Raw genomic sequence first — 115,343 nt, 5'->3', positions numbered from 1 at the left:
ATCCGAAATTTACCGCGCAGTACACGGATGCGTCGCTGACGGAAAACAGTGTTATCATAGAGTGCGGCGAACAGAGCCGGGTGATAAACTATGAGGACATGTATGAGTCTGAATTTGATTATGAGTATTATTCCTATGAAATGACCGGGTTTGACGCGGAGGGGCAGATCACCAGCGCGATCGCCGCGCTTTCTTCGGGGAATCTGCCGAAGGTCTATATGCTGACCGGGCATAATGAGATGACGGTGGGCACGTCTCTGCAAAGCTCGATCGAGAAGGAGAATGTGGAGACGGCGGAGCTGAACCTGATCTCGGAAGAGCGCGTGCCGGAGGACGCGGATGCCGTTATGATTTTATCGCCGCAGCTGGATCTTACGGACGCGGAGACGCAGAAGCTGTTTCGTTATTTAAAGACCGGCGGGCGCGCCGTTATCGTGACCGATTATACGGATGTGGAGATGCCGAACCTGGAGTCTGTTCTGGAATATTATGGGATGGAAAAGGCGGAGGGCGTCGTTCTGGAAAGCGACAACGGACATTATGTGCAGGTGCCGTACTATCTGCTGCCGGAGGTTGAGAGCACGGAGATTTCTGAGGACCTGACGGGCAGCTATGTCCTGCTTGCCGCGGCGCAGGGACTGACGGTTTCAGACGACACGGGCGACGTAAGCCTTGGTACGGTGCTGGATGAGCTGGAGATCGCGGACGATGCGGCAGAGGAAGAGGCTGGTATGGAAGAAGAAACTGATGCGGCAGAGAGCAGCTCTGAGGGCGAAACGGAGACCGCCGAGACGCGCGTTGCAGTATTTACCTCATCCTCACTTCTGGATGAGTCGGCAAATCAGATGGTATCCGGCGGCAATTACCGTCTGTTTGTAAATACGGTAAGCTGGCTCTGCGGAAATGAGACGACGGTATCCATTCCGGTCAAGAACATTTCTGCAGAATATCTGATGGTTCCGGCGGCAAGCGCAAGCTTCTGGAGTATTGTGATGATCGGAATTATTCCGGCAGGATTTTTGCTTACCGGTCTTTACACCTGGCTGAAGAGGCGGAGACAGTAGCGGCGGAAAGGAACGTGTTATGAAGAGAAAAACCATTACCATGAGCGTCACGGTGCTGGCGCTCGCCGCTCTGGTGGGCGGATATATGACCCTGAAGGAGCAGAACGAAAAAGCAGAAGAGGAGGAAGCGCTGCTGGCGGAGGGCGAGACCGTCTGGGAGACGGATTCTGATAATCTGGAAAAAGTGTCCTTTTCCATAGGCGGCAGCGAATACACATTCCAAAAAGAAAACGGGGAGTGGCAGCTTGCGGATGACGAAACATTTCCGGTGGATGAGACGGTGCTGGAGGAGCTGATCACAGCGGTGACACCGCTGAAAGCCCTGCGCACGCTGACGGACGTGGAGGATACTGCACAGTACGGTATGGAGGAGCCGCAGAATGTGATCACGCTGGGGCTGTCTGACGGCACGGAGCAGGTGCTGACGATCGGTGATAACAATGAGAGCACAGGAAACGATTATCTGATGCTGGCGAATTCAGATTTCACTGTCTATACGGTCAATTCTGATATCAGAGCGGCGATTTATGACGGATTATACGATTATGCCGTGAGCGAGGAGCTTCCGGCGATCACGCAGACGAATATCACCGGGCTTGCGTTTACCAGCGCAGATACTTCCTATATGCTGTATGAGGAGGACGATGTCTGGAAGGTGGAGAGCGATGAGGTGAAGGATAACGCAAATACCGATATCACTTCGGAGCTGACGGCGCAGATTTCCGGTGTATATTATGTGGACTATCTGGAGCATAACTGCGAGGGAGAGGATCTGGCGCAGTACGGGCTTGCGGAGCCGTCTTCCACGCTGACGATCACCTATGAGGAGGACGAATCCGCCCGAAGCAGGACCATCAAAATCGGAGATACCGACAGCGAGGGAAATTACTACACACAGCTCTCCGGTTCCACAGAGGTGCATACCATTGCCTCCGGCATGGTAGAGCCGTTCCTTTCCTACACCCCGGAAGAGCTTGTACGGACGGGGAACGAAAGCGAAACGGAGGCGGAAAGCACAACTGGAGAGGAAAGCGAGAGCGAAACAGAGACGGAAGAATAGTACGTTTATCGGTGTTCACAAAAAAGTTATTTTCCGATGACAAAGTGAACACATTTTTCAGCGATAATGTCTGCTAAGATATAAAAACAAGGCAGAAAGGAGCTTGAAAATGGATAAAAATTATTATGAAAACAGGGAACCGCAGCAGGTTCCGGAATATGAAAGGGAACCGGTTCAGAAGAAAGGAAACGGGAAGCATCCGCAAACCGTCGGAGTTTTAATTGCGGCGGCGTTGATCGCGCTGGTGTGCGGCTATGTGGGAGCATGGGCAGCGGGGCAGACCAATGGAAAGGTGGTCATTCAGAAGGTGACAGGCGGGCAGACGGCGGATGAAAGTACAGACGGGGAAGCACTGGCAGCGACGGATGTCGCAGCGGCGATCAGCCCGACAGTTGTTTCCATTGCAACTGAGCAGATCCAGTACAATCAGTTCTGGTATGGTGCGCAGGTTTCCAGCGGCGCGGGGAGCGGTGTGATCATCAGTGAGGACGGCTATATTCTCACCTGCGCACATGTCGTCTCCGACGCGGATTCCATTATGGTAACGGATTATGAGGGCAATGAATATACAGCGCAGCTTGTTGGAAGCTACGAGGCGGGCGATATTGCCGTGATCAAGATCGATGCTGACGGTCTGCAGGCAGCAACCTTAGGCGACAGCGATGCTGTGAAGCTTGCGGAGACGGTATACGCAGTCGGAAATCCGGGCGGAACACTTGGCGGAAGCATCACGGACGGCATTATCAGCGCGACGGAGCGGACTATCACAGTGTCGCTGGACAGCAGTCAGAGTTATGGGTTTGCTTCCATGAACAATACCATTTCGCTGGACGTTATGCAGACGAGCACAGCGGTCAGCCCGGGAAATTCGGGCGGCGGTCTGTTTAACAGTAGCGGCGAGCTGATCGGCATTGTCAATGCGAAAAGCTCAGGCGAGAGTCAGGAGGGTATCGGCTTTGCAATCCCGATCAATACGGCGCAGGAGATTGCGGAATCGCTGATTAACAACGGTTATTATACCGGAGAGATGAGAACCGAGAGCGAGAACGATGCCGTGATGAACATCACCGTATCGGAGGTTGGCAGCCAGGTGGCGCAGCTTTCCGGTGTAGAGGCAGGGCTTTATGTCCAGGAAGTGCAGGAGGGCGGCGCGTCGGACGGTCTGCTGGAGGTAAACGACCGCATCATCAGCGTGGATGAGAAGGTCATCAAGACCACAAAGGAGCTTTCGAATGTGCTGGCAAAATGCGAGCCGGGAGAGACGGTCAGCGTCTCCGTGGAGCGTAGCGGCAGGATGATTACCGTCGATATCACGCTGGCGCAGAATCAGAACCAGTCTTCAGACAGTGAAAATGCGGAGTAGTATCGTAGCTTTATAATGAAAATATATAATGAAAAAAGGACGGGAGCGGCTGAAGAAACGCTCCCGTCCTTGTATGGTAATAGAAAGTTATGGTCTTTTAAATATAAAAATAGTGTTGCAAAAACTGTGTTTATGTGATATTATAAAAACATAGATGAGGAGGGCGATAAGTATAGAAACGACAATTGCAAAAAGTCTACGACTCTCAGATGCTATGGAAGCTTACGATGCCGCCTGCAAGAAGCTTCTTGCGGAAAAGCGGATACTTGCATGGATCATGAAGAATTGTATACGGGAATACCAGAAACTGAATATAGAAGATATCGCAGAGAATTACATCGAAGGGAAACCTCAGATCGCGGAGGTTCCGGTTCTGCCTGATGAAACAAACGCCCCAAAGATTCATGGGATCGGGACGGAGGATACCATCCTGTACGAGGGAACTGTTACCTATGATGTCCGATTCATTGCAATTCTTCCGGGTTCCGGGGAAGGAGTGCATCTGATCTTAAATATCGAAGCACAGAACGATTTTTATCCGGGGTATCCGCTCATCAAACGTGGTATCTATTATTGCTGCCGTATGATATCTGCGCAGTATGGGACGGAATTTACCGATTCCCATTATGAAAAGATAAAAAAGGTGTACAGTATCTGGATTTGTGTAAATCCGCCTCAAAACAGGCAAAACACGATTACGGGCTATTCTATTGCAGAGAAAAATGTGATTGGCGGTGCGCATGAAGAGATGGAGCATTACGATCTGCTGGCTGCAGTTATGGTATGTCTGGGAAAAACAGATGAACTGCCGCAGAATGGTGTCTTAAAGCTGTTGGGGACGCTTTTTTCTTCGAACATGAGTTACAGACAGAAGCAGCAGATATTGCAGGAGGACTTTGATATTCAGATGACAGAGACGTTGGAGAGGAAGGTGATTTTGGTGTGTAATTTAAGTAAGGGTTTAGTAGAGAAAGGGATAGAACAGGGCATAGAACAGGGCATTACCAGGGGCATTCTTGCATCTTTGAGAAATTTGATGAATAACATGGGCTGGACCGCCGAGCAGTCTATGGCAGCTTTGAATGTACCGAAAACAGAGTGGGAAGGATATCTTTCTATGATGGAATAAAAGCGTCCCCGGCAGTCTGCCGGGGATTTTTTCATAGCTGCTTCTCGATTCCTCTCTGTACATATTGAAAAGCAAAATAAAAGATAATCCCTTTCGCCACGGAGGTGAGCGTCAGCGCCCACCAGATACCGGAAAGCCCGAGGCTGGTGCGCGAGAGCAGCAGGGCCAGAGGGATGCGCGCGCCGGTGAAAAGGATGCTGATCACACTGCAGAGCGTGGTTCTGCCAAGCCCGGAGAGCGCGCCGACCGTCATAAGCTCTACGCTCATAAAGACCTCGCTGCATCCGATGATGATCAGATAGTTTGCTGAGATCTCGACCACCTCCGGCTCGTAAAAGAACAGATGTGAGATGGAGCGCGGCAGCAAAAGGAAGGCTGCAGTGATAAGAAGTCCCCAGACGACGAGTATCCGCAAAGAAATGCGGTAGCTCTCGCGGATGCGCTGCGTTTTTTTTGCTCCGTAGTTCTGTGCGACAAAGGCGTTCAGTGCGGCGCCGAAGCCGTCCGCCGTGTTCCAGGAGAGGGATTCAATCTGTCCGCCCACTCGCTGCGTGGCGATCGCACCGGGACCGAAGGCAGATACCATGCGCGTCAGCACCATGGAGATCATACAGTAAAGTGAGGACTGCAGAGCGGAGGGAATCCCGATCCGGCTGATGCTGCGATAATAATTTCCGGGAACCGGCCGAAGCAGGCGCACCGTTTTTAAAAGATTATGCTCCGGGGCAGCGCGCAGGAGCTCTATTACGAGAACCGCGAGCACGATCATCTGCGCGGTGACGGTGGCGATGGCGGCACCGGCAGCTTCCAGCCGCGGGAAGGGGCCATAACCTAAGATCAAAAGCGGATCGAGAACCATGTTTGCGATCAGTCCGATGAGGTTTGCTTTAAAGGGCGTTTTCGAATCGCCCTGCGCCGTGTAAAGTCCGGTGAGCGTCTGCGTTAAGTAGCTGAAAATGATCAGACCGCAGGTGATCTTCATATAAATTTCTGCGGCGTGATAGGTTTCGGCGTCGTCCATCTGAAAGAAGGACAGGAGCGGGTCAGGAAAAAGCAGGCAGACGCCGCCAAAGAGTATGCCGAAGAGTATCGTGAGCTGCAGAGCGGCAGCCGCATAGCTGCGCGCCTCAGAGAGACGTCTGCTTCCACAGCACTGCGCCATATTGACCTGTCCGCCCATGCGCGGAAAAAGGACGAGCCCCTGGGAGAGCCAGACAAACATGCCGCCCACGCCGATGCCGGCAACAGCCTTTGAGCCGAGCATACCGATCCACGCCATATCGGTGATGTTGTAGGCAGTGGCGAGAAACGAGGATGCCATGATCGGCATAGCAAGTGAAGCGAGCGTCTTAAAAATCGGTCCGGAGGTTAGATCAAGGGATTGCTTCTTATTCATAATACACCTTTCTGATATATGTTAAAACATTTTTAGGATGCCAGAGCTTATCTATTCTGCTTGATTATAACAGATTTCCTGAAATATGCATAGAGGTTAAAATTTCTGCTTGACAAAGAGTATATACTGTATATAATGATATATATACAGTATATACTCTTTTGCTGTATTGATGATGTCCGGGAGGTGCACACCCGGGTGGAGAATACCTTTACAGAGAGGAGCCACAGATGAAAGTAATTCTTTCAAATCAGTCTGAACTTCCGATATATGCGCAGATACGGGAGCAGATGAAGGAACAGATCTTAAACGGTCAGATCGCGGAGGGCACCGTGCTCCCGTCGATCCGTCAGCTTGCGAAAGACCTGGGGATCAGCGTGATCACCACGACGCGCGCCTATCGGGAGCTGGAGAGTGAGGGCTACATCGCCTCGGTGCAGGGAAAAGGGAGCATTGTCCTTAAGCGCGATAATAAGATTATCCGCGAGCAGTGCCGCCGCCAAATGGAGGAGCACCTGGAGGCAGCGATCGACGCCTCGCAAAGATTAGATATGACGGATGCGGAGCTTGTGGAGGCGCTGCAGGTTCTGCAGAGACAGCGCAGGCGCTGAGCATGCGATCTATATCGGAGTTATTTTATGCGGGACAATTCAACCATGGTCCCGACGAAAAAGAAAGGAAGACAGAGCTATGAATGCATTGGAAGTAAAAGGACTTCATAAGGAATATAAGGATTTTACGCTTTCCGATATCAGCTTCACCATCCCGAAGGGCTACATCATGGGATATGTCGGTCAGAACGGTTCGGGCAAGACGACCACGCTGAGTCTGATTTCTCATCTCATTAAGGCGGACGGCGGTGAGTGCGTGATCGACGGCCTGCGCTATGAGGAGCAGCCGGTTGCGTACAAGGAAGCGATCGGCTTTGTGGGGGATACCGACGGGTTTCTGCCGGATTTCACGGGCAGAGATATCCGATCTATCTGCCGTGACTTTTATCCGACCTTCCGGGAGCAGGAATTTAACGCTTACATGGAAAAGTGGAAGCTGCCGGAGAAAAAGAAAATCAAGGAATTTTCACGCGGAATGCGTGTAAAGCTGATGTTTGCCATCGCTCTTGCACGCGATACAAGGGTGCTGATCCTCGATGAGGCGACGAACGGGCTTGATCCGGTAGTGCGCCAGGAGATTCTGGAAATTCTGCAGGAGTATATCAGCGATGGCGAGCACAGCGTGCTGTTCTCCACGCACATTTTAAGCGACCTGGAACAGATCGCGGATTATATTTTCTTCATTAACAATGGAAAGAAAATTTTCTGCGAGACGAAGGAGGATCTGCAGGAGAGCTGGATGCTGGTGAAAGGCGGACTGGACGATCTGGATGCGCGCTCGCGTAAATATCTGGTGGGAATTAAGGAAAGCGGCGTGGGCTTTGAGGCGATCGTTCGCAGCGACGACGCGGCGTACCTGCCGCAGGATTGCCTTCTGGAAAAGCCGCTGATCGATCAGATCGTTGTGCATATGATTCAGAATTTGGAGGGAAGATTATGAAAACATTTAAGTGCATCAAGCTGGATATACTGAAATCAAAGAGTATCTTTAAATTTCTGCCATTTTTTTTGCTGATTTGCCTGGTAACCACACTCGCAATGGATAATGCACCTGCATGCTGGGGAATTCTGTACCTGGTTTTCGGCGGGCTGATCATTGTATCTAATCCCTTTTTTGTCATGTCCAATATATCGGAGGTGTTTACCAACATGCTTCCGGCTTCTGTTGCAAACCGGGTATTTGGACGCTATCTGTTTGGGGTGATCGTGATGGTTGTTTCTGCGCTGCTGGGAATTGCGGCTGAGTTTTTCCGCATGATGGTCAGAGGGGGGATTTCCATGAAGGGCATCTGGGTTTTTACAGCCGCTTTTCTCGGCGCTGCGCTGATCGTGATGTCGGTAGAATTTCTGGTGCTGTATTTTGTGACGATCAGGAATGCGCAGATTTTGAGTATTGTACGTATGGTGCCGGCATTTGTGCTGTTTTTCGGAGCGAATGCGCTGATGGATGCAGGCGTGGCGGAGGGCGGTCTTGGCGGAATGCTTCAGTGGATCGCCCGGAATATGACGGTGCTTTCGCTGGGAATCCTCGCGGCGGGCATGCTGTTTACCCTCCTCTGTGCGGTAATCACCTGGCTGCATGAAAAATCAAAGTATTAGCTGTAAACAAAAGGATTGACATTTTAGGCGTATATCGTAAAATAGGTATGAAAGCAGTTACATTTATGACATAAGAAAACATTCATACGGAGGATATATGCAGATAATTATTGTGGGCTGCGGAAAGGTCGGTTCCACGCTTGCAGAACAGCTTAGCAGGGAGGACAACGACGTTACGGTTCTGGATATCAACGGACACCGTGTAGAGCAGCTTGTCAACGAATTTGACATCATGGGTTATATCGGCAGCGGCATCAGCTTCGACATGCTGATGGAGGCGGGCGTGAAGAAGGCGGATCTTTTGATCGCGGTCACAGGCTCGGATGAGCTGAATCTGATGTGCTGCCTGATCGCGAAAAAGGCGGGCGGCTGTCAGACGATCGCCCGTGTGCGCAACCCGGAGTACAGCAAGGAAACAGAATTTTTAAAAAAAGAGCTTGGGCTTGCCATGGTCATCAACCCGGAGCTGACGGCGGCGGGGGAGGCGGCGCGTGTGCTGCGCCTGCCGACAGCGATCAGCGTGGAAGTGTTCGCCAAGGGCAAGGTGGAGGTCTTAAAATTCCGTATCAAACCGGGTTCCCCGCTCTGCAATATGGAAATCCAGGAGATCGGACCGAAATTAAAGAGCGATATCCTGGTCTGCGTGGTAGAGCGCGGCGGCGAGATTACCATTCCGAACGGCACCTTTGTGCTGCAGGAGCGCGATAACGTTTATATTGCCGGAGCGCAGCAGAAGACGGCGGAATTTTTCCAGCGCATCGGCATCGGCTCCAAGCCGGTCGACAATATCATAATTGTTGGCGGCGGGAAGGTAAGCTTCTATCTTTCGCACATGCTGCTCGCAAACGGCATTGACGTAAAGATCATTGAGAAGGACGCAGACTGCTGCGAGATGCTCAGCCAGAAGCTGCCGGGAGCGACGATCATTCATGGAGACGGCACGGATAAGGCTCTTCTGATGGAGGAAGGGATTGATCGGGCAGACTCCTTTGCCGCTCTTACAGGCATGGATGAGGAAAATATTTTTCTGTCTCTCTATGCAAAGACACAGTCCGATATCAAGACGATCACCAAGATCAACAGGATTGCTTTCGACGAGGTGGTGAATAACCTCGACCTGGACACGGTGATCTATCCGAAGGATATCACGGCGGAGTATATTATCCGCTATGTGCGCGCGTTTGGAAATTCTATCGGCAGCAACGTGGAAACGATGCACCGGATCGCTGGCGGAAAGGCGGAGGCGCTGGAGTTTGTCATCCGCGAAAATGCGCCGGTGGTGAATATCCCGCTTATTGACCTGAATCTGAAAAACGATATTCTGATTGCCTGCATACAGCGCGGCAGTCATATAATTCTTCCGCGCGGAAATGACTGCATGAAGGTGGGAGACACCGTGGTAGTGGTGACATCGCGGACCGGACTGAAGGATATCAGGGATATACTCGGAAAGAGCAGGGCAGGACAGTAGGATGAATTACGGGATTATATGTTATGTGCTGGGATATGTGTGTTATTTTGAGGCGGCTTTTCTGATGCTTCCGTTTCTGGTCTCCCTGATCTACCAGGAATATATGGTGGGGGCGGCATATGTTGCCGTTGCCGTGCTGTGTTCGCTGATCGGACTTGGATTTACCCACAGGACGCCGCAGACGCGGATGTATACAAAGGAAGGGCTTGTCACTGTCGCGTTAAGCTGGATTCTTCTGAGTATCCTTGGGGCGCTGCCTTTCCGGATTTCCGGGGAGATTCCGCACTATGTGGACGCGCTGTTTGAGACGATCTCCGGCTTTACGACTACCGGGTCCAGCATTTTGACGGACGTGGAGGCGATGTCGCACGCCGGTCTTTTCTGGCGCAGCTTTACGCACTGGGTAGGCGGTATGGGCGTGCTGGTGTTCATTCTGGCGATCGTGCCGTCCAAGGGCGGCGCGTTTATGAATCTGATGAAGGCGGAGAGTCCCGGTCCTTCCGTCAGCAAATTTGTGCCGCGGCTGCGCGACACGGCGATTTTTCTTTATGGTATCTATATGGGTATGACGGTGATTCAGATAATTTTCCTTCTGATCGGCCGAATGCCGCTGTTTGACGCTGTCACGCTCACGATGGGCACGGCGGGAACCGGCGGTTTCGCGGTGAAAAATACCGGAATCGCCGATTATACGACGTATCAGCAGGGCGTGATCACGGTGTTCATGATCCTGTTCGGCGTAAATTTCAACACCTGGTTTCTGGTCGTGAAGAAAAAACCGAGACAGGCGTTCAGATCGGAGGAGGTACGGACCTATTTTGCAATTATCGCGATTTCCGTGCTGGTGATCACCTTTAATATCCTGCCGATGTTTCCGAATCTGTTCCAGGCATTCCACCATGCGGCGTTCCAGGTCGGCTCCATTATCACGACAACCGGATTTTCCACGCGGGATTTCAATACGTGGCCTCCGCTGTCGAAGACGATTCTGATGATCCTGGTGTTTATCGGCGCCTGTGCGGGCAGCACCGGCGGCGGGATCAAGGTCTCGCGTGTTGTTATCATGGTAAAGGGCATCGGAAAGGAAATCCGGATGCTGCTGCATCCGCGCAGCGTGCATAAGGTGCGAATGGACGGACGCCCGATCGAGCACGAGGTGGTGCGCTCCGTGAACGTGTATCTGGCGGTGTATGTGCTGATCTTTATCGGTTCGCTGCTGATCATCACGCTGGATGAGAAGGATCTGGTGACGAATTTCACGGCAGTTGCTGTTACCTTAAACAATATCGGTCCCGGACTTGAGGTGGTCGGTCCGGCAGGAAACTTTTCCTCGTTTTCGGACGTCTCCAAACTGGTGCTTTGTCTCGATATGCTTGCGGGACGTCTGGAGCTGTTCCCGATGCTGATGCTCTTTGTGCCCTCTGTCTGGACGCAGCACAGACCGGGGAAAATCAGAAAGAATAAGGAAGCGTGACGAGGAATGTTTGGAGAGTGTCATGCTCATCTGTTTATGGATGGGATCAACTACCGGCAGGCAGTAAACGATCATAAAAACGGTGTAAATGTCGCGCGCGTGCGGGAGCATCTTGAGGATTACCGCGCGTGCGGGATTACCTATATCCGGGACGGCGGCGATCATTTCGGCGTTTCCCTGCGGGCGCGGGAGCTGGCGGGAGAATATGGGATCACTTACCGCACGCCGGTATTTGCGATCCACCGCGCAGGGCATTACGGAGGGATCGTCGGGAAAGGTGCACGGACGCTGCAGGAGGTCAAAAGCCTTGTGCAGGAGGTGCGCCGCGAGCGCGGAGATTTTGTGAAGATCATGGTGTCCGGGATCATGGAGTACAGCGGCTTCGGGGTTTTGAGCGAAGAGACGCTGGAAAGGGAATGGATTTCGGAAATGATCCATATTGCCCATGAGGAGGGCTTCGCTGTTATGGCGCACGCGAACGGGGCGGACGCCGTGCTTGCGGCGGTGGAAGCCGGGGCGGACAGCATTGAACACGGAAATTATATCGACCGGGAATGTATGTCTGCGATGAAAGAAAACGGGTGCGTGTGGGTGCCGACCATTGTAACGACGCGCAATCTCATCGGCTGCGGCAGATATGACGATAAGGTGCTTGCGCAGATCTACGACATGGAGTGTGAAAATCTCGCAAATGCCTGGGCGATGGGCGTGCCGTTGGCGCTCGGAAGTGATGCGGGCGCTTATATGGTGCCGCATGGGAAGGGCGTTGTCCGCGAATATGAGACGTTCCGTGAAGTGCTTCCGAAGGTTAGCCTATGCAAACTGGATGCGTGGCTGCAGGCTGGCGAGGAGAAGATCCGGCGGGTGTTTGCACAGGAGAGATGAACAAAAAAAGGCGCAGCTTTGGCGCCGGGCTATGCCGTGCGGCGCGGCATAATTTGGGCTGTAGGCGGGTATACTGAAAAAGAGAGAGCTTTGCCGGATAAAAGAAGCTGTATATATTTTATAATTTTAATATAAGGAGGACATGCAATGAAAATTTTATTTTTTGGAACGAAAAGCTACGACAGGCAGTTTTTTGACGAGACCTGGAAGGAGAAGGAATACGAACAGATCCAGCTTGATTATGTGGACACGCTGCTGATTCCGGACACGGCAAGACTGGCGCAGGGCTATGACGCTGTGTGCGCGTTTGTAAATATGGACCTGAGCGCGTCGACCATCGAGACGCTGGCGCAGTGCGGCGTCCGTCTGATTCTGATGCGCTGTGCGGGCTTCAACAATGTGGATCTTGCGAAAGCGAAGGAAAAGGACATCACCGTTATGCGCGTGCCGGGCTACTCGCCGGAGGCGGTCGCGGAGCACGCAATGGCGCTGGCGTTGACGGCAAACCGTCACACACATAAAGCATATGTGCGTGTGCGCGAGAATGATTTCAGTCTGAGCGGACTGATGGGCATCACGCTGTACGAAAAAACAGCGGGCATTATTGGCACCGGGAAGATCGGAGCGGCGATGGCTCGCATCTGCCGTGGGTTCGGTATGAAGGTGCTTGCATACGATGTTTACAAAAATCCGTCCCTGGATTTTGCGGAGTACGTGGATCTGGACACGCTGCTCGCGCAGTCTGATCTGATTTCTCTGCACTGCCCGCTGACCGAGGAGACGCATCATCTGATCAATATCAACACGATCGAGAAGATGAAGGATGGCGTCATTCTGGTGAACACCTCCAGAGGCGGTCTGATCAAGACGGACGATCTGATTAAGGGTATCCGCGAAAACAAATTCTTTGCGGTCGGTTTGGATGTATATGAGGAGGAAAACGGCAGCGTTTACGAGGATCTCTCGGATGCGATCCTGGCGCACTCCACGGTGGCAAGACTTTTAAGCTTCCCGAACGTCATGGTGACGTCCCATCAGGGTTTCTTTGCGAGAGAGGCGCTGCAGGCGATCAGCAAGACAACGATGGAAAATGCCCTCAGCTTTATGCAGGGAAAGAAAAACGGAAATGAAGTAGAATAAGGCTATGTAAGCTGCGGCATATCAGATACGGAGAGGGCCTATCTGATATGCCTCTTTTTAAATTCGTTTCAGATACCACTTTTCAATTGCATTGATCAATGCGTACAGCGTCATCGCGATGATGCAGAGTATCACAATGCTCATCAGAACCCAGTCGAGCTTGAACACCTGACTTCCATAGATGATCAGGTAACCAAGACCGCATCTTGCGCCGATAAATTCCCCGATTACAACGCCAACGAGACAAAGCCCGATATTTACCTTCATGATACTGATGGTTGCGGGGACGGTGCTTGGCAGGACTACCTTTGTGAGTACATGGCGGCGTTTGCCGCCCAGCGTATAAATCAGTTTCATTTTGTCCTGGCTGACCTCGCGGAAACCGGTATAGAGGTTTAAAATGGTGCCGAAGATCGCTACGGACATGCCGGCGACAATGATCGTAGTGCGGTTTGCTCCAAGCCAGACGATCAGAAGCGGCGCCAGCGCTGATTTGGGAAGGCTGTTCAGTACCACCAGGTAGGGCTCCAGGATTTCCGATAGCTTGTCGCTGCACCACAAAAGGATCGCGCAGAGAAGTCCGGCAATAACGACGAGTATGAAGCTTGCGATTGTTTCTATCAGCGTTGCGCCGACATGTTCAAAAATGCTTCCGTCCCTTACCATACCAATAAATGTGTGCACGATCCTGCCTGGACTGCTGAAAATAAAGCTGTCGATCCAGCCCTGGTCTGCGGCGGCCTCCCACAGCACCAGAAAGGCAGCCAGAAGGACGAAACGCATCACTTTTACAAATAGCCGGTGTCGGCTGCGCTTTGCGAGATATTCCTGCTGATGTACAGAAATATTCCTGGGATATTCCCGGTGCTGACAGACCTGGCAGCGGTCGCTACACGGTTTCTGTTTCATGCGCATACGTGTTCAGCTCCTTCCAGATCTGATTAAAATATTCCTTAAACTGCGGAGCGTTCCGCGACTCCATCGGCGTGCGTTCCGGCAGGTCGAAGGTAACCGGAAGCTCTTTTATCACACGCGCCGGACGGCTGGACAGTACCAGCACCTTATCCGCCATGCTGACAGCCTCTGCAAGGTCGTGCGTCACCAGGATCGCCGTCTTATGTTCCTTTTTGATGATGCCGTAAATGTCGTCCGCTACAGAAAGCCGCGTCTGATAGTCCAGTGCCGAAAACGGTTCGTCAAGGAGCAGCAGGGACGGGCGCAGTACCAGCGTTCGGATCAGCGCCGCCCGCTGGCGCATTCCGCCGGAGAGCTGGCTTGGTTTGACATGCCGGAAATCCCACAGCCCGTACTCCCGCATCAGCTTTTCTGCAAATTGAACATTTTCCGCCGTCAGACAGTGCTGGATCTCCAGACCAAGCGTCACATTCCCATAAATATTGCGCCATTCAAAAAGCTGATCTTTCTGCGGCATATAGCCAATGTGAAAATCCACATGTTCCCCGACGGGCTTTCCGCTTAAAAGAACCTCGCCGGATTCCGGCACGAGCAGGCTGCAGATCAGCGAAAGCAGTGTTGATTTTCCGCATCCGCTCGGACCTACAATGACTGCAAATTCACCGTTGCTGACCTGAAATGATATATCCGAAAGAGCGTGCGTCTCGCCCTGTTCTGTGTGATAGGAATAATTCACATTCCTGCATTCTAATAAAGGCTGCATCTCATACCTCCCATAGTGTTATATGTTAGTGTATGAAATGCAGCGTTTTTTGTTATTTGCTGAAGGCGTCCATTTTTCTATTATATTCCCTGCGATTTTCGGAAAGCTGTTGCAGCTTGTAAACGATTCTTTTCTGTGATATCCTGTAGGAAAGCAAGAACCATTCAGGAAGAGCGATAACAGGGTATAAAATACAAAAATGGAGAATGAAAATGAGATCAATCGTATTATGCTACAATCTGGAAGGAACAGAAAAAGGAAAAAAGCTTGCCGGGATATTTCGGCTGCTCGGCTGCGAACTGCGTCATGTGCAAAAAAGTGAGCTTTTGATGCCGATCGGCGTTCTGGCAGGAATCTTTGAGGACAATGTACGGCAGCAGGCATATATAGGAAACGGGTTTTCTGAAGAAATGCTGGTGCTGCACATGGCAGGGGAAGAAATACTCGATATCGCCCTGCAGATGATGCGCAAAGAACAGGCAACCGTAGCGCTCAAAGCAATCCTCACCCCACACAACATGAAATGGAATTCGCTGGCGCTCCACGAAGAAATCCTGCAGGAGCACAGGACAATGACAGCGCAGCGTCCGCCGGCAAAGCCTGAAGGCGGACGGGCTGAGAACAGGTGATCATAAAATAAAGCAGAAAGCAAAAGCAGCGGTGCGGATCGGGAAAGATTATTTTCCGATCCGCACCGCTGCTTTGATAGAAAGAATGTTATACAGTATTCGTAAAGGATTCGTCAACCAGGATCTCGACCGGCATGTAGGTTTCTTTGGAGGAGGGAACGCTGCGCTTCAAAAGATAATCGGCGATCTGCTGAATCGCCTGTCTCCCCTGCTCGGTCGGATGTTGGTTAAGCAGAGCAGCAACATTGCCATGTGTTAGATGGAATACATTGGGCTCTGAAGTATCAAATGCGATAATTTTACATTTTCCGAGGAGTCCGGTGTCCTCTAATGCCTGATAAGCGCCGCTGTATCCGCCCGCTGCGAAGAAAAAGAGGTCGATATCATGATTTTTCTGCGACAGGGACGATACTGTTTTATAGGCGATCGCATCGTCATCAAAGCACTCTACGGGCGGCAGGATCTGATAATTTTGTTTTGCAGCCTGCAGGACATCTGTAAATCCGGTAACACGCCTGCTGACGCCTGCCATTTTGCGGGTGCTGGTCATGATCGCGATCTTGCTGCCGGGAGAAAGGATCTGCTTTACAAGACCGGCAGCGATACGCCCGCTTAAATAGTGGTTGCATCCGATAAAGGAAAAATAGTCGAAATTGTCCAGCAGGGCGCTGACGATCACGACGGGAATATTTCGGGAGGTAAATTCCCGCAGCTTGTCAGCGATGCGCGGATCGTTTGCCGGCGTGAGTGCTACGGCATCAACGTTCTGCTGAAGCATTTCATCGAGCTGGCGAAGCTGTTGTTCCACGTCAAAGCCATGCGACATTTTCACAATGCCGGTAATGTTTTGCGAAAGCAAATTTTCCAATGCAGTGAGCATGCCCGCCATAATATCGGTAAAATAGGGGTGCCCGGTTGCATTGATCAGAAGACCGATGCGATACTGAACAGAAGCGGATACAGGCATGGATGCTGCGAGTGTTTTGCGGGTATAACCGAGCGATTCGGCTGCTGCCAGAATGCGCTGTGCAGTGTCGGATTTTACACCTCCGCGTTTATTTAGTACCCGGTCAACTGTACCGCGGGATACGCCGCACATATCGGCGATTTCGTTCATTGTGATGCCCATATTGATGCCCCTTGCCTGAAATAATGTCTGATTATACATAAAAATATACACAATACAATTTATATAATCATAGCATTTTTATAGGTAATTGTCAATTAATGTAAGAATGTTGGAAAATATTGTAAAAATGTTCTAAAAAAGATATAACGCACGAAAAAGCACGAAACCAAAAATATGATAAAAATGTACGAAATTATAGGAAACACGAAGCAAAGATAAAAAGAATAGAAGAAAAATGATGAATTTTAAAGAAAAATATTGACATAAATTATACATATATGATATATTTGTGTAAATGATGCAAGAATGTTATGATAAAAAGTAAATGCAACATTTATAACATTTAAAACATTATAAGGACGTTTTGAAAAACAAAAGGGGGAGTGTGGGAAGGGATGAGGGCTTACCGGGCCAGATGGTAACTTGCGGAAAACAAACGGGAAAAATAAAAAGAAAGGTGAAAAACAGATGAAGAAATTATTTGCAGGTATTATGGCAGCAGCAATGGCGATTACAGGATTTACGGGATCAACCGTGGTTGGAGCGTCGGAGGAACCGACAGTGATTAATATTGGTATTTTGGATGGATGGACAGGTTTTACGACAAAATATATTGTCGATAATGAACTGGACATACAAAACGGCATAGATGTGGAATATCTTGTGTTTTCATCCGGAGCGCCGGCAAATGAAGCAATGACGGCGGGCGAGCTTGACTGTGCGATCATCGGCGGAGGAGCTACGGTTCCGGCGCTGGCAAATCTGGATTCGAAGCTGATTATGGAGGTAAACAATGATACCATTGGCATGAGTATGATTGCCAGACCGGAGCTTGCCTGCACAGGCGTTTCGGGAGCGGCGGGAGATCTGGATATCCTGGGAGATGCGGATAGCGTCAGGGGACTCACCATTCTGACAACAGCGGGTACACTGCAGTATTACTGTACAGTGAAATATGTAGAAGCGCTGGGACTTACGATGGAGGATGTGAACATTGTGTCTATGGATGCAAACCAGGCTTACCAGGCATTTCAGCTGGGAGAAGGAGATGTGCTTTGCTGTTCGAACAACTACTCCTTTGATCTTGTGCGTGAGGGAAATGTGGAACTGGCATCTTTGACATCGCTTCACTGTGACGCGACGGCGCAGGTTGTATGCAGCGACGCGGCTTTTCAGGATGAGGAAAAATTTCAGGGGCTGGCAGTTCTCTGCAGACTTCTTGCAGAGGTAAATGATACCATGAATAATGATACGGAGCTTGCAACACAGTGTTATGTAGAGTGGGTACGTCTGAATGGCGGTTCTACTTCGGAAGAGACTGCAAAGACGATCATGGAACAGAAACCTTATTATGGTGTGGAGGATGTAAAAGAGAGAAAGCTCGGAGAAGATTTCTTAAATAATTTTGTGGAATTTTACATTATGACGGAGCAGATTGAAGAGAGCCAGAGAGCCGACATTGAGAAAAATGTCCGCGATGATGTACTGGTGGCTGCAGGACTGAAATAAATGATCATATGGAACGGCAGGTTCCTGTATCATAAAAAGGAGGCATCTATGAAGAAAAAAGCGCTTTATTTTTGTATATCACTGTTCAGCCTCAGTCTGTTTATCTTTCTTTGGTGGCTGGTCACAGACGGACTGGGCATCTTTCCGGCAAAAGCGCTTCCGAGTCCGGCAAAAGTAGTTACGACCTTTATAGCAAAATGGACAAAACGCGCACCGGATGGCGGAACGATGCCAGAGCATATTTGGGCGAGCTTAAAGCTTGCCCTGTATGGCTTTTTCCTCGGCGCGGTTATTGGGATCCCGGTGGGCATTATGATGGCGTGGAATCATAAGGCAGATCTGCTCATTACACCGATTTTTAATTTCCTCCGGCCGATTCCGCCTATTGCGTGGATTCCGCTGATGCTGATTTTCTTTGGGATCGGGCAGACGGCAAAGGCGGCTGTTATCTTTGTTTCGACTGTTACAAACTGTATTCTAAACAGCTACAGCGGCGTGAAACAGGCGAAAAACGTGCATCTGTGGGTTGCACAGACCTTTGGGGCGAGCAGATGGCAGATGTTGTTTAAGGTGGCGATCCCGTCGGCGCTGCCAATGATTTTTGCGGGACTTAGCCTTTCTATGAATCTGGCCTGGATGTCACTGGTGGCTGCGGAAATGCTGGCGGCGGATAAGGGACTGGGGTATTTGATTCAATATGCGCGTATGATGGCGCGTACGGATCTGGTAATTGTAGGCATGATCGTGATCACTGTGATCGGAGCGATTCTTAACAAGATTTTGAGCACGATTGAGCATGCGGTTGTAAAAGGGAGGCATATGCAGTGAAAAAGAAAAACAAAAAAACATTTGCTGATTCAAGGATAGAGAGTATTGTCTACGGAATTCTTGCCTTTTGCATTTTTCTTGCCGTATGGGAGCTTGTCTCAATGACCGGAAAAATCGGCAGATTTTTTCCGAGTCCGTTTCTGGTCATCCGTGAATTTGTAAAGGCGTTTTATGTTCAGATTGGACAGAACACGATGCTCGAACATATTTTTTACAGTCTGCGTCGTGTGACGATCGGGTTTGGACTTGGGGTAGTGATCGGTATCCCGCTTGGTCTGATCATGGCATGCTCCAAAGTCTGCCGGGCATTTTTTATGCCGTTGTTCAGTATTGTGCGTCCGATCCCCGGGCTTGCATGGATTCCTCTGGCGATTTTATGGTTTGGTCTTGGCGAAAGCTCAAAGCACTTTTTGATCTGTATGACGGCACTGGTTGGAATCACGATGCAGACTTATTTTGGTGCGCTGGAGACGGATCCGATGTTGATCGGAGCGGCAAAAATGCTTGGGGCAAATAAATTCCAGCTTTTTACCAATGTGATCATACGATCTGCTATTCCAAATATTTTCCTGGGGCTGCAGGGAAGCTTTGCGGGCGCATGGTGTGCAGTGATTGCTGCAGAAATGATCCGCTCTGATGAAGGAACCGGGTGGATTATTTTTAACGGTATGAACTATGCGAATACTACGCAGGTGATCGTTGGAATGCTTGCGATCGGATTGGTAGGACTGATTACATCCAGTCTATTAAAAGCACTGGAAAGGAGGCTGTGCGTATGGAACATACAGGGCAAGTAAACTCTATGATCACATGCAGAAATATCGGCAAAACATTCTCGACGAAAAAGACGTCGCTGGAGGTTCTGCAGAAATTTGATCTTGACGTGAAAGAAAATGAATTCGTGGTTCTTTTGGGGCCGGGGCAGTGCGGCAAGACGACTCTTATGAATATCATTGCCGGGTTGGAGCCGCCTACTGCCGGAGAGGTTCTTTTTCAGGGAGAAAAGGTGACAAAGCCGAATCCTGGGATTGGGATGGTGTATCAGACGACAGGGCTTTTTCCATGGTTTACGGTTATGAAAAATGTAGATTTTGGACCGCGCATGAAGCATATGCCGAAACAGGAGCGGCGTAAAAAGGCGCAGCATTTTATTGATCTGGTAGGACTGACAGGTTTTGAAAACAGCTATCCCATTAAGCTTTCAGGCGGCATGCGTCAGAGGGTTGGTATTGCGCGTGCATACTGCAACGATCCGGCGGTTTTGCTGATGGATGAGCCGTTCGGGCATTTGGATGCGCAGACACGGTATGCCATGCAGGAAGTCATTACGAATATCTGGAGCAGGGAAAAGCGGACAGTCATATTCGTCACAAATAATATAGAAGAAGCGGTATTTCTGGCAGACAGAATTATTTTGCTGACGAACTGCCCGACGAATGTGAAGAGGGAGATCAGGATTGATTTACCGCGTCCGCGTGATTATGTTTCCAAGGAATTTTTGAAAATTCGCGAGGAAATCAGCGAAATTTTCGAAAGTACAAAGTGAGGGATGATCATATGAAAAAGGTGGAAGTTAAAAATCTGACGAAAAGCTTTGGAGATCTGCTGGTGCTGGATAATGTATCCTTTGATGTGAAGGAAGGGGAATTTCTCTGTATTGTCGGACCGACGGGCTGCGGAAAGACTACTTTTTTAAATAGTCTGACGGGGATCTATGAGATTGATGAGGGAGAGATTCACATTGATGGGGAAAGCGTAGATCTGAAAAAACACAGTATTGCTTATATTATGCAGGAGTATTCTACCATGTCATGGCTGAATGTGAGACAGAATGTACAGTTTGGTCTGGAGATACGAAAATACTCTAAGGCAGAGGTGAAGCAAAAAACAGACGAAGCATTGCAGCTGGTCGGTCTGGAAAAATTTGCGGATTATTATCCAAACCAGCTTTCGGCCAGTATGCTGCAGAGAGTAGCAATTGCGCGGGCATTTGCGGTGCAGCCGGATCTTTTACTGATGGATGAGCCGTATGGGCAGCTTGATCTGGAGCTCCGTTTTAAGCTGGAGGACGAGTTGCTGAATTTGTGGCGAAAACTGAAGACGACCGTGATTTTCATCACTCATAATATTGAAGAGGCAGTGTATCTGAGCGAAAGGATCCTGGTGCTTACGAATAAGCCGACGACGATTAAGAAGAGTATTCAGAACGGGCTGCCGTATCCGCGCAGGGTAACGGAGGATTCATTTGTGGAACTGCGCAATGAGGTGACTGCGCTGATTAAATGGTGGTAGCATGAGGGAAACAGAAAAGTATACGGAAAAATGGGTGCGCAGGGAATGGCTGGAAGACCCCGTCTGCAAAAGGAAAGTGCCGGCGATCGTGCTTGGCTCACAAGACGGAATGAATCTGACGCTCCTCCCGGACCGTGCGCTGGATATTTATGCGCTTTTTTTTCGCGGACGGAGGGTGAGTTATCTGGATCATCGGGCGGGGCTCGCACCGGAAAATTTTGTGGAGAACGGTGTGGAAGGATTTTCTGTCAATTTTTTCGGTGGATTTCTGACGACCTGTGGACTTCTGAATGCCGGACGTCCGTGCAGAGAGAACGGCCGGGCATTCGGACTTCATGGATGTATCTCCAATACGGCATGTACACGGACCAAAATCTACGAGGATGCCAGCATGGTACGTGTGTGTGCGTTGGTCGAAGAAAATCATCCGCAGGGGGAAAGACTGCGCATGGAGCGGGTGATCACCCTGTTAAAAAAGACGCCTTATCTGGAAATTCATGATATCGTGACAAATGCGGGGAAACTGGCAACGCCGGTGATGATGATGTATCACATCAATTTTGGAGAGCCGTTTTTGTCGGAAAGGCTGCAGGTTTCTGCCGATTTTACTTACATTGAGGAGAGGGACACAAAGCGTTGTTCACCGCCGGATGAAGTGCTTGCCATGGCAAAGAGGGGGAGTGCTCAGAGGGAGACGGTCTACTACACTCAGACAGACCCGCAAAAGGGAGTTTCCCTCTGGGATCCGGTGTCTGGTGTGCGCATTCATCTGCGTACAGAGGGAGAATGGCTGAAATGGACGGGATTCTGGAAAAGTTTTACGAAAAAGACGTTTGCGCTTGGCGTGGAGCCGTGCTTCTGCCCGGGGGTCGGGCGCGTGGAAGCGGCAAGGCGCAAGGTACTGCCGGCGCTGCAGCCGGGCGAGCAGTGTGAAAACCGGATCTGTATAGATTTAAAGGCGGGTTTTTCAGATATGTTTGATGAGGAGGGAATACAGTGAGAGCAATCATGCTTATGTTTGACACGTTAAATCGTCATTTCCTGCCATGCTATGGCTGTGAGTGGACGCATGCGCCAAATTTTCAGCGGCTGGCGGAGAAAACGTGTGTATTTGACAATTGTTATATTGGAAGTATGCCGTGTATGCCGGCGCGGCGGGAGCTGCACACGGGACGTTATAATTTTCTGCATCGCAGCTGGGGACCTCTGGAACCTTACGATGATTCTGCAATAGCAATGCTGAGCGCGAGCGGCATCTACACGCATCTGGTGACAGATCACCAGCATTACTGGGAGGATGGCGGGGCGACATATCACTTCCGCTATACCTCCTTTGATTTTATCCGCGGGCAGGAGGGAGACCCCTGCTATGGGGATGTGGAGGCGATGCGGGGAGTGGATAAGATCAATTATCCGGCAAGCGTCTTCAAACAGGCAATGGACCAGGTGAACCGTGCGCAAATAAAGGATGAACGGGACATGCCGCAGGCAAAAACATTTGCGTCCGGACTGGAGTTTATTCAGAAAAATAAGGATGCGGACAACTGGTTCCTTCAGCTGGAGTGCTTCGATCCGCACGAGCCCTTCTGCGTTCCGGAAGCCTATAAAAAATGGTACGATGATGCTTATGAGGGAGAACCCTTCGACTGGCCGGGATACGGACGGGCAGAGGCGGATCCCGGAAAGCGCAGCCATATCCGCAAAACGTATGCGGCGCTTTTATCCATGTGCGATCATTATCTTGGCAAGCTGCTGGATTTAATGGATGCCTGCGATCTGTGGAAGGATACTATGCTGATTGTGAATACAGACCATGGTTTTATGCTGGAAGAGCACGATTACTGGGGGAAAAATATTATGCCCTGGTATAATGAAACGGCACATATTCCATTATTTATCTGGGATCCGCGCAGCCGCGTGGCAAACGAGCGCAGAAAAAGCCTGGTGCAGACCATAGATCTTCCGGTGACACTGCTGGAATTTTTTGGACTGGAGAAGACCCGGGATATGCAGGGACATTCTCTGCAGGAGGTAATCCGGACAGATACTCCGGTGAGGGAAGACGCATTGTTTGGCGTCTTCGGCGGACACGTCTGCGTGACGGATGGCAGATATGTTTATATGCGCGGCATCGGAGAGGGCAAAAACGAGCCGCTCTATCAGTATACCTATATGCCGATGCATCTGTACAATCTGTTTTCGGTGCCGGAGATGCGCACGGTTGAACTGGCGGAGCCGTTTTCCTTTACGAAGGGCTGCAGACTGATGAAGATCCGCAGCGGCAGATGGGTAAAAAGCGATACTCATGCGCGGATCGGCTATGTAGATGCAGATCATATTCACGAAAGCCTGCTGTTTGATCTGGAAAGCGATCCACAGCAGCTGCATCCCCTGGAAGATGAAGCGCTGGAAAAGAGGATGCTTGAAAAGCTGGCTGTGTTAATGACGGAAAATGACGCGCCTGCAGAGCAGTACGAACGTCTGAATATGACGCGGAAGATGGGCGGCTGAACAGCTGCCCGGATGGAAAGGAGGAATAGGCTTGGAATTATTCTGGGGCGATTTACATAACCATTGCGGGATTTCCTATGGATTTGGCAGCCTGGAAAACGCATTGGAGGATGCCAGGACACATTTGGATTTTTGTTGCGTGACGGGACATGCCATGTGGCCGGATATGTATGAGCGTGTACCCGAGACGATGTTTGTGGTAGACTTTCATAAAAGAGGATTTGAAAAATTAAAGAAGGGCTGGGATGAAGTGCGCCGTATGGTCAATGCATATAATGATGAGCGGCTTGTAACTTTTCAGTCGTATGAGATGCATTCTTCAAAGTATGGGGACTGTCATTTTGTGTCGCCGGACGAAGGGTTTCCGCTGATTTACCGTGACAGTCCGGCGGAGATTATCCGCGACTGCGGATGTCGGGCGATCGCGGTGCCGCATCACATTGGCTATACACCGGGATACCGGGGGATTTCCTGGGAGTTGTTTGACGAGAGGATTTCCCCAGTCGTAGAGGTGTATTCCAAGCACGGCTGTGCAATGCGGGAGGATGGTCCGTTTCCTTATTATCATGACATGGGTCCGCTTGATCCGCGCAATACGGTGGCGGAAGGGTTACGCCGGGGCTGTCATTTTTCTTTTGCAGGTTCCACCGATCATCATGCCGGCTTTCCCGGCTCCTATGGGGATGGGATCGCAGGCGTATGGGCGGAGGAAAAAACGCGTGAAGCTATCTGGAAGGCAATCACAAAGGGACACATCTATGCGGCATCCGGGGATCGGATAGCCTGCAGCTTTTTCGTAAACGATGCGATGATGGGAGATAAGCTGACGACAGAAAAAAGGCATATCCGGCTGATGGCAGAGGGGGATGCTCTGCTTGAGAGTATGACTGTTCGCAAAAATGGCAGGATATTGAAACAATATATGCCGGAAAATACCCCGGAGAGAGATTTCGAAAACCGCTATAAGCTCCGTCTGGAGATGGGCTGGAGCAATTCGCCGGATCTATATCACTGGGAGGGGGAGATCAGGGTGAAAGGCGGGGAATTTGTGCGTGTGCAGCCTTATCTGCGGGGAAGGAATGCGTTAAGCCCGAGCGACGCGGAAGTGGATTCGCAGGATGACACTAACCGTCTGCATAATTTTGTTGTGCCGGGTAAAGAGCACGTGATGTTTGGATGTGACACTACATGCAATAAATCTACGCTGCATCCGCTGACAAGCGCGTTTGTTTTTGAGGTGAAAGGGAAAACGGATGCGGTCATCACACTGCGGCTCAATGGGCAGACTAAGGAAACGACATTGCAGGAGCTGTTAAGATGCGGCTATACTGCGCAGATGAAACCGTGGCATTCTCATGCTTATAAAATGCATACGGCATACCCGGCAGCACTATGCTGCGGAGAAATGGAATTTGATGATCTTCCGGAGGCGGAAGAGGATGTTTATCAGGCGGAGATCGTGCAAGGCAATGGGTGCAGAGCGTTTGTCTCGCCAATCTATGTAAGAGCATAAATTGGCGAGACAGGTTCGCACTGTTTTATTCCAGCTCAAAAGCACCTGTATATAACTGGTAATATTTTCCTTTCTGTGCGATCAGCTCATCATGTGTGCCGCGCTCGATAATGCGTCCCTGCTCCAGCACCATGATGGCATCGGCGTTGCGGACGGTGGAGAGACGGTGTGCGATGACAAACACCGTGCGCCCCTTCATCAGCGCATCCATACCCTTCTGGATGATTGACTCCGTGCGGGTGTCGATGCTGGAGGTTGCCTCATCCAGGATCATGACCGGCGGATCGGAGATCGCGGCGCGGGCGATGGAGAGAAGCTGGCGCTGTCCCTGCGAAAGCTCGGCGCCATTGCCGGAGATCACGGTATCGTAGCCCTGCGGCAGCATCTCGATAAAGTCGTGTGCGTTGGCGATCTTCGCCGCCGCGTAAACCTCCTCGTCGGTAGCGTCCAGCTTGCCGTAGCGAATGTTCTCCATGATGGTGCCGGAGAACAGGTTTGTGTCCTGCAGAACCATGCCGAGCGAGCGGCGCAGCTCCGGCTTTTTAATCTTATTGATGTTGATATCGTCGTAGCGGATCTTGCCGTCGGCGAGATCGTAAAAGCGGTTGATCAGGTTGGTGATGGTCGTCTTTCCGGCGCCGGTTGCGCCGACAAAGGCAATCTTCTGACCGGGCTTCGCGTAGAGCGAAATATTGTGCAGCACGATCTTATCCGGGTCGTAGCCGAAATCCACATCGTAGAAGCGCACGTCGCCCTCCATCTTTTTGTAGGTGAGCGTGCCGTCGCCGTGGCGGTGCTTCCATGCCCACATGCCGGTGCGCTCCGGGCATTCTGTCAGCTCGCCGTCCACATATTTTGCGCGGACAAGCGTCACGTAGCCCTCGTCCTCCTCCGGTTTTTCGTCCATCAGATCAAAGATACGGCCGGCTCCGGCGAGCGCCATCACGATAGAGTTAAACTGCTGCGAAATCTGACCGATCGGGTTCGTGAACGACTTAGAGAGCTGCAGGAAGCTCGCGATCATGCCGACTGTGATGCCGCCGATATTGTTCAGCGCGAGCACGCCGCCGACGATCGCGATCACCACATACTGCAGGTTTCCGAGGTTGCCCATCACCGGCATCAGAATATTCGCATAGCGGTTGGCGTTGGTGGCGTTGCTGCAAAGCTCTTCATTTAGTTTGTCGAAGGCTTCCTTTGAACGGTCTTCGTAGTTGAACACCTTTACGACCTTCTGTCCGTTAATCATTTCCTCGATGTAGCCGTTTGTCTCGCCGAGAGAAGCCTGCTGCCTGATAAAGTAGCGGCCGCTGTTTCCGGCGATCTTACTGGTGACGCGCAGCATAAAGAATACGGAAATCGCAACTACCAGCGAAAGGTGCAGGCTGGTCGTCAGCATCGCGATGATGACCGAAACGATCGTGATCGCGGAGGAGATCATCTGCGTGAGGCTCTGCGAGAGCATCTGGCGCAGCGTATCCGTATCATTGGTGTAGTGGCTCATAATATCGCCGAAGGCGTGCGTGTCAAAATATTTGATCGGCAGCGTCTGCATATGTGCAAACATCTCGTCGCGGATGCGCTTCTGCACGCCCTGTGCGATCGTTACCATCGTTCTGGAATAGAGCAGCGTTGCCAGCACGCCGGCAAGGTAGATTGCCGCCATTTTCAGCAGCGTCTGAAAAAGCGGACCGAAGTCGGGATCTGCCGACTGCAGCAGCGGCGTCACATAATCGTCGATCAGTGTCTGTAAAAACAGCGAGGCAATGACGCCGGTGACGGAGCTTATCAGGATACAGACAAGCACCAGGATCATATGAAATTTGTAATCTCTGCCGATATAGCCGAGCAGACGCTTCAGCGGGATCATTGGATTTTGTTTTTTCGTCATTTCTCTGCGCGCTTCCTTTGTCATGCCGCGCGCCATCGCTTTGTGGTCATCCTGTCTACTCATCGTCCGATTCCCCCTTTACCTGAGAATAATAAACCTCCTGATAAATATGATTGGAGGCGAGCAGCTCATCGTGCGTTCCGACTGCCGAGATCCGTCCGTTGTCCATGACAACGATCTTGTCGGCGTTCTGGACGGAAGAGATACGCTGCGCAATGATCAGCTTGGTCGTATCCGGGATTTCCTCGGCAAATGCCTTCTGGATCAGCGCATCGGTGCGGGTGTCCACCGCCGAGGTGCTGTCGTCCAGAATAAGGATCTTCGGCTTTTTCAGCAGCGCACGCGCAATACAGAGACGTTGCTTCTGACCGCCGGAAACATTGGAGCCGCCCTGTTCAATATGTGTGTCGTAGCCGTCCGGGAAGGTGCGGATAAAGTCGTCCGCCTGGGCGAGCTGACAGGCGTGGATCATTTCCTCGTCCGTCGCGTCCTTCTTTCCCCAGCGCAGGTTATCCTTGATAGTGCCGGAGAAAAGCACGTTTTTCTGCAGAACCATGGAAACGGCGTCGCGCAGAACCTCCAGGTCATACTCGCGCACGTCCAGTCCTCCCACCGTGAGGCTGCCCTCTGTGATATCATACAGACGCGGAATGAGCTGCACGAGCGAGCTCTTTGCGCTTCCGGTGCCGCCGATAATGCCGACGGTCTCTCCGGATTTGATGTCCAGATTGATATCTTTGAGACTCAGGCGGTTTTTATCCTTCGAGTAGCTGAAGGAAACGTGTGAGAAGCAGATGTCGCCGTTTTTTACTTCCTTCACCGGCTGCGCGGCGTCTTTAATATCCGGCTGTTCCTTCAGCACCTCGTCGATACGCTCCACAGAAGCCCTGGACATGGTCACCATCACGAAAATCATGGAGAGCATCATAAGGCTCATCAGGATCTGCATGGTGTAGGTAAACATGGAAGTAAGCTCGCCGGTCGTCATGGTATTTGAGACGATCATATGGGCGCCGAACCAGGAGATCAGCAGCATACAGGTGTACACGCAGGTCTGCATGGCGGGGCTGTTGAAGGCGAGAAGCTTTTCGGCCTTATTAAAATCTTTAAAAATAGCGCCGGAGATCTTGTTGAATTTCTCCTTCTCGTAATCCTCGCGCACAAATGATTTCACGACGCGGATACCGTGGACATTTTCCTGCACAACGTTGTTCAGCTTATCGTAGGTCTTAAACACGCGTGAGAAGATCGGGTGTGCCGTTACGGTGATCCCAAAGAGTATGCAGCCGAGCACCGGAATGATAGCCAGGTAAATCAGCGCGAGACGCGGATTGATCTTACACGCCATCACAAACGCCGATATCAGCATGATCGGGGCGCGCACCGCCACACGGATCACCATCTGGTAGGCGTTCTGGACGTTGGTCACGTCGGTCGTCAGCCTTGTCACCAGACTGGAGGTGGAAAAATGGTCGATATTCGTGAAGGAAAAATCCTGCACCTTATAAAACATTGCCTGGCGCAGATTTTTCGCAAAACCGGCGCTGGCAACCGCGGCGTAATGACCGGAGAGCGCGCCGCAGGCAAGGGACGCCATCGCAGCGGCCACCAGAATAAGACCGTAAAAGAGAATCCGGTTCATGTTTCCGCTGCTGATGCCCTCGTCGATCAGGCTTGCCATCAGAAGCGGAATAAGCACCTCCAGGATTACCTCAAGGGTAACGCAGATGGGCGCAAGGATAGAGGGCTTTTTGTATTCTCCGATACAGCGGAGTAAATTTTTCAGCATAAAGTATCATCCTCCTTTTTTTCATGCAATTTATGGCAGGAATGTGTGCTGCTGCCGCCCAGCATCTGTGAGATCGTTTTCAGCATCGTAAGAAGCTGCGCTTCCTCTTCCGGCGTAAAGCAGTCGGAGATAGAGTTGTCAAATTCGTCGATCGCATGCGCCATCTGCTGCGAGACAACGCGGCCTTTTTCCGTCAGAACCAGTCTTTTCAGGCGGGCGTCCCCGGAAACGGCCTGCCGGGTAATATAGCCGTTTTGCTCCAGATGCGATACTACGCTGGTGACGGAGGAGCGGCGGATACCAAAAAGCTTTTCGATATCCCGGTGATAAACGTCCTGCCCGATCTGTTCCGCATGCGCCAAATGACAGATGATACGGCTCTGTATTCCGGTAATGCCGTATTTCTGTGCGATCTCATCAATGCTGCGCTTGATCTGGTAGGAGACCATATTGATCCACTGTCCGATATGTTCTCTCTGATACAAAATAATCACCTCACAATGTAAGATTTCCGGTAAAAAAGTTCGAAATCGGATTGTTCGAAATCTAATAATTTGAAACGGAACACATTTTAATACGCACTTTCTATTTTGTCAATTGTATTTTGGAAATTTTTCTGCTATACTAGCGACATAGGGCCGGGAGTCATATGCCCAATATTCAGAAATAAAGGAGAGGACACTATCATGAGTATTGTATTTGACAAATCACTGGAAACAGGAAATGAACTGATCGACAGCCAGCACAGGGAGCTGATTGCCAGAGTAAATAAGCTGACAGAGGAGTGCGCAGTCGGCAAGGAGAAAAATGTTGCCGTACAGACGCTGGACTTTCTGATGGACTACACGGTGATCCATTTTGCAGATGAGGAAAAGCTGCAGGCGGAGCACAATTACCCGCTTCTTGATCAGCATAAGGAGCAGCATGCGGCTTTTGTGAAGGCGGTGGACGAGCTGCGCGAGATGCTGGAAGAAGAGGAAGGACCGAGCGAAGCGTTTGTGGAGGCTGTGAAGAAGAACGTAGTCGACTGGCTTGTTATCCACATCCAGGGATGGGATAAAAAGGTCGCAGAGTTTGTCTGTGCAAAATAGTCTGTCCTATGAATAACCGCAATTATCAACGCGAACTGGACAAAGTGATCGCAGGACTGGCAGAAAAGGTGCCGGTCCTGTTTCTGCATAGCTGCTGCGCGCCCTGTAGCAGCTATGTGCTGGAATATCTGTCGCAGTATTTTAGGATCACTGTTTTTTACTATAACCCCAATATTTATCCGGAGGAGGAGTACCGCAAGCGTGTGGTGGAGCAGCAGCGCCTGATCCGTGAGATGCCCCTGAAGCATCCGGTAAGCTTTATCGAGGGCGATTTCGACGACGCGCATTACTATGAGGCGGTCAAGGGGCTGGAGCGCGAGCCGGAAGGCGGCGCGCGCTGCCGCGTCTGCTTTGCGCTACGCCTGCGGGAGACGGCGAAGAGAGCTGTCCTTGCCAATGCCGATTACTTTGCGACCACGCTCACGATCAGCCCGCTGAAAAACGCAGCAGTCATCAATGAGATCGGGGAGCAGCTTGCCGGGGAGTACGGCGTTTCCTGGCTTCCTTCTGATTTTAAGAAAAAGAACGGCTTCAAGCGCTCCGGAGAGCTGTCCGCCAGGTACGGGCTGTACAGACAGAACTACTGTGGGTGTGTATTCAGCATGAAAGGGGCTTGCGGCTGTGCGGAAAATATGATACACTCCGTATGAGAAAAGACGAAAGAAGGGGAATTTATGGCACAGCTATGGGGCGGCCGTTTTACCAAAGAGACAGACGAGCTGGTATACCGGTTTAACGCATCCGTATCGTTTGACCAGAAGTTTTACCGTCAGGATATCCGCGGCAGCATGGCGCATGTGAAAATGCTGGCGAAGCAGGGCATTCTGACGGAGCAGGAAAAGGAACAGATCCTGGAGGGGCTGCAGGGCATTCTTACCGATGTGGAGAACGGGACACTGCAGATCACAGAAAAATATGAGGATATCCACAGCTTTGTGGAGGCAAATTTAATAGACCGTATTGGCGATGCGGGTAAAAAGCTGCACACCGGCAGGAGCCGCAACGACCAGGTGGCGCTGGATATGAAGCTGTACATACGCGATGAGATCGCGGAGATGGACGCGCTGCTAAAAAAACTCTTGGAGACGCTGCTTTCCATGATGGAGGCGCACACGGAAACCTATATGCCGGGCTTTACGCATTTGCAGAAGGCGCAGCCGGTCACACTTGCGCACCATCTCGGCGCTTATTTTGAAATGTTTAAGCGCGATCGTCAGAGGCTTGCAGATATTACAAAGCGGATGAACCTCTGTCCGCTCGGCAGCGGCGCGCTCGCAGGCACCACCTATCCGCTGGACCGGGAATACACGGCGCAGCTTCTTGATTTTGACGGGGCGACCTTAAACAGCATGGATTCGGTGGCGGACCGGGACTATCTGATCGAGCTTCTCTCGGCGATGTCCACGATCATGATGCATTTAAGCCGTTTCTGCGAGGAGATCATAATCTGGAATTCGAATGAATATCGCTTTGTGGAGCTGGACGACGCGTACAGCACCGGAAGCAGCATCATGCCGCAGAAGAAAAACCCGGATATTGCGGAGCTGATCCGCGGAAAGACCGGGCGCGTCTACGGGGCACTGACAGCGCTGCTCACGACCATGAAGGGGCTTCCGCTTGCATATAATAAGGATATGCAGGAGGATAAGGAGCTGACGTTTGACGCGATCGACACAGTCAAAGGCTGCATTGCCCTGTTCACCGGCATGATCGCGACGATGAAAATTAATAAAAACCGCATGGAGGAGAGCGCGAAGCAGGGCTTCACGAATGCGACGGACGCTGCAGATTATCTGGTAAATCACGGCGTGCCGTTCCGCGATGCACACGGCATCGTCGGCAGGCTGGTGCTCACCTGCATTGAAAAGGGCATCGCGATGGACGATCTGACGCTTGCGGAGTACCGCGCGATCAGTCCGGTGTTTGAGGAGGATATCTATGAGGCGATCAGCCTGAAAACCTGCGTGGAAAAGCGTCAGACGGCAGGAGCGCCGTCTGAGAAGGCGATGCTGCAGGCCATTGCCGCGGAGAGAAGATATCTGGAAGATAATTAGTTGCTGTTCATGCTGCGAACGGAGTGAACAGTAACGAAAATTAAAGGATGGAGGAGAAGATTATGAGCGAGAAACTGAGAGTGGGTATTCTGGGAGCAACCGGTATGGTGGGACAGCGTTTTATTTCCCTGCTGGAAAACCATCCGTGGTTTGAGGTGACGACTGTGGCGGCAAGCCCGCGCAGCGCCGGAAAGACCTACGAGGAGGCTGTCGGCGGCAGATGGAAAATGACTACGCCGATGCCGGAAGCAGTCAAAAATCTGGTAGTAATGAATGTGAATGAGGTGGAGAAGGTAGCGGCAGGCGTAGACTTCGTATTCTCCGCTGTAGATATGACAAAGGACGAGATCCGTGCAATCGAGGAGGAGTACGCAAAGACCGAGACGCCGGTTGTCTCCAACAACAGCGCGCACCGCTGGACGCCGGACGTTCCGATGGTGGTGCCGGAGATCAACCCGGAGCACTTTAAGGTTATCGAATTCCAGAAAAAGCGTCTGGGAACCACAAGGGGATTTGTGGCGGTAAAGCCGAACTGCTCGATCCAGAGCTATGCGCCGGCGCTCGCCGCATGGAGAGAGTTTGAGCCGTATGAGGTGGTTGCGACGACCTACCAGGCAATCTCCGGAGCGGGCAAGACCTTTAAGGACTGGCCGGAGATGGTGGAAAACATCATCCCGTATATCGGCGGCGAGGAAGAGAAATCCGAGCAGGAGCCGCTGCGTATTCTGGGCGAGATCAAAGACGGCGTGATCGTAAAGGCACAGGAGCCGGTGATCACCTGCCAGTGTATCCGCGTACCGGTATTAAACGGTCACACGGCTGCCGTATTTGTGAAATTCAGAAAGAAGCCGACCAAAGAGCAGCTTATCGAAAAGCTGGTAAACTTCTCCGGGCTTCCGCAGGAATTAAATCTGCCGAGCGCTCCGAAGCAGTTTATCCAGTATCTGGAGGAGGACAATCGTCCGCAGGTAAAGGCAGACGTCGATTACGAGAAGGGCATGGGCGTTTCCATCGGAAGACTGCGTGAGGATACGGTTTACGATTATAAATTCGTGGGACTTTCCCACAATACTGTCCGCGGCGCGGCAGGCGGAGCGGTGCTCTGCGCAGAATGCCTCAAGGCGCTCGGTTACATTGAAAAGAAATAGGATGTTCAGATAAGGAAGGCGCGATGATACGATTTAAGAACCTCACGAAGCGGTTTGAGGATGGAAGGGGAATATTTGATTTTTCTTTCGAGGTGGAAGTCGGGGAGGTCTTTGGGCTGGTAGGCTCGAAGGGCTCCGGGAAGACCACCGCTCTTCGTATGCTTATGGGGTTCGAAAATCCGACAAAAGGAAGGTGTGCGATCAACGGAAAGGATTGCGTGCGCGCGTCCGTCTATCTGCACAAGATGATCGGTTATCTGCCGGATGAGATCACTCTGCCTGCAGGCCTTACCGGACGGCAGTTTCTGCGCTCCAACGCGGAGATCCGCGGGATGCGCAACCTGGAAAATCTCTTTAACACGGCAAAGTGTCTGGAGCTGAATCTTGATAAAAAAATCGGGGAAATGACGTCGGCGGACGTGCAGAAAACGGGCATTGTCTGCGCGCTGATGCACAATCCGCCGGTAATTCTTCTCGACAATCCCTTCCGCAATCTGGATAGTAAGACGCGAAGCGTGATGGTCGATCTGATCCTGGAGGAGAAGGAAAAGGGGAAGATGGTCGTTCTCACGTCAGATAATGTTGATATCGCCGACCTCACCTGCGACCGGGTGGGACTTCTTGACAAGGGGAATATCGTTTATCTTGGCGACGTGGAAAATATGCGGGAAAATATGTACCGCAGATATCTGATCCAGTTTGGCAGCAGCCGGTCGGCGATGCAGTTCGCGAAGGAATCCTTCGAGATCAGGAGCATGAAGGATCGCAACCTGGTGGTATCTCTGCAGGGGGAGCTGCTTCCGCTTATCCGCACGCTGGCAAATTATCATGTGACGAGCATCGAGCCTGTTCCATTAAGTCTGGAAGAAACATTTGTGCACATATACGGAGGACTTCATGCTTAACATACCGATTCTGAAACAGGACTTTATGATCAACCGGAAAACGCTGGTGGTATTTTACTGCCTGCAGGCGGCAAGCCTTCTGATTGCTGCAGTCATTCGGAATATGCGCCTTATCCGGATTTCGGACATGTTCTGGGATACGCTGCCGGTCGTTGTAATTCCGATGCTGATGAGCATGGTGCTGGCGATGGAGACGGTGCGCAGGCGTGACGCCGACAAATCGATGACGTTTCTGCTCGCGACCGGTATCAGTCCTTCGCAGATCATTATGACAAAGGCGGTATTTGTGGGACTGAGCGCATTTGTGCTGCTGGCGTTTTCCATGCTGCTCGGAAGCGTGCTTCATGTGTACGATCTGACGGGCATGTGGAACCAGAATACCTATATTGTACTGAATCTTGGAGCAATGTGCCTGCAGCTTTTTATAGCAGGCTGGTGCTTCTTTATTTCCTGCGCCGGCAGCAGACCATCCATGCCTTTTTATTACGGGCTTGGCATCGGGCTGCCGCTGCTGTTTTATGCAGTCTATCTGCTGCAGGATTTTGTGCCGGAGCTTTCCGTGCTGCAATATATCACGGTGTTCAGCCTGTTCCGGCAGGAAATGTTTGTGTCGCCGGGAGTTTCCGCTTTCCTGGCGTCTCTGACGCTTGCGGTGGCGGGCCTTGTGTTCTTTGGGCTCGGCAGATATGTGTTCTGCGGCCGCGGCGCACATGATTGATGAGGATTTATGGCAAAAGCATTATTTATAGCAGAAAAACCAAGCGTGGCACAGGAGTTTGCCAAAGCTTTAAAGATAAATACGTCCCGCCGTGACGGCTACCTGGAGAGCGACACCGCCGTGATCACCTGGTGCGTCGGTCATCTCGTTACGATGAGCTATCCGGAGGTATACGATGAGAAATACAAGAAGTGGAGCCTTGCGACACTTCCTTTTTTGCCGGAAAAATTTCTGTATGAAGTGATCCCCGGCGTGGAAAAGCAGTTTAAGATCGTGAGCGGTCTTTTAAACCGCGCGGATGTGGACACGATCTACGTCTGCACCGACTCCGGGCGAGAGGGAGAGTATATTTACCGACTGGTCGAGCAGCAGGCGGGCGTGAAAAAGGAGACGAAGAAGCGCCTGCGCGTCTGGATCGACTCGCAGACCGAGGAGGAGATTTTGCGCGGTATTAAGACGGCAAAGGATCTGTCGGAGTATGATCACCTTGCGGATGCCGCCTATCTGCGCGCGAAGGAAGATTATCTGATGGGGATTAATTTCTCACGGCTCCTCACTTTAAAATATGGAAATGCCATCTCGAATTACCAGGGCACGCGCTATACAGTGATTTCGGTCGGGCGTGTGATGACCTGTGTGCTCGGCATGGTGGTGCGGCGGGAGCGGGAGATCAGGGAATTTGTGAAAACGCCGTTTTACCGTGTGGTGAGCACCTGTGTCTGCGGCGGACGGGAATTTGAGGGTGAATTCCGGGCGGTGGAAGGCTCGAAATATTTTCAGTCTCCTAAGCTTTATAAGGAAAACGGCTTTAAAGAGAAAAAGGATGCCCGGGAGCTGATTGATGTGCTCAGCGCCGCACAGCCGTTAAAGGCAGTGGCGGAGAGCATTGAGCGCAAGAAGGAAAGTAAAAACCCGCCGCTTCTTTTTAACCTGGCGGAGCTGCAGAATGAATGTTCCAGACTGTTTAAGATCAGCCCGGACGAGACGCTGCGCACCGTGCAGGAGCTTTACGAGAAAAAGCTGGTGACGTATCCGAGAACGGATGCCCGCGTGCTTTCGACGGCGGTGGCGAAGGAAATTTATAAAAATATCAGAGGGCTCTGCTCCTGTCCGGCGGTCGGAAGCTTTGCGCAGGAGGTGCTGGAGGCGGGGACCTATAAGGGCATCAGCCGGTCGCGCTATGTGAACGACAAGCAGATCACCGATCACTATGCGATCATCCCCACCGGGCAGGGGCTTGGCGCCCTGCAGCGGCTCTCGGCGCAGTCGGCGAAAGTGTATGAGCTGATCGCCCGGAGATTTTTAAGCATCTTTTATCCGGCGGCAGTCTACCGCAAGATCAATCTGGTGACAGTCATCGGCGGGGAAAAATTCTTTTCCTCCTTTAAGGTGCTGGAGGAGCCGGGGTATCTGAAGGTGGCGGATACCCGTCAGAATAAGGAGGAGCAGACGGACGCGGCGCTTCTTGCGACGCTGAACGCTCTGAAAAAGGGTGCGGTTCTTCCGGTGGAGAAACTGGAGATCAGGGAGGGCGAGACAAGCCCGCCCAAGCGATACAATTCCGGTTCGATGATCCTGGCGATGGAGAACGCCGGGCAGCTTATCGAGGACGAAGAGCTGCGCGAGCAGATCAAGGGCAGCGGCATCGGCACCAGCGCGACCAGAGCAGAGATCTTAAAAAAGCTGATCGCAAACAAATACATTGCCCTCAACAAAAAGACGCAGATTCTCACGCCGACCTTGCTTGGGGAGATGATCTTCGATGTGGTGGCGCGCTCCATCCGCTCGCTTCTGAATCCGGAGCTGACGGCGAGCTGGGAGAAGGGATTGACCTATGTGGCAGAGGGCACTATCACACCGGACGAATACATGACGAAGCTAAACAACTTTGTCCGCAGCCGGACGGAGAATGTTTTAAATACCAACATGCATCTTGAGCTGCGCAGCGTGTTCGACGCCGCGGCGAAGTTCTATGATGCAAAGGGCAAAAGAGAAAAAGAGAAATCCGAAGGCAGCAGTCATAAAACAGGAGGAAGGAAAAATGGAGAAAGCAAAAATCAGTAACCTGTACAACTTAGAGGAGACGATCGCAAAGGATCTGTTCGAGGGCGCGGTGTATCCGTGGGAGGTGCTCCCGAAAATCAGCGCCTTTATCTTAGCGCTTGGGGCATCCCTTGATCCAAAGGAATACGAGCAGCGCGGTGAGAATGTCTGGGTGGCGAAATCGGCAAAGTTAGCGCCGACGGCGTTCATCAACGGCCCGGCGATCATCGGCAAAGACGCTGAGGTACGTCACTGCGCGTTTATCCGCGGCAATGCGATCGTCGGAGAGGGCGCGGTAGTCGGCAATTCCACCGAGCTGAAAAACGTGGTGCTGTTCAACAAGGTGCAGGTGCCGCATTACAACTACGTGGGTGATTCCATCCTTGGATTTAAGGCGCATATGGGAGCGGGCAGCATCACCTCCAATGTGAAATCCGACAAAACGCTGGTCGTGGTGAAGGACGGCGAAGAGCAGATCGCTACCGGACTGAAGAAATTCGGCGCGATGCTCGGCGACAATGTCGAGGTCGGCTGCAATTCCGTGCTCAATCCGGGAACCGTTATTGGACGCGGCGCACAGGTATATCCGGTGTCCTGCGTGCGCGGCGTCATTCCGGCAAACAGTATCTACAAAAAGAAAGGTGAAATCGTGGAGAAGCGTTAGGAGCTTCCGGTATTTCACTTATACGAGCCTCTGGAAGGATATCCGGGGGCTTTGTTTTTTTACAATATGGTTACAGCCTCCCGGTTGTAAAAAGGGTCTTTTTGTAATAAAATCATGTCAAGATGACATAAAAGCGCCCTCCTTCGGGGCCGGACAGAGAGGATTTACGGATGAAAGCAAACATTCTGGTGATAGAGGATGCGGAGCATATCAACGAGCTGGTCTGCATCAATCTGGAGACGGCGGGCTATACGGCGGTGCCGTTTTACGACGGTGATGCGGTGAGCGAACACTTAAAGGGTGACGTACATTACGATCTTGCACTCCTGGACGTGATGCTGCCGGGGAAGGACGGCTTTGCGCTTCTGCCGGAACTGCGGGCAAAGAAAATTCCGGTCATTTTCCTCACGGCGCGCGGCGATCTGCCGAGCAAGGTGCGGGGCTTAAAGGACGGGGCGGAGGATTATTTGGTGAAGCCCTTTGAGATGCTGGAGCTTCTGGTGCGCGTGGAAAAGGTGCTTGGCCGCTATCAGAAGGAGGAAGAATGCCTGTGCGTGCGCGACGTAGAGATTTTTCCGAAGGAGCGGATCGTGAAAAAGGCGGGCGTGGAGATCCCGTTTAAGCCGATGGAATTTGACTGTCTGATGCTGCTGGTAAAGTACAAAAACATTGCGATCAGCCGCGAAGAGCTGCTGCGCAGTCTCTGGGGCGTGGAATTTGAGGGCGAGACGCGGACCATCGACGTCCACATCGCGCGCATCCGCAAAAAACTGGATTTTCAGGACGTTATCAAAACGGTGCCGCGCATCGGCTACCGTCTGGAGGATAAATCATGAAGCTATCTGCAAAAATTTCAGCAGCAGCAGCCGGTCTGCTGCTTCTTTTGTCCCAGGTGTTTGCCGCCTGGAACCTTTGGGAGACGACGCGGCAGATCCTGGAAAATACCGTGCGCCTGGAGTGGGAGAAGCTTTCTTCGGATGGAACGGAATTTGAAAGCAAGTGGAAGGAACAGGAGAAATATATAGAGGATGAGCGCGTGAAGGAGCAGTGGGCGGTCGCGGTGTTCCGCGATATCTGCAAAGTAAACAGTGTGCTCTACGGCCGGGAGAAGGAGCTCGCCAATACAACGCCTTATGAATTTGACGCGGAGGGAAAAATCTCCTCCTTCGGGGAGCGCTATGATAAGGCGCTTGGGATTTTTAAAGAGGCGCAGAGCCACCTGTTTCTTGAGGAGATAAGCGGAAAGCATCTGCTGATCTGCTACTGGCAATCAGAGGATACCGGCTTTCGTATTCTCCGCTATCGTGATATCTCGGATATTTATGCGGACAGCTGGGCGCTTTTCCTGCGAGGAGCGGCGGTTTCCCTGACACTTGCGCTTCTGCTGGTGGGAGCGGTCACGCTGATTCTTCGAAGGATCCTGAAGCCCTTTTACCGGCTGCGGGAGGCGGCGAACGTGATCGCGGACGGAAATTACGGGGAACGTGTGCTCTGCACGAGCCGGGACGAGGTCGGCGAGGTGTCGGAGAGCTTCAATCGCATGGCGGACCGCGTGCAGGAGCATGTGTACGCGCTCTCAGAGGCAAACGAAAAGCAGCGGCAGCTTCTTGGAGCTCTTTCTCATGAGCTGAAAACGCCGATGACTGCGATCCAGGGCTATGCGGAGCTTCTGCAGAAGGTAGAGCTTTCACCGGAGCGCCGGACGAATGCGCTCGCATACATCGAGGAAGAGTGCAAACGCCTGTCACGCCTGTCGGTCAAAATGCTGCAGATCGTGGAGCTGTCTGATGAAGAGAGCATTGAAAAGCGCAGCATATCCGTGGCAGAGCTGTTTGCAAAGGCGGAAAAGCTCATCTTCCGCCGACTTCAGGAAAAGAGGCTTTTCCTGAAAATACAGGCGGACGTGCAGGAGATCGAGGGGGATGAGGATCTGCTTCTGAGCTTTATCACGAACCTTATCGACAATGCGGCAAAGGCGAGCAGAGAGGGCGGCACGCTCTGGCTTACCGCCGCGCGGGAAGGCATTTTTGTGCGGGACGAGGGCTGCGGGATCCCGGAGGCGGAAATCCGGCATATCACAGAGCCTTTTTATATGGTAGATAAATCGCGCTCCAGAAAAGAAGGGGGCGCCGGGCTTGGTCTTGCACTTTGCAGCCAGATTGCAAGGCTTCACGGAGGCGAGCTGATCATAGAGAGCGCGCCCGGGGAGGGCAGCATGATCGGACTGCGCTGGGGCAATTCATGATTTACATTCTGGTTACATTTCAGTGAGGACACGGCAATGGAACAATTGCTATAGTAACAGCAGATGCAGGCTAAAACCACTGTGCATAAGACCAGAAGGGGAGGATAAGGAAGATGAGAAGAACCAGAGGCTTTGCGGCGATCCTTTGCGCGGCTGCTGTCATGACGGGCTGCGCCAGCACGCCGGAGCAGGCGATCGTCCGGGAGAAAAGCGGACAGAGCGCGGACAGCTATAAAGAGGCGGGAACAGAAGAGCCGGTGACTATTGCGCCGTCGGAGGTGAAACCGGACGGAGCGGAGGCAGATACAGGGCAGGAGAGCGCGTCGGTCGGGTTGGAAAAGAGCGGCGCTTCGAATGCGCTTGCTGCGCGTCTGCAGGCGCCGGAAAAATACGAGGCGCAGGTGCAGTCGGAGGACGGCGCCTTTACACTGGACTGCAGCGCCAGAGTCGATGTGCCCGCCGTCGACAAAATTTCTATCTATAAGGTAGGGCAGATGGATTTTTCACAGGAGTGGATAGACAAGGTGACGGAAGCCTTTTTTGGAGACGCGCCGGTGTATAATGGATATACCTATAATGAAATGACGAAGGATGAGGTTCTGGAGCGGCTGAACCAGCTAAAGGCATGGCAGGCGGAGGGCAATACCGATCCCTACGGCTATATCGCGGTCGCACGGGAAAGCGGTATAGAAAACCCGGAGGAATTTTATGACATCCAACAGGACATCGACGCCTGGGAGCAGACGTATGCCGAAGCGCCGGAGACGACGGAGCGCACCGCCGTAAAGCCGGGGCTTGACGGAGGTTTTCAGGTTTCGGAGGATGGCAGTGATTCCTCGGTAAATAATTTTATCGGTATGGTGGAGATGGACGGACAGAATTACCGCTATCAGCTAAAGCGCTACACCAGTATGCCGATGATCATTGACATCACAAACTATGGGAATGATAAAGCGAGGTTCCCTTCGCGCACATGGTATGCGGTTGATTTTGCCGGAGGGCAGGAAACGGCCGCTTTGACCGGGAAACCGGCTTCCTGGGAAGAACTTGGCATGACAGAGGAAAAGGCAGAGGAGACGGCAGGGATTACGCCGGAGGAAGCGCAGAAAATAGCGGACGGCTATATGGAAAAGCTGGGGCTTTCCGGTGATTTTTCCGCAAAAAATGTAATGCTCAGTCTTTGCACAGAGATGGATGAGAATATAGCGGGACAGTCGCGGTACATCGACGCCGGTTATCAGGTCGATTATACGCGCGACATCGACGGCTTTCCGGTAACGGACGAGATGCAGATGGGCGGCGGTCTGGAGTCAATGGAAAGCACGCTGGAGACCTGGAGCTACGAAAAAATCCAGTTTACCGTAAATAAAGACGGTATCCAGCATGTGGAAATAAACAATCTCTATGAGATCGGCGAGCAGCAGGTGGCGAACGTGGAGCTGATGACTTTTCCGGAGATCGCAAAGATTTTTGAGAGTATGCTGCAGATCCAGAACTCGGATATGACATATTCGAAAGGAAAAGCGTTTGACATCGACCATGTGACGCTCGGTTATATGCGCGTGTACGATCCGGGCGCGGACAATGTCTCCGGCTTGCTGGTTCCGGTCTGGGATTTCTTCGGCAAAATGGTGGATTATGCAGTGTACGAGGATCAGGAGTATACGAATGTGTCCGCAGAACCGACATTCAGCCGTCTCACGGTGAACGCGGCGGACGGAACGGTGATCAACCGTGAGCTTGGTTACTAAGATGCGGAAAGAAAAAGCGCAGATGGCAGAGGGCAAAGAAAGACGCGCCCTGAATAAACGGCGCAGGGAAATGCGGCAGATACGGTCGGCGGTCGGCTACAATTTTATGGGGTTTTTCCGGAATTCCCGCACAGTCATTACGTTTCTGCTTGGCATTATCATCTGCTTTCTCTTAAGCAGCCGTGTCATGGAGGTGACAGAGCGCTTCGGGACGAGTATGCAGGCGGCGGAGCCGTTTATCTGGACATTCGGGGACGCGACGGCGATCCTGCTCGTCTCGCTGCTGCTCATCTTTCTCTTTTCCGACCTGCCGAAGCTGACCGCCTTCACGCCGTTTTATCTGATGCGCATGACGAAGCGGCGGTGGCTGGCGGCGCAGTTTCTCTACATCGTGCTGGTAACGGCGCTCTATGTGGGGTTTACCCTGCTGGTGACAGTGCTGCTCTGCATGAAGCGTTCCTTTGCGGGAAACCTGTGGAGTGAGACGGCGGCGATCCTTGGCTATTCCTCCGTTGGAAAGGATTTAAACGTTCCCTCCACCGTGAAGGTGATGGAGAGCATCAGCCCCTACGGATGCATGCTGCAGGCGGGAGCTCTGATGCTCGGGTACAGTCTGACGCTCGGCTTTCTGATCCTGCTCGGCAATCTGCTGGCAGGCAGAAAATACGGCATGATGTTTGCGCTCGGCTACAGCCTGTACGGATTCCTTCTGGACCCGGAGGTGCTCGGAAAGCTGCTGGGAATGGAGGAGTACGAGATGTACCGTGTGCGCAGCGTTGTCGGCTGGATCAGTCCGCTGAACAATGCCGTCTACGGAATGCATGATTTCGGGTACGATAATCTGCCGACGGTCGGGCAGTCGCTGCTGATCTTTGGGGGAATGCTTTTTTTGATGTATCTCTTATCCATGCGGGCGCTGCGCAGATACAATTTCACATTTCTGGGAGGCTGACAATGGATTTTGCAAGAATGCTGCGCGAAAAGAGATTTTACCTGGCGGTTCTGCTGGCGTTTTCCGGCATCGTATTGGGAACGGCGATGCCGGAGCTGAAAGAGGGCGGGGCGCTGGAGACGGGCACATTTCTGAAGCTGACGACAGAGGGGCTGAAATCGCAGACGGCGCTTTTTCTGCTCCCGGTCGCGGCAGTGCTCCCGTGCGCGGAGGAATATCTAAGGGAACGGCAGTGCAATTTTCTGCGCTTTCTGATCGTGCGCCGCTCAAAAACGGAGTATTGCCGCGACCGTGTCCTTACGACAACGATTTCCGGCGCGCTGGTGTGGCTTTTGGCAGCGATTCTGGCGACGCTCTTCTTTTTTTTGCTTTTTTTCGCGCGGGAGGCTGTATTTATCTGGCAGCCGAAGCTTTTGCAGGAGCTTTTGCAGGTGCTTGCCCGCGTCTGTCTGATCGCGTCTGCGCTTGCCGATTTTGCCGCCTTTTTAGGGACGGTCAGCGGCTCTTCGTATCTGGCGCTCGGCCTGCCGTTTATCGTATTTTACGCCGGGATCATTTTGCGCCAGCGGTATCTGGAGGAGCTGTACTGCGTTGATCCGTCGGAATGGATCCTGGCGGAAAATAACTGGGGACCGGAGCACTATGCGCTGTGGATCTTTCTGATCCTGCTTGCGCTCTGCATGGCGGCGCTGCACAGAATGGCGCTGGATAAGAAACTGGAGGAAATCTGACATGGATTATGTGGAACTGACAAATGTGCGCAAGTGCTTCGGGGAGGAGGAAGTGCTGAAAAAGCTGGATTTTTCCATGGAGCGCGGAAAGGTGTACGGGATCGTCGGCAACAACGGCTCCGGAAAGACCGTGCTGATGAAATGCATCTGCGGCTTCCTTCCGGTCACCGAGGGGCTTGTGAAGGTCGGCGGGAAATATATCGGAAGGGAAATTGATTTCCCGGAGAGCATCGGCGTGATTATCGAGACGCCGGGCTTTCTTGCAAATTTAAGCGGCAGGCGGAACCTGGAAATCCTTGCCGGTCTGCGGGGAAAGCTGAAACGGGAGGATATCACGGAGGTGCTGCTGCGCGTAGGCCTGAATCCGGATTTAAAAAAGCCGGTATCAAAATACTCGCTTGGTATGCGGCAGCGGCTTGGCATCGCGCAGGCGATCATGGAGGAACCGGAATTTCTGATCCTGGACGAGCCCTTCAACGGACTGGACCGGCATGGCGTGGAGGAAATCCGCAGGCTGATCTTAAAGGAAAAAGAAAAGGGAAAGACGATCCTGCTGGCAAGCCACAACAGCGAGGACATCCGTATTCTCTGCGACCGGGTTTTCGAGATGGACGCAGGAGTGCTGAGGGAGGTGAACGAAAAGGTATGAGCGTAAACAGGTATGGGAAGCGCATTTCAAAAAGGCTGCGCCGGAGCGCGGGAATGCTTCTTTGCGCGCTGCTGGTTTTGCAGAGCGGCGTTGGGGGTGTGCAGCTGCCCGGCGGCTATGCGGCAGCGCAGATGCCGGACGACGGCTGCGCGGCAGAGCAGACTGCGCGGCAGATGGTTTCGGGCGGCGCTATGATGCGTCCGCTCCCGGAAACAGGCGGGCTGGAAATTGACACGGCGCATGTCTATGAAAATATGAAAACCTCCTACGCGCAGGGCTACATCCCGGTTGTGGAAAACGATACTGTGCATCTGGTCGTGCCGTTTCTTGCACAGGAAGAATTGCGGGGAGACCGTCTGACGGCAGGGATTTCCATGCCGGAAAACGCGCCGTTTGTCTACGCAAATTTTCAGAAGGAGGTAAAAAAAGAGGTCTGTCTTTTTGAGGAGAGCGTCGAGGTCTACTTATTCCAATGCGATATCATTCTGGAGAAGGCGCGCAAAAACGGAAAATACCCGGTGATCGTGCAGGCGTCGGGCTATACGGAAACGGGCGCTTCGGTGCAGGGCGCTTATCGGCTGTACATTACCATTGCGGATGGAACGGGCGGCGATCCGCCCGAACCGGATACGCCTGGCAACGAGCCAGGACATGATGAGCCGGTCACGGAGCCGCAGCCCAATGAGCCGGTCACGGAGCCGCAGCCCAATACGCCGACGACAGAACCGCAGCCCGGTGGACCAGATGAGCCGGTCACACCGGTGACGCCCGAGGAACCGGATACAGAGGAACCTCAGACCGAGCCGGATACGGAGGATCCGTCGGCGCTGCCGGCGGATGGCGGTTATACGGGCGGCGGAGGGTACAGTGGAGGAAGCTACAGCGGCGGAGATTACGGCGGCGCGGCTGAGACGGAAAAGATTTATCACCAGCCAAAGCTTCTGTTGAAATCGAACAGTCTGTCCGGTCAGCGTATCCAGGCGGGGCTGGAAAAGGAATTTGTGACTGTCTTTGCCAACACGAGCCAGAGCGACAGTATCTATAATTTAAAAGTGACTTTAAAACCGGCGGATAACAGTCTTTCGCTGACAACGACCTCCTTTTACTTCAGCAGGGTGTACCCGCAGGAAACGATCACGCTAACCACCGGCGCAGCAGCCGCGGTCGGGGCAGAATCCGGGCAGCAGGCGGTGACGTTTTCGTTTGAATATGAGAATGAAAAGGGAACCGTGTACAATGCTTCGGAGGACGTTTTTTTGGAAATCTATCAGCCGGCGCAGGCGGTGCTGGAGGACTTTGCGCTTCCGTCGAAGGTTTATTCGCAGGAAACGGTGGAGACGGCGGTGCGGATCCGCAATACCGGAAAGACCGCTATCTACCAGGCGCGCATCGAGCTGAACGCGCCTGGTCTGTTCGCAACGGAAGCGGTGACCGCCGGAAACGTGGAGGCAGGCGCGGTTTTTGACGGCTCTATGCGCATCTATGTTGGAAATAAAAATATGGAATCTATCTCGCAGTACGATGCGGAGGCGGAGGAGAGCGCTTACGGGCAGACGGCGGGAACGCTTACCCTCACCTACGAGGACGCCGATGGGGAGGTTTACACCCAGACACAGGAATTTACAACGGTGATCGAAAAGCCGCAGATCGTCGAGCTGACGGTGGAGAAGGAGACTGTGCAGACAAATGAATGGTATGGCGCGGTGCTGGTGCTTCTTGTGCTTCTGTTTCTTCTGATCATTGCGATTCTCGGACTGCGCCTGAAAAGAAGCCGCGACCGCCTGGCGGATCTGATAGCGGCGAAGAAAAAGGAGCAGAGCGGATGAATTTGAGAAGATGGTATGAGAATTTGTATTCACGGCTGCTTCTGGCGGCGCCGGCGCTTCTCATTTTTCTGGCATTTCAGCTTGGAAGCGCGCTGAAAAAGGAGCAGACGCCGGTATTTTTGCGGGTGTCTCTTCCGGGGAAGGAAATCACGGCGGATCTGCTTGCGCAGATGGAGGAGCTGCCGGGCTTTCAGAAGCGGTGGGCGCTGTTTGAGCGGGAATGTGAGATCGGGGTGAACCAGTATTCGGCAAAAGTCACCATAACCGGCGTGGATTTTTCAGAGTATCCGCTGACGGCGTTATTCTCCGCCGGGGAGAAGGCTGCCGGGAGCGCGCCGCTTCTGGCGGTCGGGGAGAGCTTTTTTGCAGGACTGTCGGATGAAAACGGGGAGATGATAAGCGAGCGGCAGGCAAAGGCGCTTGCCAAGACGTATGAGGATCTGCAGATCACGCTGAAAACAGAGGCGGCGCAGACCCCCGAAAGTGCGGAGATGCCGGAAAACTACGCCGCCGGGGAAGCTGTGGGGGAACCGGCGCAGCTTTTGGCGATCGTAAAGGAAGAGGGCGTCTACATGGACGCCGCGCTGATGCAGCGCTGGATGCGCAGCAGGGGAGAGCAGGCGCGGGTAAGCGGCGTGCTGTTGGAGATTAAAGGGGAGGGCAACGCCGCAAAAGCAAAAGAGATTATGGAAAAAGCAGGATTTTCCGTGAGCGGAGGTTTCCGGGAGAATCCTGCTTAATTGCGATTTGTAAAATATGAGAAGTCCGCATTATGACTCGTCTACGATCGTGTTCAGCCAGATGCCCTTTTTGACGAGCACGAAGCCGATGATGCATTTAAGAAGCTCGGACGCCTGCACCGTCAGGTAGACCAGCACCACCGGGATGTCGGTAAAATGACACAGGCAGTAGGCGAGCGGGATGTTGACGATCCACACGTAGAAGCAGTCAAAGAAAAAGGTGAGCAGCGTCTTGCCGCCGGAGCGCAGCGTGAAGTAGGTGGCGTTTGTAAACGCCGGTAAAAACATCAGCAGCGCCGTCACCAGGATAAACTGGCTCGCAAGCTCACGAACCTCCGGCGTGGTATTGTAAAACTGCGGAAATACGCCGTGGAAAGCGGCCATCAGAAGCCCGGTCGCCAGACTGCAGAGCACAGAAAAAACAATCATGCGGCTGGCTGCCGTCTTTGCCTCCTCGATCCTGCCTGCGCCGAGAAGCTGTCCGACCAGAATCGAGACGGTGTTTCCCATGGCGATAAATACAATATTGAAGATATTCGACAGGGTGCTGTTGATGTTCATTGCCGCGATTACCGAAAGACCGCGGATGGAGTAGCACTGCAGCAGCATTGCCATCGCGCCGGACCAGAGCGTCTCATTTAAAAGCAGCGGCGTTCCCTTTACGATCATGTCGCGCGTCAGCTTCGCCGGGATGCGCAGCGAATGGTAAAGTCCGACGATATAGCGGTTTTTCTCGCGGTGACGGTGCGTCCAGCCGACAACGATAAAGCACTCCGCAAAGCGGGAGATGACGGTCGCGATCGCCGCGCCGGTAACGCCGAGCGCCGGTGCGCCGAAATGTCCGAAAATAAGCACATAGTTCAGACAGAGGTTAATAAGCACGGCGGTGATGCCCGCTTTCATCGGCAGCATTGTCTCGCCGCTCTCGCGCAGAGTGGAGGCGTATACGTTGGTGAGGCAGAAAGGGATCAACCCTACCATCATCACGGAAAGATAGCTTCTTCCGTATGAAAGCGCACTGGCAGCTTCCCCTGCCTGCGCCTGTCCCTTCAGATAAAGACCGATCAGCGGTTCTCCGCCAAAGCCGAAGATCAGAAGGGCAAGGATGGAGATGATCGCGCCGATCCAGATTTTAAAGCGCATCGTATAGCGGATGCCCTGGTGGTCGCCCTTGCCGACAAACTGCGCCGTAAAGATCCCGGCGCCGGAGGTGCCGCCGAACAGGCAGAGGTTATAAACAAAAATAAGCTGGTTGACGATGGACACGCTCGACATCTGCACCGTGCCGACCTGTCCTACCATGATATTATCGAGCATTGCCACAAAATTCGTGATAGCGTTCTGTATCATGATCGGAATAGCAACTGTCAGCATAGAGCGGTAAAATTTGCGGTCTCCGAAAAGTTTACTTAAGTTCATAAATCCTCAAATCCTTTTTCATATTTTTATCTTCTTTAGCGTGTGCGCCATCTGTGTACGGCGCATGGAACATAGTCTACCATAGTTTTCCGGGAAGTTCAACAAGAATTATATACCTTAAGTGTTGAAAATACAAATGATTTGTGATATATTAAAGGCGGGCGGAAAAAAGCTCTGCACAGGGGAAAATAACAGTTGACATTTCGGTAAAAATACGATAGTATGAAAAAAGAAAAGCGAACATAAGTTCGCATAAGGAGAGAACACAATGGTAAAAGATGAAAAAATGAAAGCGTTAGACGCAGCCCTTTCCCAGATTGAGAAGCAGTTCGGCAAGGGCTCTGTTATGAAATTAGGAGATTCCGGAAAAAATCTGAACGTGGAAACTATTCCCACGGGTTCCTTAAGCCTGGACATTGCTCTGGGACTTGGCGGCATTCCGAAGGGGCGTATCGTGGAGATCTACGGACCGGAGTCCAGCGGTAAGACGACCGTTGCCCTGCACATGGTGGCGGAGGTACAGAAGAGAGGCGGCGTTGCCGGATTTATCGATGCGGAGCATGCGCTCGATCCGGTATATGCCTCCAAAATTGGCGTGGATATCGACAATCTTTACATATCCCAGCCGGACAACGGAGAGCAGGCGATGGAGATCACCGAGACGCTGGTGCGTTCCGGCGCGGTTGATATTATTATTGTAGACTCAGTGGCAGCGCTTGTTCCAAAAGCGGAGATCGACGGCGACATGGGTGATTCCCATGTCGGTCTGCAGGCAAGACTGATGTCGCAGGCGCTCAGAAAGCTTACGGCAGTCATCAGCAAATCCAACTGTATCGTCATCTTTATCAACCAGCTCCGTGAAAAGATCGGCGTGATGTTCGGCAACCCGGAGACTACCACCGGCGGCCGTGCGCTGAAATTCTATTCCTCCATCCGTCTGGACGTCCGCAAGGGCGAAGCGCTGAAGCAGGCGGGCGAGGTGATCGGAAACCATACCAGGATCAAGGTTGTAAAAAACAAGATTGCTCCGCCTTTTAAAGAGGCAGAGTTTGACATCATGTTCGGGCAGGGTATCTCAAGAGAAGGGGATATCATCGATCTGGCGGCGAATCTTGGCATCATCAACAAGAGCGGCGCATGGTATGCCTACAACGACGCAAAGATCGGGCAGGGCAGAGAAAACGCCAAGAATTACCTGCGGGAAAATCCGGCAGTTATGGACGAGGTGGAGGCAAAGGTGCGCGAGCACTATGGTCTGCCTGTAGACCGCAAGCCGACCGATGAAAAATCTGCGGATACCGCCGGGAAGAAAGCGGGAGACGCTGCCGGAAAAAAGAATGCGGATGCTAATGAGAAAGCTCCTGCCGATGCCGCTGTGAAAAACCCGGCGGAGACTGCAGCGAAGCAGAGCATGAACGCAGCCGGAGAGTAAGCTGCGATGGGATATGATCTGTCAAAGAGAGCGAAGCTGCGCTGTATGCATCTTCTGGAGCGCAGGGATTACACGGAAAAACAACTGCGGGATAAGCTGCGTCTCGGAAAGACGCAGTACCCGCCGGAGATTATCGACGAGGCAATCGCATATGTGAAGGGCTACCGCTATGTGGACGACGCCCGCTACGCAAGGCAGTATGTGGAATGCATGAAGGTAAAGAAAAGCCGCCGTCAGATCGAGCAGGAGCTGTATCTGCGCGGAGTGGAGCGCAGTCTGGTGGAAGCAGCCTTCGAGGAGTCGGAGAGCGTCCCGGAGGAGGAGCTGATCCGCGGCTGGATGGAAAAACGCCATTATCAGCCGGAGAGTGCAGACGAGGCCGAAAAGAGGCGCATGTATGCATTCCTCGCAAGAAAGGGATTTTCGGGAGCCGCTATTGGGCGGTGCATGAAAGCGTATGACGAATAATTTTTTGTCGGCTTTGCTATTTTGCCTGCCGATTCTAATATATTGTTTTTCGGTTTACAATTACTTGACAGAAGATAAAAAAAAGTATAGAATTGAATTGTTGTAATTGTACAATGAAAACTTAATAAGGAGGTGCTCCTGTGAGTGCAGTAACGATTGTTATCTGTGTCGCAGTCGCCTTGCTTGCAGCAGCTATTAGCTGGTTTGCTGCGCTTGCCTATCGGAAAAATGTAGTGGAAAAAACGATCGGCAGTGCGGAGGAAAAAGCCAGGGACATAATAGATGATGCATTGAAAGTCGCAGAGACGAAAAAGCGCGAAGCACTGCTTGAAGCGAAGGAAGAATCCATGAACCGCAAGAACGAGCTGGATCGGGAAACCAAAGAGCGCAGAGCAGAGCTGCAGAAGTATGAACGGCGCGTATTATCAAAGGAAGAAGCCATTGATAAGAAGTCTGATGCACTGGAAAAACGCGAGACGAATTTGACAGCCAGAGAAGAAGAGTTAAAGCGAAAGAGTGTCGAGATTGAGCAGATTCACGACAGAAAAATGCAGGAACTGGAGCGAATCTCAGGTTTAACCTCCGAGCAGGCAAAAGACTATCTGTTAAAAACTGTTGAAGACGAAGTGAAGAGCGATACCGCCAGACTCTATAAAGAGCTGGAGAGTAGAGCAAAAGAAGAAGCAGGTAAGAAAGCAAAGGAATATGTAGCGACTGCCATTCAGCGTTGTGCGGCCGATCATGTGGCAGAAACTACAATTTCCGTGGTGCAGCTCCCGAGTGACGAGATGAAAGGACGTATTATCGGACGTGAAGGACGAAATATCCGTACACTCGAAACAATGACAGGCGTTGATCTGATCATCGACGATACGCCGGAAGCGGTAATTCTGTCCAGCTTTGATCCGATCAGGAGAGAAGTTGCCAGAATTGCACTTGAAAAGCTGATTGTGGACGGACGCATTCATCCGGCCAGAATCGAAGAAATGGTTGAAAAAGCACAAAAAGAAGTAGAAACAATGATTCGCGAGGAAGGCGAAGCAGCAGCTTTAGAGGTAGGAGTACATGGAATCCACCCGGAGCTGATACGCTTGCTGGGCAGAATGAAATTCCGCACCAGCTATGGTCAGAATGCACTGAAGCATTCTGTCGAGGTGGCGCATCTGGCAGGTTTATTGGCAGGGGAAATCGGCTTGGACGTTCGCATGGCGAAGCGTGCCGGTTTATTGCATGACATTGGCAAATCCATCGACCATGAAGTGGATGGCTCTCATATACAGATTGGTGCAGACCTCTGTAAAAAGTACAAGGAGTCACAGACTGTCATCAACGCAGTGGAAGCCCACCATGGCGATGTAGAACCAGAAACCTTAATTGCATGTATTGTACAGGCGGCAGATACAATTTCAGCTGCGCGCCCGGGTGCAAGAAGAGAAACACTGGAAACATATACCAACAGATTAAAACAGTTAGAGGATATTGCAAATGCCTTTAAGGGCGTTGACAAATCGTTTGCTATTCAGGCAGGTAGAGAGATTCGAATTATGGTTGTTCCTGAGAAAGTCAGCGATGCGGACATGGTATTGCTGGCGAGGGATATTTCAAAACAGATTGAAGCTGAACTGGAATACCCGGGACAGATTAAAGTCAGCGTAATCCGTGAATCACGCGCGGTAGACTACGCAAAGTAAGCAAAAAATGAAACCCCAAGTATTCCAAAATCAGTGATTGCGGATGCCTGGGGTTTTTTTGCAGGCATCAGGTTGGGGAAAGCTCATTTAAAGAGCGCAGTAAAAATTCCTGTCCGTAAGGCTCTGTGTGAGTGGAAGGATATGGGGCAAAATTTATCGCATAAGGAGGAAAAGGGAAATGAAAATGGGAATTTTAGGAGCCGGGAACATTGCCGGCAAGATGGCGGAAACGATCCATGAGATGCCGCAGGTAATTTCCTGGGCAGTGGCGTCAAGAAATCCGGAGCGGGCGAAGGCGTTTGCCGAAGAGCATGGTTTTATGCACGCTTACGGCTCTTATGAGGAGCTGGTATGCGATCCGGAGGTTGATCTGATTTACATTGCAACGCCGCATTCGCACCACTATGAGCACATGAAGCTGTGCATTGCACACGGAAAAAATGTGTTGACGGAAAAATCTTTTACACAAAACGCGGCGCAGGCGAAGGAAGTGCTGGCGATGGCAGAAGAGAGGGGCGTGCTTGCGACAGAGGCGATCTGGACGCGCTATATGCCGATGAGAAAAACCCTGGATGAGGTACTGGCGAGCGGGATCATTGGTACGCCGCATTCGCTTTATGCAACGCTTTCCTATCCCCTGCAGCATGTACAGCGTATGACAGATCCGGCGCTTGCCGGCGGAGCATTGCTTGATCTTGGCGTTTATCCGCTGAATTTTGCGTCGATGGTTTTTGGCGATGAGATTAAGGAGGTAAAGGCGTCGGCGGTTCTGACGGAGCGGGGCGTGGATGCCGTGGATAATATCACACTGATCTACAAGGATGGAAAAACAGCGACGCTCCACAGCGATATGCGGGCGGCATGCAATCGCGAGGGTGCGATTTACGGGGATAAGGGCTATATCCTGGTTCAGAATATCAACAACTGTGAGGGCATCCGCGTTTACGATACAGAGCATCATCTGATTGCGGAATATGAGACGCCGAAGCAGATCACCGGCTACGAGTATGAGGTGGAGGCGTGTATGCGTGCGCTTAAAAAGAACGAAAAAGAGTGCCCGGAAATGCCGCATGCAGAAACCATATATATTATGGAACTGATGGACAATATCCGCGCACAGATCGGGGTAGTCTACCCGAACGAAAGGTAGGTATCATTCGTTTGCAAACAGAGGGGTGGAGAAGTAGCGCTCTGCGGTGTCCGGAAGTACGGTGACAACCGTCTTTCCTTTGCCGAGTTTTCTGGCGAGCTTCAGCGCAGCCGCTACATTCGTCCCGCTGGAGATGCCGCACATAATACCCTCCAGACGGGCAAGATCCTTTGAAGTCTGAATGGCTTCCTCGTCGGTGACAATGTAGATGTCATCGTAGATTTCCCGGTTTAAGATATCCGGAATGACGCCGTCGCCGATTCCCATCTGCAGATGAGTGCCGATGGTGCCGCCGGCCAGGATTGCTGCGTTTTCCGGTTCGACAGCCCAGATGACCATATCGGGGTTCTGCGCTTTCAGCACCTCGCCGATGCCGGTGATGGTGCCGCCGGTGCCGATGCCGGAGCAGAAGCCGTGGATCGGTCCTGCAACCTGTTCAAGGATCTCAAGCGCTGTGTGGTGGCGGTGAACCATCGGGTTTGCCGGGTTTTCAAATTGCTGCGGAACATAAACATTGGGATTTTCTTTTTGCATGCGAAGTGCCGTTTGCAGGCATTCTTCGATGCAGGCGCCGATATTTCCGGCGTCGTGGATCAGAATTACCTCTGCGCCGTAGTGGCGTACCAGCTTTCTGCGCTCCTCGCTGACGGAATCCGGCATAATGATGATGGTGCGGTAGCCCTTCACCGCGCCCACCAGCGCGAGTCCGATTCCCTGGTTGCCGCTTGTCGGCTCGACAATGATCGTGTCCTTATGGATCAGACCGCGTTCCTCGGCGTCGCAGATCATATTGTAGGCAGTGCGCGTTTTGATGGAGCCGCCCACGTTCAGTCCCTCAAATTTTACAAGAATTTCCGCATTTTCCGGGCTGTTCATCCTCCCGAGGCGGACGATGGGAGTGTGCCCGATTGCTTCCAGAATGTTTGAATAAATCATCGTATTTACCATGCCGCAGAAGATGCGGCATCCTTTCTCGTTCCATGAAATATCTCTTATTACTATATGCCACACGGGATTATGCTGTCAAGTTTCTTTTTCTTGCACGCCAGAGGAAAAAACATTATAATGAGCAGGAAAGAAAAGGCGGGAAGGAGAATAGTTATGGGACTGACGACGCTTTGTTATATAGAAAAGGAAGACGCCTATCTGATGCTGCACCGGGTGTCGAAAAAACACGATGTGAACAGGGATAAGTGGATCGGCATCGGCGGGCATTTTGAAAAGGATGAAAGCCCGGAGGAGTGCCTGCTGCGTGAGGCGCGGGAAGAGACAGGGCTTGTACTTACCAGCTACCGCCTGCGCGGGATCGTGACGTTTGTCTGCGCCGGCTGGGAAACGGAATATATGTTTTTGTATACGGCGGACGGCTATGAAGGAGAGATGACAGACTGCGACGAGGGAAAACTGGAGTGGGTGAAAAAATCAGAGCTGTCCGGGCTGAACCTCTGGGAGGGCGATTACGTTTTCTTCCGCTTGCTGGAAGAGGAAAAGCCGTTTTTTTCGCTGAAACTGGAATATGAGGGCGACCGCCTGAAACGTGCCTGCCTGGACGGGGAGGAATTGCCGGTGTCCGGAAGCAAAACGACCGTCATCTGATGCGGAATTTGGCGGCTGGCTGATGCGGGAAAACGGTTACAGGAGCGAACTGACGGCGACTGATGTGGGAAAAGCGGTCACAGGAGCGAACCGGCCCGCCGTCTGATGCGGAAAATGCGGTTACAGGAAAAAAGAGGTGGAAAATGAATAAGAAAGAAATTGCAGAGATAAAAAAACAATACACACAGGAGCGCTGTCCGATCAGCCGTATCTGCGGCTGCTACGTGGATGGGGAGAAGAACAAAAAAACGCAGTTTCGGGAAGCATTTTTATCATTACCGGAGGAGGAATTTTTTAAATATCTGAATATCTTCCGCAAGGCAATTTCCGGGACGATCGGCAAAAATCTGCTGAACATGGAATTCCCGCTGGAGACAGAAAAAGAGGACGGTACGCAGGCGCTGCTCATGAAGCTGAAATATTCGGGGCTGCAGGACGACGGCATCCTGGAAGAATTTTATGACAGAATCATTGATTCCTATTATTATGCCGGAAATTATCTGATCCTGCTGATGTATGCGGTGTATGATATTCCGGGAAAAGCATCCGACAACCAGGAGATGTTTGACGCGTCGGATGAGGTTTACGAGCATATTATGTGCTGTATCTGTCCGGTAAATCTGGCAAAGCCCTGTCTGTCGTATAATGAGAAGGAAAACTGCTTTTCCAGCCGCACGCAGGACTGGCTGGTGGAGATGCCGCTGATCGGTTTTCTCTTCCCGGCATTTCATGACCGCAGTGCAGATATTCACAGCATCCTTTACTACAACCAGAAGCCGGAGATGCCGTGCAGCGATTTTGTGGATAGTGTGCTTGGCTGCGTGCTTCCGTTGACGGCGGGGAGCCAGAAAGAAACCTTTCAGGTACTTGTGGAGGAAACACTGGGAGATGCCTGTGATTATGAGACGGTGCGTACAATCCACGAAAATCTGAATGAAATGATCGAAGAGCAGAAAGAGGAACCGGCGCCGCTCGTGCTGGGCAGGCAGGAGGTAAAGCGGCTGTTTGAGCAGAGCGGCGTGGCGGAGGAGAAAATGTCGCAGTTTGACGATCGATTTGAGGAGGCGGCAGGCGAGCAGACGTCATTTGTGGCGTCAAACGTGGCAAATACCAGAAAATTTGAAATCAAAACAAAGGATGTGATCGTGCAGGTCAATCCGGCAAGGAGCGACCTGGTGGAAACGACTGTGATCGACGGCAGAAAATGCCTGGTGATAGAATTGACAGACGAAGTTGAGGTAAACGGGATTCCGGTGAAATAAAAATTCCCTCTTGAAATTCAGAACAAATGTTCGTATAATGGAAGCAGGAGGGAGGCAGAGGCGTATGCAGGAAAAGAGCCGCACATACATCGCAATTGATTTAAAATCTTTTTACGCCTCGGTAGAATGCCGGGAGCGGAACCTTGACCCGATGACGACGAATCTGGTCGTTGCCGATGCAGCGCGGACGGAGAAAACCATCTGCCTTGCCGTTTCGCCGTCCCTGAAGGCATACGGGATTCCCGGAAGACCCCGTCTGTTTGAGGTGGTGCAGCGGGTAAAGGAGGTAAATGCCGGGCGGAAAAGAAATGCGCCGGGGCATAAGCTGACGGGCGCTTCCTGGGATGATACGGAATTGAAGCAGCATTCGGAGCTTGCGCTGGATTACATTATTGCACCGCCGCGGATGGCACACTATATTCGGTACAGCACGCGGATCTACAATATATATTTGAAATATGTTGCGCCGGAGGATCATCATGTTTATTCGATCGATGAGATCTTTCTGGATGTTACGGATTATCTTGGCACCTACAGGCTTACCGCGCGGGAGCTTGCTGAGAAAATTCTGGCAGACGTTTATGAGACGACCGGAATTACGGCGACGGCAGGTATCGGGACAAATCTGTATCTCTGTAAGGTGGCGATGGATATTGTGGCAAAGCGTATGCCGCCGGATAAAAACGGCGCCCGCATCGCAGAGCTTGATGAACTTTCTTACAGGCAGCTTTTGTGGGACCATCGGCCGCTTACCGATTTCTGGCGCGTCGGCGGGGGCTATGCCAGAAAGCTTGAGGCGAACGGCATGTTCACCATGGGAGATGTGGCGCGCTGCTCCATCGGAAAGCCGGAGGAGTACCACAACGAAGCGCTGCTGTACAGGCTGTTCGGCATAAATGCCGAGCTTCTGATCGATCACGCCTGGGGCTGGGAGCCATGTACCATCGCGGATATCAAAGCGTACAAACCGGAGTCAAACAGTCTCGGAGCCGGCCAGGTGCTGCACTGTCCGTACAGCAATGAAAAGGCGGCGCTTATCGTGCAGGAGATGGCAGACCAGCTTGCTCTGGATCTGGTGGATAAACGGCTTGTCACTGACCAGATGGTACTGACGGTCGGGTATGATATTGAAAATCTTTCCGACCCGGAACGGGCGAAAAAATACCGCGGAGAGATTACGGAGGACCGCTATGGACGCAGGGTTCCAAAGCATGCGCACGGCACCGCAAACCTGCCGGAGCCGACTTCTTCTGCAAAGCGTATCACGGAGGCGGTGATGGAGCTGTACGGCAGGATTACCGATGAAAAACTGCTGATCCGCAGAATTACGCTTACAGCAAATCATGTGACGGAGGAAGGACTGGCAAAGCGGGAGATACAGTATGAGCAGCTTGATTTGTTTACGGATTATGCCGCTCTGGAAAAACAGCAGCAGGAGGAGAGAGCCGCCAGGGAAAAGGAACGGAGAATGCAGCAGGCAATGCTTGATATTCGCGGCAAATACGGAAAAAACGCTATTTTAAAAGGAATAAATCTGAAAGAAGGGGCGACTGCCAGAGAGCGGAACGGTCAGATTGGAGGACACCGGGCATGAAAGGGGAATGCAGAGAAACGGCAAAGAACAGAAAGCGGGAACAGGCGGCGCAGGAGCAGAAGTGGCGGTATGAGGATATTCTTTATCTGCCGCACCCGGAGCCTGTCACGCATCCGCGTATGCCGCTGCGGGACCGCGCGGCGCAGTTTGCGCCCTTTGCCGCGCTGACAGGACATGGTGAGGCGATAGATGAGACGAGAAAGCAGCATGAGCAGCGCTATACTGCGGGCTCTTCTGCGCAGGGCAGTACGCACGAATCCATTTAAACATGCCATGCCGTCAGAGGAGCAGCTTATCCTTTGCTGTCCGGACGGATTTTTTTCTGCTTCCGGTATTCTGTCGGGCTGACGCCGATCCACTTGCGGAAGGTTTCCGCATAGTAGCTGGATCCATTGAATCCCACGAAAAGGGCAATCTCAAGAACGGACATATCGGAATACCGCAGAAGTTCTGCGCTTTTGTCCAGACGATACCGGTTCAGATAGGCGTTAGGCGTCTGACCTAGGTAGGCGGAAAACAATTTACAGCATTTGCTCTGCCCAACTGCCCCCGCGGCGGCAATTTCATCAAGAGAAATTTTGCGCCGGTAATTTTCCTGGATAAAGCCGACCATATTTTTGACAATCGCAAGATTGCTGTTTCCGGGATCGTCTTTGATTTCTGCTTCTATTTCCATATTTTCCCATAACAGCGACCATATGGTCAGAAAAGAGGACTGCACTCGGAGGGGTGCGGTCTTTGGTTTTTGTATCCGGTACATATAAAGAAGCTGGTGGTAAATTTCCTTCTGCCACGGCACATTTTTATCCAAAAGAACATAGGGCGGTCCGGCGCTGCTGATAAAGGGCAGTACGAAATCACGGTCATACGAGGATGTGGCGTGAAGAAGCGTCGGGTGCAGAAGAAAACAGATAAAATCACATTCGGTCCGGGAATCGGAAAACCCGAAATGCATCTGCCTTGCATTTACCAGTATTCCGCCTCCGGACGTCATAGTTACGATCTCTTCATTTACATGATACTTCATTTCCCCGGAAAGCACCGCAATAAATTCAATATCCTCGTGCCAGTGGATGGGCGCGGCAAAGCCCGGAAAATAGGAAAGAAGTCCTCGGCGGATATAAATGGGATAATCCGGGATAGTGTAGTGTACATTTTCTGAATAATCATCCTTTACCTGTACTATCGTCACCATATAAAAACCTCGCAGGATTGTTATATATACACGCAGTAATATGAATGAACAGGCATATTACGCACGATATAATGATAAATAATTATGTATCTATCATTATAATGCATGCCGGCGGTTCCGTCAAATGCAAACATGCGGGAAGAAGGTTCTCAAACCCTCTGCGGGGTACCGTTCACAGTAACCTCTGCGGAGCATATTTCAGGCGGATCTGTGAATGGTACTGCAAACGGAGAAGAGGGTATCGGGAAGGGAGCAGCAAAGGCTATGTTCAGAATAGCGGTTGTAGAGGATGAAAAGTTTTGTGTAAATCAGATTCGGGAATATCTGGAACGATATGAGAAGGAATACGGAGCGGAGTTTGTGATGACGGTTTTTGGCGACGGAGAGGATATCACGGACGGCTACGACGGAAAATATGATGTGATATTCATGGACATTCGTATGCGCTTCATGGATGGCATGACGGCGGCGCGAAAAATCCGGGAGCTGGATGAAAAAGTCGTCATCATATTTGTTACGAATCTGATCGAGTATGCTCCGAAAGGATATGAGGTTGGAGCGATGTACTATATTTTAAAGCCGATTAATTACTTTGACTTTTCTCAGAAGCTAAAAAGAGCGCTTCAGAAGGTTGAGAAAAAAGATCAGGTGTATGCGGTGATACCAACCGGGGAGGGCGTGCAGAAAATAAATATTTCCCAAATTTATTACATAGAAAGCCAGAGTCATAACGTATTGTTTAAGACGGCGGAAGGAAATATTTCTACCCGCTCGTCTTTAAAGGATCTGGAGAATACAATGGGAAAATACGGATTTTTCCGCTGTGGGAAGGGCTTTATGGTAAATTTGCGCTATGTGGACGGCATTTCGGGAGGAAACTGCATTGTCCGGGAGGAAAAAATACCTGTCAGCCGTTCGAAGAAAAAAGAATTTATGCATGAGCTGACAAATTATGTAAGCGCATTGTAAAGGGAAAAATCCCGGTGACTGCATAAAATGCATTTCATGCCGTTTTTTTGCATTTTGTGACAAAAATGGCAGAGAGGATGCATTTGTGATAGTGTATTTACACAAAAAAATTAGCATTTCGTCAAAATGCAGGAGAAAAGGAGAGGAAGTTATGAGAAGGAAACAACTAATCACAGCACTGACGGCTTCCGTCATGGCTCTGAGCATGACTGCGTGCTCGGGTTCCGGCGGTTCTTCACAGAAGGAGACGAGCGCCGTAGCGGAAACAACGGCGGAAGCGGTCGAAACGACAGAAGCATCGGCAAGCGACCCGTACAAGACAGCCAGCGCGGCGGCAAGTGACCCATACAAGACAGCCAGCGCGGCGGCAAGCGATCCGTACAAGACGGCAGGCGCGGCGGCAAGCGACCCATACAAGACGGCAGGCGCGGCGGCAAGCGACCCATACAAGACAGCGGGCGCAGCGGCGGAAACCGAAGCAGAGACCGAAGCGGAAACGACAGAGACGGAAACCGAAGCGGCGGAAACGGAAAAAGAGACGGAGGACGCGGCGAAGGCGGACACAGCAGAAGCTTACCTTCCGGAGGACGGAGAAAAGTATACAGTAAAGGTGACGGACGATAACTGGCTTCTGGTGGAAAATAAAGACGGCGATACGTTGGGAATGTCACAGACCTCCGGCGTAAAATTGATTGAGGACGACGGATACGCCTTTAAGGATCTGGATCAGGACGGCGAGCTGGACGTATACGAGGACTGGCGGCTTTCCGACGAGGAACGCGCTGAGAACCTGGCATCCCAGATGAAAGGCGCGGAGCTGGCGGCCGTTCTGTCTCACGGCGGCTGGGGTGATTTCACTACCGAATCTCTGGCGGAGGACGATGAATCCTACACCTTCCTTCAGGCGGGCGGACGCGGCGGCGTAAGCCGGAATATTTCACAGGGCGGCGGAAACCACGCAAAATGGGCAAATGTCATTCAGGAAACGGCGGAAAGCTGCTTCTATGGTATCCCGGCAATGATTTCGATTGACCCGGCAAATATTTCCGGTCTGATAGAAGGTGTTTCCCTTGCTTCCACAATGGATCCTGAGCTGGCAGCGCAGATCGGGCAGGAAACGGCGAAGCAATACCGCGCGGCGGGCGTTACCGCTCTTTTGGGACCGCAGGTGGATATTGCGTCCCCGACGATGAACCGTGCGGGCGGCACATACGGAGAGGATCCGCAGCTTACGCTGGATATTGCTACGGCATATGTGAACGGAATGCAGTCCACTTATGACGAAAACGGCGAAGACCTTGGCTGGGGCAAGGATTCCGTTTACTGCTTTACAAAGCATTTTGCGGGTGCGGGCGCTACCGAAGGAGGACGTGACGACCACAATAATTGCGGACGTTACGCGGTGTTCCCGGGCGACAATTTGGAAGCGCATCTGATTACATATTTTGACGGCGTGTTCCATCTGCCTGGCAAAACGGGAGCCTCCGGCGTTATGACGGAGTATGCAATCAACGTTGACGCGGACGGAAATCCGTACGGCGGAGAATGGGCGGGAGCTTACAACTCCTATATCAACGGACTTCTGGATGCATACGGCTACGATAACCTGCAGATTACCGACTGGGGCGTTTTCCAGTTCGCAGGCGTATGGGGCGCGGAGGATCTGGAGGAAGCGGATCGTATTGCACTTAGCTGGGAAAAAGGCGCGAATCTTCTGGGCGGATACGGTTCTATGGACGTAGTCGCGGCGGCATACGACGCACTGGTAGAGCGCAACGGACAGGACGAGGCAGACGAGATCCTGCGCCATGCGGCAAACAATTTCTTTGTTACGATGATGCGTCTGGAAATGTTCGAGCAGCCTTACAGCGATTCTGCTTATGCGGATTCCGTTATTGCCAGCGAAGAAGCGACTGCGTATGGTCTGGAAACGCAGAAAAAATCTGTGGTTATGATTAAAAATGACGGTACGATCAGCGAAAAAGAGGCTTCCGACGAAAAACCGACCGTATATGTACCGTATGTGTATAACAATGGTTTCAGCGTAAGCTGGATGACGGGCATTTCACAGGGAAATCCGTCCTGGACGCCGGGCATGGATCTGGAAATTCTGGGAGAATACTTTAACATCGTTACGGATACCATCGGCGATCCCGCAGGGGAAGCGGATGCAGACGGCAACGCTACCTATACAAAAGAAGACATTGTGCGCGCCTCTGCAGAGGATATCGCAGAGTGCGATTACATTCTTGTGGGCATGACGGGAGCGTTCACCATGTCCTATGATGCGAATATGACCGGGGCTTTCAGCGGCCAGACGGCGTCAATGGAAAATGACGAATGGTATCCGGCATCCCTGCAGTATGCAGAATATACGGCGGATACGGCGAGTGAGGTATCCATTGGCGGAAAGATTCTGGAAGACGGCACGAAGGAAAACCGTTCCTACAAGGGAAATACCGCGCCGGATGACGCAAACTACGGACATCTGGAGGCTTTGCAATATGCAGACTCTGTTGCAGGCGATATTCCGGTCATTGTTTCCATGAAGATGGAACGCGGCATGACATGGGATGAAGTCGAGCCGCTGGCGGACGTTATCCTTGTAAGCTATAATAAACAGCACACGGAAGCGGTCGCTGAGATTCTGCTGGGGCAGACAGAGCCGAACGGTTTACTGGTATTCCAGCAGCCTGCTTCTATGGAGGTTGTAGAAGCGCAGACGGACGACGTTCCGCGCGACATGGAGTGCTATACGGATGCAGCGGGCAACACGTATGACTTTGCTTTTGGTATGAACTGGGCGGGAGTAATAGAAGACGAGCGCACGGAAAAATATCTGGCAGAACCGTTGAGCAGCGTGGAGAACTTTGACTATCCGGCGTACGCAGAAGCGTATACGGAAGAATAAGCTTCACACGGAAATGGAAAGGAATGAGAGGGAATGTTATCTATCAATATGGAAGATGTCCAGAAGGCGATAGAAAGCTGTAAGTCACAGCTCATCTTTCTGGGAGTAGTCCTCGCGCTGGCGGTCGTTGCATTGATCGTTGCCGCGGTAATGAAAAAATGGCGCAGATCCACAAGGTTTATGGTGCGCACCCAGGTCGGTATCGCGGCGCTTCTGGGAATCGTGCTCACAGTCAACATGGTTTGCATGGGTCCGATGAATACTATGCTCACGCTTGCAACGGGAGAGGGGAGCATTTCGGAAAAAAATATTGAGCAGGCGTATCAATATGTGGATGATATCAGCGCGGAAGGGATGATTCTTCTGGAGAACGACGGGCTTCTGCCGCTGGAGAACGGGAGCCGGCTGAATGTTTTCGGCTGGTCCTCCACACACCCGGTCTTTGGCGGCGTTGGCTCGGGGGCAATCTCGGATCAGTATGAGATTGTCGATCTGCTGGGCGGGCTGACGCAGGCAGGTTTTGAGATAAATGAGGAGCTGGTGGATTTTTACAACAATTATAAGGATGCGCGTCCGGATATTGGAATGTTCGCGCAGGACTGGACACTGCCGGAACCGAACGTTTCCGCATATTCGCAGGAAATGATTGACAATGCAAAGAGCTTTTCCGATACTGCGGTGGTGGTGATTTCCCGTCCGGGCGGTGAAAATGCCGATCTGCCGACAGACATGACGGCGGTTGTGGACGGCTCGTGGAGAATGCAGGATGCTACCACCGGGAATGCCTACTTCAACGGCGTCTATGACGATACATTAAACGAGGGCAGCGACTGGGAGGAAGGACAGCATTATCTGGAGCTTAACAATCGTGAAAAAGAGCTTCTGGATCTGGTGTGTGAAAACTTTGAAGACGTTGTGGTAGTGATTAATGCAAATAACGCGATGGAGCTTGGCTTCTTAAAGGATTACGAGCAGATCAGAGGCGCGATCTACGCGCCCTGCCCGGGACAGAGTGGCTTTACGGCTCTTGGAAAAATCCTGGACGGCGAGGTGAACCCGTCTGGCCGTACTGTGGACACCTTCCTTGCGGATCTTACCGCCGCGCCCTGCTACAACAACTGGGGTCAGTTTACCTATGACAATATGGAGGACTATGCATTTGTTTCCACAAGCTGGTTTACGGGAGAAGACCAGACTACGCTGCCTCAGTTTGTAAACTATGTGGAGGGCATTTATGTAGGCTATAAATTTTATGAAACCGCTTATGCGGAAGCGGAGGCGGGCAATATGGAGTTCGATTACGACGCGCAGGTGGTCTATCCCTTCGGCTACGGTTTAAGCTACACACAGTTTACACAGGAAATGAGCGACCTGCAGGTGAACGGGACGGATATTTCCGTAGACGTTACGGTGACGAATACCGGAGATGCGGCGGGCAAGGACGTGGTAGAGCTTTACTATAATCCGCCCTATACGAACGGCGGCATCGAAAAGGCGGCGGCAACTCTGGTTGCCTTTGATAAGACGGAGCTGCTTGAGCCGGGCGAATCTCAGACGCTCACGCTTACCATTAAGGCGGAGGACATGGCGTCCTACGACGAGAGCGGAGAGGGGTGCTATGTGCTGGAAGCCGGGAATTACGTGATTTCCATCCGCAGCGATTCCCACACAATCATTGCAGAAAAAATCTATAAGCAGAAGGAAGAAGTGCGCTATGACGGAAGCAATCCGAGGGAAAGCGACGAAACCGCCGCGACGAATCAGTTTGCGGACGCGACCGGAGACAATGTGATCTACCTGTCCCGGGCGGACGGTTTTCAGAATTATGACGAGGCGACGGCGGCTCCGGCAAGCCTGAGCATGAGCGATGAATATAAGGCTGCCTTCGTTTACAATGATAATTACGATCCGTTGGAGCACAATAACGACGAAGACGAGATGCCGGTTACAGGTGCGAAGAACAATCTGACACTTGCCGACCTGCGGGGCGTGGATTACGACGATCCGCAATGGGATGCGCTGCTCGACCAGCTTTCCGTACAGGATATGGATGCGATGATCGCTTACGGCGGTTATTCTACCACAGCAATTGATTCTGTGGGCAAGGTGGGAACTACTGATTGCGATGGTCCGGCATCGATCAACAACAACTTTACCGGAAAAAGCTCCATCGGTTTTCCGGGAAGCGTTTTGATTTCTTCCACATGGAATACGGACTGCTCCTACAATTTCGGAAGCAGTATCGGGCAGATGGCGGATGAAATGGACGTATCCGGCTGGTATGCCCCGGCGATGAACAATCACCGCTCCGCTTTCTCGGGACGCAACTTTGAATATTTTTCAGAGGACGGTGTTTTGGCGGGCTACATGGCAGCGGGCGCGGTACAGGGCAGCGCGGATCAGGGTGTTTACGCTTATATCAAGCACTTTGCCTTTAACGATCAGGAATCCGGGCGCAACAGTGAGATCTGCACATGGTCCAATGAGCAGGCGCTTCGCGAAATTTACCTTAAGCCGTTTGAAATCTGCGTAAAGACAATGCGGGACGCGGGTGGCGCGGCAGGCGGCCATCCGCTGGCGGTGATGTCCTCCTTTAATTACATCGGTACGCAATGGGCAGGCGCGGATTACGGTCTGCAGACGACGGTTCTCCGGGACGAATGGGGCTTCCGGGGAATGGTGCTCACAGATTACTATGGCGTTTACGGATATATGGATGCCGATCAGGCAATCCGTGGCGGCACGGATATCTGTTTATCGCCTATGGACACGGCAACGAACCATCTTACTGATACTACAAGCGCAACCTCTGTTAAGGCGGCGCGCCAGGCCTGCAAAAATATCATGTACACAATCGTCAACAGCCGCGCGTATGCGGACGAAAATCTGAATCCGGGTATGCCTGACTGGCAGAAGCTTCTGGTTGCGGCGGACGTTGTACTGGTATTGCTGGCAGCCGCGCTGGAGGTTCTCATATTCCGCGGTTTTAAAAAGAGAAAAAACAGCGTAAAGATTGAAGTTGCAAATTAAAAACAGTTCAGACGGGCTGCTGCACAGATGCAGCAGCCCGCCGTGTTTTACAGAATAAATGATTCAGGAGGAATTATGAAGCATCCGGATTTGATCTTGAAAATGACGATAGAAGAAAAGGCGGCTTTTTTAAGCGGGAAGACGGTCTGGCAGACGAGAGAATATCCGCGGCTTGGGATTCCCGCGATTTCCTGTTCCGACGGACCGCACGGGCTGCGCAAACAGGCGGGAGCGGGGGATCATCTCGGTCTGAACGCCTCTCTTCCGGCGACCTGTTTTCCCACGGCTGCGACGATAGCGAACAGTTGGGATGAAAAGCTGGGCGAGGAAATCGGAGAAAAGCTGGGAGAGGAGGCTCTGGTACAGGACGTGGACGTTCTGCTGGGACCGGGACTGAACATAAAGCGAAGTCCCCTCTGCGGGAGAAATTTTGAATATTTCTCGGAAGATCCGTATCTTGCGGGAAAGATGGCGGCGGCATATGTGCGCGGCATACAAAGACAGGGCGTGTACGCCTGCCCGAAGCACTTTGCAGTCAACAGTCAGGAGGAACGCCGTATGGCGATGAACGCTGTGCTGGATGAGAGAACCCTGCGGGAGATTTATCTTACCGGCTTTGAAATCGCTGTAAAGGAGGGCGGTGCAAAGGCGCTGATGACCAGCTATAATGAGATAAACGGTGTTTATGCGAATGAAAGCAGACATCTTCTTCTGGATATTTTAAGAGGCGAGTGGAAATTTGACGGAATGGTGGTGACGGACTGGGGCGGTTCCAACGACCATGCGGCGGGAGCGGCGTGCCGCTCCGATCTGGAAATGCCCGCGCCGGGACTGGACAGCGCCCGGGAGATTCTGGAGGCGCTGGAAAAGGGCACTCTGACGAAGGCGGAGCTGGATACCTGCGTGGACGATCTGCTGGACGCCGTGCTCACCCTCTCAGAAAACGCAAAGAAGAAAAAGGAGAGTTTTGACGTGCAGGAGCACCATGCGCTGGCGAAAAAGGCGGCGGCGCAGAGCGCGGTGCTTTTGAAAAACGAAGGAAATATGCTGCCGCTTAAGCCGGGGAATAAAGTGGCGCTGATCGGAGATTTTGCGGCGGAGCCAAGATATCAGGGCGCGGGCTCCTCGATGGTGAATCCCACAAAGCTGGAAACCATGCAGGAGCTGATCGGGCAGTATGGCTTTTCCGAGGTGAAGATTTCCCGGGGATATTGCCGCACGGGAGAGGCGAACGACGTGCTGAAGCAGGAGGCGCTGCGCATGGCGGAAGGGGCGGATGCGGTGATTTTCTGCTTTGGCCTGGACGAGCTGAGCGAATCTGAGGGGCTGGACCGCACGCACATGAGGATACAGCAAAACCAAATTCATCTTCTGGAGGAGCTGGCAAAAAGAAATCCGAATATCGTGGGCGTGCTCAGCGCGGGGAGCGCGATCGAAATGCCGTGGGAAAAATACTGCCGCGCAATTCTGCACGGGTATCTGTACGGGCAGGCGGGAGCCGGGGCAATGCTGGATCTGCTGACCGGAAAATGCAATCCTTCGGGGCATTTAAACGAGACGTACCCGCTTTCTCTGACAGATACACCCGCATACCGGTATTTCCCGGCAAAAAACAGAGATTCCCAGTACCGGGAGAGCATTTATGTAGGATACCGCTATTACGATACAGCAAAGGTACCGGTGCGCTATCCCTTCGGGCACGGGTTATCCTATACCTCTTTTTCGTATTCCGGGCTGCAGGCGGATGAGCATGGCATTTGTTTTACGTTGACCAATACCGGAGCGTCGGACGGCGCGGAGGTGGCGCAGATGTATGTTTCCCTGCAGGAAAGCAGGATTTTCCGGCCCGAAAAGGAGCTGAAGGGATTCTGCAAGATATTCTTAAAGGCGGGAGAGAGCCGGACGGTCAGAATCGGCTTTGACGACAAAACCTTCCGCTACTGGAACGTAAAAACGAACTGCTGGGAGACGGAGGGCGGCGTTTATAAGATCCGTGTTGGCTCGTCCTCGGCGGACATCCGTCTGGAAACAACATGGAGCGTGAAGGGAACCACGGAGGATTTTCCGGAAACATACAACGAAAAAACTATGCCTTCGTATTATTCGGGACAGATACGGCAGACGCCGGACGAAGAGTTTGCGGCGCTTCTGGGCCGTCCCGTGCCGGAGGAAAAGCAAACGGCGCTGCTGGATAAAAACGACGCAATCTGTCAGATGGGCAATGCGAAAAGCGGGGCGGCAAGACTGATATACAGGATATTGACGTCTATGAAGGAAAAAAGCGAGGCGAAGGGTAAGCCGAATCTGAATATCCTGTTCATTTACAATATGCCCTTCAGGGGCATCGGGAAAATGACTGGAGGCGCCGTGAGCCGCGAGATGGTGGACGGCATAGTGACGGCAGTGAACGGACATTTCTTCCGGGGAATCGGAAAGGTTGTGGGAGGCTTTTTCCGAAACGCAAAGGCAAATAAGGAATATGAAAAGAAGCTGGAGGGATAAAACAATGGAGGGAATAAAAGAAAAATGGCTGAAGGTATGGGGGTCTTTCTGCGAAAAGCATCCGAAGCTTTCTAAATGGGTATATCAGATTTTTTACTTTTTTGTATTCAGTATGATGGTGACGATATTTCAGTACATTGTATTTACTTTTATGCCGGGGATGCTGGGAAAAGAGCTTGCCGGAACGGAATTTATGTGGCCGCAGATTCCGATGAAGCTGTTCGGAGTGGAATTTACGTGGAGCCTGCTGGGATACAATGTGCTGTATGACGCGGCGGGAGAGGTGATGATCGGCGGCGGGCTGGGGTATTTTATCAGCTATGAAACGGGTTCCTTTCTCGCACAGTGCATCAACTTTCCGCTTCAGAGAAACATTACGTTTAAGAGCAAGGGAAATCCGGCGTATCAGGCGATGTGGTATTTTATCGCATGGGTTATCATATCCCTGATCTGCAATGGATTTAATAATCTGTGGATGCCGGTTGCAGCGGAATATGTCTCCCCGGCAATCTATAATATACTGGTGACGTTTATTACCGGAGGCGTATCCATGGTTATTTTCTTTTTCGTATTTAAAATTATCTTTCCGGAGGGAGAAAGCAGAAAAGATAGATGATTTAGGACAAAATATACGGCGGGCACGGAAGGCTTCAGAACAAATGAGCACAGGCATCCCGGCGGGACAGTGACGCACCATAAGGTCACTGCGTCGCTGAGAGGACCGAATCCGGAATCCGTACCCGCCGGAAAGATACCGCCTGTGGAAATCGCATATTTTTCTATAACAGTATTTGTTATTGTTCGATGGTGATTTTTCTGTCTTTGTAATAGTATTCCTTATCACGGTCATTGATTTCCCGTATTACATGGCAGGGGCTTCCGAATGCAACGACATTTGCGGGAATATCTTTTGTAACAATGCTGCCCGCGCCGATTACCGTATTGTCTCCGATGGTGACGCCAGGCATGATGAGCACTCCCGCGCCGATCCAGCAATTTCTGCCAATATGGACAGGCATGTTATACTGATATAATTGCTCGCGCAGAGCGGGCAGGATCGGGTGCCCTGCAGTAGCAATCGTCACATTGGGTCCAAACATGGTATGATCGCCGATATAGATATGGGTATCGTCTACGCAGGTCAGATGATAATTTGCGTAGACATAGTCTCCGAAATGACAGTGATGTCCTCCGAAATTCGCATAGAAGGGCGCTTCGATATATACGCCTTTACCGCAGTCGCCCAGCATTTCTTTCAGCATTTTTGCTCTTTTCTCAAATTCCGAAGGCCTGGTCATATTATATTCGCACAGCCTGTCCTGATAAATTACCTGTTCCCGCATGATTTCCTCATCTCCCGGCAGATAAAGCTCCCCAGTATGTAATTTTTCTTTCATCTCGCTCATATTGCGTTCCTCCATTCGTTAAATTCCCTGATTGTTTTTACAGCCTGTTCCCTTTATAACCATATCATGTTTTTATGTTAAATTCTTTTAAAATTCTGTGTTTTTTATAACAATTTTATTGTATGACGATATTTTTCCGGTTTACAACCAGAGATAAATGGGGTAATATAAAAGGCAGATGACTTTGCCGGCAGAAAGAAAGGCAGGAGGCGCGGCAGAGAAAGGAGCAGGGGAAGGATGCTGGAACGTCCGAAAAAAATGAATACGTTTTCGCCGGAGCTGAAAATACAGATTGTCAATGCTCAGGCGCTGATAGATGAAACGCGCAGGGAAATGAAGGAAAAAAGTCTGGATATCGATCTGACCGGGAAACTGCAGCTTCGCGACGACTGCGCATATCTGGAGAGACTGCTGCGCCAGTTTGCAAAGGGCAAAACAAATCCGAAGATGGAAGAAAACCTGAAAAACGGGATGATCCGCCTTCAGACGACTTCCTACAATCTGCTGCGGCGTCCGTTTGGGGAGGAGTAGACTGCGCCGCATAGGAAAGTCCGGGAATTGTTCTGCGCTTACAGTATTCCTGCATCAGCATTTTATAGTAACTAAAAAACGTTTACTGGACGTTTTTGTCGTATACATGGCAACAAAAAAAGAAACCTTTTTCAAGGTTTCTTCTTTCAAAAGCGTGCGTTAGAAGATTCGAACTCCCGACCTTTTGGTCCGTAGCCAAACGCTCTATCCAGCTGAGCTAAACGCACATATTTTGTTTTGTTCGTTCCGAACAGGATATATTCTAACGCGGTTTGCAGGGATTGTCAATAGATAATTTAAAAAAATTTGAAATTTTTATAATTTAAAAAAATTTGAAATTTTTTGTTCTTCGGATGTCGCTGAGGCGCCCGGGGAGATAGGATGACGGAAAGGAAGAAAAGAATGGGAATGAATCAGATGCCGGCGGCAAACCGGATACACATTGGCTTTTTTGGACGCCGCAATGCCGGAAAATCAAGCGTGGTAAACGCAGTAACGAATCAGGAGCTGTCGGTCGTCTCCGAGGTACGCGGAACGACGACCGATCCGGTCAGCAAGACGATGGAGCTTCTGCCGATGGGGCCCGTCGTGATTATTGATACGCCGGGTTACGACGATGAGGGGAGCCTTGGCGAGCTGCGTGTGCGAAAAACAAAGCAGGTGCTCAACAAGACCGATGTGGCAGTGCTGGTGGTGGATGCGCTGGCAGGCCTGACGGAGGTGGAGCGGGAGCTTACGGAAATTTTTGAGAAAAAAGAGATTCCCTATATCATTGCGTACAACAAAGCAGATCTTCTAAAGGAAGTGCCGGAGGCGAATAGCCGGGAGATCTATATCAGCGCTCTGGAAAAGACGAATATCCATGAGCTGAAGGAGAAGATAGCTGTGCTTTCCAGGATACAGGAGAGCGAAAAGCATCTGGCAGGCGATCTGGTAAAACCGAATGATTTCGTGGTGCTTGTCACGCCGATCGACAGCGCGGCGCCGAAGGGACGGCTGATCCTGCCGCAGCAGCAGACTATCCGTGATCTGCTGGAATGTGGAGCGGTTTCGGTGGTGATACGCGAAACGGAGCTGAAAGCGACGCTTGCGGGACTTGGAAAAAAGCCGGCGCTGGTCATCACGGACAGCCAGGCGTTTGCAAAGGTTTCCGCGGAGACGCCCGCGGATATTCCGCTGACGTCCTTTTCCATTCTGATGGCGCGCTATAAGGGAACGCTGGAGGCGTCCGTGCAGGGGGCGGCACAGATTTCGCAGCTTCAGGAGGGGGATGCAGTGTTGATCGCGGAGGGCTGCACGCATCATCGCCAGTGCGAGGACATTGGAACGGTGAAGCTTCCAAGGTGGCTGCGGGAATTTACCGGGAAGAATTTGCGGCTTTCCTTTACCTCCGGGACGGAATTTCCGGAAGAATTGTCATCATATCGGTTGATTATTCACTGCGGAGGGTGTATGCTAAATGAGCGGGAAATGCGATACCGCATACAGACCGCGCTGGATGCGGGCGTGCCTGTCACGAATTACGGCACGGCGATTGCCTATATGAACGGCATTCTAAAGAGAAGTCTGGAGGTATTGCCGGACATTCAAAAATTAATTTAAGCGAGGAAACGTAACATGACAAACACGAAACAGGAAGAATTAAAGAAATTACTGGTATCTGCTGATTTCAAAGAGGAGAGCTATGAGAGCGTGCCGATGCAGGAGCTGATCATTCTGAAAAATTCAGCGATGTCTATGAAAGAAAAAAATGTGAAGGTACAGCAGGCAGCGCTGTTTTTCACGAAACGGGAAGAGTTTTTCTATCATCTTGTATTGCGCCGTCTGCAGAAAATAGAAGTAATTTATACCTTATTTACCAAAGCAACCAATCTGCCGTATGTATACTGCGACCCGGATACCTGCAACGATCAGGTGTGGATTTTCAGCGAGGAATCCTTTGCGAAGAAGAGCGCCTTAAAGGAAATGCAGAATAAGCGTGAGCTTCTGGTGGTGAAGCTGGAGAACAAGCAGTTCCTTTCCTTTTACATGAGCCTGTACGCGATGGGCGTAAATGAGCTTCTGCTGGATGGCTGTGTGAATAAGCTGGCGATTGAGCTGGAGACGCTTGTGCGTAAGCCGGATTATTCCAAACTTCCGCCGGAAAAACAGCCGGTTTCCAATCCGGAGTTGCAGCTCACTGCGATTTATTTCGCACAGGAGCGCAACATGCCGGAGGAGGCGCGCGATAACGGCAATTTGCGCGATCTTGAAGAGGAAATGCTGGTAAATCTGCACAGAGGAAAGCTGCTGATGCCGGTACAGGTGCCGGAGGAGAGCGGGGAGAAGGTGCAGGTGCAGGATATGAAGCTGCCGCTTCTGAAGCTTCCGAATGGGAACGCCTATCATCCGATCTGCACGGATCCGAACGAATTCCAGAAGTTTAATCTGAAAAAAGAATTCCGCGCGATCACGATCGACTGCGCGAAGCTCAACCAGATGATTGGGAAAAATGAGGAAGTGAAGGGCATTATTCTGAACCCGGCAAGCGTCCGTCTCGCGATCCCGAAGGAAAAGCTGGGCTAGGGTTACTGCGAACGGAAGGAACAGTAACGGGCTAGGCGCGCAGGATCCTTTCCGGCCAGCCGGAGATGTTTCCGTTCAGAATTGCAGAGAACATGCGCTCCTTGACTCCCGGAAAATCCAGGTTCAGCTGGCGCAGAAGATTTTTGGCATATTCACGCTTCGTATAACCATCTGCCGGACAGTTGCTTTTTGCAACCGGCAGATGGTATTTATTTTGAAAACCGATCACGTCCGCTTCCGAGACAAACATCAGCGGGCGGATGACCGTCAGATCCATGCGGTCGAGATAGGTGCGCGGCGAGAAGGAGTGGAAGCGTCCCTCAAAGATCAGAGAGAGCAGCATTGTCTCGATGATATCGTCTTTGTGGTGCGCATACGCCACCTTGTTGCAGCCATGGCTCTTAATGACGTCGTTGAGTGCGCCCTTGCGCATCTTGGCGCAGAGCGAGCAGGGGTTGCTTTCCTTTCGCTGCTCAAAGATAATGGAGGCAATTTCCGTCTTTACGACTGTGTAGGAAACCTCAAGCTCCTGGCAGAGTGTTTCGATGGCGGCAGTGTCAAAGCCGGGATGTCCGAGGTCTACGGTGACTGCCTCCAGTTCAAAATGCTTTGGGTAGAAACGGCGCAGCCCCTGCAGTGCATAGAGCAGCGTCAGACTATCCTTTCCGCCGGAGATGCCGACGGCGATGCGATCTCCTTCTTCGATCATCTGGTATTCATCAATTGCTTTTCTTGTCAGACTGTATAACTGCTGAAGCTTCATAACAGGTGTGCTCCTTTGTGATTATTATATTCTTCCGTTAGTTATAGCACAGAGGGCGTTTTCGTGTCAATCATCGTACAAAAAATAAGGATTGTAGCTGTCCTCGAATTGTGCTATCCTAAATGGTAGGGAAATTAATTTACGCGCGCAGGCAGGTCGTTTGCATGTGCAAAGAAAAGAGGGATAAACAGGATGTATAATCCAAAATCAATGGCGGCGGAGGAATTTATCTGCCATGAGGAAATTTTAGAGACGCTGGAGTATGCGGAAAAACATAAAACAGATGCAGAGCTGATCCAGCGGATTATTGAGAAGGCAAAAGAGCGCAGGGGGCTGTCGCACCGGGAGGCGATGGTGCTGCTCGACTGTGAGCTTGAGGAGAAGAACCAGCAGATCTATGCGCTTGCAGAGCAGATTAAGAAAGATTTTTACGGCAACCGCATTGTCATGTTTGCGCCGCTGTATTTGTCCAATTACTGCATTAATGGCTGCGTGTACTGCCCGTATCACGCCAAAAACAAGCATATCGCGCGCAAAAAGCTTACACAGGAGGAAATCCGCAGAGAGGTTATCGCGCTGCAGGATATGGGGCATAAGCGTCTGGCGCTGGAAACCGGCGAGGACCCGGTGAATAATCCGATCGAATACGTGCTGGAGAGCATTAAGACAATTTACAGTATCAAGCACAAAAACGGCGCGATCCGCCGCGTAAACGTGAATATTGCGGCAACGACGGTGGAAAATTACCGTAAGCTGAAGGAAGCCGGCATCGGGACGTATATTCTGTTCCAGGAGACCTACAACAAGGAGAGTTATGAACAGCTTCATCCGACGGGACCGAAGCATAATTACGCATATCACACCGAGGCGATGGACCGCGCGATGGAGGGCGGCATCGACGATGTTGGTATCGGCGTGCTGTTCGGGCTGGAGCTGTATCGCTATGAGTTTGTCGGACTTCTGATGCATGCCGAGCATCTGGAGGCGGTACACGGCGTTGGACCGCACACGATCAGCGTGCCGCGTGTCCGTCGTGCGGACGATATCGACCCGGATTCCTTTGATAATGGCATTGATGATGATATTTTTGCAAAGCTGGTGGCATGTATCCGTATCGCTGTGCCGTACACGGGCATGATCATTTCCACACGCGAGAGCCAGCAGTGCCGCGAGCGTGTGCTGCATCTGGGCGTTTCGCAGATCAGCGGCGGTTCGCGTACCAGCGTGGGCGGCTACGTCACGCCGGAGCCGGAAGAAGAAAATTCCGCGCAGTTTGACGTCAGCGACAACCGCTCCCTGGACGAGGTGGTAAACTGGCTGATGCGCCTGGGTTATATCCCAAGCTTCTGCACAGCGTGCTACCGCGAGGGAAGGACGGGCGACCGTTTTATGAGCCTCTGCAAGAGCGGCCAGATCCAGAACTGCTGCCATCCGAACGCACTGATGACATTAAAAGAATATCTGATGGACTACGCGTCGGAGGATACAAGACGCATCGGCGAGCGTCTGATCGCGGAAGAGATCGAAAAAGTGCCGCGTGAGAAAACCCGTGAGATCGCCAGACGCCATCTGGCGGAGATCGAGCAGGGAAAGCGTGATTTCCGCTTTTGACGGCAGATCTTCCGGAATACGTGCGATTTTTGCCGGAGCAATCCGGAAAACACATCACATGGGCAAATGCGTTTGCCCCGACATCATGAAATTTGGAGGAATAAAATCAATGCAGAAACAAATTGACGCTTTTATTGACAGCCACAAAGAAGAGATGCTGGAGGATCTGAAAACGCTGGTGCGCATCAACAGTGTCCGCGGAGAGGAAAAGCCCGGCAAGCCTTACGGCGAAGGCCCGGCGGAGGTGCTTGCGGCTGCGCAGAAGATGATAGCGGGCTATGGCTTTTCAGCAAAAAATTATGATAATTATGTGGTGACAGGCGATTTTAACGATAAGGAAAAGCAGCTTGACATCCTCGCGCATCTGGACGTAGTGCCGGTGACGGAGGACTGGACAGTAACGCAGCCGTTTGAGCCGGTTATCGTTGACGGGAAAATTTACGGACGCGGTACGGCGGACGATAAAGGACCGGCGATCGCAGCGCTCTATGCGATGCGCGCTGTCAAAGAGTGCGGCGTTTCTCTTTCGAAAAATGTACGTCTGATCCTTGGCTCCGATGAGGAGTGCGGCTCCAGCGACCTCGACCACTATTACGGCATCGAGCAGGAGGCGCCGATGACCTTTACGCCGGATGCGGATTTCCCGGTGATCAACATCGAGAAGGGACGTCTGGCAAAATCCTTTACCGCATCGTTTGAAGGTGAGAGAGCGGCGTGCGGCAGTGTGCTTGCGCTGCACGGCGGCGATAAGGTAAATGTGGTTCCGGCAAACGCTTGGGCGTGTGTGGCAGGCGTTTCCATGGAGGATGTGCAGGCGGCGATCGCGGAGGATGCAAGCGGCGTGAAATTCACCGCGGAGACGAAGGAAGCGGGCATTCAGATTACGGCGAAGGGCCTTGCCGGTCATGCTTCCACACCGGAGGTTGGAAAAAATGCGATCTGTGCACTCCTGGCGCTTCTTGGGAAGCTTCCGCTTGGCGATGACGCGCAGAACAATGCCTTAAAAGCTGTTGCAGAGCTGTTTCCGTACGGCGACCTCTGCGGCAGGGCGCTTGGTGTTGAGATGGAGGATGAGATTTCCGGCAGGATCACAGTGAATCTTGGTGTGCTGGATTTCGACGGCATTTCTTTAAAAGGAACCTTTGACAGCCGCGTGCCGATCTGTGGGGATGACGGCAATGTAACGGCCGTGATCACATCGAAAATGCGGGAGAAGGGGCTGACGATGGAAGCGGGCGCTATGACGCCGCCGCATCATGTGCCGGCGGAGAGTGAACTTGTGCAGACGCTGCTTGCCAGCTATGAGAAATACAGCGGCATCAAGGGTGAACCGCGTGCGATCGGAGGCGGTACCTACGTACATGATCTGGAGCGCGGCGTGGCGTTCGGATGCATGAGCGACGAGGTCGACAATCATATGCACGGCGATGATGAATTTATGCTGGTGGATGTGCTGGTGATGAGTGCGAAAATCTTTGCGGATGCAATTTGCAGGCTGTGCAGATAGAAAAGGGAAGGTGTCATGGAAACTAAAAAACGTCCACCGGACGTTTTTGTCGTATGCATGGCAACAAAAAAGCAGCGGGTTTAAAACCCTGCTGCTTTTAATATTTCCTCTGCTTTTGCGGTATCGTCCGGCACACAGTAAACAACGTAATTTCCTGCGGATCTGATCAGCGCTGCGTCAAGCTTTGCCGCTTCCGGTGCATTGTAGTCGGCAAACAGCTTCGACTGGTTCTGCGCGCGTGTCTGGAAAAGCGTTTCCACTTCGGAGACATAATCGCTGTCCTTACATTTTACGATCACGATCTCACCGGCATATGCCCCGGAATTTAAGAGGGCAGTGCTTTCCTCAATTTTATCCATATCGACGAAGAACGTGGAAGCGAAGATATCAGAGGAAATTTCAGCCACACTGCTGTCGATGGATTCCTGCAGGTCTGCAGCCAGCTTCGTGATATCCACCGTTACATCGTCAGATTTTTTGCCGCAGGCGGTCATCACAAATACCAGTACCAGTGCGGTCAGACAAACCATAATTCTTTTTTTCATAATTTTTGGGCTCCTTTTCTTTGGCATATTTAAGTAAGAGAAACTATACTGTCGGGACATAATGCGTTTTCGTGTAATCAAGCCATTTGCGGCAGTATTCCTGGTTCAGATGGATACCGTCCGAAGCGGCGCCGGAGATGAGAGAATGCGATCCGTCCGAGAGCACCTCGTTCACGTTTATGTAGTGATAGCCTTCCTCCTTGCACATTTCCATGATCTTCAGATTGATCGTGTCCACATTTGCGTTGTTTACATAGTCCCCGGTCGTTACCAGAGGCTCCTCAACGTAAATGACAGAATAGACGTAGACAACCGGGTCGGCGGAAGCGGAGCGCGTTTTGATGTCGCTCAGCACCTTGCGGTAAGATTCTTTCACAGCATCCATATCATATGCGCCAAGCTCGTTTGTGCCAAGCATCATATAAATTTTCGAAAAATTGATATTTTTCAGCGCATCCATAACAAGTGCGTTGCCCTGTGCTGTCGCGATCTGGGCGTCCGTGTAAAAATTTTCCAGCTCCATGCCAACTGCCGTCACAAAGCTGCCCTTTGTGATGCCGGAAAAATTGCGGAAACCATCCATGCGGGAATCGCCGATAAACACGGCGTCCTCAAAGTAAGAATCGTCCAGTGCAACCGCCTGCTCCGGAACTACGATATCCATATAGGCATCGCCGCCGTCCGGAATACCGTTTTCTCTGCCGAGAACAACTGCCTCTGTCTCCGGTTCTTCTGTCTGAGCCTCTGAAGTTTTTTCAGATTCCGCATCCGAACCTGTCTGCGGCGCCTCGGTTTCTTCCGATTCGGAAGATAAAAGATTTGCGCTCGCAAAGACCTCGTCTTCCTCCTGACGGATACGCTCCTGGATATTTTCGCGCGAAAATAAGCTAATCAGACTTTTCCCTTCAAAAACGACCAGGACGAGTACGATTAGCGTCAAAACATTTATAATAAGACCACTGCGGCGCTGCTGCCGTGTGGATCTTTTTTTCTTTTGTTCCATTGATTCCCCTCATTCTGATAATGTCCCCGTTTATAATCCCTCATGATAAAAAAAGTTGTTTTTTATCATACTCTATTATATAATAAATGCGGTAATTGTAAATAGCCTTTTCGAAGAAAATTTCTAAAATTTATCTTACAAAGATAGGAGCAGATGAATGGTATTTAGCAGCCTTTTGTTTATGTTTCGTTTTTTGCCGCTGGTCCTGATCCTCTATTACGCGGCGCATGTGAAGCTCAGAAACGTCATCCTGTTTCTGTTCAGCCTGTTTTTCTACGCGTGGGGTGAACCAAAGTACGTATTTTTAATGCTGTGCTCCATCACCGTAGATTATTTCATCGGAAAGCGTATCCAGAAGTGCAGAAATGAGGGCAGGATGTCCGCTGCGGGGCGCTGGATGCTGTTGTCGGTGATCTATAATCTGTCGGTGCTGGGCTTTTTTAAGTATACGGATTTTCTTATCGGGACGGTAAATGCAGTGTTTGGCACGGATATCCCGCTGCCGGGGATTCCGCTGCCGATCGGCATTTCCTTTTTTACCTTTCAGACGATGTCGTACACGATCGACGTATACCGCGGCGTGACGCAGGCACAGACGAGCTGGCTGAATTACGGCACCTATGTTTCTATGTTCCCGCAGCTCATTGCCGGACCGATCGTGCAATATAAGACGATCGCAAAGCAGCTAAAGGAACGCACGGAGACGACCGATGATTTTGTCGCCGGGATCACACGGTTTCTGGCAGGCGTCGGCAAGAAGGTGCTGCTTGCCAACAATATCGGCGTGCTCTGGGATACCGTTTCAGCTATGCCGCTCGCATCGCTTCCGGCGGCGACGGCGTGGCTTGGCGCGATTGCGTACACCTTCCAGATTTACTTTGATTTTTCCGGCTATTCGGATATGGCGATCGGGCTTGGACAGATGTTTGGATTTCATTTTCTGGAGAATTTTAACTATCCCTATATCTCAAGAAGCATTACGGAATTCTGGAGACGGTGGCATATTTCTCTCAGCTCCTGGTTCCGCGAGTACGTCTATATCCCGCTGGGCGGCAACCGCAAAGGGGCGGCAAAGCAGATCCGCAATATCGCGATCGTCTGGATGCTCACCGGCATCTGGCACGGGGCGAGCTGGAATTTTGTCCTGTGGGGCGTTTATTACGGGATCCTGCTGATCCTGGAAAAATTTATTTTCGGAAAAGCGCTGAAAAAGCTGCCGAAAGCCCTGCAGCATGTGTACACGCTGTTTTTTGTTGTGATCAGCTGGGTAATTTTTGCGTTCGACAATGTGGGAGCCGGGATCGGCTACATAGGCGCGATGTTTGGAGCCGGAGTCGGTTTTGCCGACAGTACGACCGTATATCTTCTATATAATTATGCGGTAATGCTCATCGTGCTGGTCCTCGGATCCACGGAGCTGCCGAAAAAAGCGGCGGCGTGGATCATGAAAAAGCTGGGAGAAGCTTCTGCGGCGGCAGTGGTGCTGCACTGTCTGTTTTATGCGGCGGTGTTCCTGCTTTCCGTGGCTTATCTGGTGGATGCAAGCTACAATCCGTTTTTATACTTCCGGTTTTAGGATAAGGGAGAGATTTTTATGACAAAAAGACAAAACTGGATCCTGATAATCTTTTTTTTACTGATGATATTCGGTTTTACGATCACGAGTCTGTTTAAGCCCGACACGCAGTTCTCCGAGACAGAGAACCGCGAGCTGGCGCAGGCGCCGCAGATTACCCTGGAAAATGTACTCAGCGGAAAGTTTTCCACGGATTATGAGACATATCTCACGGATCAGTTTGTTTTCCGCGATCAGTGGATCGGCGCAAAGACGCTGGCGGAGCGCGCGATCGGAAAGCAGGAGGTAAACGACATTTATTTTGCGGCGGACGATTATCTGATCGAGAAGCATACCGGCAGCTTTGATACCGATACGGCGCAGCGGAATATTACGTACCTTGCCTCGTTTCTGGAAGATCAGACTGCGCGGCTTGGCACAGAGCATGTGAAGGCAATGATCGTGCCGAATGCGGTGGATACGCTGAAGGACAAGCTGCCGCCGTTTGCCGACAGCACGGCGGAGGATACTTATCTTCAGCAGATAGCGGAGGCACTGCCGGCTGGCAGCTTTGTGGATCTGCAGCCGGTGCTCGGAGATCATAAAGAGGAATACATTTATTACCGTACCGACCATCACTGGACGACGCTGGGCGCCTGGTATGCCTACGAGGCATGGTGCAGGGCAGCCGGCATCGCTTATACGCCTAAGGAAGCGTATCAGCGGGAGACGCTCTCCGAAGAATTTTACGGAACCGTAGCCGCAAAGGTAAATATCAGCGTTCCGGCGGATACGATCGAGGCGTGGAAGCCTCTGGCGGCGGCTCCCTACACCGTGCGTTACAATCACGGTGAGACTGCAGAGGATACGCTCTACGATGAGAGCTATCTGCAGGTGCGCGACAAATACGCCGTGTTCTTTGGCGGAAACCAGCCGCTCACAGAGATCGCCACGGAAAATACCACCGGCAGAAAGCTGCTGGTGATCAAGGATTCCTACGCAAATTGCTTCGTACCGTTTGCCGTCCAGGACTTTGATGCGATCGCGATGGCAGATATGCGTTACTTCAATGAACATCTGAGCACATACATTGAGGAAAACGGGTTCACAGACGTGCTGGTGCTGTATAATGCAGCCGGGTTCGCGGAGGATACTTCACTTGCGAAGCTGGCGCTGTAGGAAAAGGAGGAAAGGTCATGAGCTATGCAGATAAATTATTTAAGGAGACCTGTCGTGATATTCTAGAGAACGGCACAGACACCAGAGGCGAGAAGGTGCGTCCGCGGTGGGAGGACACCGGAGAGCTCGCTTACACCATCAAAAAATTCGGTGTGGTGAACCGCTACGACCTGCGCAAAGAGTTTCCGGCGATCACACTGCGTCGGATCGCTCTCAAAAGCGCGATGGATGAGATTTTGTGGATCTATCAGAAAAAATCAAATAACATTCACGATCTGAACAGTCATATCTGGGATCAGTGGGCGGACGAGAACGGCAGCATCGGCACCTGCTACGGAAACGTGGTGGGAAGAAAATTTCTCTATAAAGGGGAGGAGACCGACCAGATGGATTACGTGCTCCGTCAGCTCAGAGAAAATCCATACAGCCGTCGCATTATGACAAATATGTATCAGTACGAATATCTGCATTCCGGCGCGCTGGATCCGTGCTGCTACAGCATGACGTATAATGTCACAAAGACGGATGAGGGGCTGGTGTTAAACGCCGTGCTGAATCAGCGCAGTCAGGATATGCTTGCAGCAAACGGCTGGAACGTGGCGCAGTATGCGATCCTGCTGATGATGGTGGCGCAGGTCAGCCATATGATCCCGGGCGAGCTGATCCACGTTATCGCGGATGCGCATATCTATGACCGGCATGTGCCGATGATAGAGGAGCTGCTGGCGCGCGGGGAGCACCCGGCACCGAAGGTGTGGCTGAATCCGGATGTGACGGATTTCTATGCGTTTACGACGGCAGATCTGCATGTGGAGGACTATGTGACCGGCGAACAGATCAGGAATATACCGATAGCGGTTTAGGGAGGAAAAAAGATGAATCTGATTGTAGCTGTTGATAAAAACTGGGCGATTGGCAGGAATAATAAGCTTTTGGTGAGCATACCGGCGGATATGAAATTTTTCCGCCAGACGACGACCGGAAAGGTGGTCGTGATGGGAAGAAAGACGCTGGAAAGTTTTCCGAACGGGCTTCCGCTGAAAAACCGCACCAATGTTGTACTCACGAAAAACGAGAACTATAAGGTGCAGGATGCAATTGTTGTACACAGCCTGGATGCGCTGAAGGAAGAACTGAGAAAATATGACAGCGAAGACATTTACGTGATCGGCGGGGACAGTGTGTACCGGCAGCTTCTGCCGTACTGCAGATTTGCGCATGTCACGAAAATCGATCATGCATATGAGGCGGACACGTACTTCCCGAACCTTGATGAGCTGACGGAATGGAGTATTGCAGGGGACAGCGATGAGCAGACGTATTTCGACCTGGAATATGCATTTATGCTTTATCAGAATCACAACCCCCAAAAACTCTAATATCTTAAATTTATCGAAAGGAATTGCCAATTTCTCATATTTTTGTTATAGTATATGCTTAGAAACGGAAAAATAGGGTTATCATTCACATAAAAAGAAGGAAAAGAAAATGTGTGGAATTGCAGGATTTGCAGGAAAACAGGGAAATAAAGAAGAGATATTAGAGAAGATGATGGATGTGATCAAGCATCGCGGACCGGATTCGGAAGGAAAATACACGACGGACGACGTGGCGTTCGGCTTCCGCCGTCTGAGCATCATCGATCTGGAGAGCGGCTCTCAGCCAATGTTCAATGAGGACGGGCAGATCGCGCTGATCTTCAACGGCGAGATTTACAACAGCCCGGAGCTGCGCGAGCGTTTCCAGGCGAAGGGACATGTGTTTGCCAACCGCTCCGATTCGGAGACGCTGATCCATGGCTATGAGGAGTACGGCGAGAAGCTGGTGCACGAGCTGCGCGGAATGTTCGGTTTTGCCATCTGGGACAACCGCAAAAAGCGTCTGTTTCTCGCGCGCGACTTTTTTGGCATCAAGCCGGTGTACTACGCGGTGATCAATGGAAATCTGGTGTTTGGTTCAGAGATCAAGAGTATTCTGGAATTTCCGGGTTATAAAAAGGAAGTAAATATGGAAGCGCTGGAGCAGTATCTGTCCTTCCAGTATTCAGCACTGCCGGAGACATTTTTCAAGGGAATTTACCGGCTGCTGCCGGGACACTATCTCACATGGTCCAACGGCGAGCTGAACACGACGCAGTATTTCGACCCGACACTGGAGCCGGTTTCGAAGGACAAGCAGGAAACGCTTGTGAAAAAACTGGACGAGGTGCTGGAGGATTCCGTGCAGAAGCACATGCTTGCCGATGTGGAGGTCGGGGCATTCCTCTCAAGTGGCGTGGATTCCAGCTACATCGCGGCAAAGTATTCCGGGAAAAAGACGTTTACCGTTGGATTTTTTGATAAGGATAATCAGTACAACGAGACGCACTACGCGGAGGAATGCGCGAAGTATCTCGGACTGGAAAATTGCAGTCACACCATCACAGAGGATGAATACTGGGGAGAGATGCCGAAAATCATGTGGCATATGGACGAGCCGCTGGCAGATCCGGCAGCGATCGCGCTGTATTTTGTGGCGCGCGAGGCGGCAAAGCATGTAAAGGTCGTCACCTCCGGCGAGGGCGCGGACGAGTTCTTCGGCGGATATACGATCTATCGGGAACCGCTTTCTCTGCGCTGGATTAACTGGCTTCCGGCAAGCTGGAGACGCTCGATGGCGCACCTTGCGGAAAAACTGCCGGAGGGCATGAAGGGCAGAAGCTACATCATCCGCGCAAGCAAGACGGTGCAGGAGCGTTTCATCGGAAACGCAAATATATTTACAGCGGAGGAGCGAAAGAAGCTTTTAAAAGAAAAGACGAAGGCGGTTACGCCGCAGCAGCTTCTGGCGCCGCAGTATAAAAAGATGCAGCAGTACGACGACACAACGAAGATGCAGTATATCGACCTCACCAACTGGCTGCCGGGCGATATCCTGCTGAAGGCGGACAAGATGAGTATGGCGCATTCGCTGGAGCTGCGCGTGCCGTTTCTGGACAAGGAAGTGTTCAAGACTGCGCGGAGCATCCGCACAAACATGAAACTAAAGGATAAGACAACGAAATTTGCCTTTCGCCGCGTGGCGGAGAAATATCTGCCGGAATTTACCACAAACAAAAAGAAGCTTGGCTTCCCGGTACCGATCCGCGTATGGCTGAAGGAGGATACCGGATACGGAAAGGTGAAGGAGGCGTTCACCGGCGCGGCGGCGAACAAGTTCTTCCACACAGAGCCGATCCTGCAGCTTCTGGACGACCACAAGAACGGCGTCCGCGACAACAGCCGCAAGATCTGGACGATCTACACGTTTCTGGTATGGTACAAAGTATTTTTTGAGGATGTAAAAAGCGCATGACGAAAAAAGAATTTGAAAAACTTGCAGAGGATATTATTATTTTAGACGGTGCGACCGGTTCTAATCTTATAAAGGCAGGAATGCCGCGCGGGATCTGCACGGAGCAGTGGATCCTGGAAAACGAACAGGTGGTGATCGACCTGCAGAGAGCTTATGTGGAGGCGGGCAGCCAGATCGTGTGCGCACCGACCTTTGGCGCGAACCGTCGGAATCTGACGTCTCACGGGCTGCAGGATAAGCTTGCGGATATGAACAAACGTCTGGTGGATATCTCCCGGCGGGCGACGGAGGGGCGCGCTTACGTGGCGGGCGATATGTCCACCGGCGGTGTGGCGATCGGTTCTGCGCCGGATGCCACCTTTGAGGAAGCGTTTGAGCGCTACGCCGAACAGATCACGCATCTTGTGGACGCGGGAGCAGACCTTCTGCTGGCAGAGACGATGATCAGCATTGATGAAACGGTGGCGGCAGTGGAGGCGGCAAGATCCGTGTGCGATCTGCCGATCCTGTGCAGCATGACGGTGGAGGCGGACGGAAGCCTTTATTTTGGCGGCAGCGCACAGGAGGCGCTGGAGACGCTGCAGGAGGTAGGCGCATCTGCGGTGGGCGTGAATTGTTCGGTGGGACCGGATCAGCTGGAAGCGGTTGTTGCCGGGCTTCGTGCAATCGCGCGTGTGCCGGTGATCGCAAAGCCGAATGCAGGAATGCCGAAGATCACAGAAAAAGGAGAAGCCCTCTACAGCATGACGCCGGAGGACTTCGGAAAACATATGGAGAAACTGGTGAGGGCAGGAGCCGGCATTGTAGGCGGCTGCTGCGGAACGACACCAGAATACATCAGAGAAATGTGCAGCAGAATTTTATCTGTCTGACGTAAAGACCGGATCTGCGGGATAGCCGCCCCGGTCTTTTTGCATACAGCGCTGTACGCTGTCGCGGGAGTTGCCCCAGTCCTTGTCCTTGTTGCGGTAATCGTATTTCTCGGTAAACCAGGTAACCTCTTCCTCCAGGCGCTTCATGTTGGTTTGCATGAGAGAGAAGAGCGCCTGGTAAAATGCCTTTTTGTGTTTATCATCCAGACGGGTATCGGCAGTCTCCACCAGATGCGAAAAATGGTGCAGGCAAAAGCCCTTGCTGTTTTCGAAAAGCGTGCGGAATTCATCACTGTTCACGTACATCTCGAAAAAGGTGTCTATGTAACGCCCGTAGTTGGCGTGAATGTGGTCGCAGACATAGCAGTGCGCTTCTTTTTCCGCAACCCAGGCGCCGATCGATGTCTTTGGAGCTTCTGTGTCGGGCGACGATTTTTTCATCCGTCCGAAAAACGACGATTTTCCGGGAGAAAATTTTTGTATCTGTTCCGAAAGCTCTGCGTTCAGCTTTTTGAAATGCGTACTCAGAATGAGGGCGCTGCCGAGGCGATTGCCGTAATCAAACATCATTTTGTAGTGATGGCGGCAAAAGCCGACCTTGTCTGTCTGGGCGCGGACATCGTCCTCCATATAGGAAGCCTGGCTTCCAAGAGCAAAATTGATTGCGTGCTGTTCCAGATTGCGCTCGATAAAGCAGAACGGACATTCGTCGTTTGCCTTGAACGCATCCATCAGTGGGATAGTGTAAATGGATTCCTTCATAATGTAAAACCTCCTCTAGATATAATCCAGTTACTGTTCGTGCAGCCTCAAACACCTGCTGCGACGCGAAGCTAGTCCTGTGGGTTTGAGGCGTGAGAATGTGATTCAGGTGTGAGCAAATCCCATTCGCGAAGCGAATTTTAAATGGATTTGCGAAGGTGACTGTGAACGGAGTGAACAGTAACATAATCAGTATACTACGCAGAGAACATTCGCGCAACCGTTGCAAAAAAATTAAAAGTCAAGTATAATGAACGAATAGCAGCGAGAAAACGATGTTTTCGCGTGGGCGCTTGTGGGAGGAAGCAAATCCCGGATGGAATGCTGCGGCTGCTGGCAGACGCAGGCATGGAAGCGCGCCCAGTCTCAGTCGTGAGGAAGGAGAGCACATGGCATCAGACCACATAAAGGAGAATATTCGGAAATTTGCAGATACAAAAGAACCGGTGCGCATTAATAAATATCTTGCGCAGGCGGGCATCTGCTCGCGCCGGGAGGCGGACCGCCTGATCGCGGAGGGAAAGGTACTGGTGGATGGCGCTATAGCGCTTGCCGGGCAGAAGGTGTTTCCGTCGCAGGACATCCGCGTGGAGGGAGAACGTGCCGTGCGGCAGCAGAAGCGCATCCTGCTTGTTGTGAACAAGCCCCGCGGGGTTGTGTGTACAACAGAGAAAAAGTGGGGAGATGTGACGCTGGAGGAAATGGTAGATTATCCGAAGCGCGTTTTTTATGCTGGCAGGCTGGATAAGGACTCTGAGGGACTGATTCTCATGACGAACGACGGGGAACTGCAGAATCATATTATGCGGGCGGCAAATTTTCACGAAAAAGAATATCTGGTGAAGGTTGACCGTTCCGTAGAAGATACGTTTTTAAAGAAGATGGCGCAGGGCGTGTACCTGCATGAATTGAACATAAAGACGCGCCCCTGCCGGATAGAGAAAACCGGGCGCAGGACCTTCCGCATCGTGCTGACGCAGGGGTTGAACCGGCAGATCCGGCGCATGTGCAGCGAACTCGGTTACCAGGTGGAGGAATTGAAGCGCGTGCGCATCATGAATATCCGTCTCGGCAGCCTGCCGGTCGGACAGTACCGCGAGGCAGCCGATGAGGAGCTGAGAGAAATCTGTGAGCTTTGTAAGCATTGTGTCTGAGATTAAGTATAAAAGGTGAAATATTAAGAAGTGAGGGAAACCGTGGAAACAATACAGGAAAAAATCGAAGAACTGAGAAAGAAGCTGGAATATCACAGCGACCGCTACTATAACCAGGACGATCCGGAGATTTCCGATTATGAGTATGACCAGATGATGCTGGAATTAAAGGCGCTTGAGAAGGAGCATCCGGAGCTTGTCACGCCGGATTCGCCCACGCAGCATGTCGGCGGAACGGCAAAGCGCGAGGCGGGCGTGCTGGTGAAGCACCGCGTGCCGATGCTGAGTCTGTCGGATGTATTTTCACGCGGGGAAGTGGATGCGTTCGTACAGGATATGCAGGCGCAGTTTGGCGATCCCGAATTTGTCGTCGAGACGAAAATCGACGGGCTTTCGCTGGCGCTGCGCTACACGGACGGTGTGCTGACGACCGCGATCACGCGCGGAGACGGTATTATCCAGGGGGAGGACGTCACGGAAAACGCCAGGGTGATCAAGGACGTGAAAACGCGTCTGAAGCACCCGATACCTTATCTGGAAATCCGCGGCGAGGTCTACATGACGGACGCGGCGTTTGAGAAGGTGAACGAAAAGCAGGAGCTGCTCGGCAAAAAAGTGTTTGCAAATCCGCGGAACTGCGCGGCGGGCACGCTGCGGCAGCTCGACAGCCGCATCACAAAGGAGCGCGAGCTGTCGCTTTTCGTCTTTAACATACAGGAAACACAGGGAAAAGAATTTGCCACGCACACGGAGGGGTACGAGTATCTGAAAAGCAACGGCATCCGTGTGATCGATCACTATAAGGTCTGCCATACGGCGGACGAGGTGTGGAACGCCATAGAAGAGATCGGCAGTATGCGCGGCGAGCTTGGCTACGACATCGACGGGGCGGTGGTGAAGCTGAACAGTATTGCGCAGCGGGCAATCGTGGGGGCGACCTCCAAGGTACCGCGCTGGGCAGTGGCATATAAGTATCCGCCGGAGGAGAAGGAAAGTGTGCTGCTGGATGTGGAGCTTTCCGTGGGAAGGACCGGGCGGATCACGCCGACGGCTGTTTTTGAGCCGGTGCGCCTCTGCGGGACAAGCGTCTCCCGCGCGACGCTGCACAACCAGGATTTTATTGACGATCTGGATATCTGCATCGGCGATACGATCGTAGTTTATAAATCGGGCGAGATCATCCCGAAAATCCGGGCGGTAAAAAAGGAAAAGCGTCCGGCGGGCGCAACGCGCTTTAGGATTCCCGATGTCTGTCCGGTCTGCGGCGCGCCGGCGGTGCGCGAGAAGGACACTGCAGATATCAAATGCACCGGCAGTAATTGTCCGGCGCAGCTTGAGCGCCACATCATTAATTTCGTCGGGCGGGACGCAATGGACATCAAGGGCTTTGGCGCAAATTATATTATTGAGCTGGTGCGCCTTGGTTATCTGAAAAATGTTGCCGACATTTTTTCGCTGAAGGAGCACCGGGAGGAGCTGATCGGGCAGGGCATCATCGGCAAGGAGAAAAATACCGATAAGCTTCTGAAGGCGATCGAGGATGCAAAGGCGAACCAGCCTGACCGTCTGCTGACAGGTCTTGGCATCCAGGGCGTCGGAAAAGCGACGGCGCGGTCGCTTATGAGCCACTTCGGAACCATAGAAAAGCTGGCCGGGGCGTCGCAGGAGGAGCTGGAGAGCGTTTCCGATATCGGCAGCATCAGCGCTGAGGCAATCCGCAGCTACTTTGCGGAGCCGGATAACCGCAGGCTGCTGGAAAAGCTGCGGGACGTTGGCGTCAACATGGAGGCGGAGCAGGAGGAAGCGGGCACTGTTTTCGCGGGCAAGACCTTCGTGGTGACGGGAACGCTGCCGACGATGGGCAGAAGCGAGGCGGTTGCGCTGATTCAGAAGCTTGGCGGCAAGGCGGCAGGCTCTGTGTCGAAGAAAACCAGCTATGTGCTGGCGGGTGAAAATGCAGGAAGCAAGTTGACAAAAGCACAGCAGCTTGGCATTCCGGTAATCAGTGAAGAGGAATTTCTGGAAATGACGGCTGCAGAGGATTAGAGGTAGCTATATGGAAAACGAAAAGGAGAAAGAAAAACAACTGTTGACGAAGCCGAAGGAGAAGCTGAAGAAGGGCAAACAGGGAATGCTGCACGTTATTTTCAGCAGGACCGGCATCATTTTTCTGATGGTTCTGATTCAGCTTGGCATTCTGCTGATCTGCTTTAAGCTGATACGGGACTATGTATTTGTCACATACTGGGCAATGGTATTCCTGGGATTCTGTCTTGTGATTGTGATTATCGGCAGGCGGGGTAATCCGGCGTTCCAGATAGCCTGGATAGTGCCGATTCTGACGGTTCCGGTATTCGGCGCGCTGTTTTATCTGTACTTCTATGAGCAGATTGGAAGCAGGCAGCTTAACAGGCTGATTCTGGAGGAGCAGGCGAAAACAGCGTCTCTGGTGGAGCAGAATCCGGAAACCGAACGGATGCTGCAGGAGGAATCGCAGCAGATGACGCACCTGGCAGCCTATCTGAGAAAAGCCAGCGGAAGCGCCGTCCACCGGAATACCTCGGCAAAATATTTCTCCAGCGGGGAGGAAGCTTTTGAACCGCTGCTGCAGGAGCTGCGCGGCGCGAAAAAATTTATCTTTATCGAGTTTTTTATTATCAATCCGGGATATATGTGGGAATCCGTGCTGGAAATCCTCAAGGAAAAAGCGCAGGAGGGCGTTGAGGTCCGCCTGCTCTACGACGGAATGAACGAGCTGTTCCGTCTGCCGCACGATTATCCGGCAGAGATGGAAAAATATGGAATAAAATGCCGTGTCTTTGCACCGATTATCCCGGCTCTCTCCACGACGCAGAACAACCGTGACCACCGTAAAATCGTGGTGGTGGACGGAAGAATGGCGCTGACCGGCGGCATTAATCTGGCGGACGAGTACATTAACCGCAAGGAGCGGTTCGGCTACTGGAAGGACGCCGCCGTCATTATTGAGGGGGAAGCGGTAAAGAGCTTTACACTGATGTTTTTGCGGACCTGGAAGGTAGCAAATCCGAAAAATCAGGAGGAAGTGGACTACCGGAGCTACATCGATGTGCCGCCGGCAGAAAAAAAGTATCCGGAAAGCGGCTATGTGCTGCCGTTTGACGATAATCCGCTGGACGGCGAGCTGACGAGCGAGACTGTTTATATGGACATTCTGTACTCGGCAAAAAAATACGTGCATATCATGACGCCGTATCTGGTGCCGGACCATGAAATGATTGTCGCGCTCACGTATGCGGCAAAGCGCGGCGTGGATGTCACAATCATGATGCCGCATATACCGGATAAAAAATATGCCTTTCTGCTGGCGCGCACCTATTACGACGAGCTGCTGGATGCAGGCGTGAAAATATTCGAATTTGAGCCGGGCTTCGTCCATACAAAGGCAATCGTCTCCGACGATGAAAAAGCAGTCGTGGGAAGCATCAACATGGACTTCCGCAGCTTTTATCTGAGCTTTGAGTGTGGCGTCCTGCTTTATCAGAACACCGCCGTCGCAGAACTGGAAAACGACTTCCAGACAACACTGGAAAAATGTCTGACGGTAACGCATGACTTTTATCAAAAGCAGCCGCTCATTTTCAGAATCGCAGGAAAAGTGCTGCGGCTCTTTGCACCTTTGATGTGAATGCATAGCAACGAGCGCATGGCCGAACGGGAAATACGGGGGCTGCTTGCAGCCAACCGGATTTCACGGAGGACATATGTGAGCGCAACAAACAATGAGGAAACCGGAGGTTTCCGAATATGCGCTCGTTGCGTAAGGAAAGCATGGATAATAGGAGGAATCTACTATGCCAGTTAAAGTACAGGGCGAATTGCCCGCCAAGGAAATTTTAGAGAGAGAAAATATATTTGTGATGGACGAGAACCGCGCCGTCCACCAGGACATCCGTCCAATCGAAATTGCAATTTTGAATCTGATGCCGCTGAAAGAGGAGACGGAGCTGCAGCTTCTGCGTTCGCTCTCCAACACACCGCTGCAGATCAGCATTACCTTTATGATGGTATCGGGACACCAGTCAAAAAATACCTCGACAAGTCACCTGAATCAGTTTTATGTGACCTTTGACGAGGTGAGGGGGAAGATGTTCGATGGAATGATCATTACCGGCGCGCCGGTGGAGCAGCTGGAGTTTGAAGAGGTGGACTACTGGGATGAGCTGGTGACGATCATGGACTGGACGAAGACGCATGTGACGAGCACCATTCATCTTTGCTGGGGAGCGCAGGCGGGGCTGTATCATCATTTTGGTCTGAAAAAGCGTATGCTGGACAAGAAGATGTTCGGACTTTTTTGGCATAAGGTTTCCAATCGCAAAATCCCGCTGGTACGCGGATTTGACGATGTTTTTCTCGCCCCGCATTCCCGCCACACAGAAATTTCGGCGGAGGATATCCACAACTGCAAAGAGCTGATGGTGCTTGCGGAATCCGATGAGGCGGGCGTGTTTCTCACGATGACGCATGACGGACGGCAGATCTTTGTGATGGGGCATCCTGAATACGACCGCGTTACCCTGGACGGCGAGTATAAGCGGGATCTCGGAAAAGGGCTTCCGATCGAAATCCCGAAAAACTATTACCGTGACGACGATCCGGCGAATCCGCCGCTTCTGATGTGGAGATCACATGCTAACAATATGTATACAAACTGGCTCAATTACTATGTATACCAGGTGACGCCCTACGATCTTATGGGAACGCCCGATTTTTCGAGTATTTGAACAGTTCCGGTAATCAATCTGTTGTTTGCGAATGCTAAGGAGACGATAAAGGCTTTCGGTACATTTGAGGTGTACGAAAGCCTTTATTATCTGCGCCGTGCCATTTTCCGATACTCAATGGGCAGAAGTCCCGTACTTTTGCGAAACAATTCTGCAAAACGGCTGGAAGTGGAGTAGCCGATCATTTCCGCAATCTGCCCCATCGTGAAATCCGTGTCTATCAGCAAATGTTCCGCCTGGCTCATACGGCGCTGCTGAATGTATTCTGTGATCGTGCAGCCCTGCAGCTGCTTAAAAGATGTTTTCAGTTTGGTGGTTCCCATACAGGCTATTTTGGCAAGCCGCTCTAACGGAATATCAAAAGCATAGTGGTCATTGAGATAAGCAATCACGTTTTCCAGCTGCGCTATATCCTGATCGGACAGACGTTTTTCTTTACGGGATAGAATTTTTTCCTGTTCTTCCACTACAAGGGATACGGTCTCGGCAACTTTCGCTTCATAAAATAGTCCTGCGGCAATCCCGTCCCCACGGTAGACCTTTACCTCATGGAGCAGCTTCGCCATAGCCGGGAAGTCCGTTGTCTGATCGATCTGCCGGAAAGCTGCAAGCGGGCTGATATAGTCCCCCGGATATTGCTTTTGAAGATAGTCCTCATAGTATGCCGGCATTACTTCGATACCGATGGAGCGGATGGGGATTTTTTTGTGGATCAGCGCTTTGTATGGTTTATAACCGCCGATAAAGGCTTTGATACATCCCGCAGACATCCGACGGTAGGGGTTTAATTCCTCCCCGGAAATGGATTCATACTGGGTAATGCTTAGGGCTTCCGGCAGGTTAAACTTCATGAAGAAATCTTCGTGAAAATAGAAATCGTGGATTTTAATGTCGTACAGATCCTTTTTTGCATAGACCCAGTAAAAGCCTTCCCCAAATTCAGGCGATAACCGCCAGCATTGTCCGGCAGAATTGAAGCTGTTGCTGCCGTCTGCCGGGATAAAATGGTTATCCGTTAAAAGCGGCCCATAGTAATCCGCAATAATGTTATTGTTCAAGTGACGGCCTCCTTTGAAACGATTGGACAGAACTTTGCAACGAAGGGACGAAGATGCCTGGAATGTATTGCAGACTGTCCGGAAAGTTAGTATGATATAGACCGTGGTTAGCGTAAACTAATCATAATATAACAGATATCAGACGGTAGGTCAACCGTTCTTGAAGCAGGAGGGAAAAATATGAGTAATCAAGGAAATGCAAAAGCAGGATTGTCAGTCAGGGACTTAGTAACAACAGGAATTTTTACTGCGCTTCTGTTCGTATTCATCATGGCGGGCGGCGTCTTTTTTGCTACCAACCCGGTGCTGACCTTTTTCATGCCCGCCGGGAGCGCCTTGCTTGCCGGGCCGGTTTATCTGCTGATGATCGCAAAAGTGCAGAAGCGCTGGAGTATCACGATCATGGGCGTTATTATAGCCATTATCTGGTTTGTCACCGGTATGCACTGGGCGTTTGCGCTGGGATATCTTATGATGGCTGTCGCAGCTGATTTTGTCGCTGGTACAAAGCAGTACAGGAGCAAGAAGATCAACAGCCTGTCCTATATCCTTTTCTCCCTGGGCGGAACAGGGTCGTATCTTGTTTTCTTCATTGATCCCCAGGGCTGGGCACAGACTATGCTGGGGAACGGAACCGAGCAGAGCTATATTGACACCATGCAGGCGACCGCAAACACGGGAATCTTTATCGCAATGTTTGCAGCTCTCCTCGTGACAGCTTCCATCAGTGCATTTGCAGGCTGCAAAATGCTAAAAAAACAGTTTGCCGGAGTTGCAACGGAGGCACGTTCATGAGCAAGAAGCGAAGCGGATTGCGCATGTCCGCTGTTTTAAGCGGGGATTACAGCACGCTGGGGAACACCGCCCGGAAAGGGCTTTGGCTTGATCCGCGGACGAAGCTCTTTCTTATTTTGATGTGCGTGTTGAGTTCCATGTTTGCGCCTTCTCTCGAATATCAGTTTACGCTTGTCCTGCTGATCGCCGTATTAGGAGTGCTTTGCGGCAAGTGGAAATATTCTGTGAAGGCAGTCTGCTTTTATGCTGTGATCTGTGTGCTGACGGTCTGGATCATGGCTGTCCTGACGGGGACACTGCGAACCATGTTTATTGCGTTTCTTGGGCTGTTTCATAAGGTTTATGCCTGCGGGATGCTGGCAGGGATCGTTCTGTCTACCACGAAGGTCAGCGAGTTTTTATCCGCTATGAACCGCATCTATGCCCCGAAAAAGTTTGTTATCACATTTGCGGTCATGCTGCGCTATATCCCGACTATCCGGGAGGACTGGCATTTTATTAAGGACGCTATGAGAATGCGGGATGTATCGCCCTCCCTGGGCGGATTCCTTTCCCATCCGGGTATGACGGTAGAGTGTATCTATGTCCCGCTGATGATGATGGCCTCCAGGGCGGCGGATGAGCTTTCTATCGCTTCTGTTACCCGTGGGATCGAAAATCCCAATCCCCGAACCTGCCTTGTCCAGATAAAATGCGGGAGTGCAGACTTCGCGGCGATGGGGATTGCTGTCTCTTTCTTTATTTTTGAATTATGCATGCGGGGAGGTGCGATCGGGTGATCGAATTTGAAAACGTATCCTTTTCTTATAATGGGAATGCCTCCGAGGGAGACAGACACCCGGAGGGCGTGCCCCGTGCAGAGGACGGGCTGGACCGCAGGGGACAGGAGCATGACGGTCTGCATGGGATCAGCCTGAAAATTGCCGATGGAAAATGTGTCCTGTTCTGCGGCCGCAGCGGATGCGGCAAATCCACGATTGCAAATCTTCTGGCGCGGTTTTGGGATGTGAAATCCAGCAAAGTGACAATCCGCGGGACAGATATCCGGGATGTGCCTCTCGCTGAACTGATGGAACAGATCAGCATGGTTTTCCAGAGGGTGTATCTGTTTCAGGATACCATTTACAACAATATCAGCATGGGGAAACCGGACGCTGCCGAAGAAGAAGTCTATGAGGCTGCCCAAAAAGCCCGCTGCTATGATTTTATCATGGCGCTGCCGGACGGATTCCAGACAGTCATCGGTGAGGGCGGCCAGAGCCTGTCCGGCGGCGAAAAGCAGCGAATCTCTATCGCCCGCTGCATTTTGAAAGATGCGCCGATCGTTATTCTGGATGAAGCGACAGCAAGCGTAGATATGGATAATGAAAGCTATATTCAGGAGGCGATTAATGAGCTGGTAAAAGGCAAGACATTGTTAGTGATCGCCCATCGTCTGAATACGATCCGAAATGCTGACCAGATTCTCGTAATCTCGGACGGAAAGATCGCACAATCCGGCACCCATGAAACATTGATGGAAGAACAGGGAATCTACCGCAGCTTTGTGAATGTCCGCGAAAACAGCTGCGGCCGGAATAACCGGGGATAAAAAGGATGGAGCCGATGATCAGTGATTACAAACTGGTCATCGGTTTTTCTGTTGGACGAAAATTATTTCAGATTTATAGTTGGACGAAAATTATTTCAGATTTATCTTGACAGGTGTATGATTCTGTGATATGTTTCACAGCATAGTTATGAAACGATGTTTTGAAAAGGGTGAGAACATGAGAAAACGTGTGGAGGGTGTACGGGAAAGGATCCTGGAATGCGCGATGGAAGAGTTTTTAGAAAAAGGATATACAGACGCTTCTTTGCGCACCATTGCAGAAAAAGCGGAGACGAGCACCAATTCCATTTATGTGCGGTTTGGGGACAAGGAAGGGCTGTTTTCTGCCATTGTAGAGCCGGTTGTAAATGAGATGAAGGAGATGTTCCAGAATATTCAGGAGACATTTCATTCTTTTGATGCGGAGACGCAGCGCCGGGAGGTGGGGCAGTATTCAGCAGGAGAGATGCTTCATATGGTTGATTACATCTATGATAATTTCAACACCTTTCGCCTGCTGCTGGATGCTTCCTACGGAACCAGGTTCCAGAATTTTGTGGACTGGATGGTTTCCATTGAAGAAGAATATACATGGAAATGGATGGAGGTGACCGGGGGTGCGCCGGAGCTTCAAAATGGAATGACAAGAGATTTGTATCACATGGTTTATACGTCCTTTTTTGAGGGGATTTTTGAGGTAGTGCGTCATGAGATGAGCCGTGAGGATGCGAAAAAATACATTTCCATGCTGTGCAGGTATCATCATGCGGGTTTTGTGGCCCTTTGCGGCCAGTAAGAAGAATTTTAAAAATAAACTGATTGTTGTCAATAAGGCAAATATTGCGTATAATTATTGTGTTCATTTTTTCGGCTGTTGTCGTAGAATAAGAGAAAAAGATACTGAGCTGGCATCCTGCTTAGGGGTGTCTGAAAGCTGCAGAAGAAGGTTCGCTTTGGTATGACACGTTTTATGGAATTAAAAACAGACAGTCCGAATATCATCCGAAGTGTCGATGAGCGGTTGATGTCTTATTGCAGGAGTTGTTCGGCTGATGCCGGGAACCTGTACTTTCCTTGTGATGTGATCTGAGCATCGGAGATGGCGTGCGAAAGGGTGGAGGGCATATAAGCCTTCTGACCAGAAGGAGTTAGGAAATGGAAGTTGTAAAAACATTTGGACACTGCGTAGAGCAGTTAAGCGAAAGCCGTCAGGGTATGGCCAGATGGCTTTTGAAAACAGGCTGGAAAGCGCAAAGGCTGCGTTTTCAGTTTGCGCCGGATAAGCGGCTCCTGCCGGCAGACCAGTATCTGGCGCGTCTGATGATGGATACTATGCTGAGGCCGCTTCAGAGACCGCAGGAATCCGCCATCGTGAGCGTATTTACGCCCTGCGAGCTTTTGCAGGAGGTGGGACTTGGGCCGTATAATGTGGAAAGCTTTTCCTGTTACCTCTCCGGCTCCCAGGCGGAGAGGGCCTGTCTTCAGCAGGCGGAAAACGAGGGGCTTTCCGAAACCCTCTGCAGCTATCATAAAACCTTTATCGGCGCGGCAAAAAGAGGAATTCTGCCGAAACCGAAATGCATCGTATATACGAATCTTGTCTGCGACGCGAATCTTCTTACCTTCCGGTATCTGGCGGAGCTGTTCGACGTGCCCGCCTTTGCCATAGACGTTCCCTTCGAGCAGAACGCAGAAAACGTGCGGTACGTGGCAGAACAGCTAAGAGAACTGGCTGCTTTTCTGGAAGAAAACACGGGAAAAAAGATAAGTGAATCCGCTCTTAAAGAGCGTCTGAAACGAAGCAGGGCTACCCTGGAAAATATACATCAGTGTCAGCTCAGACGGGCGGACCGGTATGTTCCCACGGATCTGGTCACTCCGCTCTACGGTGGTATGACCAGTCATCTTCTTCTGGGAACCCCGGAGGAGGAAAAATATACGGAAATGCTGCTTCGGGACATCAGCGCTGCACCGGAGGCGCACGGAAAAAGAATTTACTGGATGCACACGATTCCCTTCTGGTCCGACGCAGTGAAAAAAGAGCTTCTTTTAAATGAAAATGCGCAGATTGTCGGCTGCGAGCTTTTCCAGACCTTTGATCTGGAGGGAAGAGAATTTAATCCGGACAGACCATATGAGGCTATGGCTGAACGGATGGTTTACCACAGCTTGAACGGCGGCGTACTGCGCCGGATCGAGGCAGGAATCCGTCATGCAAGGGAGGCGGGCGCGGATGGAGCCGTGTGGTTTGGACACTGGGGCTGTAAGCACACGCTGGGAGGCTCCCAGCTGGCGAAGAAAAAATTTGAGGAGGCGGGAATTCCTCTTTTGATTCTGGATGGCGACGGCTGCGACAGAAGTCATGGAGGGGAAGGCCAGACGGCTACCAGACTGGGAGCGTTTCTGGAAATGCTTGAGGAGGGAAAAAGCAAATGAACAAGACGTATTATGTCTGTAAATATACGCCCATAGAATTGCTGACGGCGCTCGGCGCGGAGTGCGTCAATATGAATGAAATGCCGCAAGGCTTCGAACTGGCGGACCAGATTGCCCATCCAAACCTCTGCGGATTCGGAAAGGCGCTGCTGGAGGCGGTTATGCAGGGAAAGGTAAAGGAACTCGTCCTGGTCAACTGCTGCGATACCATACGCAGTGTCTGTGATGTGCTGGAGAGCAGCGGCAGGCTGGATTTTCTTTATATGATAGACATGCTTCATTCCGACAGCGAATGCAGCAGGGAGCGGACGGTGCGGCAGCTGAAGGCGCTGGCGAAGGCTTATGGGGAATATCGCGGCACGTCCTTTCAGGCGGAAAGGTTCCGCCGCGCGTTCCGGCCGCAGCAGAAGGAGAGGGAACCCCACATCAGCGTGCTGGGGGCTCGTATGGGAACGGAGCTTTTTGAGATGACACAGAAAGCCATGCCGTTTCCTGTGGAAAATGATTCCTGCGTTTATAACCGTTCTGCCGGAAGCGGGACGCCGCCGGAGACGGAGGATTTTGACGCGCTCATGGAGTGGTATGCAGGAGAGCTTCTTCATCAGCTTCCCTGTATGCGCATGATGGACAGCACGGGACGAAAGCAGCTTTACCAGGACCCCGACCTGCGGGGAATCATTTATCATACAGTAAAATTCTGCGATTTTTACAGCTTTGAATACGCGGAGATAAAAAATCATGCCGCTGTACCAATCTTAAAAATTGAATCGGATTATACAATTCAGAGCAGCGGTCAGCTTTCCACCCGGCTGGAAGCATTCGCGGAAAGCCTGGCTCCGGATTTGAAGAAAGGAAAAGAAAAGACCATGGGAAAAGGATATGTGGCGGGAATTGACAGCGGCTCTACCAGCACCGACGTTGTCATTCTGGATAAAAACAGGGAAATTGTGACGGGAATCATTCTGCCGACGGGCGCAGGCGCGGCGATCGGCGCGGAGCGGGCGCTGGAGGAGGCGCTGAAGAGCGCGGGTCTTGTCCGGGAGGATATAGACGCCCTGGTGACGACGGGTTACGGGAGAACGGCGATCCAGGACGGCGATAAGAGCATCACGGAAATCACCTGCCATGCCCGCGGAGCGCATTATCTCGACCCGTCCGTGCGCACGGTAATCGATATCGGCGGACAGGACAGCAAGGTCATCCGGGTCGATGAAAACGGCGCCGTGGTGAATTTCGTTATGAATGACAAGTGTGCCGCGGGAACAGGGCGCTTTCTGGAAATGATGGCGCGTACCCTGGAAATGAGCCTGGAGGAGCTGAGCCTTAAAGGACTTGATTACAGGGAGGACATTACGATCTCCAGCATGTGTACCGTTTTTGCGGAATCAGAGGTTGTGTCCCTGATTGCACAGAATAAAGCTACGGACGATATCGTACACGGCCTGAACAAGGCGGTTGCTGTTAAGACCGCGGCTCTTGCAAAGCGCGTGGGAGGAGAGGCTCCCTATATGATGACGGGAGGCGTCTCCAAAAACCGGGGACTCGTCAAAACGCTGGAGGAAAAGCTGGGAGCCGCGCTGCTCATCAATGATAAGGCCCAGCTGTGCGGCGCTCTGGGAGCCGCACTGTTCGCGGCGGATCTGATGGGATGAGAGCGGGAGGTTTGTTTAAAATGACGGGGGAAAGTACAGAACATACCTTATTTCATCGGAATTTCTTAGTTTCTTTTCCCCGGATGATTCGTATTAGTCCGTGATAGTGTTTTGTGAGCATAATGAGAGAAGCCAGAATTAAAATACATCCGCCAATAGTACCTTTTTGCCAAAAAGCAAATGGTATAGCAATCAGAGGAATCAGAATAGCTCCAAGAGGCAGGTATCCCGTTAATAATGTAATGATACCGCCAGCCAGACAGCACAGAGTTCCCCATAATGGCATCCATACAATCAGCCAGGTACATGTAACAGTTACGCCCTTTCCGCCGTGAAATTTCCGCCAAAAAGGGTAATTATGTCCGAGGATCCCACCAAATCCAGTATATAGAATAATCTGGTCCGTATTTGTTTGCCCTGTGATTATCCACACGAGAATCATCGCGATAAGTATTTTTAAAATATCCCCGATAAGGACGAGAAATCCTTGTTTTTTCCCAATCTGTGACATTACATTCGCCATTCCCGGATTGCCGGTTCCGACGGACTGTATGCTTTTTCCAAGATATTTATAAGATACTGCTTCTGCGGTTAAAAAGCTGCCAAATAGATATCCAATTACTAAGGATAGTATTATAATTTTCATAAAATACCTCTTAATTCATAAATATTGATATTTTTCCATTCCATGTAGGAAATGCCGCACATTGTACAGAACATCCCCGCAATACTCCCCACATCTTCTTTTTTCCACATTCCCCAAAATACTTAAAGCTTTTGTATATATTCTTATAAATGTAGTAGTCTGTCTCATTCAAATCCATTGTATCCCCATATTCTGATACAATATAAACTTTTTTATTTCATGTCCATATCTTGTTGGATAAGCTTTTATTTGATACAGTTGTTTCACATTATTTTAACAGAATATAGGAGTTTGTCAACAATGAGGAGAGCCTTATGAGAACAGGAGGGAAACATGGACGATTCTTCTGAATGAATGTCCAATATATCCATATCTCTGGAAAGGGCTGTTGAAGAAAAGGAATTGCGTCAGCTTGCCTAACCCGTTGATTCATGCTAAGATAAAGGAGATTGACGTTCACGAAATCGTTGTTTGGGATAAAATGATCATTGGGGCGGTTGTGTAGGAAAATGTTGAGTATAGCGATAGTGGAGGATTCAAAGACAAGCGCGAAGCGGCTCTCGGAGTTTCTGGAGCGTTTTTCCGCGGAGAATGAGGAATCGGTCAGACCTGTGTGGTTTACGGAGCTTGAGCCGTTTCTGGAAAATTATCATTTCCAGTATGACATTGTGTTTTTGGATATCGAGCTGCCGGACGGCAACGGTATGGAGGCTGCAAAAAAGCTGCGGGAAAAAGATCCGCTTGTGGTTCTGATTTTCATCACGCATCTGATGCAGTATGCGGTAAACGGATATGAGGTGGACGCCCTGGATTATATGGTGAAGCCGATCCGCTACCCGGCGTTTGCGCTGAAAATGAAGCGGGCGATCCGGCAGTGCGCAAAGCTGAGGGAGGATGAAGTGATGCTGGAACTGAAAGAGTATTCCATCCGGATTTCGGCATCCTCCATCAAATACATTGAAATTTACAAACATCATATTATCTACCACACGGAAAACGGCGATTATGAGACCTACGGCGTGCTGAAACAGGTGGAAAATCTGCTGCCGGAAAAGGAGTTTTTTCGCCTTGGAAGCTCCTACATCGTGAATTTCCGGCATATCGAGCGCGTGGACAGGCAATATGTGATGATTGATGGAAAGGAACTTCCTATCAGCAGGCTGCGCAAGCAGGAATTTCTGGAGGCGTGCCATAGCTATTATATAGGAAGATTATCGGGAAAAAATAATGCTTGAAGATTGGATCGCTTCTTTTATTAGGGATGACCTGGGTTTCTTTCTCAGCATGTGCATCGGAGTGATGAGTGCCGGCCATAATCTGAAAAAAAGGCCAATGTTATGGTTAAAAATATTGTTGTATACATTAGTGATGTTTAGCTGGGGCACAATATTTTTTGCAAGGACTGTCAGAGGGTGGCCGGGGTATCTGGTGGCATTTGCCATTACCTTTGTATGGACACTTTTGCTGTTTGAGTGCCGCCCGCTTACTGCCTTGTATTGTGTGACAGCGGCTTACTGCCTGGAACACATTGCGCAGCGCAGCCACAGCATTATCTGTCTGCTTCTGGGCATTCCCGATGGATGGCAGCAGAAAATCATACTATATGCTACGATCGCAGTGGTATTTTTGGCAGGCTATTTTCTTGCATTGCGGGGAAGAACTTATAATGATGAAGATATGCAGGGGGAAGACAGTGTGTTGGTCATCCTTGCTTTTTTCGTGATTTCGGCAGATATTGTCCTCAGCCTGAAGATGGTGGACATTTATTTTGAAACAGGTAATGAGACGTTAATAATCTGTACGCATTTGATGTCGATCATGATATCGGTGCTTGCGCTGATCGTAAGTGTGAGCAGATTCCGTGAGAGCGCTGCCCGGAGGGAACAAATGATGATAAGGCAGCTCCTTGATAAGGAACAGGAAAAATATCAGCGGGAAAGGGCTGTTACGGAAGTAATCAACCGGAAGTGTCACGACTTAAAATATTATCTGGAAGGACTGACAGAACTGGTGAGCCGGGAAGAACTGCAGGAGATCAGTGCAGCAGTGGATGTATACGAATCTGGTTTTCACACGGGAAACAGCACGCTGGATGTGGTGCTTGCAAATAAAAATCTGCTGTGTCAAAGCAATAATATCGAGTTTACCTGCATTGCGGATGGAAAAATACTGTCGTTTATGAAAGAGCAGGATATCTACACGCTGTTTGGCAATCTTCTGGATAACGGAATCGAGGCGGCGGGGAAGCTTGCCGAACCGGATAAACGGATCATTTCCATGACCGTCACGGAAAAGAACGGGCTGGGCTTTATCCATATGGAAAACTATTACCAGGATACGGTTATTTTTGAGGACGGCATTCCAAAAACGACGAAGCAGGACAGGCAGAATCATGGGTATGGCACGCAGAGTATCCGTTATCTTGCAGAAAAATATGGCGGGGATATGCAGATGCAGACGGAGGCGGATATCTTTCTGACGGATATTATGATTCCTGTTCAGAGTACTGCTTCATGAGCCGGGAAACAAATGGATACAAATTTCATAAAATCAGGAGAGAACCTCAAAGCGGGGTTCTTTTTTTGTGCCGATTAAGCTGTGAAAACTGCGGATTAAGCTGAGAACCTTGCGGGAGACGTGTGAGGCAGATACAATCCAGATAAAAAGAAACGGAGGGAATGCTTATGGTTTCAGTTGCGATTGTGGAGGATGATCCTGGCTACACCAAACGGCTGCGGGAGTATTTGAAAAAATACGAGGAGGAATACCGGGAGCCGCTTCAGGTGACAGCTTACTCTGACGGGGATGAGATCGTCGAAAATTACCGCGGGCAGTTTGATCTGATCCTGATGGATATTGAGATGCGCTTTATGGACGGCATGGCGGCGGCTGAGCAGATCCGGAAGCAGGATTCGCGGGTGATCATTATTTTTATCACGAATATGGCGCAGTACGCGATCCGCGGCTATGCGGTGGATGCCCTTGATTATGTGCTGAAGCCGATTTCGTACTTTGCGTTCAGCCAGAGGATCAGGCGTGCAATGGGACGGATGAAAAAGCGGGAGGAGCATTATGTTGCGATAAACACAAAGAACGGCGTTTATAAAATCCCGGCGTCTCAGCTTTACTGGGTGGAGAGCCAGGGGCACCGCCTTACCTACCACACAAAGGACGCGCAGTATGAATCGACGACTGCCAGTATCGGAAAGCTGGAAAAGGAGCTTGGCAGTGCTAATTTTTTTCGCTGCAACAAATGTTACTTAATAAATCTGCGTTTTGTCACCGGAATTGAAAAGGACGACGTCCTGCTTGGCGATAAGAACATTCCGGTCAGCCGGGCGAAAAAGAGCGACCTGAAAAAGGCGCTGGTGGCGTATATGGGGGAGGCGATGAAATGAGCGGCGTGATCGGTATGGTGCCGGATATCCCCAAAGCCTATACAGCGATTGCAGAGTGGCTGTCCTGCGTGGTCTGCATCTGCCTGTACCGCCGGGAGCATCATCTGCCGCTGCGTCCGGAAAAAAGGGAAGCGGCAATCTGCCTGGGCGCGCTGGCGTTACTTTTACTTCTGCAGCATGCGCTTGGCGTGATTAACGTGATATTCTGGATCCCGGGAATGCTTGCTGCGACTTTTGTGATGTATAGCATGATCACAGGCTGCTGCAACATGGGGCGGACGGCGGCGGGTTACTGGCTGGCGTTCTCGTTTATGCTTGCGGAGGTGGCGGCGGCGCTGGAATGGCAGCTCTATTACTTTTTTGCGGCGGAGGGCGGAGTCTTTGCAGGAAATACGGCGTCCGTGTTTTTCATGCTGGCAGTGTACGGCGCTCTTTTTGCGGGCGTTTACTGGTTTCAGAGCGCAAGGAGTCATCAGTGGACGGAGATTACAATGCGGGAAATGCTCACCTCTGTTCTGATCGCCGCGATTACCTTTGCGCTGAGCAATTTAAGCTATATTTTTTCGGACACGCCGTTCAGCACCTCTCTTGCGAAGGAGGCGTTTCATATCCGCACTATGACCGGCGTGGGAGGTTTTGCGATCTTTCTTGCCTATCAGCGTCAGTGCAGCGAGCATCACGTACAGCTTGAACTGGAATCTGTGTATACGGTTTTAAAGACACAGTATGCACAGTATAAGCAGTCGCGCGAGAACATTGATATGATCAACCGGAAATATCATGATCTGAAGCATCAGATAGCAGTTTTGCGCAGCGAAGAGAATCAGGAGAAAAAGAACGCGTATCTGGATGAGCTGGAGCGTGAGATCCGGGATTATGAGATGCAGTATAAGACTGGAAATAGTGTGTTGGATACGATTCTTACCGGAAAGGGCATGTATTGCGCGCAGCATAAAATTACGCTGACCTGCGTGGCAGACGGGAGGCTGCTGGAGGGAATTTCTGTGATGGATCTCTGCACGATTTTTGGCAATGCGCTGGATAATGCGATCGAGTGCGAGCTGTTTATTGAGCCGGAGGAAAAACGTCTGATCCACCTTTCTGTATCGGAAATGAACCAGTTTGTGCTGATCCGCGTGGAAAATTATCTGGAGGAGAGCCTGCGGTTTGCCAACGGACTTCCGGTAACGACAAAGGGAGGCCGCGACGAGCATGGCTTCGGGCTGAAAAGCATCCGTTATCTGGCGCAGAAATATGGCGGGTCCATGATGGCGGCGGTGGAGGAACAGTGGTTTATTTTAAAGGTGATGCTGCCGCTTGGGAAATAAAAATACCGATTATGCAACGCGCGGTTCACGTCGGAAAATGTATGGTAAGATACTCCCAGAAACCAAAAAAGAGGGGAGGGATAATGTGAAAAGACAGGCAGTGAATCCATATCTTCCGGAATATGAATACATACCGGACGGAGAGCCGTACGTTTTCGGAGATCGCGTTTACGTGTACGGTTCGCATGACCGCTTTGGGGCGCCGATGTTCTGCATGAATGATTACGTCTGCTGGTCGGCTCCGGTTGAGGATTTGAGCGACTGGCGGTATGAGGGCGTTATCTACAGGAAGAACCAGGATCCGAAAAACAGACTGGGTTTACGCCTTCTGTTTGCTCCGGATGTGACGGCGGGACCGGACGGCAGGTACTATCTTTATTATGCCTTTGATTTTATGGGAATCATGGGGGTTGCAGTGAGTGACAGGCCGCAGGGACCATACGCATATTACGGGCATGTCCACTATGCCGACGGCACAATATGGGGACGCAGGAAGGGGGATTCTTTTCCATTTGATCCGGCTGTTTTCGTGGATGAAGACGGAAGAATCTATCTCTATTCGGGATTTTATACCCCGGTTCCATCTATTGTGACTGGCGGCAGGAAGCTGCGTTTTGAGGGCGGGTACGTGCTGGAGCTGGAGCGCGATATGGTAACGATTAAGGTGTCGGAGACGCTGCTTTTTCCGAAGGAAGGGGAAGGATCCTTCAAAGACCATGAGTTTTTTGAGGCAAGCTCCATGCGGAAGTATGACGGAAAATACTATTTCGTCTACTCTTCCAGGCATAATCATGAGCTCTGTTATGCGGTGAGCGACCGTCCGACCGGTGGCTTTGCCTTCGGGGGCACGCTGGTAAGCAACGGGGATGTCTTTCTGGACGGGCGGGAGGATGAGCGCAGCGCGCGCAATTATCTCGGTAACACGCACGGCGGGATGCTGCGGATCGGAGAGGAATTTTATATTTTCTATCACCGGCAGACAAACCGCAGTTCCTATGCGAGGCAGGCATGCGCGGAGCGTCTGCAGAGACTTCCGGACGGCGGTTTTGCGCAGGCGGAGATGACAAGCTGCGGCCTGAACGGTGTTCCCCTGCGCGGAAGAGGCGTCTATGGCGCAAGAATCGCCTGCAATCTGTGGTCGGCGGAAGGCTGCGGAAGATACGACGGGAGCAGTCCGGCAAAAAGGCTGAAGGCTCATCCGTATTTTACGCAGGATGAAAAGGACGGCGACAAAACAGCGCGCCAGTATATTGCAAATATGCGGGACGGCGCCGTGGCAGGATTTAAATACTTTTCCCTGTGGCGTCTGGAGCAGATTGCGGTTCATGTGCGTGGAAACGCGGAAGGCTGCATGGAGGTTGCCGCGGACGAGGGATTTGAGAAGCTGATCTGCAGCATACCGGTTCTGGTGCGCACAAACGACTGGCACCGCTTCTCCGAAACCGCAGCGACGGAGGACGGCGTGAGCGCCCTGTATTTCCGTTTCCGCGGCGAGGGCGCGCTGGATTTCCTGGAACTGGAATTAATATGATGCCCAGGGTTCAAAGGTCATGTGTTTCACGCTTGCGTGAAAAAACATGACATTGGAACCCGTAAAACATGAATTGGTAAAGAGGGGGTGAACTATGGAGAGCGTAAAAACAGCCTGGCGGTCTTTTGACAGCCGGCATCCGGGCATCGCGCAGTTTCTGATGTTTTTCATCGTCTGCAATGGCGTGACAGTGCTGCAGCTTATCCTGATGCCGTTTTTTAAATGGATATTCGGAATGACCTCTATGGTGGATGTGAATTTCCAGGTGCTGCAGGTAGGGCAGAATGTAAACGGGACGCCCTATTACATCTTCGACTATGCGTCCGGGTCCATCGCGGAGGGCGGAGGCGGCGGTCTCGCCTACTTTGCGGCGGTGGAGCTGACAATGGCGATTGCCCAGGTAATTAATTTTGTCACACAGAGAAAAGTGACCTTTAAGGCGACGGGAAATGTCTGGAAGGCAGCGGCGTGGTACGTATTGGCATATGTCATCATTACCATCGGCGCGGCGGCTCTGCAGGGCGTCTATAAAGCGCCGCTGTACCGGTTCCTGATAGAACGGATGGGAAGCGGCACCGGCACGACGCTGGCGGATATCGTCACAATGATCATCAACTGTGCGATTTCCTTCTGGGTATTTTACCCGATCATGAAGCTGATTTTTAAACAGAAATAAAAAATGGGGAAGGAGTTCTGGGAGAATGAAAAAAATGAGAAAACAGATTTCTGTTCTGGCAGCAGCCGTTATGATGACAAATCCGGTTGCGGTTATGGCAGAAACAGTAGTGCCGGAGGGGAATACCTACGGTTTTGCCGGCACAGGCGGCAAGTATTATACAGATTATGCGACACTGGAAGATGAGCAGCTTGCGGCGCGCGAGCTGGCAATCGAAGCGGCGGCGGAAGGCTTTACCCTGCTGAAAAATGAGAACAATGCACTGCCTCTGAAAAAGGGCGGCTATGTTTCCTTATTCGGTATGCATTCTGTGAATCTGGTAGCGTCCACGGTCGGTTCAGCCGCCGGTTCTACCGGAGCGAACGGTCTGGAGGAAAGTACATTGCAGATGGCAATGGAACAGGCGGGCTTTAAGGTAAACCCCAAACTGGTGGATCTCTACACGAAGCACGAAGCGCTTGGCACCACGGACAATGAGCTTCCGATGGAGTACTACTCGAACGCGACAGTAAGTACCTACAATGGCTATGGCGATGCGGCGATTCTGGTGTTCTCGCGGACTGGTTCAGAAGCTATTGATAAAGCGGCAAGCAATGTAGCCGGTCACTCGGACCCTGCCGACCATGAGATGATGCTGGACGACAATGAGAAAGCACTGGTAAAGCACGTTAAGGAAAACTATCCGGACAAGCCGATCATCGTGCTGATCAACTCTTCCAACATTTTACAGATTCCGGAGCTGGCGGCGCCAAAGGCAGAATCAGAGTATGGCGTTGACGCAATTTTCTGGGTTGGAAATACCGGAAACAATGCGATTGAAGCGATTGGACAACTGTTAAATGGAGACGTCAACCCCAGCGGACATACGGTAGAGGTGTGGGAAAAAGATTTCACAAAAGGTCCGACCTGGACAAATTTCGGACAGCAGAAGCAGAACGGCACAGATGCTTATTTCTATACAGAGGATGGAAATGCTACGATTTATGCCAATCTGGAATACCGCGAGGGCATCTATCTGGGATATAAGTATTATGAAACTGCTTATGACGATGCGGCGGAGGAAGAAAAAGATGCAGCGTATGAAAATGTTTTGTATCCTTTCGGTTACGGATTAAGCTACACGACCTTCGACTGGGAGCTGGTTGATAATGAGGAAAGCACCATTTCTGACGCATGGCAGAAGATGGCGATGCAGGTAAAGGTGACAAACACCGGCGATACGGCTGGCAAGGATGTGGTCCAGATTTACGCAAATCCGCCGTATACACCGGGCGGAATTGAGAAAGCCTCCGCAAATCTGGTTGGCTTTGCAAAGACAGACCTGCTGCAGCCGGGAGAAAGTCAGACTGTTACGATAGAGTGGGTGGCACAGGATATGGCGTCCTTCGACTGGAACGACGCAAACGCAAACGAATTTGCTGGCTACGAGCTGGAGGCAGGCAGCTATGAAATTACGGCGCGCCGCAATTCTCACGATGTAGTGCTGGAAAAAACATACACTGTTGACGAAGGCATCCTCTGCACCAATGATTATACGACCGGCAACGAGATTACCCCGCTGTTTGTAGATGACTGGACGACCGTAAACGATTCTCTTCTGGATCATACCATTTCCAGAGCAACGGGAATGGTCCAGCCGGAGGTTTCCTCTGTGGAAGACCGCACCATCGACAGCGATTATCTGGAAATGATAGATAATCAGTACACGTACCGCTCATACATGGACCAGGGCTATGAAGACTGGTATGTAGACGAGGGCGGCATCCCGTCCACCTGGACGCAGGCGACCGCGCGCGGCGAGGAAGATAAAGCGGAAATTACCATCCAGGATATGACGGGTATAGATTTCACGCTGGATGTGGAAGACGGAGCGGTAGTACAGGGCGATGACGAAGGTTCTCAGAAATGGGAAGCTTTTATGAATCAGTTTACCTGGGAAGAACTCACGGATATGGTCCGCAATGGCGGAGGCGTAGTTTCTCTTCCGTTTGCCGGTATAGAAGGAGCAGGCGCTGACGAAACACCGCTGCAGCTTGCAGGCGGAACCATGTGGGCGTGCCCGCCGATTCTGGCAGCCTCCTTTAATGTAGAGCTGGCGGAGCGCGTTGGTGTTATGATGGGTAATGAAGCGCTGTTTAAGGGCTGCTCCTACTGGCAGGGCAATGCAATGAACATTCACAGAAGCCCGCTTTCCGGACGTAACGTAGAGTATTACAGCCAGGATGGTATGCACGGCGGCGCGTTTGCGGCTGCAGTGGCAAAGGGCGTTACCTCTAAGGGTGTTACCTGTGAAATCAAGCATATGATGCTGAATGACCAGGAATCCTACCGCGACCTTAACGGCGGCGTATTCACCTGGGCAACGGAGCAGGTAATCCGTGAAATTTATGCAAGACCATTTGAAGCTGCTCTGAAGGAAGGAAATGCGACCGGTGTTATGGGTTCCTTCAACCGTCTTGGAAATATCAATTCCCAGCTTAATCCGGCTGTGAAAGCGCTGGTTCGTGATGAGTGGGATAACCGGGCGATTTTTGAAACGGACGCATGGCAGGGAACCTATTGCCCGATCGACTTAATGGTTCGTCAGGGAAATAACCAGATCCTTGGTTCCGGTTCGACCCTTCCGGTAGTTGACCTTGAGGTGGGAACCTGGAGCGCAGAGGATAACTGTGTACTGGTTTCTGATGGCGGCGAAGGTACCTTTGCTTCCCAGACACATTACGCGGCGGTTCGTAAGAGCGCGCAGGAAATGCTGTGGAATTACAGCAATGGAAATGCTATCCGCAATGGTTATACGACACTGGATGATGCGGTAATGACCTTTGACGCTCATGTAGTACAGTCTCTGGCAATTAACTTTGAAGGTGTTGACTTTACAGAGGTAAGTCTGGCAGAAGGAGCAGAGCTCCCGGCGGGCTTTACGTTAGAGGGCGGAGTTATCACAGCGGACGGTTCCCAGGACATCTCGGAATTCACGGTAGGCGTTGTTCTCACTGGCATTGATGGCTATATTACGATGGAAGCAAATGTAGATGTGAAGGTAATTGATCCGATTCATGTGTCTTCCACAGAACTGAAAACGGGTGAAGCGGCAGAAATTACGATTGATGTCCCGTCTTATCCGTATCAGGCACTGGTGACGATGCTCGGCAATTATACGAATGGTGTTATCGATAACGATGGAAACGGAGTGCCTTCGGCAACGGCTGAGCTTTTTGGCGGTCCGGTAGAAATTCCGGGTACCGGCGATGCAGTAAGCGGTGATTTCAATATTATTAACTGGTACTGGGTTGACGCAGAGCAGCCTTATGGAGCAAACGGCTATGAAGCAGTGGGACATATCCCGTCCACAAATTCACAGTCCACAGATACCCGTATGATTGAACTGGCGGATATTGCGGCTGGCAATTATTACAAGGCGTTTGAATACGGCTATACGGTATCAGACGAAGATATCGCGAAGCTGGCGGAATACGGTCTTACTTTAGAAAAAGTCATGACGGATTCCGGTTACAGCTATGACGTAAATACCGGTCTGAAGATTTCCGGCACACCGGCTCAGGCGGGAACGGTTGAATTTGGCGTTACCTTAAATCTGCCGCTTTCCCGCGGATTTGGTTCTGCTTTCCCGAATAATATAAATGTTTGCTCACCGGCATTTGTACAGATTCCGACGACCGTAACGCTTACAATCGCTGAGTAACTGTGATACTGGATCTAAAGGTCATGCCTGCATGAAAAACATGACCTTTGGAATCCAAACGTCACAACTGTTTGAAAATCAAGAAAGAAGGAAAAGGTATGAAGAAATTTTTGAAGGCTTTTAGCCGGACTGGTCTGGCGCTTGTAACAGTGCTTTGTATGATGTCGTCTTTTGCGATGGCGGCGGATGAGCTGCCGGGACCGGATACCTCCAAAGAGGTGAAGGAGCTTGAAGTTTATCAGCTTCCGGACAAGACGGTCTATCTTGTAGGAGAAGAATTCAGTGCAGAGGGCGGTATCGTCAAAATTATTTATGAGGATGGCAGCGAAGGCTACATTTCCATGACGGATGAAGCGATTACCATGAAAGCGCCTGCTATGAAAAGCGTAAATACGAAAAATGTGCAGATGAAATATGAAGGAGCAAAGCTGACCTTTAAGGTGGAGGTAGTTGCCGGCATGTGCAATGTGACCTTCATTGCAGAAGGATGCGATGACCAGGTGCAGGAGGTTTCAAAGGGAGATACTGCCAAAGAGCCGGAGGAACCGGCAAGAGACGGATATGTATTTTCCGGATGGTATGCAGACAACGATTATACCCATCTGTATGATTTCAGCGCCGGCGTGCAGGAGGATGAAAATGTTTATGCACTGTGGGTGAAGGATGGAGCAGAGCTTGTCAATGTAACGTTTGATTATGATTACTATGGAACAGCGCTGAGCCAGTACACCTATCCGGTGGAAAGCGGGGCGTGTGTGGCACAGCCCTCCAATACGCCGGAGCGCACAGGCTACAGCTTTGAAAAATGGGTTGGCGAAGATGGAAACGATTTTGATTTCTCCGCTCCGGTTACCGCCGATACCACGATCAAAGCGCAGTGGACAAAGACAGCGACGGATGCGCAGACCTGGGTGTTTGAGGCGGAGGATACTGATCTTTCCGGAAAAATCGGACCGAGTTATTCCGGTTCCGCGCAGGAAGAAAGCATGATTATTTTCAATGACAGTGTGGAAGCAAGCAATGACCGTATGGTAGGTTATCTGTATGAGTCGGGAATTTCACTGGAATTTTATGTGGCTTCCGATATGGATGTGGATGATGCAGAGCTTACGGTCCGCATTGCCGGCGAATATGTCACCATGAGCTATGACAGCAATGACTATCAGGTACTTGTAAACGGCGAAGCTCTGACGTTCCCGCAGGTGACGGTTGAGGCGGATACAGCAACAGCGATTACACCCTGTGATGATCTTATCAAAATCAGCGGGGTCAGCCTGAAGGAAGGCGAAAATCTGATTCAGCTGGTGACAAACAACAACAATGCTGTTTCGGGTACAACCTTTAAGGCAAATGCACCGATTGTTGACTGCATTAAGATCACAACGACTGCAGTGGTAATCTGGGATGAAAATCACGGACTGCCGATGACGGAAAATTACCAGAAGTAATTGTAAAAGGGCATGGCGGCATATGCAAGAGGCGGCAGAATCCGCACGGCATATGCCGCGTGTGATTATGAGAGGTGAAGAAAATGTCTGCAAAGACGAAAAAAATGAAAAAATCGAAAGCGGTACTGGCGTGGGGGATTTCGGCGGTATTGATCGGCAGCGCCCTTGGTGCGGGCAATTACCTTGCCTATCATTCCTTCAGCGGCCTTGCAGATACCGTGTTCGGCGGGGTGCGCCCTGTTTATAATACGGATGTGATATCCATGTATCCGGCAACAAATGCTTCCTCAAAGGAAGAAGCGTTCCAGAATGCGCAGGAGGTGAATCTGCGCGCGGCAGAGGAGGGCTTTGTGCTCCTGAAAAATGAGGCGGAAACATTGCCGCTGCAAAAAGGAGCAAAAATCAGCGTTTTTGGAAAAAACAGCGTAAATCTGTCTTATGGCGGGTCCGGTTCCGGCGGCTTTGATACCAGCAATAACCAGGATCTGTATGACAGTCTGGAGAATGCAGGATTTGATATTAACCAGACGCTTAAAAAATTTTATGAGGACAACGGGGCGTCCGGTCCGGCGCGTTCCGCAAACTCCAGCGACCTGGACAGCGGTGATAATCAGCGCATTGCAACGGCGGAAACGCCCCAGAGCAAGTATACGGATACGGTAAAGGCAAGCTATGATTCTTACAAAGATGCTGCCCTGGTGGTGATTACACGTATAGGAGGCGAAGGCTTTGACCTGCCGCGTTATCAGGGAACGACAGAGGGAGCGGTGAGTGCGGACAGTCATTATCTGGAGCTGGATCAGAATGAACGCGATCTGTTAGCTGCTGTATGTGAGGAAGGCTTTGAGCATGTAGTCGTAGTATTTAACGTGCCTTCCAGCTTTGAGGCAACCTTTTTAAAAGACAGCGCCTATGCTGCTTTTGCGGATAAGATTGACGCAGCCGTATGGATTGGTTTTACCGGCTCCAACGGAATCACGGCGCTGGGAGAGATTTTAAATGGAGAAGTGAATCCCTCCGGACGTCTGGTGGACACCTGGGCGTCTGATTTCACACAGAATCCTTCCTTCCAGAATTTTGGAACCGGGCATACGGACCAGACGACGGATAAATATGATGCCGGTATGTATTATTCTGTTGATTATGAAGAAGGCATTTACGTTGGTTACCGCTATTATGAAACACGCGGGCTGACGGACGGAGAAGAATGGTACGAGGAAAATGTGACGTATCCCTTCGGCTATGGATTAAGCTATACGACGTTTGAGTGGAATGTAGGCGAGGCATCTGCAGACGAATTTGACCTGGAGTCTGTGATTACGGTTCCGGTAACGGTAAAAAATACGGGAGATACGGCGGGTAAGGAAGTGGTCCAGCTTTATGTTTCTGCTCCATATACGGAGGGCGGCATTGAAAAAGCCCATAAGGTGCTGGCAGGATATGCGAAAACATCTCTTCTGCAGCCGGGGGAGAGTGAAACTGTGACGGTTTCCTTTGAACCGTATTCTGCAGCCAGCTATGATTACCGGGATGCAAACGAGAATGGTTTCTGCGGATATGAACTGGAGGCGGGCGAATATACCCTGTATGTATCCCGCAACGCGCATGAGGAAGAGAGCGCGATTACACTGACATTGCCTGAGGATATTCAGATTGGAGAAGATCTGGTGACAGGCAATGAGGTCGTCAACCGCTATACGGGCATAGAGGATAATCTGGACAGCGACTGGCAGCTGGACACTGTGCTTTCCCGTGCAGACTGGGAGGGAACCTGGCCCACAGCACAGACGGACGAAACACATGCCGGAAGCGCAGAGCTGCTTGCCCAGATCGAAGATATTGAAACCAATAATCCGACCGACTTTGAGGAAGAGGATGCGCCCTGGTTCGGAGAGGATGTGATCAGCGTTCTGCGTGATTTGCTGCCGGAAACGCCTGCAGCGGACTATCATGCGATCGTTGATTATGATGATGACCGTTGGGAAGAAATCCTTGATGCCTGCAGTGAAGAGGAGATGCTGGAGCTGATTAACAACGGCGCGTATCACACGAAAGCGCTGGAAACGGTGGGACTGCCCGCCACGATACACGGCGACGGCCCGGCGGGCTTTACCTGCTTTATGAACAGCGAGCAGGTGAACGGTACCTGTCAGTACGTGAGCGAGCCGGTAATGGCGGCGACATGGAATGATGCATTGCTGGAGGAAATCGGAGAAGCAATGGGAGAGGAAGGTATCCTTGGCGATAAAGCAACTTCCCAGCCATATTCCAGCATTTATGCGCCGGGCGTAAATATTCACCGCAGCCCGTTTGGCGGACGCTGCTCAGAATATTATTCCGAGGACCCGTATATTTCCGGTATGATGGCATCCGCACAGATCCGTGGATTGCAGGCAAAGGGTGTCGTTCCCATGCTGAAGCATTTTGCGGCAAATGAGCAGGAGACACACCGTTCCATCGGAGGAGACCTTTCCTGGGTTACGGAGCAGAGCCTTCGCGAAATCTATCTGAAGCCGTTTGAGCTGGCTGTCAAGAATGGAGAAAGCCGCGGTATCATGAGCTCCTTTAACCGCATCGGCGCGCGCTGGACCGGCGGTGACTATCGTCTGCTGACAGAAATCCTGCGCGATGAATGGGGCTTCAGGGGAACTGTTATCTGCGATTTCAATACGATTCCGCAATACATGGTACCGCGTCAGATGTTCTATGCAGGCGGCGACCTTGACCTGGCGACCCTGGAAACCAGTATGTGGACAGATGCCGATACCTCCGAAAATGGCGATGCAATCGTACTGCGAAATGCAACGAAAAATATTTTGTACTCCTTTGTAAATTCAAACGCCATGAATGCGGAAGTAATCGGATATAATCCGCCGCTGTGGCATGGATATCTGCTCTGGCTGGATATCGGCGTGGCTGCGCTGCTGCTTCTGTGGGGCGTACTGGCATTTATTCACCGGGCAAAGCATAATAAAAAGCTGCAGAGTATGACGGCAGATTCATAAACAGCGCCGGAATACAGATTCTGAAAAAAAGTTCCCCGCCCGGCAGAGAGTGAAACCATTCACTGCCGGGCGGGGAGCTTTCCTGTCCCAGCATTCTTCTTTGCGCATCTGTTCCTCCAGACTGCCGGGGCTGCGTCATTCCAGAAGAAAATCCAGAGCGTTTACAATCTTAATGCCGTCCTGTGTCCGGGACAGATTACATTCCAGAGCAATGACAAGCTTTTCGTAATTATCCCGGATTTTACGCAGAGGCGCAAGCTCGCGCTCTCTCGTTTCGGGAGCCGTCATGGATTCGGTAACCTGGATATACTTTTTCTCATCTGTTTTGGTGGCAATAAAGTCGACTTCCTGATTGTCAATTTTGCCGATAGCCACATCATAGCCGCGGCGCAGCAGTTCAAAGTAAATAATATTTTCCAGAATATGTCCGCTGTCGCCGTCACGATAGCCCAGCAGGTAATTGCGCAGACCAATGTCCACAATATAATATTTGCCCAGTGTACGCAGATATTCCTTTCCTTTAATATCAAAGCGTTTGATTTCATAGAAAATATAGGCTTCTGTCAGAGCTTCAATATAAGCCTGGATCGTCTGCACAGCGGGCTTTGTTTTTCGCGTTCCGCCTTCAAGCAGTCCTTCATCAACCAGCGTGTTCCCGATAGAAGTAGCCGAGGTATTATTTCCGATATTGTCTGCCAGAAACAAAATGATTTTCCTCAGCAGGATGGGATCTGTGATGCGCCGCTGTCCTGTTCTCTTGTCCCGTTCCAGAATGTCATTGATTACGGCAGCGGAATATACGCCGTCTAAAGCGGCTGTCACCCGGT

General features: G+C 51.4%; 96 protein-coding genes, 1 tRNA gene and 1 pseudogene (2 of these 98 cut by a window edge). 79 read left to right on the top strand and 19 right to left on the bottom strand.

All coding sequences use genetic code 11. From position 1 onward, the window contains the following. From ACLU9Q_RS08840 to ACLU9Q_RS08825, 4 genes are all read left to right on the top strand, one after another. Nucleotides 1–1,064 carry the 3' portion of a Gldg family protein gene (locus tag ACLU9Q_RS08840; RefSeq protein WP_412625039.1) on the top strand. It extends 337 nt beyond the left edge of the window, so only the last 1,064 of its 1,401 coding nucleotides appear in the window; its start codon lies beyond the left edge, outside the window; the stop codon is at nt 1,062–1,064. A 19-nt stretch (nt 1,065–1,083) separates the two neighbouring features. Further along, nucleotides 1,084–2,124 carry a DUF4340 domain-containing protein gene (locus ACLU9Q_RS08835; protein ID WP_412625038.1) on the top strand — a complete coding sequence of 347 codons (1,041 nt, stop codon included), beginning with the start codon at nt 1,084–1,086 and terminating at the stop codon, nt 2,122–2,124. Nucleotides 2,125–2,233: 109 nt separating this feature from the next. Beyond that, entirely contained in the window at nt 2,234–3,487 is a 1,254-nt protein-coding gene (locus ACLU9Q_RS08830) for a S1C family serine protease (protein ID WP_412625037.1), read from the top strand. A gap of 214 nt (nt 3,488–3,701) precedes the next feature. Then, a complete protein-coding gene (locus tag ACLU9Q_RS08825) occupies nt 3,702–4,616 on the top strand; it encodes a hypothetical protein (RefSeq protein ID WP_412625036.1) in 915 nt (304 codons plus the stop codon). A gap of 31 nt (nt 4,617–4,647) precedes the next feature. Here ACLU9Q_RS08825 and ACLU9Q_RS08820 read toward each other — a convergent pair whose 3' ends face one another. Then, nucleotides 4,648–6,012 (bottom strand): MATE family efflux transporter, encoded by a 1,365-nt coding sequence (locus ACLU9Q_RS08820; protein WP_412625035.1) that lies wholly within the window; start codon nt 6,010–6,012, stop codon nt 4,648–4,650. 230 nt (nt 6,013–6,242) lie between these two features. Between ACLU9Q_RS08820 and ACLU9Q_RS08815 the strand changes: the two genes are divergently transcribed. The 7 genes from ACLU9Q_RS08815 (at nt 6,243) to ACLU9Q_RS08785 (ending at nt 13,192) form a co-directional block, all read left to right on the top strand. Then, nucleotides 6,243–6,623, top strand: coding sequence for a GntR family transcriptional regulator (locus ACLU9Q_RS08815; protein ID WP_302591881.1), 381 nt, complete (start codon nt 6,243–6,245; stop codon nt 6,621–6,623). 79 nt (nt 6,624–6,702) lie between these two features. Further along, nucleotides 6,703–7,563: an ABC transporter ATP-binding protein gene (locus tag ACLU9Q_RS08810; protein WP_302591882.1), complete on the top strand. Its 861-nt coding sequence runs from the start codon at nt 6,703–6,705 to the stop codon at nt 7,561–7,563. Next, nucleotides 7,560–8,222: an ABC-2 transporter permease gene (locus tag ACLU9Q_RS08805; RefSeq protein WP_302591884.1), complete on the top strand. Its 663-nt coding sequence runs from the start codon at nt 7,560–7,562 to the stop codon at nt 8,220–8,222. The genes ACLU9Q_RS08810 and ACLU9Q_RS08805 overlap by 4 nt, the downstream gene beginning before the upstream one ends. 97 nt (nt 8,223–8,319) lie before the next feature. Then, nucleotides 8,320–9,693: a Trk system potassium transporter TrkA gene (gene trkA, locus ACLU9Q_RS08800; RefSeq protein ID WP_302591885.1), complete on the top strand. Its 1,374-nt coding sequence runs from the start codon at nt 8,320–8,322 to the stop codon at nt 9,691–9,693. 1 nt (nt 9,694) lies between these two features. Beyond that, entirely contained in the window at nt 9,695–11,167 is a 1,473-nt protein-coding gene (locus ACLU9Q_RS08795; RefSeq protein ID WP_302591886.1) for a TrkH family potassium uptake protein, read from the top strand. 6 nt (nt 11,168–11,173) lie between these two features. Then, nucleotides 11,174–12,052, top strand: coding sequence for an amidohydrolase family protein (locus tag ACLU9Q_RS08790; protein ID WP_412625033.1), 879 nt, complete (start codon nt 11,174–11,176; stop codon nt 12,050–12,052). A 147-nt stretch (nt 12,053–12,199) separates the two neighbouring features. Next, the gene (locus ACLU9Q_RS08785; RefSeq protein ID WP_302591888.1) at nt 12,200–13,192 is read left to right on the top strand and encodes a 2-hydroxyacid dehydrogenase; all 993 of its coding nucleotides are present in this window, start codon (nt 12,200–12,202) and stop codon (nt 13,190–13,192) included. A 57-nt stretch (nt 13,193–13,249) separates the two neighbouring features. Here ACLU9Q_RS08785 and ACLU9Q_RS08780 read toward each other — a convergent pair whose 3' ends face one another. Beyond that, a complete protein-coding gene (locus ACLU9Q_RS08780) occupies nt 13,250–14,101 on the bottom strand; it encodes an ABC transporter permease (protein ID WP_412625090.1) in 852 nt (283 codons plus the stop codon). Then, the gene (locus ACLU9Q_RS08775; RefSeq protein WP_412625032.1) at nt 14,082–14,870 is read right to left on the bottom strand and encodes an ABC transporter ATP-binding protein; all 789 of its coding nucleotides are present in this window, start codon (nt 14,868–14,870) and stop codon (nt 14,082–14,084) included. Before ACLU9Q_RS08775 ends, ACLU9Q_RS08780 begins: the two co-directional genes overlap by 20 nt. Before the next feature lie 212 nt (nt 14,871–15,082). On the opposite strand from ACLU9Q_RS08775, the gene ACLU9Q_RS08770 reads away from it, so the two are divergent. After that, a complete protein-coding gene (locus ACLU9Q_RS08770; RefSeq protein WP_412625031.1) occupies nt 15,083–15,499 on the top strand; it encodes a DUF3783 domain-containing protein in 417 nt (138 codons plus the stop codon). An 88-nt stretch (nt 15,500–15,587) separates the two neighbouring features. Here ACLU9Q_RS08770 and ACLU9Q_RS08765 read toward each other — a convergent pair whose 3' ends face one another. Continuing rightward, nucleotides 15,588–16,628, bottom strand: a complete 1,041-nt coding sequence (locus ACLU9Q_RS08765; protein WP_302591891.1) for a LacI family DNA-binding transcriptional regulator — start codon at nt 16,626–16,628, stop codon at nt 15,588–15,590. Between the two features lie 468 nt (nt 16,629–17,096). On the opposite strand from ACLU9Q_RS08765, the gene ACLU9Q_RS08760 reads away from it, so the two are divergent. From ACLU9Q_RS08760 to ACLU9Q_RS08725, 8 genes are read left to right on the top strand one after another with little or no spacing between them, the layout of a single operon-like run. Further along, nucleotides 17,097–18,137 (top strand): ABC transporter substrate-binding protein, encoded by a 1,041-nt coding sequence (locus ACLU9Q_RS08760; RefSeq protein WP_412625030.1) that lies wholly within the window; start codon nt 17,097–17,099, stop codon nt 18,135–18,137. 48 nt (nt 18,138–18,185) lie between these two features. Further along, entirely contained in the window at nt 18,186–18,965 is a 780-nt protein-coding gene (locus ACLU9Q_RS08755; RefSeq protein ID WP_302591893.1) for an ABC transporter permease, read from the top strand. Continuing rightward, nucleotides 18,962–19,762: an ABC transporter permease gene (locus tag ACLU9Q_RS08750; RefSeq protein ID WP_302591894.1), complete on the top strand. Its 801-nt coding sequence runs from the start codon at nt 18,962–18,964 to the stop codon at nt 19,760–19,762. The genes ACLU9Q_RS08755 and ACLU9Q_RS08750 overlap by 4 nt, the downstream gene beginning before the upstream one ends. Continuing rightward, nucleotides 19,741–20,511: an ABC transporter ATP-binding protein gene (locus ACLU9Q_RS08745; protein ID WP_302591895.1), complete on the top strand. Its 771-nt coding sequence runs from the start codon at nt 19,741–19,743 to the stop codon at nt 20,509–20,511. The genes ACLU9Q_RS08750 and ACLU9Q_RS08745 overlap by 22 nt, the downstream gene beginning before the upstream one ends. An 11-nt stretch (nt 20,512–20,522) precedes the next feature. Next, nucleotides 20,523–21,257, top strand: a complete 735-nt coding sequence (locus ACLU9Q_RS08740; RefSeq protein ID WP_302591896.1) for an ABC transporter ATP-binding protein — start codon at nt 20,523–20,525, stop codon at nt 21,255–21,257. 1 nt (nt 21,258) lies between these two features. Further along, on the top strand, nt 21,259–22,257 hold the full coding sequence (locus tag ACLU9Q_RS08735; protein WP_412625029.1) for a DUF4432 family protein: 999 nt from the start codon (nt 21,259–21,261) through the stop codon (nt 22,255–22,257). After that, nucleotides 22,254–23,768, top strand: coding sequence for a sulfatase (locus ACLU9Q_RS08730; protein ID WP_412625027.1), 1,515 nt, complete (start codon nt 22,254–22,256; stop codon nt 23,766–23,768). The genes ACLU9Q_RS08735 and ACLU9Q_RS08730 overlap by 4 nt, the downstream gene beginning before the upstream one ends. Nucleotides 23,769–23,799: 31 nt before the next feature. Next, nucleotides 23,800–25,281 (top strand): DUF3604 domain-containing protein, encoded by a 1,482-nt coding sequence (locus ACLU9Q_RS08725; protein ID WP_412625026.1) that lies wholly within the window; start codon nt 23,800–23,802, stop codon nt 25,279–25,281. Nucleotides 25,282–25,306: 25 nt separating this feature from the next. Here the strand turns inward: ACLU9Q_RS08725 and ACLU9Q_RS08720 are convergent, their stop codons facing one another. The 3 genes from ACLU9Q_RS08720 to ACLU9Q_RS08710 are packed head-to-tail and all read right to left on the bottom strand — an operon-like array spanning nt 25,307 to nt 29,446. Next, complete coding sequence (locus tag ACLU9Q_RS08720) at nt 25,307–27,196, bottom strand: ABC transporter ATP-binding protein (protein WP_412625088.1); 1,890 nt, start codon at nt 27,194–27,196, stop codon at nt 25,307–25,309. Between the two features lie 31 nt (nt 27,197–27,227). Next, nucleotides 27,228–28,961 (bottom strand): ABC transporter ATP-binding protein, encoded by a 1,734-nt coding sequence (locus ACLU9Q_RS08715; RefSeq protein ID WP_412625025.1) that lies wholly within the window; start codon nt 28,959–28,961, stop codon nt 27,228–27,230. Continuing rightward, a complete protein-coding gene (locus tag ACLU9Q_RS08710; protein WP_412625024.1) occupies nt 28,955–29,446 on the bottom strand; it encodes a MarR family winged helix-turn-helix transcriptional regulator in 492 nt (163 codons plus the stop codon). The genes ACLU9Q_RS08715 and ACLU9Q_RS08710 overlap by 7 nt, the downstream gene beginning before the upstream one ends. Before the next feature lie 201 nt (nt 29,447–29,647). Here ACLU9Q_RS08710 and ACLU9Q_RS08705 point away from each other — a divergent pair, with 201 nt between their 5' ends. From ACLU9Q_RS08705 to ACLU9Q_RS08630, 16 genes are all read left to right on the top strand, one after another. Further along, entirely contained in the window at nt 29,648–30,052 is a 405-nt protein-coding gene (locus ACLU9Q_RS08705) for a bacteriohemerythrin (protein WP_412625023.1), read from the top strand. 8 nt (nt 30,053–30,060) lie between these two features. Next, the gene (locus ACLU9Q_RS08700) at nt 30,061–30,702 is read left to right on the top strand and encodes an epoxyqueuosine reductase QueH (protein ID WP_412625022.1); all 642 of its coding nucleotides are present in this window, start codon (nt 30,061–30,063) and stop codon (nt 30,700–30,702) included. Between the two features lie 24 nt (nt 30,703–30,726). Beyond that, a complete protein-coding gene (gene argH, locus ACLU9Q_RS08695; RefSeq protein ID WP_412625021.1) occupies nt 30,727–32,106 on the top strand; it encodes an argininosuccinate lyase in 1,380 nt (459 codons plus the stop codon). Between the two features lie 62 nt (nt 32,107–32,168). Then, the gene (gene asd / locus ACLU9Q_RS08690) at nt 32,169–33,254 is read left to right on the top strand and encodes an aspartate-semialdehyde dehydrogenase (RefSeq protein ID WP_296839023.1); all 1,086 of its coding nucleotides are present in this window, start codon (nt 32,169–32,171) and stop codon (nt 33,252–33,254) included. A 23-nt stretch (nt 33,255–33,277) separates the two neighbouring features. Continuing rightward, nucleotides 33,278–34,159, top strand: coding sequence for an ABC transporter ATP-binding protein (locus ACLU9Q_RS08685; protein WP_412625019.1), 882 nt, complete (start codon nt 33,278–33,280; stop codon nt 34,157–34,159). Then, nucleotides 34,152–34,877 (top strand): hypothetical protein, encoded by a 726-nt coding sequence (locus tag ACLU9Q_RS08680; RefSeq protein ID WP_412625018.1) that lies wholly within the window; start codon nt 34,152–34,154, stop codon nt 34,875–34,877. Before ACLU9Q_RS08685 ends, ACLU9Q_RS08680 begins: the two co-directional genes overlap by 8 nt. A 9-nt stretch (nt 34,878–34,886) precedes the next feature. Beyond that, nucleotides 34,887–36,941, top strand: a complete 2,055-nt coding sequence (locus ACLU9Q_RS08675) for a DNA topoisomerase (protein ID WP_412625017.1) — start codon at nt 34,887–34,889, stop codon at nt 36,939–36,941. Continuing rightward, nucleotides 36,919–37,584 (top strand): UDP-N-acetylglucosamine pyrophosphorylase, encoded by a 666-nt coding sequence (locus ACLU9Q_RS08670; protein WP_296906789.1) that lies wholly within the window; start codon nt 36,919–36,921, stop codon nt 37,582–37,584. The genes ACLU9Q_RS08675 and ACLU9Q_RS08670 overlap by 23 nt, the downstream gene beginning before the upstream one ends. Nucleotides 37,585–37,754: 170 nt before the next feature. After that, nucleotides 37,755–38,420 carry a response regulator transcription factor gene (locus tag ACLU9Q_RS08665; RefSeq protein WP_296839004.1) on the top strand — a complete coding sequence of 222 codons (666 nt, stop codon included), beginning with the start codon at nt 37,755–37,757 and terminating at the stop codon, nt 38,418–38,420. Next, nucleotides 38,417–39,829, top strand: a complete 1,413-nt coding sequence (locus ACLU9Q_RS08660) for a sensor histidine kinase (RefSeq protein ID WP_412625016.1) — start codon at nt 38,417–38,419, stop codon at nt 39,827–39,829. Before ACLU9Q_RS08665 ends, ACLU9Q_RS08660 begins: the two co-directional genes overlap by 4 nt. Nucleotides 39,830–39,942: 113 nt before the next feature. After that, nucleotides 39,943–41,580, top strand: a complete 1,638-nt coding sequence (locus tag ACLU9Q_RS08655) for a DUF6034 family protein (RefSeq protein WP_412625015.1) — start codon at nt 39,943–39,945, stop codon at nt 41,578–41,580. Nucleotide 41,581: 1 nt separating this feature from the next. Next, a complete protein-coding gene (locus ACLU9Q_RS08650) occupies nt 41,582–42,532 on the top strand; it encodes a hypothetical protein (RefSeq protein WP_296906796.1) in 951 nt (316 codons plus the stop codon). A gap of 2 nt (nt 42,533–42,534) precedes the next feature. Beyond that, the gene (locus tag ACLU9Q_RS08645; protein ID WP_296906799.1) at nt 42,535–43,263 is read left to right on the top strand and encodes a hypothetical protein; all 729 of its coding nucleotides are present in this window, start codon (nt 42,535–42,537) and stop codon (nt 43,261–43,263) included. A gap of 1 nt (nt 43,264) precedes the next feature. Next, the gene (locus tag ACLU9Q_RS08640) at nt 43,265–43,912 is read left to right on the top strand and encodes an ATP-binding cassette domain-containing protein (RefSeq protein ID WP_296906802.1); all 648 of its coding nucleotides are present in this window, start codon (nt 43,265–43,267) and stop codon (nt 43,910–43,912) included. Continuing rightward, nucleotides 43,909–45,738 (top strand): hypothetical protein, encoded by a 1,830-nt coding sequence (locus tag ACLU9Q_RS08635; RefSeq protein WP_302591909.1) that lies wholly within the window; start codon nt 43,909–43,911, stop codon nt 45,736–45,738. Before ACLU9Q_RS08640 ends, ACLU9Q_RS08635 begins: the two co-directional genes overlap by 4 nt. After that, nucleotides 45,735–46,478 carry a hypothetical protein gene (locus tag ACLU9Q_RS08630; protein WP_296838714.1) on the top strand — a complete coding sequence of 248 codons (744 nt, stop codon included), beginning with the start codon at nt 45,735–45,737 and terminating at the stop codon, nt 46,476–46,478. The genes ACLU9Q_RS08635 and ACLU9Q_RS08630 overlap by 4 nt, the downstream gene beginning before the upstream one ends. A 30-nt stretch (nt 46,479–46,508) precedes the next feature. On the opposite strand, the gene ACLU9Q_RS08625 is transcribed toward ACLU9Q_RS08630, so the two are convergent. Next, nucleotides 46,509–47,897, bottom strand: coding sequence for an MATE family efflux transporter (locus ACLU9Q_RS08625; RefSeq protein ID WP_302591910.1), 1,389 nt, complete (start codon nt 47,895–47,897; stop codon nt 46,509–46,511). A gap of 268 nt (nt 47,898–48,165) precedes the next feature. On the opposite strand from ACLU9Q_RS08625, the gene recA reads away from it, so the two are divergent. From recA to ACLU9Q_RS08605, 4 genes are all read left to right on the top strand, one after another. Beyond that, a complete protein-coding gene (gene recA, locus ACLU9Q_RS08620) occupies nt 48,166–49,329 on the top strand; it encodes a recombinase RecA (RefSeq protein WP_296838706.1) in 1,164 nt (387 codons plus the stop codon). 6 nt (nt 49,330–49,335) lie between these two features. After that, nucleotides 49,336–49,797: a regulatory protein RecX gene (locus ACLU9Q_RS08615; RefSeq protein WP_302591911.1), complete on the top strand. Its 462-nt coding sequence runs from the start codon at nt 49,336–49,338 to the stop codon at nt 49,795–49,797. A 140-nt stretch (nt 49,798–49,937) separates the two neighbouring features. After that, nucleotides 49,938–51,488, top strand: a complete 1,551-nt coding sequence (gene rny, locus ACLU9Q_RS08610) for a ribonuclease Y (protein ID WP_296906826.1) — start codon at nt 49,938–49,940, stop codon at nt 51,486–51,488. Between the two features lie 178 nt (nt 51,489–51,666). Continuing rightward, nucleotides 51,667–52,638: a Gfo/Idh/MocA family protein gene (locus ACLU9Q_RS08605; protein ID WP_302591912.1), complete on the top strand. Its 972-nt coding sequence runs from the start codon at nt 51,667–51,669 to the stop codon at nt 52,636–52,638. Between the two features lie 3 nt (nt 52,639–52,641). On the opposite strand, the gene cysK is transcribed toward ACLU9Q_RS08605, so the two are convergent. Then, the gene (gene cysK, locus ACLU9Q_RS08600; RefSeq protein WP_296838677.1) at nt 52,642–53,574 is read right to left on the bottom strand and encodes a cysteine synthase A; all 933 of its coding nucleotides are present in this window, start codon (nt 53,572–53,574) and stop codon (nt 52,642–52,644) included. Between the two features lie 129 nt (nt 53,575–53,703). On the opposite strand from cysK, the gene ACLU9Q_RS08595 reads away from it, so the two are divergent. The 4 genes from ACLU9Q_RS08595 to ACLU9Q_RS08580 all read left to right on the top strand — a co-directional run bounded on the left by ACLU9Q_RS08595 (nt 53,704) and on the right by ACLU9Q_RS08580 (nt 57,356). After that, a complete protein-coding gene (locus ACLU9Q_RS08595) occupies nt 53,704–54,234 on the top strand; it encodes an NUDIX hydrolase (protein ID WP_412625013.1) in 531 nt (176 codons plus the stop codon). Between the two features lie 143 nt (nt 54,235–54,377). Then, the gene (locus ACLU9Q_RS08590) at nt 54,378–55,496 is read left to right on the top strand and encodes a DUF4317 domain-containing protein (protein ID WP_296838671.1); all 1,119 of its coding nucleotides are present in this window, start codon (nt 54,378–54,380) and stop codon (nt 55,494–55,496) included. 64 nt (nt 55,497–55,560) lie between these two features. Next, nucleotides 55,561–57,090: a DNA methylase gene (locus tag ACLU9Q_RS08585; protein WP_302591914.1), complete on the top strand. Its 1,530-nt coding sequence runs from the start codon at nt 55,561–55,563 to the stop codon at nt 57,088–57,090. Further along, a complete protein-coding gene (locus ACLU9Q_RS08580) occupies nt 57,087–57,356 on the top strand; it encodes a hypothetical protein (RefSeq protein WP_302591915.1) in 270 nt (89 codons plus the stop codon). Before ACLU9Q_RS08585 ends, ACLU9Q_RS08580 begins: the two co-directional genes overlap by 4 nt. A gap of 26 nt (nt 57,357–57,382) precedes the next feature. Here the strand turns inward: ACLU9Q_RS08580 and ACLU9Q_RS08575 are convergent, their stop codons facing one another. Continuing rightward, nucleotides 57,383–58,285, bottom strand: a complete 903-nt coding sequence (locus tag ACLU9Q_RS08575) for a helix-turn-helix domain-containing protein (RefSeq protein WP_302591916.1) — start codon at nt 58,283–58,285, stop codon at nt 57,383–57,385. Nucleotides 58,286–58,495: 210 nt separating this feature from the next. Between ACLU9Q_RS08575 and ACLU9Q_RS08570 the strand changes: the two genes are divergently transcribed. The 5 genes from ACLU9Q_RS08570 (at nt 58,496) to ACLU9Q_RS08550 (ending at nt 68,313) form a co-directional block, all read left to right on the top strand. Next, on the top strand, nt 58,496–59,254 hold the full coding sequence (locus ACLU9Q_RS08570) for a LytR/AlgR family response regulator transcription factor (protein ID WP_302591917.1): 759 nt from the start codon (nt 58,496–58,498) through the stop codon (nt 59,252–59,254). Nucleotides 59,255–59,405: 151 nt separating this feature from the next. Beyond that, nucleotides 59,406–62,165, top strand: coding sequence for a glycoside hydrolase family 3 N-terminal domain-containing protein (locus tag ACLU9Q_RS08565; protein WP_302591918.1), 2,760 nt, complete (start codon nt 59,406–59,408; stop codon nt 62,163–62,165). A 33-nt stretch (nt 62,166–62,198) separates the two neighbouring features. Then, complete coding sequence (locus ACLU9Q_RS08560) at nt 62,199–65,195, top strand: glycoside hydrolase family 3 C-terminal domain-containing protein (protein ID WP_302591919.1); 2,997 nt, start codon at nt 62,199–62,201, stop codon at nt 65,193–65,195. 75 nt (nt 65,196–65,270) lie between these two features. Further along, nucleotides 65,271–67,697, top strand: coding sequence for a beta-glucosidase family protein (locus ACLU9Q_RS08555; RefSeq protein WP_412625012.1), 2,427 nt, complete (start codon nt 65,271–65,273; stop codon nt 67,695–67,697). 4 nt (nt 67,698–67,701) lie between these two features. Then, nucleotides 67,702–68,313 carry a hypothetical protein gene (locus ACLU9Q_RS08550; protein ID WP_302591921.1) on the top strand — a complete coding sequence of 204 codons (612 nt, stop codon included), beginning with the start codon at nt 67,702–67,704 and terminating at the stop codon, nt 68,311–68,313. A 178-nt stretch (nt 68,314–68,491) separates the two neighbouring features. On the opposite strand, the gene ACLU9Q_RS08545 is transcribed toward ACLU9Q_RS08550, so the two are convergent. Then, entirely contained in the window at nt 68,492–69,103 is a 612-nt protein-coding gene (locus ACLU9Q_RS08545; protein ID WP_302591922.1) for a sugar O-acetyltransferase, read from the bottom strand. A 237-nt stretch (nt 69,104–69,340) separates the two neighbouring features. Between ACLU9Q_RS08545 and ACLU9Q_RS08540 the strand changes: the two genes are divergently transcribed. Next, a complete protein-coding gene (locus ACLU9Q_RS08540) occupies nt 69,341–69,634 on the top strand; it encodes a hypothetical protein (RefSeq protein ID WP_302591923.1) in 294 nt (97 codons plus the stop codon). A gap of 153 nt (nt 69,635–69,787) precedes the next feature. On the opposite strand, the gene ACLU9Q_RS08535 is transcribed toward ACLU9Q_RS08540, so the two are convergent. Beyond that, nucleotides 69,788–69,861: transfer RNA gene (locus tag ACLU9Q_RS08535), tRNA-Arg, on the bottom strand. 175 nt (nt 69,862–70,036) lie between these two features. On the opposite strand from ACLU9Q_RS08535, the gene hydF reads away from it, so the two are divergent. Together hydF and ACLU9Q_RS08525 are read left to right on the top strand one after the other, a co-directional pair. Further along, on the top strand, nt 70,037–71,236 hold the full coding sequence (gene hydF / locus ACLU9Q_RS08530; RefSeq protein ID WP_302591924.1) for a [FeFe] hydrogenase H-cluster maturation GTPase HydF: 1,200 nt from the start codon (nt 70,037–70,039) through the stop codon (nt 71,234–71,236). A 15-nt stretch (nt 71,237–71,251) separates the two neighbouring features. After that, on the top strand, nt 71,252–72,199 hold the full coding sequence (locus tag ACLU9Q_RS08525) for an SseB family protein (RefSeq protein WP_302591925.1): 948 nt from the start codon (nt 71,252–71,254) through the stop codon (nt 72,197–72,199). Nucleotides 72,200–72,230: 31 nt separating this feature from the next. On the opposite strand, the gene ACLU9Q_RS08520 is transcribed toward ACLU9Q_RS08525, so the two are convergent. Continuing rightward, nucleotides 72,231–72,962, bottom strand: coding sequence for a tRNA 2-thiocytidine biosynthesis TtcA family protein (locus ACLU9Q_RS08520; protein WP_302591926.1), 732 nt, complete (start codon nt 72,960–72,962; stop codon nt 72,231–72,233). Between the two features lie 192 nt (nt 72,963–73,154). On the opposite strand from ACLU9Q_RS08520, the gene hydG reads away from it, so the two are divergent. Together hydG and ACLU9Q_RS08510 are read left to right on the top strand one after the other, a co-directional pair. Next, the gene (hydG, locus tag ACLU9Q_RS08515) at nt 73,155–74,573 is read left to right on the top strand and encodes a [FeFe] hydrogenase H-cluster radical SAM maturase HydG (RefSeq protein ID WP_302591927.1); all 1,419 of its coding nucleotides are present in this window, start codon (nt 73,155–73,157) and stop codon (nt 74,571–74,573) included. Between the two features lie 109 nt (nt 74,574–74,682). After that, a complete protein-coding gene (locus ACLU9Q_RS08510) occupies nt 74,683–76,080 on the top strand; it encodes a Sapep family Mn(2+)-dependent dipeptidase (RefSeq protein WP_302591928.1) in 1,398 nt (465 codons plus the stop codon). Between the two features lie 80 nt (nt 76,081–76,160). On the opposite strand, the gene ACLU9Q_RS08505 is transcribed toward ACLU9Q_RS08510, so the two are convergent. Both ACLU9Q_RS08505 and ACLU9Q_RS08500 read right to left on the bottom strand, forming a co-directional pair. Beyond that, a complete protein-coding gene (locus ACLU9Q_RS08505) occupies nt 76,161–76,625 on the bottom strand; it encodes a DUF4358 domain-containing protein (protein WP_302591929.1) in 465 nt (154 codons plus the stop codon). 43 nt (nt 76,626–76,668) lie between these two features. Then, entirely contained in the window at nt 76,669–77,628 is a 960-nt protein-coding gene (locus ACLU9Q_RS08500; protein WP_302591930.1) for a GDSL-type esterase/lipase family protein, read from the bottom strand. Between the two features lie 157 nt (nt 77,629–77,785). Here ACLU9Q_RS08500 and ACLU9Q_RS08495 point away from each other — a divergent pair, with 157 nt between their 5' ends. From ACLU9Q_RS08495 to ACLU9Q_RS08470, 6 genes are all read left to right on the top strand, one after another. Next, nucleotides 77,786–79,204, top strand: coding sequence for an MBOAT family O-acyltransferase (locus ACLU9Q_RS08495; RefSeq protein WP_296834129.1), 1,419 nt, complete (start codon nt 77,786–77,788; stop codon nt 79,202–79,204). 18 nt (nt 79,205–79,222) lie between these two features. Continuing rightward, entirely contained in the window at nt 79,223–80,362 is a 1,140-nt protein-coding gene (locus ACLU9Q_RS08490; RefSeq protein WP_302592312.1) for a DHHW family protein, read from the top strand. A 17-nt stretch (nt 80,363–80,379) separates the two neighbouring features. After that, nucleotides 80,380–81,225 carry a thymidylate synthase gene (gene thyA / locus ACLU9Q_RS08485; protein WP_302592313.1) on the top strand — a complete coding sequence of 282 codons (846 nt, stop codon included), beginning with the start codon at nt 80,380–80,382 and terminating at the stop codon, nt 81,223–81,225. A 12-nt stretch (nt 81,226–81,237) separates the two neighbouring features. Beyond that, nucleotides 81,238–81,741, top strand: a complete 504-nt coding sequence (locus ACLU9Q_RS08480) for a dihydrofolate reductase (protein ID WP_302592314.1) — start codon at nt 81,238–81,240, stop codon at nt 81,739–81,741. A 109-nt stretch (nt 81,742–81,850) separates the two neighbouring features. Next, nucleotides 81,851–83,695: an asparagine synthase (glutamine-hydrolyzing) gene (gene asnB / locus ACLU9Q_RS08475; RefSeq protein WP_302592315.1), complete on the top strand. Its 1,845-nt coding sequence runs from the start codon at nt 81,851–81,853 to the stop codon at nt 83,693–83,695. Then, complete coding sequence (locus ACLU9Q_RS08470; RefSeq protein ID WP_296834115.1) at nt 83,692–84,567, top strand: homocysteine S-methyltransferase family protein; 876 nt, start codon at nt 83,692–83,694, stop codon at nt 84,565–84,567. The genes asnB and ACLU9Q_RS08470 overlap by 4 nt, the downstream gene beginning before the upstream one ends. Here ACLU9Q_RS08470 and ACLU9Q_RS08465 read toward each other — a convergent pair. Continuing rightward, nucleotides 84,556–85,329: a DUF6062 family protein gene (locus tag ACLU9Q_RS08465; protein ID WP_302592334.1), complete on the bottom strand. Its 774-nt coding sequence runs from the start codon at nt 85,327–85,329 to the stop codon at nt 84,556–84,558. The genes ACLU9Q_RS08470 and ACLU9Q_RS08465 overlap by 12 nt on opposite strands. A gap of 389 nt (nt 85,330–85,718) precedes the next feature. On the opposite strand from ACLU9Q_RS08465, the gene ACLU9Q_RS08460 reads away from it, so the two are divergent. The 4 genes from ACLU9Q_RS08460 (at nt 85,719) to metA (ending at nt 91,249) form a co-directional block, all read left to right on the top strand. Then, nucleotides 85,719–86,483: a pseudouridine synthase gene (locus tag ACLU9Q_RS08460; protein WP_302592316.1), complete on the top strand. Its 765-nt coding sequence runs from the start codon at nt 85,719–85,721 to the stop codon at nt 86,481–86,483. Between the two features lie 42 nt (nt 86,484–86,525). After that, nucleotides 86,526–88,529, top strand: coding sequence for an NAD-dependent DNA ligase LigA (gene ligA / locus ACLU9Q_RS08455; RefSeq protein WP_302592317.1), 2,004 nt, complete (start codon nt 86,526–86,528; stop codon nt 88,527–88,529). Between the two features lie 10 nt (nt 88,530–88,539). Next, entirely contained in the window at nt 88,540–90,150 is a 1,611-nt protein-coding gene (gene cls, locus ACLU9Q_RS08450; RefSeq protein WP_298512029.1) for a cardiolipin synthase, read from the top strand. A gap of 166 nt (nt 90,151–90,316) precedes the next feature. After that, entirely contained in the window at nt 90,317–91,249 is a 933-nt protein-coding gene (metA, locus tag ACLU9Q_RS08445) for a homoserine O-acetyltransferase MetA (protein ID WP_412625011.1), read from the top strand. 86 nt (nt 91,250–91,335) lie between these two features. Here the strand turns inward: metA and ACLU9Q_RS08440 are convergent, their stop codons facing one another. Further along, nucleotides 91,336–92,307, bottom strand: coding sequence for a helix-turn-helix transcriptional regulator (locus ACLU9Q_RS08440; RefSeq protein ID WP_302592319.1), 972 nt, complete (start codon nt 92,305–92,307; stop codon nt 91,336–91,338). A gap of 180 nt (nt 92,308–92,487) precedes the next feature. On the opposite strand from ACLU9Q_RS08440, the gene ACLU9Q_RS08435 reads away from it, so the two are divergent. From ACLU9Q_RS08435 to ACLU9Q_RS08410, 6 genes and pseudogenes are all read left to right on the top strand, one after another. Then, entirely contained in the window at nt 92,488–93,102 is a 615-nt protein-coding gene (locus tag ACLU9Q_RS08435) for an MptD family putative ECF transporter S component (protein WP_302592320.1), read from the top strand. A 23-nt stretch (nt 93,103–93,125) separates the two neighbouring features. Then, nucleotides 93,126–93,881 (top strand): energy-coupling factor transporter transmembrane component T, encoded by a 756-nt coding sequence (locus ACLU9Q_RS08430; RefSeq protein WP_302592335.1) that lies wholly within the window; start codon nt 93,126–93,128, stop codon nt 93,879–93,881. A 107-nt stretch (nt 93,882–93,988) separates the two neighbouring features. Further along, a pseudogene (locus ACLU9Q_RS08425) lies at nt 93,989–94,693 on the top strand (ABC transporter ATP-binding protein); the annotation flags it as partial. Between the two features lie 178 nt (nt 94,694–94,871). Continuing rightward, the gene (locus tag ACLU9Q_RS08420) at nt 94,872–95,489 is read left to right on the top strand and encodes a TetR/AcrR family transcriptional regulator (RefSeq protein WP_302592321.1); all 618 of its coding nucleotides are present in this window, start codon (nt 94,872–94,874) and stop codon (nt 95,487–95,489) included. 359 nt (nt 95,490–95,848) lie between these two features. Further along, complete coding sequence (locus ACLU9Q_RS08415) at nt 95,849–97,129, top strand: 2-hydroxyacyl-CoA dehydratase subunit D (protein ID WP_302592323.1); 1,281 nt, start codon at nt 95,849–95,851, stop codon at nt 97,127–97,129. Then, complete coding sequence (locus tag ACLU9Q_RS08410; protein ID WP_302592324.1) at nt 97,126–98,781, top strand: acyl-CoA dehydratase activase; 1,656 nt, start codon at nt 97,126–97,128, stop codon at nt 98,779–98,781. Before ACLU9Q_RS08415 ends, ACLU9Q_RS08410 begins: the two co-directional genes overlap by 4 nt. Nucleotides 98,782–98,833: 52 nt before the next feature. Here the strand turns inward: ACLU9Q_RS08410 and ACLU9Q_RS08405 are convergent, their stop codons facing one another. Next, the gene (locus ACLU9Q_RS08405) at nt 98,834–99,427 is read right to left on the bottom strand and encodes a glycerol-3-phosphate acyltransferase (protein ID WP_302592326.1); all 594 of its coding nucleotides are present in this window, start codon (nt 99,425–99,427) and stop codon (nt 98,834–98,836) included. Nucleotides 99,428–99,936: 509 nt separating this feature from the next. Between ACLU9Q_RS08405 and ACLU9Q_RS08400 the strand changes: the two genes are divergently transcribed. From ACLU9Q_RS08400 to ACLU9Q_RS08360, 9 genes are all read left to right on the top strand, one after another. Continuing rightward, nucleotides 99,937–100,662 (top strand): LytR/AlgR family response regulator transcription factor, encoded by a 726-nt coding sequence (locus ACLU9Q_RS08400; protein WP_296833350.1) that lies wholly within the window; start codon nt 99,937–99,939, stop codon nt 100,660–100,662. A 193-nt stretch (nt 100,663–100,855) separates the two neighbouring features. Then, nucleotides 100,856–101,944, top strand: a complete 1,089-nt coding sequence (locus ACLU9Q_RS08395) for an ATP-binding protein (protein ID WP_412625010.1) — start codon at nt 100,856–100,858, stop codon at nt 101,942–101,944. Nucleotides 101,945–102,111: 167 nt separating this feature from the next. Beyond that, nucleotides 102,112–102,825 carry a LytR/AlgR family response regulator transcription factor gene (locus tag ACLU9Q_RS08390; protein ID WP_412625009.1) on the top strand — a complete coding sequence of 238 codons (714 nt, stop codon included), beginning with the start codon at nt 102,112–102,114 and terminating at the stop codon, nt 102,823–102,825. Then, a complete protein-coding gene (locus ACLU9Q_RS08385; protein ID WP_302592331.1) occupies nt 102,822–104,153 on the top strand; it encodes an ATP-binding protein in 1,332 nt (443 codons plus the stop codon). The genes ACLU9Q_RS08390 and ACLU9Q_RS08385 overlap by 4 nt, the downstream gene beginning before the upstream one ends. Nucleotides 104,154–104,238: 85 nt before the next feature. Beyond that, complete coding sequence (locus tag ACLU9Q_RS08380; protein ID WP_302592332.1) at nt 104,239–105,684, top strand: family 43 glycosylhydrolase; 1,446 nt, start codon at nt 104,239–104,241, stop codon at nt 105,682–105,684. 94 nt (nt 105,685–105,778) lie between these two features. Then, nucleotides 105,779–106,360, top strand: a complete 582-nt coding sequence (locus ACLU9Q_RS08375; protein ID WP_296833333.1) for a hypothetical protein — start codon at nt 105,779–105,781, stop codon at nt 106,358–106,360. 34 nt (nt 106,361–106,394) lie between these two features. Further along, a complete protein-coding gene (locus ACLU9Q_RS08370; protein WP_296833330.1) occupies nt 106,395–110,063 on the top strand; it encodes a glycoside hydrolase family 3 C-terminal domain-containing protein in 3,669 nt (1,222 codons plus the stop codon). 98 nt (nt 110,064–110,161) lie between these two features. Then, on the top strand, nt 110,162–111,511 hold the full coding sequence (locus ACLU9Q_RS08365; RefSeq protein ID WP_296833327.1) for an InlB B-repeat-containing protein: 1,350 nt from the start codon (nt 110,162–110,164) through the stop codon (nt 111,509–111,511). 83 nt (nt 111,512–111,594) lie between these two features. Then, nucleotides 111,595–114,516, top strand: coding sequence for a glycoside hydrolase family 3 C-terminal domain-containing protein (locus ACLU9Q_RS08360; protein ID WP_296833324.1), 2,922 nt, complete (start codon nt 111,595–111,597; stop codon nt 114,514–114,516). Between the two features lie 135 nt (nt 114,517–114,651). Here ACLU9Q_RS08360 and ACLU9Q_RS08355 read toward each other — a convergent pair whose 3' ends face one another. Beyond that, nucleotides 114,652–115,343 carry the 3' portion of an ATP-binding protein gene (locus tag ACLU9Q_RS08355; RefSeq protein WP_296833321.1) on the bottom strand. It continues 622 nt past the right edge of the window, so 692 of the gene's 1,314 nt are visible here — the last part of the coding sequence; its start codon lies beyond the right edge, outside the window; its stop codon occupies nt 114,652–114,654.

Source organism: Marvinbryantia sp., from assembly GCF_047017445.1.
GTDB lineage: Bacteria > Bacillota > Clostridia > Lachnospirales > Lachnospiraceae > Marvinbryantia.
This window is presented reverse-complemented; position numbering and strand designations above follow the sequence as displayed.

Bases quoted from the DNA above. Each gene is read 5' to 3' on its own strand.
- ACLU9Q_RS08835 (WP_412625038.1), top strand. From the start codon at position 1,084: ATGAAGAGAAAAACCATTACCATGAGCGTCACGGTGCTGGCGCTCGCC.
- ACLU9Q_RS08830 (WP_412625037.1), top strand. From the start codon at position 2,234: ATGGATAAAAATTATTATGAAAACAGGGAACCGCAGCAGGTTCCGGAA.
- ACLU9Q_RS08825 (WP_412625036.1), top strand. From the start codon at position 3,702: ATGGAAGCTTACGATGCCGCCTGCAAGAAGCTTCTTGCGGAAAAGCGG.
- ACLU9Q_RS08820 (WP_412625035.1), bottom strand. From the start codon at position 6,012: ATGAATAAGAAGCAATCCCTTGATCTAACCTCCGGACCGATTTTTAAG.
- ACLU9Q_RS08815 (WP_302591881.1), top strand. From the start codon at position 6,243: ATGAAAGTAATTCTTTCAAATCAGTCTGAACTTCCGATATATGCGCAG.
- ACLU9Q_RS08810 (WP_302591882.1), top strand. From the start codon at position 6,703: ATGAATGCATTGGAAGTAAAAGGACTTCATAAGGAATATAAGGATTTT.
- ACLU9Q_RS08805 (WP_302591884.1), top strand. From the start codon at position 7,560: ATGAAAACATTTAAGTGCATCAAGCTGGATATACTGAAATCAAAGAGT.
- trkA (WP_302591885.1), top strand. From the start codon at position 8,320: ATGCAGATAATTATTGTGGGCTGCGGAAAGGTCGGTTCCACGCTTGCA.
- ACLU9Q_RS08795 (WP_302591886.1), top strand. From the start codon at position 9,695: ATGAATTACGGGATTATATGTTATGTGCTGGGATATGTGTGTTATTTT.
- ACLU9Q_RS08790 (WP_412625033.1), top strand. From the start codon at position 11,174: ATGTTTGGAGAGTGTCATGCTCATCTGTTTATGGATGGGATCAACTAC.
- ACLU9Q_RS08785 (WP_302591888.1), top strand. From the start codon at position 12,200: ATGAAAATTTTATTTTTTGGAACGAAAAGCTACGACAGGCAGTTTTTT.
- ACLU9Q_RS08780 (WP_412625090.1), bottom strand. From the start codon at position 14,101: ATGAAACAGAAACCGTGTAGCGACCGCTGCCAGGTCTGTCAGCACCGG.
- ACLU9Q_RS08775 (WP_412625032.1), bottom strand. From the start codon at position 14,870: ATGCAGCCTTTATTAGAATGCAGGAATGTGAATTATTCCTATCACACA.
- ACLU9Q_RS08770 (WP_412625031.1), top strand. From the start codon at position 15,083: ATGAGATCAATCGTATTATGCTACAATCTGGAAGGAACAGAAAAAGGA.
- ACLU9Q_RS08765 (WP_302591891.1), bottom strand. From the start codon at position 16,628: ATGGGCATCACAATGAACGAAATCGCCGATATGTGCGGCGTATCCCGC.
- ACLU9Q_RS08760 (WP_412625030.1), top strand. From the start codon at position 17,097: ATGAAGAAATTATTTGCAGGTATTATGGCAGCAGCAATGGCGATTACA.
- ACLU9Q_RS08755 (WP_302591893.1), top strand. From the start codon at position 18,186: ATGAAGAAAAAAGCGCTTTATTTTTGTATATCACTGTTCAGCCTCAGT.
- ACLU9Q_RS08745 (WP_302591895.1), top strand. From the start codon at position 19,741: ATGGAACATACAGGGCAAGTAAACTCTATGATCACATGCAGAAATATC.
- ACLU9Q_RS08740 (WP_302591896.1), top strand. From the start codon at position 20,523: ATGAAAAAGGTGGAAGTTAAAAATCTGACGAAAAGCTTTGGAGATCTG.
- ACLU9Q_RS08735 (WP_412625029.1), top strand. From the start codon at position 21,259: ATGAGGGAAACAGAAAAGTATACGGAAAAATGGGTGCGCAGGGAATGG.
- ACLU9Q_RS08720 (WP_412625088.1), bottom strand. From the start codon at position 27,196: ATGACAAAGGAAGCGCGCAGAGAAATGACGAAAAAACAAAATCCAATG.
- ACLU9Q_RS08715 (WP_412625025.1), bottom strand. From the start codon at position 28,961: ATGCTGAAAAATTTACTCCGCTGTATCGGAGAATACAAAAAGCCCTCT.
- ACLU9Q_RS08705 (WP_412625023.1), top strand. From the start codon at position 29,648: ATGAGTATTGTATTTGACAAATCACTGGAAACAGGAAATGAACTGATC.
- ACLU9Q_RS08700 (WP_412625022.1), top strand. From the start codon at position 30,061: ATGAATAACCGCAATTATCAACGCGAACTGGACAAAGTGATCGCAGGA.
- argH (WP_412625021.1), top strand. From the start codon at position 30,727: ATGGCACAGCTATGGGGCGGCCGTTTTACCAAAGAGACAGACGAGCTG.
- asd (WP_296839023.1), top strand. From the start codon at position 32,169: ATGAGCGAGAAACTGAGAGTGGGTATTCTGGGAGCAACCGGTATGGTG.
- ACLU9Q_RS08685 (WP_412625019.1), top strand. From the start codon at position 33,278: ATGATACGATTTAAGAACCTCACGAAGCGGTTTGAGGATGGAAGGGGA.
- ACLU9Q_RS08680 (WP_412625018.1), top strand. From the start codon at position 34,152: ATGCTTAACATACCGATTCTGAAACAGGACTTTATGATCAACCGGAAA.
- ACLU9Q_RS08675 (WP_412625017.1), top strand. From the start codon at position 34,887: ATGGCAAAAGCATTATTTATAGCAGAAAAACCAAGCGTGGCACAGGAG.
- ACLU9Q_RS08670 (WP_296906789.1), top strand. From the start codon at position 36,919: ATGGAGAAAGCAAAAATCAGTAACCTGTACAACTTAGAGGAGACGATC.
- ACLU9Q_RS08665 (WP_296839004.1), top strand. From the start codon at position 37,755: ATGAAAGCAAACATTCTGGTGATAGAGGATGCGGAGCATATCAACGAG.
- ACLU9Q_RS08660 (WP_412625016.1), top strand. From the start codon at position 38,417: ATGAAGCTATCTGCAAAAATTTCAGCAGCAGCAGCCGGTCTGCTGCTT.
- ACLU9Q_RS08655 (WP_412625015.1), top strand. From the start codon at position 39,943: ATGAGAAGAACCAGAGGCTTTGCGGCGATCCTTTGCGCGGCTGCTGTC.
- ACLU9Q_RS08650 (WP_296906796.1), top strand. From the start codon at position 41,582: ATGCGGAAAGAAAAAGCGCAGATGGCAGAGGGCAAAGAAAGACGCGCC.
- ACLU9Q_RS08645 (WP_296906799.1), top strand. From the start codon at position 42,535: ATGGATTTTGCAAGAATGCTGCGCGAAAAGAGATTTTACCTGGCGGTT.
- ACLU9Q_RS08640 (WP_296906802.1), top strand. From the start codon at position 43,265: ATGGATTATGTGGAACTGACAAATGTGCGCAAGTGCTTCGGGGAGGAG.
- ACLU9Q_RS08635 (WP_302591909.1), top strand. From the start codon at position 43,909: ATGAGCGTAAACAGGTATGGGAAGCGCATTTCAAAAAGGCTGCGCCGG.
- ACLU9Q_RS08630 (WP_296838714.1), top strand. From the start codon at position 45,735: ATGAATTTGAGAAGATGGTATGAGAATTTGTATTCACGGCTGCTTCTG.
- ACLU9Q_RS08625 (WP_302591910.1), bottom strand. From the start codon at position 47,897: ATGAACTTAAGTAAACTTTTCGGAGACCGCAAATTTTACCGCTCTATG.
- recA (WP_296838706.1), top strand. From the start codon at position 48,166: ATGGTAAAAGATGAAAAAATGAAAGCGTTAGACGCAGCCCTTTCCCAG.
- ACLU9Q_RS08615 (WP_302591911.1), top strand. From the start codon at position 49,336: ATGGGATATGATCTGTCAAAGAGAGCGAAGCTGCGCTGTATGCATCTT.
- ACLU9Q_RS08605 (WP_302591912.1), top strand. From the start codon at position 51,667: ATGAAAATGGGAATTTTAGGAGCCGGGAACATTGCCGGCAAGATGGCG.
- cysK (WP_296838677.1), bottom strand. From the start codon at position 53,574: ATGATTTATTCAAACATTCTGGAAGCAATCGGGCACACTCCCATCGTC.
- ACLU9Q_RS08595 (WP_412625013.1), top strand. From the start codon at position 53,704: ATGAGCAGGAAAGAAAAGGCGGGAAGGAGAATAGTTATGGGACTGACG.
- ACLU9Q_RS08590 (WP_296838671.1), top strand. From the start codon at position 54,378: ATGAATAAGAAAGAAATTGCAGAGATAAAAAAACAATACACACAGGAG.
- ACLU9Q_RS08585 (WP_302591914.1), top strand. From the start codon at position 55,561: ATGCAGGAAAAGAGCCGCACATACATCGCAATTGATTTAAAATCTTTT.
- ACLU9Q_RS08580 (WP_302591915.1), top strand. From the start codon at position 57,087: ATGAAAGGGGAATGCAGAGAAACGGCAAAGAACAGAAAGCGGGAACAG.
- ACLU9Q_RS08575 (WP_302591916.1), bottom strand. From the start codon at position 58,285: ATGGTGACGATAGTACAGGTAAAGGATGATTATTCAGAAAATGTACAC.
- ACLU9Q_RS08565 (WP_302591918.1), top strand. From the start codon at position 59,406: ATGAGAAGGAAACAACTAATCACAGCACTGACGGCTTCCGTCATGGCT.
- ACLU9Q_RS08560 (WP_302591919.1), top strand. From the start codon at position 62,199: ATGTTATCTATCAATATGGAAGATGTCCAGAAGGCGATAGAAAGCTGT.
- ACLU9Q_RS08555 (WP_412625012.1), top strand. From the start codon at position 65,271: ATGAAGCATCCGGATTTGATCTTGAAAATGACGATAGAAGAAAAGGCG.
- ACLU9Q_RS08550 (WP_302591921.1), top strand. From the start codon at position 67,702: ATGGAGGGAATAAAAGAAAAATGGCTGAAGGTATGGGGGTCTTTCTGC.
- ACLU9Q_RS08545 (WP_302591922.1), bottom strand. From the start codon at position 69,103: ATGAGCGAGATGAAAGAAAAATTACATACTGGGGAGCTTTATCTGCCG.
- ACLU9Q_RS08540 (WP_302591923.1), top strand. From the start codon at position 69,341: ATGCTGGAACGTCCGAAAAAAATGAATACGTTTTCGCCGGAGCTGAAA.
- hydF (WP_302591924.1), top strand. From the start codon at position 70,037: ATGGGAATGAATCAGATGCCGGCGGCAAACCGGATACACATTGGCTTT.
- ACLU9Q_RS08525 (WP_302591925.1), top strand. From the start codon at position 71,252: ATGACAAACACGAAACAGGAAGAATTAAAGAAATTACTGGTATCTGCT.
- ACLU9Q_RS08520 (WP_302591926.1), bottom strand. From the start codon at position 72,962: ATGAAGCTTCAGCAGTTATACAGTCTGACAAGAAAAGCAATTGATGAA.
- hydG (WP_302591927.1), top strand. From the start codon at position 73,155: ATGTATAATCCAAAATCAATGGCGGCGGAGGAATTTATCTGCCATGAG.
- ACLU9Q_RS08510 (WP_302591928.1), top strand. From the start codon at position 74,683: ATGCAGAAACAAATTGACGCTTTTATTGACAGCCACAAAGAAGAGATG.
- ACLU9Q_RS08505 (WP_302591929.1), bottom strand. From the start codon at position 76,625: ATGAAAAAAAGAATTATGGTTTGTCTGACCGCACTGGTACTGGTATTT.
- ACLU9Q_RS08500 (WP_302591930.1), bottom strand. From the start codon at position 77,628: ATGGAACAAAAGAAAAAAAGATCCACACGGCAGCAGCGCCGCAGTGGT.
- ACLU9Q_RS08495 (WP_296834129.1), top strand. From the start codon at position 77,786: ATGGTATTTAGCAGCCTTTTGTTTATGTTTCGTTTTTTGCCGCTGGTC.
- ACLU9Q_RS08490 (WP_302592312.1), top strand. From the start codon at position 79,223: ATGACAAAAAGACAAAACTGGATCCTGATAATCTTTTTTTTACTGATG.
- thyA (WP_302592313.1), top strand. From the start codon at position 80,380: ATGAGCTATGCAGATAAATTATTTAAGGAGACCTGTCGTGATATTCTA.
- ACLU9Q_RS08480 (WP_302592314.1), top strand. From the start codon at position 81,238: ATGAATCTGATTGTAGCTGTTGATAAAAACTGGGCGATTGGCAGGAAT.
- asnB (WP_302592315.1), top strand. From the start codon at position 81,851: ATGTGTGGAATTGCAGGATTTGCAGGAAAACAGGGAAATAAAGAAGAG.
- ACLU9Q_RS08470 (WP_296834115.1), top strand. From the start codon at position 83,692: ATGACGAAAAAAGAATTTGAAAAACTTGCAGAGGATATTATTATTTTA.
- ACLU9Q_RS08465 (WP_302592334.1), bottom strand. From the start codon at position 85,329: ATGAAGGAATCCATTTACACTATCCCACTGATGGATGCGTTCAAGGCA.
- ACLU9Q_RS08460 (WP_302592316.1), top strand. From the start codon at position 85,719: ATGGCATCAGACCACATAAAGGAGAATATTCGGAAATTTGCAGATACA.
- cls (WP_298512029.1), top strand. From the start codon at position 88,540: ATGGAAAACGAAAAGGAGAAAGAAAAACAACTGTTGACGAAGCCGAAG.
- metA (WP_412625011.1), top strand. From the start codon at position 90,317: ATGCCAGTTAAAGTACAGGGCGAATTGCCCGCCAAGGAAATTTTAGAG.
- ACLU9Q_RS08435 (WP_302592320.1), top strand. From the start codon at position 92,488: ATGAGTAATCAAGGAAATGCAAAAGCAGGATTGTCAGTCAGGGACTTA.
- ACLU9Q_RS08430 (WP_302592335.1), top strand. From the start codon at position 93,126: ATGTCCGCTGTTTTAAGCGGGGATTACAGCACGCTGGGGAACACCGCC.
- ACLU9Q_RS08420 (WP_302592321.1), top strand. From the start codon at position 94,872: ATGAGAAAACGTGTGGAGGGTGTACGGGAAAGGATCCTGGAATGCGCG.
- ACLU9Q_RS08415 (WP_302592323.1), top strand. From the start codon at position 95,849: ATGGAAGTTGTAAAAACATTTGGACACTGCGTAGAGCAGTTAAGCGAA.
- ACLU9Q_RS08410 (WP_302592324.1), top strand. From the start codon at position 97,126: ATGAACAAGACGTATTATGTCTGTAAATATACGCCCATAGAATTGCTG.
- ACLU9Q_RS08405 (WP_302592326.1), bottom strand. From the start codon at position 99,427: ATGAAAATTATAATACTATCCTTAGTAATTGGATATCTATTTGGCAGC.
- ACLU9Q_RS08400 (WP_296833350.1), top strand. From the start codon at position 99,937: ATGTTGAGTATAGCGATAGTGGAGGATTCAAAGACAAGCGCGAAGCGG.
- ACLU9Q_RS08390 (WP_412625009.1), top strand. From the start codon at position 102,112: ATGGTTTCAGTTGCGATTGTGGAGGATGATCCTGGCTACACCAAACGG.
- ACLU9Q_RS08385 (WP_302592331.1), top strand. From the start codon at position 102,822: ATGAGCGGCGTGATCGGTATGGTGCCGGATATCCCCAAAGCCTATACA.
- ACLU9Q_RS08375 (WP_296833333.1), top strand. From the start codon at position 105,779: ATGGAGAGCGTAAAAACAGCCTGGCGGTCTTTTGACAGCCGGCATCCG.
- ACLU9Q_RS08370 (WP_296833330.1), top strand. From the start codon at position 106,395: ATGAGAAAACAGATTTCTGTTCTGGCAGCAGCCGTTATGATGACAAAT.
- ACLU9Q_RS08365 (WP_296833327.1), top strand. From the start codon at position 110,162: ATGAAGAAATTTTTGAAGGCTTTTAGCCGGACTGGTCTGGCGCTTGTA.
- ACLU9Q_RS08360 (WP_296833324.1), top strand. From the start codon at position 111,595: ATGTCTGCAAAGACGAAAAAAATGAAAAAATCGAAAGCGGTACTGGCG.